Raw genomic sequence first — 115,343 nt, forward strand, 5'->3', positions numbered from 1 at the left:
TGATGCAGCTGACGTTGTGAGCCAACGGTGGCGCATGTTTTTCATGGCGTGTGCCGAGCTCTTCAAATTCAACGATGGAAACGAATGGGGCGTCGGGCACTACCTGTTTGAGAAACCCGCGGACGGGCGGTCATAAGATGGATACCTGGGAGATTCTGAGCGCGACGGCTGCCGCGATTTTTGTCGCCGTCACAATCCTTTGGCTTGTCAGTCTTTGGCTGAAAGACGCCAGCATTGCAGATTTGTTTTGGGGGTTTGGTTTTGTCGTCATTGCAGCGATTGCCTACGCGATGGGCAACCAGGACCTGCGTGGTGGATTGGTTGCCGTACTGACGGCAGTGTGGGGGCTGCGGCTGACAGGGTATCTCTGCTGGCGCAATCTCGGTCACGGCGAAGATTCCCGTTACCGAGCAATGCGGGATCATCATCAAGAACGATTTTGGTGGGTTAGTTTTTTCACCGTCTTTTTACTGCAAGGAACGATCATGTGGATCGTTTCGCTCCCGGTGCAAGTCGGGCAAAGATCTGTTCAAGATCTGGGGCCTGCAAACTTCATCGGTGTCGCGGTATGGCTGGTCGGATTTCTGTTTGAGTCGATTGGCGATTATCAGCTCGCTCGTTTCAAGATGGATCCTGCCAACAAAGGCAAGGTCATGGACCAAGGCCTTTGGCGCTACACGCGTCATCCCAACTACTTTGGCAACGCATTGATCTGGTGGGGGCTGACTTTGTTGGCGATGAATCTGTCGACTGGCTGGCTTTTGGTCAGCCCAGTGTTGATGACGTTTCTGCTGCTGAAAGTGAGCGGCGTCGCACTGTTGGACAAGGATCTGAGCAACCGTAGCGATGAGTTTCGGCGTTACATCGCGCGAACGAGTGCGTTCGTGCCTTGGCCACCCAGCTAGTCAATGCGGGGGCCTGGTGATGCGTTGCTTGCCTGGTCGCTATTATCTTTTTATTCTTTCACTGTCATTTCGAGGCCACCATGCAAATCGCTCCCCAGCGGAAAAAATGCCACGAGGTCGTGGGAGGACGGCGGACGTATCAGGCTAGCTATGATATGCCGGGGTTATCGACGCAGATCTACAGTCGGCATTGTGACAAGTGCCTGGATGGTGGAGGAGAGTTGCACTTTTTGTCGTCCTGTGCGTCGGGGCGGATTACGCGAATCATGTTGGCCGATATCGTCGGATCGTCCGAGGTTTTTAAACAGCTGTCGTGCGAAATGCGACACGGACTGATTCGCAGCATTAATTCGATCTGGCAGAATCGTGTGGTGGCGAACGTGGCCGAACAGTTTCAGAAGTTTGCTGCACGAGGAGGCTTTGGGACGGCTTCTGTCGCGACATACTTCGCGCCGACACGCAGTTTCGTGATGTGCAATATCGGCAACCCTCCCCCATTGGTTTTTCGGTCGGCCGAACGTCGGTGGGAGGCACTCTTGGGGGAATGCGATTCGCCAAGCGATCCTGACGGAACGCCGGAGAAGGGTCAGTTGGATGGCGTTTTTGAAAAAGAAGAGTACCGACACATCAAAACCAAGTTGGAAATTGGCGATGTCGTTGTCATCTATGGCAACGGGTTTGCTCAGTCAAAATTCCCCGGCGGCAACATCGTGGGGCACGCGCGGCTGATCGATGCCCTTCAGGATGCTCCCAACAGTTGTCCGCTGGCGAGGTTGGAGCATCTGATTGGTCTAGTTCAATCTGCGAACCAATCGGCGGGGGATTCGGGGACCGACAGTACGGTGGTTGTCTGTAAGGTCACCGAAACCACCGTTAGACTACGCGATAATCTGCTTGCACCCTTCCGCTTGTTCAAGCGTGCAAAAGACGCCACGAAACTCACGTAGTTTTTTCGCTCGATGCAATTGTGACTCTACCGGTGCCAGTGGTCGTCGACTACGATTTGCCAGTAATTCTTAAGGATGGGGATGCAGAATCAGTATGCAGTTTTCTCTGCCTAGTCACCTCGTAATGCATGCCTAAAAGGTTTGTTGCAATGCCCGTCAAGAGTTCTAAGGTCAATATCCTCGGCGTGGCGGTTGATGCGATCAACATGGGTGTCGCGATCGAAAAGATTGACCAGTGGATCCAGTCGGGGGCGTCGCAGTACGTTTGTGTTACGCCAGTACACAGTGTGATGGAGTGCCAGGACGACGACGATCTTCGTGACATTTTCAATCAGGCCGGAATGGTGACGCCCGATGGCATGCCGGTGGTCTGGATTTGCAATTGGTTTGGTTTCAAGGACGCACGACGCGTCTACGGTCCCGACCTGATGCTCACTCTCTGTGATCATTCTCAGAAGCCTGGATATCGGCATTTCTTTTACGGTGGTGCCGAAGGCGTCGCGCCGACGCTGAGTGAAAATTTGCAAAAGCGTTTTCCGGACATGAAGTCGGTCGGAACCCTGAGTCCCCCTTACAAAGCACTGAGTGAATCAGAGAATCGTGCGATGGTCGATACCATCAACGCGGCCAATCCCGACATTGTTTGGGTGGGGCTCGGATCTCCTAAACAAGAGCGATGGATGGCCAAGAACATCGATGTGCTCAATGCCTCGGTGGTGATCGGCGTGGGCGCAGCATTCGATTTTCACGTCGGACGCGTGCGGCAAGCACCCGCGTGGATGCAGCGAAGTGGAATGGAGTGGTTTTTCCGTTTGATCATGGAGCCGCGCCGTCTTTGGCGTCGCTACTTGATCGGCAACAGTCGTTTCGTTGTTAAGTTTTTCATGCAAGTCACCGGTCTAAAATCTTACGCGATCGCGACGCCTCGGCTGAATTGAGTGATGATTGCATTGCTGCAGTGGTGGAATCAGAATTCGCTTAGCTCTCTGTTTGTGGATTCGTTTTTCGGTACTGCGATGGCGTGACGTTCATGACACGTCGAAAGCTGCGGCTGAAATGAGCGTGGTCATAGAAACCACATGCCAGCGCGATCTGCGAAATGGTTTGATCGGACGAAAGCAACAAACGCGACGCGTTCTCGACACGCACTCGGACCAAGTACTGTCGAGGCGATGCCCCGAACGCTCGTCGAAATCTCCGTTCGAAGTGACTGACGGACAAACCTGCTTTGGATGCCAGTTGTTCGGTCGACAAATTCTTGGCGTAGTCACGATGCAGCATTTCAATCACTTGGGAGAAGGCATCTGCTGTTCCTGATGGTGTTTGAATGCGTTCGATCTGTCGCGATATGCCGGCAACTCCGATCACGCGTCCTTTTTGATCGCGAAGCGGGACCTTGGACGTGACCACCAACCGTGGCGAACCGGCATCTTCGGGAGCACTCTCCATCCGATTGATGATTGATTCCCCTGATTCCATGACGGCTTCATCGTCGGCACGGTATTCGTCTGCGCGTTGCTTGGGGAAAAAGTCATGATCGGTTCGGCCAATCGCTTCAGCCTCGTTGGCGACGCCGCAGTACTCGCAGCCTCGTCGATTGAGCGACATGAAGCGTCCTTTCCTGTCTTTGACAAAAAAAGACAGGCCTGGCAACGAATCAAACAGCGCAAATGCCTGGTCGCTGGGGCCAAGTTTGCGGAAAAATGCCGCACGTAGAGTAGTACTTTTCATGCTGCAAAAATACACAGGAAAGGGTCCGCCGTGCAAGACAAGGCGGCCGCATTGACCGACAATGTTCAATCAAGCCAAAGACTTTCGCCCTTACTTATTCGCAACCATTGATCATGCCCACTGCACGCTCTTGCCTTGTTCTCTGTGTTTTGGCCGGCTCCTGGCTGGTGTCACCAGCCACGGCAGAAGACATTGATTTTAATCGTGACATTCGGCCAATCCTGTCGGATAAGTGCTACTTTTGTCATGGCCCGGACGAAGCAAACCAAGAAGCTGGTTTGCGTTTGGATTCACGAAGCGAGGCAGCTGATGCGATAGATTCAGGGGAGCTAATCGACCGGATCACAAGTGACGACCCCGACATCTTGATGCCGCCGCCGGGATCCAAGTTGTCGCTGACGGCGAAAGAGAAAACGACCATTCAGAGCTGGATCGACCAAGGTGCTAACTACGCTGGGCACTGGGCGTTTGAGCTGTTGCCGCAATCGGTGGCCGTGCCTCCAGTTAAAAATGACGACTGGTGCAGCGAGACGCTTGACCGGTTTGTCTTGGCGAAATTAGAAGTAGGATCACTCCAGCCTAGTTCGCCAGCGGCCCCCCTGCGATGGTTGCGGCGTGTGAGTCTGGACCTGACAGGCTTGCCTCCCACACGCTCGGAGATCACTGAATTTAGGAAAGAGATTGAATCGAATAGCGAGCAGGCCTACGCCAGTGCGGTCGATCGATTGTTGGAATCGTCGTCGTTTGGCGAACACATGGCCGTTTCCTGGTTGGACGCTGCTCGCTACGCCGATTCTTACGGCTATCAATCCGACAAGCTAAACACCCAGTGGCCCTACCGCGATTGGGTCGTCGACGCGTTGAATCAGAACCTGCCCTACGACAAGTTCTTGACTTGGCAATTGGCTGGCGACTTGTTGGAAAATCCAACACGCGAGCAACTCGTCGCCACGGCTTTCAATCGCATTCACCGTTTGAATAACGAAGGCGGAGCGGTATTTGAAGAATGGCGAATCGAAAACGCTGCTGACCGAGTCCATACTTTCGGAACAGCAGTGCTGGGGCTGACGATGGAATGTTGTCGATGCCATGATCACAAGTACGACCCGATTCCGATGCGAGACTACTATTCGCTTTCGGCGTTTTTCAATTCGATCGACGAAAGTGGTGTCTACGATCGGACGGCGAAAGTTCCTTGTCCTTCCGTCCTGCTGCCGACGCCCGAACAGCAAGCTGATTTGGATGCAGCAAAAGAACGACTGAGCAATGCCCAGTCGAAGTACGACCAAGCCGTTTTAGCAGCGAAGAAGCGTTTCGCTCAGAATAAAGACATTTCGGGCGAATCACTTTCGATTCCCGACCTGCAGCTGGCGTTAGCATTTGACGATGATTTCGGCGACAAACTGAAGAAGGTTTATCACCCATCGCAGTCGGATCGTTCGTGGTCCAAGATGCCCGATCTGGTGCCTGTAACTGATTCGCAGTTCGCTCGACTGGACCTGGATCAAGCGAACGATCATTTGCCGGAAGCGAAGGATTCCGAAACGCAAAAGTCAGATGTTCAACCGTCGGGCAGCAAATTGTCTCCGCGTCGAGCATTGAAACTGGATGGCGAACGCGGTATCACGACTGAAGGCATCGAGCCGTTTGATCGCTGGTTGCCCATGTCGATCGTTGTCACGTTGCGCGAAACAAAACGCGTCGCCGAACGAAGCTTGATCGCTCATCACACTCGCGGGACGGACTGCGGTTACAACGGTTGGGATCTGACGATCGTCGATGGCCACTTGGAATCACGGATGTACCGCGTGTGGCCTGGAAATGCGATCGGAGTTCGCACGGTGGACCCTATCCCCGTTGATCAATGGCATCAGATCACCGCGACCTACGATGGTGCGTCAAAGGCCTCTGGGCTGAAACTGTGGCTCAGTGGCGAACCTTTGGAAACGACGGTTCTGCGTGACGAACTAAAAAAGAGTTGCAACGTGGTCGTTGATCACGGCGGCCAATTTGTCGTCGGGCAGCGTTTTCGCGCTCGTGGTTTCAGCGGCGGATTGATTGATGACATTCGTTTGTACACACGCGAGTTGACCCCGCCCGAACTGCATTTCCTGGCAACCGGCGACCCCATCCAACCGACGCCAGTGTACTTTGCCTCGGCCGTTGATCCTCAGTGTCGCGCACTGCTGGCACAGCTGACCGAAGCTCGCAAGTCGTTTGTGATGGCAGAGGAGGTGATGAACGAGATTCCCGTGATGCGGGAAATGGATCAGCCTCGCCCGGCGCACGTGTTGGCTCGGGGTGAATATGATGCACCCAAAAACCAAGACTCACTTGTCAATCGTCGAACCTTATCGGGGATCCCATTGCCATTTCCAGGCAACGCATCGCTGGATCGTTTGGGGCTCGCCCAGTGGGTAACCGATCCGAGACATCCGTTGACGTCCCGAGTAGCGATCAATCGACTGTGGAGTAACTTCTTTGCATCACCCTTGGTCCACACGCCGGAGAATTTTGGTTCTCAAGGCGAACTGCCCACTCACCCGGAACTTCTGGATTGGCTGGCTCGAGACTTCATTGATCACGGTTGGGACGTCAAGCGATTTTGCCGCAGCGTCGTGCTTTCGTCGACGTATCGACAAGACTCCGCGGCGACGGCAACACAATTGGAACGAGATCCCACGAACCGCTTGCTCGCCCGTGGACCAGCCTATCGCTTGGCTGCGGAGCAGATACGTGATCTAGCGCTTTCCGCGTCCGGATTGTTGAACGCCCAATCCGGTGGTCCGCCCGTGTCGCCATATCAACCCGGAGAGGATCTGTGGAAGGAATCCAATGGAATGTCGCCTCCCTATCAGCAGTCGGTCGGAAAATCGCTTTATCGACGGTCGTTGTATTCGGTTTGGAAACGGACCGCGCCGTTGCCAAACATGATGGCCTTTGATTCGACTACACGTGAAGTTTGTAGCGTCAAGCGATCTCGCACCAACACACCGCTGCAAGCACTGGTCCTGCTCAATGACGTGCAGTTCGTCGAAGCATCGCGTTCATTGGCCGCTAGGCTGCTGGGAGAAAGCGATGATCACTCGCGGATCACCGCCGCGTTCTTGAGCCTGACAGGACGTGAACCAGATGCCACCGAGATGTCGCTGCTTGTGAATCTGCTGACCGAAGAACGATCCTACTACCTAATGAATCGTGAGTCCGCTGAAGAATTGGTTTCGACGGGCGAGTACAAGTCAGGCGACACCGTGGACGTGGTCGAATTGGCCTCGTTGACCAATGTTTGCCAAGCCATTTTGAATTTAGACGCCACCATTTGGAAACGATAGTCATGAATTTCAACTCAAAACCAACTGATCCCTTTGCGGTCAATCGGCGACTGTTTTTCAAAAACAGCTCGACGACTGTCGGCGTTGCCGCTTTGGCTAGCCTGCTAGGCACCGAAGCTAGCGGTGCAGACACACTGAACGCAACTCACTTTGCCCCCAAGGCCAAGCGGATCATCTATCTGTTTCAATCGGGCGGACCTGCTCAGCAGGACTTGTTTGATCACAAGCCGTTGCTGAACAAAATGAATGGCGAAGAATTGCCACCCGAGGTACGTGGTGAACAGCGATTGACTGGGATGTCGGTCAATCAATCATCGCTTCCATTGGCCGGATCGCAGTTCAAATTTGCCCAGCACGGATCATCCGGAGCGTGGCTCAGCGAACTGTTGCCGCATCATCGTGACATCGTCGACGATGTGTGTTTCATCAAGTCGATGCACACCGAAGCCATCAACCATGATCCGGCCATTACGATGTTCCAGACTGGTTCGCAGATCGCCGGGCGTCCTTCGTTGGGATCGTGGCTTTCGTATGGACTGGGAAGCGAAAACAAAGATTTGCCGGCGTTCATTGTTTTGGTCTCAGCGGGCCAAGGAGGCCAACCGCTCTACGCCCGGCTTTGGGGAAATGGTTTCCTGGATTCCAAGTACCAGGGCGTGCAGTTCCGCGGTGGGAATGATGCAGTGCTTTATCTTTCGGACCCCAAGGGAATCACACCTTCGCGGCGTCGTGCGCAGTTGGACGCCATCAACCAATTGAATCAGCATCAATTTGGCAAAGAACTGGATCCCGAAATCGAATCGCGCATTGCTCAGTACGAAATGGCGTACCGAATGCAGAAGAGTGTTCCCGACGCGACCGACTTTTCGGACGAACCGGAGTCTACCTTCAAGCTTTACGGAGAAGACGCCCGCAAGCCTGGTACGTTTGCGGCCAATTGTCTGTTGGCGCGCCGCTTGGCTCAGCGCGACGTGCGGTTTATTCAGCTCTATCATCAGGGCTGGGACCAGCACTCCAATTTGCCCAAGCAAATCAAAGGGCAAGCGAAGGAAACCGACCAAGCTTCGGCGGCCTTAGTCAAGGATCTCAAACAGCGTGGTTTGCTTGACGATACTTTGGTGATTTGGGGAGGTGAATTTGGCCGCACATCCTATACGCAGGGTGTGCTGACCAAAGACAACTATGGACGCGACCATCACCCCCGTTGCTTTACAACCTGGATGGCCGGAGGTGGCATCAAGCCCGGAATCACTTATGGATCAACAGACGAATTCGGCTACAACGTGGTCGAAAACGGCGTCCACGTTCATGATTTCAATGCTACGATTCTGCACTTGATGGGCATCGACCACGAACGACTGACGTTCAAATATCAAGGCCGCCGTTTTCGGTTGACCGACGTGCATGGCGAAGTCTTGGACAAGGTCATCGCGTAGGTTTTGTCATCGCGAAGCCATTTCAGGTTTACCGATGGCAACGCATGTTTATTGCGCGAGTTTTCGGAGGTCATCTAACCCACCCGCGTTTTCGACGTGGGAGAACCCTAGACCTTCCAGGACTGTTTTTGCTTTTCCGGCTCGACCGCCGACGGCGCAGTACAGGACGATCTGGGCGTCCTTGTCTTCGGTCACTTCGCTGATTCGCTCAGCGATTTCGGTGTGCGGAATGTGAACCGCCGTCTCAAAATGTCCTTTGTCCCACTCTTCTTGGCTGCGAACATCGATGACCAGTTTGTCCGCCAGCGACAAAGAGTCGTTGGCTGGTTCGGTGGTCGCCGTCGATTCCGGAGCCGAAACCTGAGTCGTCTCGTTAGTCGAACATCCAACGACGAAAACGATCGCGAGACAGAAAATGGTTCGCATGGTAGTGGCTTAGCTGTGTAAAAAGGCGGGAAACCGACATTGTCTTGAAAGCTCAGTGTGCCTTTTACCGGGCAGACTTTCAATCAGCCTGCTGTGTGGTTTTCAGTCCGTTTGCTCTCTGGCGGTTCGTTGCAGCTCGCTCGTTGTGGCCCTTCGCCGCTGAATACCGTCAACCAAGCGGGCAAGAAAAGTGCGCTGCATCGCTCAGTTGTGCGGCCAAGTCACATCGAATGGCGGGAATTAGCCACGATTCGCCTCGTTTTTTGATTGGCACTCCGCATGCTCTGACTTCTTACAACACTACGGAGGCAGAGATGAAAAAAATAATACTGGCGACCGACGGTTCGGCGCACTCTGAGCAAGCGGCCACCTTTCTTTCGCAACTTCCCCATGACAATCCGATCGAACTAACCGTTGTTTCGGCATTGGATTTATCAGGCACGTATGCTGATTCAGCGACCGGGGATTGGACCGATACCGATGTCTCACGGGCAACCGCCAAGGCCAAGGAGGCATTCGAGGTAGTCACGGCGATCTTTAGCGATGCGAATGTTTCGTTGAAACACATCATTCGCGTCGGTCACCCTGCCGAGACAATCATCGGGGTGGCAAATGAAACGAGCCCAGAGCTATTGGTGGTCGGCGCGAAAGGCCATACCACCGTTGAGCGAATCTTGCTGGGAAGTACCAGTGACTATGTCGCCACTCACGCGCCATGTAGCGTGTTGGTCGTGCGAGCAACTGAGCCGAACGAAGCGAAACATCGATTGCGAGTAGCGATCGGCTACGACGACACAGGGCCAGCTCAAGCAGCGGTCGAAGAATTTGCCGAATTCCAGTGGGGCGATAGTATCCAGGTCCGGTTGGTCACGATTGCGTACCGTCCAGACTACGACGACTACCCCTACGAAACGCCGTCGTCGGAGTCGGTCGAAAACGCAGCCAAGCAAATTGAGAGCATCGCGCCTGACACGAAAGGCTGTGTAATTGAAAGTGGTCACATCGGCGAAGGCATGGTCCGATTCGTAGAAGCGAATGATGTGAATTTGTTGATGATTGGCGAAACACCGCGCACGCGTCTAAGTCGAATGTTGATGGGGAGCAAGACAAGGTACGTGCTGCGTCACGCCCCGTGCAGTGTTTGGATCACAAGGAATCGCATGATTCATGGCATTCCCAAGTCAGCGTCCGTTCAAGAAGCCGAAGAGATCACTCTTGAGTCGCCTTGAGTGGACGGGCGTTGCGGTCTTTGAGAACCGTTGCAGTCTTTGAGAACATTGTTGGCAAGAAGAAGTTTGCGCATTTCCCTTGGCTTGCCATGTCGGGATCACAACCGCAATTCCGTGTTGGTGATTGTCCATTGGTGCACGCGAATTTCCGACAAGGAGGGACACTATCTCAAACTGAAAATTTGTCGATGAATCAGTTTTTGCCGCCACTGCTTGGCGGCAATTGTTATTCTCACGAATACGACGTTTCGTCTCTTCTCAAACCAGGAACACGTAATGGGTTTTCATTTGCAGACTGATTTCGGCGGTCTTCCTTTAGCGTCGCCGATTGTCGTGGGGGCTTGTCCGATGGCGATGCAAGAGCAGTCGCGGGCGGCGATGCAAGCGGCAGGCGCGGGGGCGATTGTGTTGCCATCGTTGTTCGAGGAACAGGTGATCCTGTGGGCGCTGAACAGCGGCCGTATCGTGACGCCGAAAGAGCAAAAGATTCTCTCTCGCGCCAGTCAGACAAGGCACAATTGGGCATGCGACAACGCAGAGTCCTATCTGGCGTTGGTGAACCGCGCAAGTTCGCAGCAGTCCATTCCGATCATCGCCAGTTTGAATGGGTTCACCGCGGGAGGATGGACGGATTTTGCTGGCGAGTTAGAAGAAGCAGGGGCCGCCGCAATTGAGCTGAATGTGCATCATTCACGAGCGAGAGAGTATGCGAGTTCGCAGGAGATCGAAGCGACGATTCTAAATACCGTTCGCGAGGTCAATGCAGCAATTACGATTCCGTTGTTTGTCAAACTTGGTCGCAATTTCACCAGTGTTCCGCATCTGGCATGCCAGCTGTTGTCAGGGGCTCAGGGTTTGATTCTGCACGGTCGTGCGCCCAGCGTCGACATCTGTTTGGATAGCCTGCGGCTTGTTAGTCGGTGGATGCTTAGCAAGGAGTGCGACGATGTCGAGGGTTTGGACATGTTGATGCAAGTGCACGGCTATTGTCCCGCGATGCCATTGGCTGCGGGGGGAGGTATTTCGCAGCCGGATCAGTTGATCAAATCATTGCTCGCTGGCGCGGATGTGGCCATGGTCACGTCTGCAATCTACCGCAACGGCCCTGATGTGATTCGCACGCTACTGGACGGTTTGACGGTCTTCATGGAACAGCATCACATTCAGGATTTGCGACAATTGCAAACACAGCGCCCGCTTGAATTTACCAACGACGAAGACCGGGCCGCTTATATTGCCGCGTTAACGGCTCATCACGACGAATCCCCTGTCCCGGCAACACTGCACTGCGATCGCTGGGGGCACCCCACCGCGTAGACCACGGGGCGAATTGGCTGCCGAGCCCGTGTTTGCGTTCTGAAAATCGAACGTTTGTTCTGCAACGGATTTCATTGGTCTTTGCCGCCAGCGTGCCGCGCCGTCTCCGATGAGAAGCACATTCAATATGGCAACGAAATACGCCTCCAGCAGGCTCTGCGTGTTGCTGTGCCACTTGGTCAGACTGTTGGTCTGAATTGGGTATTGAATCCATCCACCAAGGCTCAATGTCATTGCACTTGGCAATTCTTGCTGGCTGGGCGGAAACTTTGATGAAATGTGCCCCTGAATGCGCAGAGGCAGGATCCGGTATTTCAGTTACAATATCATTGCACTTCGCGTGTCCCGCCTGATTTCCCCTGCCTCCATCATCACTCTCGATGAACATATCTTTGCCAAGTCGCATTGCGGCCGTCGGTTTTTTGATTGTTTGCGCAACCCTTTCTGTTTCGCCGATCCATGCTGTGCAGCCATCAAAAGACGAATTGGATTTTTTTGAATCCAAAATTAGGCCGCTACTGATCGATCATTGTTACGAATGCCATTCGACCGAGTCGGGCGAATCGGAAGGCGATCTGCTAGTTGATAGCGCCGCTGCGATACGGCGCGGTGGAGCCGGGGGGCCGCTGATCGGCGGACGTGACGCGGACAAGACGATGTTGATGCGAGTGATCCGCTACGACGATCGCAATTTGCAGATGCCCCCCGATAACAAGCTTTCGGATGAATCGATCGGATTGATTCAGCGTTGGATCGAAATGGGCGCGCCGGATCCACGCCAAGAAAATTCAGTAGAGACGACATCTTCACCACTGGATCGTGATCCCGCGACACACTGGGCATTTGTGGCACCTGAACGCGCGGTCATGATCCCAGATGCGAATCAAGGCGACCACGATTTAGTTGACGCGTTTGCGGCCGCCCGCGCTACGGAGGCCCAAGTTGATCTCGCAGCAGAAGCGCCGGGTGAGACGCTAGTTCGACGATTGTGTTTTGATCTCACAGGGCTTCCGCCAACCAAACAGCAGGTGGATTCGTTTGTTGGATCGGATGCGCCGGAAGCGTACACTCGTTTGGTCGACCGCCTGCTTGCTTCACCAGCCTTTGGCGAACGCTTTGGACGTCACTGGATGGACGTCGCAAGGTATGCCGACACAGTGGGCTATGCGTTGGGCGGAAAGGAACGTCGGATCAAAGGAAGCGATCGTTTTCGAGACTGGACGATACATGCCTTTGCCACCGACATGCCCTACAGCGAAATGATTCGGCACCAGCTTGCCGGCGATCGGACCGATCCGGAGAATAAGTCGGGCAATCTGGATGCGATGGGGTTTCTTACCATCGGTCGACGCTTTCTGAATCGCTACGACACTTGGGATGATCGCATTGATGTGATCACGCGCGGATTGCAAGGTATGACCGTTGCCTGTGCACGATGCCACGATCACAAGTTTGATCCGATTCCCGCTTCAGACTACTACTCGTTGCTGGGTGTCATGCAAAGCAGCAGTGAGAAAGCCGATGGGCCAAGTCCGTTGATGATGGTCGACAAGGACCCGCATGACACACACGTTTTGCTTCGCGGCCAGCCTGGAAACCGTGGCCCTATGGCGCCACGGCAGTTCTTGACATCGTTGCGGAAACCGGACGAACCGAAGTTTGACGATGGTAGCGGCCGCTTGCAGTTGGCCGACCGGATTGCCGATCCGACCAATCCATTGACGGCACGAGTCATGGTGAATCGCATTTGGGCACAACTGATCGGAAAGCCGTTGGTCGATTCGCCAAGTGACTTTGGGTTTCGAACGGAGCCGCCTGCGATCCCGGAGATCCTGGATGATCTATCCGCCGACTTTGCGTCGCATTGGAGTGTAAAACGACTGGTGCGTCGCATCGTGATGACACGAATCTATCGCCAATCGTCCACGTCCAGTGATGCCGTGCAAAGATCCGACCCAGAGAATCGTCTGCTAACGCGAGCCAATACGCGTCGACGAGATTTTGAATCGATGCGTGATGCGCTGTTGATGGTTTCAGGTTCGCTTGATCGTCAAATGGGAGGCGAGCCGGTCGAAATTACGATGTCCACGCCGGTGCCACGTCGGTCGGTGTATGCAATGATCGATCGACAGAACTTGCCTTCGCTCTTTCGCACGTTTGATTTCGCCAGTCCCGATGCTCATTCGCCGATGCGGTACTTTACGACAGTACCGCAACAGGCTCTCTATTTGCTGAATGATCGTCAGACGAGCGAGCTGGCACGGCGTGCATCGATGGCGATAGGGCGGGAAGCCAAATCAAGTGATCTCGACGATAGGATCCGCACCGCTTACCGCCAGATTCTGCAGCGTGCTCCTGAATCGAATGAAATCGCGTTGATGCGAGAATTTCTCGTTTCGCCGGTCTCGCCGCTTCTAGCGACCGCTGACCCAAGGTCTCGTTGGTCGTATGGCATTGGGGATGTGAACGATGACTTTTCGGTTAAGAAATTCGTGGCCTTCAAAGTTTTTGCAAAGGGACGGTGGCAAGCCAGCGGAGTGTTCCCTAGCAAAGACGCCAACGGTTATGTCAGCTTGGGCAAAGAGGGCGGGCACCCGGGAAATTCCAAGGGGCAAAGCGCTGTCCGGCGCTGGCGTGCACCAGCGAGTGGAACACTGCGAGTGATCGGCCAGATGGGGCACCGCGGTGAGAAGGGCGACGGCATCCAAGCGACCATGTTGGTTCATGGACGATCGATTTTTACTGAAAAACAAGTTCGCAATAATCGTCCTTTTGGACCTCTGGTTGCCCAAGTCCAGGAAGGCCAGTTTGTCGATTTTGTAGCGTCACCCGGCAAAGACTCGTCGTACGATTCGTTTTTCTGGCGTTCACGGATCAAGCTGACTGGCAGTGATGGACGCGTCTATGAAGCCGATAGCGTCAAAGATTTCAGTGGTCCGATCGACACCGATTCGAACAAGCAGCTAGATCGGCTGGCGCAGTTGGTTCAAGTCCTGATGATCAGTAACGAATTCGCGTTTGTTGACTAGCTTTTATTATGAATCCTTCTAATACAAATATGAATCGCCGCGACCTGCTGCGTCTTTGCGGGACAGGGCTTGGCTCGATCGCACTGAGCGACATGCTTGGACGCGAAGCCGCGCACGGCGCTGTACCGACGCATTTTCCACCGCGTGCAAAGTACGTCATTCACTTGTTCATGAACGGTGGTCCCAGTCACGTTGATACGTTTGACTACAAGCCGGAATTGCAAAAGTTTGACGGCAAGACGGCACCGACCAAGAATCTTAAGACCGAGCGTCCGACTGGCAACGTGATGGGGTCGCCGTTTAAATTTCAGCAGTACGGTGAAAGCGGGTTTCATGTCAGCGAACTGTTTTCAAAAACGGCTGCGCACATCGATGATCTGTGTTTGATCCATTCAATGCGAGCAGACGTTCCCAACCATGAACCGTCCTTGATGTTGATGAACACAGGGGAGTCACGCTTGGTTCGCCCCAGCGTCGGTTCCTGGCTCACTTACGGCCTGGGCACGGAAAACGACAACCTTCCTGGTTTCGTGACGATGTGCCCCGGCGGGTATCCGATCAAAGAATCGCAGAATTGGCAGAACGGTTTTCTTCCGGGAAAGTACCAAGCCACCTACATCGATTCGAGTCACGAACGCGTCGAAAAACTGATCGACAATATCCGTCCGACGGCGGTCGGTCCCGTTGATCAGCGGCAGCAGTTGGATTTGCTCAACAAAATCAATCAGCAGCACCTGAAGCAGCGTCCGCATGATCCCCGACTGGAATCGCGAATCGAATCGTTCGAGCTGGCCTACCGAATGCAAAGTGAAGCCGCCGAAGCATTTGACGTGTCACGTGAGACTGAGGAAACGTTGCGACTTTATGGCGACGGCGATTTTGCCAGACAGACCTTAATTTCGCGGCGACTGGTGGAGCGTGGCGTGCGCTATGTGCAGCTCTACACGGGGGCTGGTCAGCCATGGGACAATCACGACGACTTGGCGACTGGGCACGCCAAACTCGCCAAGAAAGTTGACCAGCCGATCGCAGCACTGTTATCGGATCTGAAGCGGTTAGGCTTGTTTGACGAAACTTTGGTCATCTGGGGTGGCGAGTTTGGACGCACGCCCGTTGTTGAAATGCCCAAGAAAGGAAGCAACCAGGGCAAGATGAATGGACGTGACCACAACCACTGGGGATTCACCATGTGGATGGCCGGTGGCGGTACCAAGGGCGGCCAGAAAATTGGAGCGACCGACGAAATTGGTTTTCAAGCAGTCGAAGATCGGGTGCATGTGCATGATCTGCACGCAACGATTTTGCGATTGATGGGCTTCGATCACGAGCGTTTAACCTATCGATACGCGGGACGTGACTTTCGGCTGACGGATGTGCACGGCCGCGTCGTCGATAAGGTCCTTGCCTAGCAGTGCGTGATCGATCCAGGCGTCTTGGGATCGAGATGCTGGACGAACGTGATGCGCACACCAACTTGCTGTATTCTTGTGGACGCGATTCGAGTCGATAGCGATTCAATCGCCGTTCAAAATTAAATCAAGAGATGCCCCTAGGGAAAAGTGTGATGCGACATTCCGTTCGTTTTTTGTTTTCATTTGCGATTCTTTTGGCTTCGGCAAGCTTGGTGGTCGCGAGTGATGCGGGCCGCTTGCCAGATATCGTTGTTTACTTGGCGGATGATTTGTCAGCATCGGACCTGTCCCTTTATGGCGGAAACAATATTGAAACCCCGGCCATCGATCGATTGGCCGCAGACGGGATGACTTTTAATCGGTCCTTTGTGGCTAGCCCGTCGTGTGCCGTCAGCCGCGCAGCGCTTTTGACCGGGTTGATGCCGGCTCGCAACGGTGCCGAGGAGAATCACACGTACCCACATGAAGACGTGCTCCGATTGCCAAAAATTTTCAACGAACTGGGGTACCAGACCGCTGCGTTTGGAAAGGTCGCTCACCAGCGTAGTGCTCCGGCGTATCATTTCGACACGTACGATTTGAAAAAGGAGATTTCAGAGCTGCGGGTTTCGGTTGAAGAGTTTCTAGAAAACCGCACTGACAAACGGCCACTAGCATTGTTTGTCGGAGTGTCCGATCCCCATGTGCCATGGCCTAACGAATCGACAGTTGATCCAGAGGCGATGTCGATGCCAGTGCAGTTGCTCGATACTCCTCGCACTCGTGTACAGCGTTCCCGGTATTTGCAGGAGGTCAAAAACCTTGATGCGTACTTGGGTGAGCTTCGCGAGATAACGGACAAGTATTTGTCGAAGGACCAGCTGTTTGTTTTTTCGAGCGACCACGGCGCCCAGTTCCCGTTTGGCAAGTGGACGCTTTACGACGAAGGCATCCGTGTGCCATTGATCGTGGCTCGTTCAGGAAAAATCAAAGCGGGCGCGCGGACCGATGCGATGGTTAGCTGGATCGACCTTTTGCCAACGCTGATCGACGTCAGCGGAGGCGACGTGCCGAAGGATTTGGATGGAAGTTCTTTTGCAAAGGTTCTCAGCGGCGAATCCGATTCGCATCGGAAGCGAATATTTACTACTCACAGTGGCGATTTGATGATGAACGTTTACCTTAGTCGCAGCGTTCGCACGGATCGATTCAAGTTGATTTGGAACCCGCATCCTGAGTTTGCATTCACAACCCACATCGATCTGCTGTTGCGAGAAACCTCGGGCGACTACTTCAAGCAGTGGATCGCCGCCGCGAAAACCGATAGGCACGCGGCATCCGTTCTCGCTCGCTACTACGGTCGTGCTGAGTACGAGCTATTTGATTTGCAAAAAGATCCCCGCGAACTGAATAATCTTGCGGGCACGGCAGATCTGGTGGGCGTCCAGCAAGACCTGGAAAGAGAGCTGAAGGCTTGGATCGATAAACAGGGCGATCAACTGACCGTTTTTCACGAACCGCTGCTCTTAAGTGCACCCCAAACCTGGGTGGCTCGAAAGAAGAAGAAACGCTAGAGAGCGACAGGTCGAACGACGGTGTCGTTGTCAATTTCTTGTCAGACAGCATTTACATCGATGACGACGCGGCCCTGGACTTGGCCTTGGAGAATCTGCTCAGCGAGATCCGCAATGTCGGCCAGGCGGCCTGGTCGGATCATTGCATCAAGTTTTTCCATCGGTAGGTTGCTGGCGATTCGCTGCCAAGCCCTTATTCGTTTGGGAGTGGGGTGCAGCACCGTGTCGATTCCCAGCAAGTTGACGCCGCGCAGTAGGAACGGAATCACCGAGGCAGGCAATGACGCGCCTCCCGCTAGACCAACTGCGGCGACCGAAGCTCCGTACTTCATTTGGCCCAACACGCGTGCAAGCATCTCGCCACCGACCGCGTCAACACAGCCCGCCCACGTTTCCGATTCCAGAGGTCGTTTGGCGACAGTGTCGATTTCGTTTCGCTGAATGATTCGAGTGGCCCCAAGTGACTTCAGGTAGTCCTCTGTCTCGGGGCGACCCGTCACGGCGACTACTGCAAAGCCAAGGTTGCCTAGCAGTGCGGTTGCGATGGAGCCCACTCCGCCGGCAGCTCCGGTCACAAGCACTTCGCCCTGGCTTGGGTTCATTCCGTGGTCTTCCAGGGCGATCACAGCCAGCCCCGCCGCCAATCCAGCCGTGCCAATCGCCATCGCTTGTTTCGTCGTAAGACCGTCCGGCAATGGGACGAGCCAATCCGCATTGACGCGAGCTTTCTGGGAATAACCGCCCCAATGTGTTTCGCCCACGCGCCATCCGGTCAAGACAACTTTGTCGCCCGGTTTGTATCGAGAATCATCGGATGTTTCGACGGTTCCTGCAAAGTCGATGCCCGGAACGTGAGGATAGTTGCGAACCAACTGACTGTTTGCCTGCATGCACAATCCGTCTTTGTAATTGACGGTGGTGTATTCGACAGCGACCGTCACGTTGCCGGCAGGCAAGCGATCGAGGCCTATCTCCTGCACTGAGGCGGAAGCCCCGGAGTCGCTGCTTTTGTCGAGCACAATTGCTTGGAAGGTCACGGCTAATCTCGTTGGATAAAGGTGATTAGAAAACTGAGCGGGGAAAGTCTCGCAAGAAAATCTGTGCGGGGAAATCTCCGCTGGGGGAATTGATTTCACTGCAAATCATTTGCGATGGTTGGCAACTGTTAGCAAGTTCGTCGAACTATGCTCTACCTTTCTACACAATCTTACCGATGCTGCGACCACCTTCGAGAGTCCGGTGGGTTGCTCTTCGACTTTCGGCATTAATACGCGAAAGAAATTCGCTGGACGTCCAACGAATCTTGCCCTGGTCAAACCAGTCAGCGATGCGGCCAGGCAAGTGGTGCTGTCGAATCATGTCAGGTGTTTGGAGCAGCGATCCGGCAAACACTGACTCCCTGGCAAACGAGGCCGCCTTGGTTTTCATACCGCCTTGCGAGAGCGGTTGTTACGAGTTCCACGTTCATCAGTGAATAAGGATCGTCGATTGGTGAGCAATGCGTCAGTGCAATAGCTTTTGTCGTTTAGCTTTCCTATCGATCATTGCCAGCTCTGGTGTTGGCGGCCTGCCGCGTCAGCAAAGTGGCGTTCCTTGTCCGCTGCGACATTGCCGATGCCCTGTAGTGATTGCTCAAGAGCGCTGGGCAAGTTTTTGTCGCCGAGCCAGATTTCGGAGCCGAACGATTTTGCTTTGCTGGGTGTTCGAGCCAATTCGACTACTTCGTCTTGACCAACCACCTGAATGGTAGCTTTCTGATTTCGTCTACGCCGATGTCAGCTAGGACGCTTTCTCAATTGAACTGCACTGGTCCCCTTCCCAACCGGACTCCGGTTCAAGGTTATCTTGGCAGACGCGAGCCGTTGTCCAGTCTATGCCGATGCGAGATTGGGTCGCTGAAATGGGCTCTGTGTCTTGTTGCTCAGGCTGTCACGGGAGGCTTTTCGGTCACGACGGCGCGCCTACGTCGCTCGAGCCATTCGTTAATGGTGGGGGCGTCGATACCCTGCGATCGAAGCACGTGTTCGGCCATCGCAAGCCCCGGGGCATCGTCTCGTTCGATTACTGGCTGCATGCCAAGTTCTGCGATTTCGGCGGCCGCCGTCTCGTTGTTGACCGAAGTGAATCGCGTCAGGTTGGGGAATTGTTCGCGTACGATTGGCATGACCGCTTTGGCGCGATCGAATCGAACGCTGGTAATGACGATTGACGCCCGTTCGCTCATCGACATTGTGTGCGCAAGTCGTATGTCACTCAAGTCTCCAAAAGTGACTTGAAAGCCGTCCACGCTTGCTTGGTTGAACCGCTCAAAATCGTTGTCGATTGCTTCGTATCGAATGTTGTGAGCTTCCAGTGCGTTTGCGACCGTACGCCCAATTGTTCCCATGCCGAAAATTACAACGGGCGCGATCGTTTCGATACGGGTGGTTTCGGTTTCCGGGACCGGTTTCGACGAACGCTTCTTGACGGCTCGTGCAAGTCGACTGCCGAGCTCCGCGACGGTGGGAGTGAGAGCCAGTGAGATAGCGACGCCAATAAAGACGACGCCGACTGCTTGCTCGCCAAACGCGGATCGAACTGCTGGAATGGAAACGATTACAAAAACGAATTCGCTTCCTTGGGCCAGCATGAAACCTAGCTGAAGCGAACCCGGCACCGACCATCCCACCACCTTGGCCGAAGCCGAGATCGCTGCTGCTTTGATTGCGATGGTGACGCCAGTGAAAATCAGGATTTGCCACCAGCTACCAAGCAAAATATGCCAGTCCAGTGTCATCCCGATCGAGATAAAGAAGAACGCCAGCAGCAAGTCGCGAAACGGTTTCGCCTCGGTACGAATGAGATGACGAAAGGGAGTTTCCGAAAGCATCATTCCGCCCAGGAACGCGCCCAGAGTCAACGAGAGTCCGGCAGCGCCACTGGCCGATGCGGTCGCCAAAACGATCAGCAATGCGATCGCAGTAAAGATCTCTTCGTTCTTGGTTCGCGACACTGCGGCAAACAAAGGCCGCAAAGCAACTCGCCCGAGCATAATTGCCAATGCAAGTGCGGCTAGACCTTTGGTGGCTGCCAGCACAATTGTAATCGGCAGGCTCGTGACGACTGACGGTTCGTCGCCTCCGGACAATGATGCGGCAAGGATAAGCAGAAAGATCGCAAACACGTCTTGAAAGATCAGTACCGCTGTCGACGTTTGCCCCACGGGGCACGTGACCTGATTTCTTTCGGCCAGCGTTGGTTGGACAACGGCCGTTGATGAAAGAGCCAACGCACCGCCGACAATCAACGCGATCTCCAGCGAGAAACCGAATGCGATGGCGATCCCGGCAAATGCGGCAGTGCACAGCGCAATTTGGATGGGGCCGAGCCCGAAGATATCACGCCGAACTTCCCAGATATGCCGGACGGAGAAATGCAATCCAATATCGAACAGCAGAAAGACAACGCCCAGTTCAGCTAGTAGGTGAACCGATTCGCTCTCGTGAATGAGACCCAGGGCGTGTTCGCCAATCAGCAATCCGCCGATCATGTACCCGACGATCGGGCTAAGTCCAATGCGTCGCATGCAAACGATTGACACGATTCCGATGACCAACAACAAGATTGCCGGGACCAGTGCAGCAGCTTGTTCCATAGCGATTTGGTGGGTGATGCAGGCGGTCAGCCTGTCAGTTCAATGGGGGCGGTGGTGTGCGACCAACTGTGAATCGTCAGCACATTGCCAATCGGAAGAGTCCGATCAATAGGTCCGTCGAGGGTTTTAACACTTTGTGAGAGGTCACTCACAAAATGGTTTCTACACTTCGGCCAGTTCTGCTTCGCGGCTGAGGAACTGATGAACGCAAGTGATCGCCAGGGCTCCGTCGCCTACCGCGAACGCGCATCGTTTGGTGGTGCCGCTTCGCACATCGCCCGACGCGAACACGCCTGGCGTGGAGGTTTCGAGTTCACATGGTGGTGTGGTGGAGGGCCACTTTTCGTGATCGCGTATTGTTGGTCCGGTTAGCACAAAGCCGCGATCATCCAGTGCCACCGAATCAGGCAACCACTCGGTGTGGGGTTTTGCACCAACAAAGATGAACGCCGCACCACACTCAACACGTTCTTGTTGGTTAGTTTGATTGTTGCGAATTTCAACGGTTTCCAGGCTTGCGTCGCCGGAAAGGCCGCTGATTTCTACGTGGTGGACGACTTCGATATTCGATGTGTTTTCGATTCGCGTAGCCAAGTAGCTGGACATCGATTTGCGCAGATCACTGCCGCGCAAAAGTACTCGGACTTGCTTTGAATGCTGGGAAAGAAACATGGCAGCTTGGCCAGCCGAATTTCCGCCGCCGACGACAATTGCTGTCGAATCTTGGCAGACGCGTGCTTCGACCGAAGTTGCTGAGTAGTAGATGCCGATCCCTTCGTATTGCTCGCACTCCGGGAGCGGAAGCCGGCGGTAGGAAGCTCCCGTCGCGATCAAAACCGATTTGGTGCGAACCGATTGGCCTGTGCAAAACTTGAGGACATGATTGCCACTCTCGTCACGTGACATCGACAGCACAGACACGGGGGCGGTGAATTCAGCACCGAATTTCAGTGCCTGCAGGTATCCCTGATTGGCCAGGTCGGTTCCTGAGATGCCCGAGGGAAATCCCATGTAGTTTTCGATCCGAGAGCTTTGCCCGGCTTGTCCACCAGGACCAACGCGATCGACGACCAGAGTGCGTAGCCCTTCGGAGGCCCCATAGACAGCGGCCGCTAACCCGGACGGTCCAGCACCGACAATGATCACGTCATAGACTTCGTCGGGGATCTTTCGCGAGATACCAAGGCACTCCGCAACTTTCGCAAGCGATGGCTTTCGCACGACATTCTCGCCACAGGCCAGGATCGGTGTGTCGGAATCGGTCGCGTCAAATTCGGACAGCAATTGCTTGCCTTCGTCTGACTCAGCCTCGAACAAAGTGTGCACCACTTTGTTTTTGTAAAAGAACTCCCGCAGTCGCATGGTTTCTTTGGAGCCAGACGAACCGATTAGACGAATGCCGAGGAAGCCCGAATCTTCTAGCATTTGTCGGCGAGCTTGAAACGCTGTCAGCAGCTTGTCGCTCAGCGTGGGAATCTCGCCCAGCATCTTACGAATGCGACAGGCCGTGATCTCAATGGTCCGGCAATCTCCCCGAGCCACAGCGGCAACGTTGGCCGGGCGCCCGGTAAGCATCGCTTCGTCGCCGGTAAACGCATTCGCTTTATGCGTCAGCAATTCGCGCGCCTGTCCGCCGGACTTGTCCAGGATCACAACGTCCCCTGACAGGATCGCAAAGAACGAATAGTCCTTCTGTCCGCTTTCAAAAAGTGATTCCCCGTCCGCGAACTCTCGTGCGCTCCCAATCTGCTCCAGTTCCGTCATCTCGCGTTCGGTCAGTAATGGAAAGGCAACGCGGTCGGCTAGTTCGTTCGACATCAAAAATTCCGTGGTCTGAAACGCCATCATCGGGAGTGCATTTTGCAGCACGCAGATTCTAGCACTGCGTGCATGAGTTCCGAACGGTGGTGGCTTGCGATTCCAGTGACGTTGTCAACCGTTGGCGCCGCATGCGGCTGCTATTTATTGATGCGTAATTGCAGCAATTCACTGCCTTTTTTGCGGGATTTGCGATCAGCCTGCGTCTTTGTTCACAGAGATCATCGGCCCTTGGAAAACCGGGGCTTCTAGCCACACGGCTATTATGAATACTAAACGTACGATCTCCCGGCGTTTCGTCGATCCACAAGCAAGCGTTTTCATGAATCAAATCATCGACACGACGTCCCCGACTGACAATTTTCTGCGTGATGTTCAGCATGGTTTGTCGCAATCGCAAAAAACTTTGCCCTGCAAGTATTTGTATGACGAACGCGGGTCGGAACTATTCGACGCGATCTGCGAAACCGGCGAGTACTATCCCACGCGAACCGAGCTCGACATCATGCAGCGGAATGCTGAATCGATCTCCTATCAAATTGGAACCCGTGTCATGTTGGTCGAATATGGCAGCGGCAGCAGTATCAAGACGCGGATTTTGCTGGACGCGTTGGACTCGCCGGTGGCCTACGTGCCCGTCGATATTTCCGAGGACCACCTGCTAAGAACCGCCGCTGAGTTACAAGCGACGTACCCCGATACCGAGATACTGCCGGTCGTTGCGGACTTTACACAGCCGTTTTCGTTGCCGCGATCCGATCAGGCGTATTCTCACGTGGCGTTGTACTTTCCTGGTTCTACGATCGGTAATTTTACTCCCGCGGCGGCGGGGGATTTGCTGAAAAACATGTCGTCGATGCTTGGCCCTCAAGGAGGCTTGTTGATCGGGATTGATTTGCAGAAAGACGTCTCCACTATCGAAGCTGCTTACAACGACAAGTCCGGCATCACGGCGGAATTTAACCTGAATCTGCTTGCGAGAATCAATGCAGAACTGAGCGGTGATTTTCGGCTCGACAACTTCCGGCATCGAGCAGTCTACAACCCGAAAGAGCATCGCATCGAAATTTCACTCGTTAGTCAATGCGATCAGTCCGTGCGTATCGGTTCCACGACATTCCGATTCGATCAAGATGAGGCAATTCTGACGGAGTATTCGCACAAGTATACGATCGATGATTTCGCGGAGTTTGCGTCGCAATTTGGTTTTTCACTTCACAAACACTGGACTGACGACGACGGATATTTCGGTGTGATGCATTTGGTTCTCGACCATACCTCACCTTCGTCGTTTGGCCCGTGATCGCAAAGGTGCTATTCCTATGGCGTAAGCCACACCCGCTTTTGTTCAGTTTCCCATTCAAGTATGACTCTCGACTCTATCACCGACGATTTTCGCTCCGCACGAAGTTTCACTGAGCGGCTTGTTGCGCCTCTGTCGGCCGAAGACTGCTTGGTCCAGTCGATGGACGATGTCAGTCCTACTCGCTGGCACCTTGCGCACACGACCTGGTTCTTTGAAACGTTCGTGCTGTGTGAACAACCCGGCTACGAGGCGTTTGATCCGCAGTTTAATTTTTTATTTAACTCGTACTACAACACGATTGGAGCGCAGTATCCTCGCGGCCAAAGGGGGCTGATATCGCGGCCGGGCAGAGAGCAGATTTTGGCGTATCGCAAGCACGTTGATCAACAACTATTGCAGCGACTGGAATGCTCGCAGTTTGCCGCCAAGTATCGACCGCTGATCGAAGTTGGCATTCAGCACGAACAACAACATCAGGAGTTAATCCTGACCGACATCAAGCACGTTCTGTCGTGCAATCCGACGTGGCCCAAGTATCAGGATCTGCCCGTAGACACGGCAAAGCAAACGGCACGAGACGCACCGATCACGATCGACGAAGGTCTTTACGAGATCGGTCACACGGGATCGGGGTTTTCGTTTGACAACGAATCGCCATGTCATCGTGTCTTTTTGCCCGCCAGTTCGCTGGAGTCTCGATTGGTCACCTGCGGCGAGTATCGAGAGTTTATCGACGCAGGCGGATACGAGCGGCCGGAGTACTGGCTTTCGATGGGCTGGTCCGCGGTTAATCAAAATCAGTGGCAGGGGCCGATGTACTGGATGTCAGTCGACGATCAAACGATGCAGTTTACGCTCGCTGGACTTTGCCCGCTTGATCTGGACGCGCCGGTGACGCACGTCAGCTTCTTTGAAGCCGATGCCTATGCACGCTGGCGTGGCAAACGGTTGCCCACCGAGTTTGAATGGGAAGTGGCTGCTTCACGTGCGCCCTTGGGAAACGAGGAACCGTTTGTCGATTGGTTTGTCGATCGTGATTTAGCGATCCATCCCACTCGGTCGCCGAGTGGTTTTTGCGGCAGCGTTTGGCAATGGACGGCCAGCAACTATTTGGGTTATCCAGGCTACCAGCCGGCTAGGGGCGCAGTGGGGGAATACAGCGGAAAATTTATGTGTGACCAACATGTGCTGCGCGGCGGCAGTGTTGCGACGCACAGCAGCCACATTCGCCCCACCTATCGCAACTTTTTCCCCGCAGCCACGCGATGGCAGTTTTCTGGGATTCGGCTCGCCGAATAGCGTCTACCGCGGTGGCAGCCTTTGCAAACCGGCGGACTCGGTCGCAGTGGAGGACGTGCGTTAGTTACCCACGGGAAAGAAGGCTACCCACCAACTTGCTGGGCCGGTTGCGATCGCGTCGGTCAAAATCAGTTTCCCGGGTATCGATTTCGCTTCATCGGATCGTTCGGTTTTCGCATCGCGGGTCACTTGGTAGCAGTAGGTTTCACCGGACTTTGGATCCGCCGCAACGATAAACCGTCCGTCCGGCGAAACATTGAATGATCGTGTCTGCGAGCCGATGGGCACTCGTTGTAGGAACGTGAGCTTGCCGGTGGTCTGATCTGCCTGGAAAACAGCCAAACTGCGATGGCCACGGTTGGCGACGTAGACGTAGTTGCCCGATGGGTGAACCTCTACGTGCGAAGTGCTCTTCTTTCCAGGGTGCTCGGGCGGCATGCTGGCGATCGTCTGGATCTCGTTCAGGGTTCCTCGCTTTGGATCAAATTGATAAACGCTAACACTCAGGCCCTGTTCATTGCTGCCGTATGCAAAATGGGCGTGCGGATGAAAACGCAAGTGCCGTGGCCCGATGGATTCACCCCGCTGCAGTTTTGCAGGGGTGCTGAGCGTCAGTGCTCCCGTCGCGGCATCCACTTGAAACTGATCGATGCAATTTGCGCGAGTATGTGGCACAAACAAGAAATGCCCGCTGTGATCGAATGCTACATCGTGTGCGTGCGGGTCGCGTTGATAGTTATGCAATGGCAAATCGGACAACCTGCCATCGCTCAAGATGCCATGCACCGTGACTTGCCCCGTTTTGTAATAAGATGCGACAAGAAAACGCCCCGAGGGAGTGATTGCGATCGCAGATGGTTTGGCCGGAGTCGTGACGGATTGCAGCGGAGTCAGTCCTTTGTCATTGGCCTGAAGGACGGCGATCGAGTCCGGGCCACTGCAAGCGACGTATAAATGGCGTCCGGTCGAATCGAACGAGCACGCGGCTGGACGAGCATCGATAGAAGTCTTTGACTGCAGTTTAAATTTGCCATTGTCGGTAACGCTCATAACGGCAAGCTGTTTTTCGTTGCTATGCGAAACGACGATGTGTTGGTCATTTGCCGAAGCGCAAGCTGCCATGAGCAAAAGCGAAATGAACACTTGTTTGGATTCCAGTTTCATTGTTTTGATTTAGATTTTGGTGCCATCGGGCGCGTGTGATCCGGATCGACATTGCCGAACGAAGTTGCCGAACGGCATTGGCCATCGGCACTGAGTGTGCGATTCGTATTTGACACAGAGTGTTGGACGCCCAGTTGCCGCACGTCCAGCTTCCGTTTAGAACCCTTTTTCGTGCACTTGTCGGCATCTGAACAACTGCCAGTGTCCTTTTCCACATGATAGCGATTTGAATTCAGATGAAGAGAATGAAGTTCCGTGGCTTTGACTTGTTTCATAACAACCAAGAGGCGGCCGAATCGATGGTGAGGCAGATTGATGAATTTCCATCGTTCTTTACGCCCGCTGGGGACCGACCGTTGATTGTCGACTGCGGAGCAAACATTGGCGTCTCCGTTTTGGAATGGAAAACACGATGGCCGCAAGCCGAAATCATTTGCTTTGAACCGGATCCGTTTGCATTTGAGATTCTGCAAGCGAACGTCGACGAGAATGATATCGCCGGAATCGAGTGCATCAACGCGGCGGTATCGAATTGCGACGACACGGTTGATTTCTTTGGGGACTTGTCGCCAACTGCTGACGCGCGAGGCAACTCGCTGGAAGCCGCGTGGGCGGATCGCGAAGGCAGTTCACAGACGAGTGTTCGTTGCACCAAGCTTTCGCCGTATCTGACCGATCGAGACGTCAGTTTTTTGAAACTGGATATCGAAGGCGCTGAGCAACGGGTGATCGAAGAAATCGCCGGCTGCCTTGACCGAGTGCAAGCACTTTACGTGGAAGTGCACGAAACCGACGAAAGCCTTGCCGTCAATTCACTTGCGTCGATCGAAAAAACACTCTTGGCGGCCGGATTCACCATCGAAAAAGAACCGCGATACAGCGAACATGCGCTTCCTGAATCGCTCGATGAATGGCGAGAGGAAGCGAACGCGGTCCTCACGCAGTTGCTGTGTTGGCGATAGCCATTGATGCATAGAGCAGTCGTCTACGCACTGCCTTCGCGAACGCGCACTTAAGCCAATTCAGCGGCTTCGCTAAAAGTCATCAATCGGTTTGCGACCGGATCCCACAGCTTAAGTCTCAAGCATTGGATGACGTCGGACGGATGGAGTGTCGTAACCGTTGGCGACTGAAGTTCTTCGATCCCGGCCATCGCTTCGGGAAGTCGGTAGAAGGGAATCTTGGCGTTCAAGTGGTGGACGTGATGGTAGCCAATGTTGCCAGTGAACCAATGCATGACCGAGCCCATTTGCATGAAGCTGGACGATTGCAATGCGGCGTGCACGTGATCCCACTCACTGCCTTCATGGCGAATCATTCCGGGGAAATTGTGCTGGGCATAGAACAAGTAAGATCCCAGGCACGTGATGATAGCCATTGGCATCAAGAGTCCCAGGATCAACGCTTGAAACGAGATAAAGCTTAGCGCGACAGCAAGGCTAACGTGAAGCACGATTGCCACCCCGCCGTCGAAGTGTTTCTTGGGGTTGATCAAGAAGGCATGCAAGCACATGTCCCAAAAGAAGACTGTGAAGTAGGCAAGAAGAAATGTGACAGGATGCCGCGAAAGGGCATAGTAGAAACGCTCCCCTGTTGACGCCTTGGCGTAGTCGGCCGTGCTCATCACAGGAAACGTTCCCAACACCGGGCCAAAGTGCCTTGCGTTATTCTTGTGGTGTTCGTCGTGCGAGTGTTTCCAGATATGCGGAGGGCTCAACACCAAGGTGCCAAAGAGTTTCAAGACTCCGCCTGCGACCACCGAACCGCTCAGAATCGTCCCGTGCATAAAGTCATGGTAGATGATGAACAGGCGAATCATGACTAGGCTGGCCAAGATGCTGCTGACGACGCAAATCCCGAGCGGCAGATCGAGGCAGGCAACGACCAAAAAAGCTAACGCTAGGGTCAGGGTCGACAAGAAATGCCACCAGCTTTTCCATCGTTGCTCAGATGCGTACTGCCGACTGGCAATCAATAATTCTTTTCCGCTCCGCATCCGTACGTTTCCTAAGCATTCATACAATTGATAATTAGCGGCCATTGGCCACCACAGACGCTCGCCGAGAAATCGACCAGATCAACGGTAAAAGTTAGCCGGTGTTAGGAGCAGAGAGAAGGTGACTTGGGCTGGAGATGATCCCGCAATCGCGTGCAACAAGGTGTTTGAAACAGATGTTTCGCGGGGGGGAATCCGCGGTTGGGGGGCTATCGATTTCGCCTCTGCTTCCCCCGAATTGCCGCCTAATTACGATCGAACTCGGCTTCTTGCTGCTCTGCGAGCAGCTGCACCTCTATGGTTTTTGGCTCCGCAGCACGCTCTGGATTCCGTGTCAAGTTAGGCCGTTCGCCGGGATCATTTTTAAGCTCATAGAGCTCGATTCCGTTTTCTGCGTCGCTCCGCTGAGAAAAATTGGCGAACAAAAGCACTCGCCTCTTTGGCCGAACGCGAGAAATCAGCTTGGCTTCTTTCTAAGCAACGAATGAAGCTTTGCTTCGTCAGCAGTTCGTTGGAGCCAGCCAATCGAAACCAGAAAGGCATCCATCTTTAGCACGGTGTCCAAGAAAGATTTTTTGCTCTTGGATTCGTTAAAGAAACCGTGGGGCTGACCGTCGTAGATCCAGACTTCGGATTTGACGCCGGCGGCGCGTAAGTCGGCGTCAAACTTCTTGGCAGTCGAAACTGGAATCAGCTGATCTTTGGAACCCAGAAACACGATCGTGGGCGGATCGTCTTTTGTGATGTTGTGCGCCGGCGAGATCGCTGGGAACCACTTCTTTGCGCGTTCGTGGCCGTAGCCGTCCGGACCGTTGTCATAGACTGGATTGAAAAGCAGCAAGGCGTTCGACTTGGAACTCACATCGGAATCACTATCGGCTGGATCATCCAGTCCGTCGCAGATTCCAGTGGTAGCCGCGACATGTCCACCAGCAGATCCGCCACCAGCGGCGATTCGATTAGGATCAATTCCAAAACGCGCCGCGTTTTTTCGGACCCACCGGATCGCAGACTTGCCGTCGGCGACACAGGCGTCCGGCCCGGTTTTCTGCCGAGATTTGACTCGGTAATCCGCAACGAAAGTCACCGCGCCGCGGGCCGCCAAGTACTTGGCGTGTTGCTCAAATTGTGTCACTTGACCGCCATTCCAACCGCCGCCGAAGAAGAATACGACTGCTGGTCGTTTGTCGCTCTTGGCGTCGTGATCGACCGGATCAAATCGGTAGATCCAAAGATCGTCACCCGATGCCTTTTTGAAGACTTCGGCTGTCGCATCGCCTTTGAAATCGTGCTTGATGGTTTCCGCCGATGACAGAAGCGAAAAGCAGACGGTGAGCAGTAGGAAAGTGAACGTCGATTTCATCGAATTGATACTCTGTCAAGAAATTTCAGAAGGACTCTTCATCGCATAGCTGTCTATCAACGACACCGACGAAGCAGTTCACGTTTTGTATAAACACATTTTGCACAAGCATCGTAACTTAGGAGCAGGCCCAGTGCAGGTTAGGCGTTGATTCTGTGCGGTCGAATCGTGATGGGAAGACTTGAGTTGTAGATCAGTGAAGTGATGGCTCGGGGCTTCAGCACTCGGGGGTGCGCATCAGCTGATCGAGTCGAAGGGCTTGTGGTTGTGACGCCCTACCTGAAGTCTCGTTCAGCTTTGTCTGAAAACAGCTGCACGCAGGCCCAGATGCCGAACGGAAAAACGAAACAGCCAAAGCATGGGATCGCTGCCAATACGGCGGCAGCTTTCGCTGTGCCCAAATTTTGTCTCTGCATCATGGCAAACCCTCCCGTGGCCATCACACCAAAGAGGCAGATGGCAAAGACACGTCCCGTCATTTGGCCAAGGAATCGCGGCATATCGACTTGCTGCATGTCGATTTGTCCCGTCGCGATCACGTACACCACCATCCCAATCTGAAAGATGCCGACTATGATCCCGAGGGCTGACCAAAGCAGGATCAAAAGGCCCGGGATCGTGTAATTGCCAGAGGAGTTGCCTCGCTGCGCTCCTCCGCGTTTCGATTTACTTTTGCGTGCGGGAGGTGGGGCGTACGGGTTGTAGCCGCCGGGAGCTGGAGCAGCTGGAAAGGCGCCCGCGCCACCGGGGTTTCCGGCATTCGCCGCGGGGGACGAAGTTGGCAGGTCCGCAAACGGATCGCTGTCATCAAACACCGACTTGGGAGCGGCGGGGGTGGGCGCCGCTGAGGGCGAAACACCACTCGCAGGAGCCCCGCCAGGAATCTTCAGTTGGGTGCTACACTTGCTGCACTTGACGACGCGTCCTGCCATGGACGCGCTGAGTTTCAGCGTTGACTGGCATCCAGGGCATTTAACGTTAAGGCCCGCAGCCGCCGCTGGCTGGCTCGGTGCGGAGCCCGGGGTGGAAGCCGTTGGGATCGACATGATCGATTGGCATTTCGAGCATTTGATCTTTTTGCCTCTGGCCGATTCTGGAACTTGCAGTACGGACTGGCAACTGGAACACTTGACGCGAAAGTTCATCGAAACGACTAGTACCACAATAGATGACAAGTTGCCGAATGCTGCGCACGATCGGCCACTCAATATTTTGGTTGAACGAACCTTGGAAGTCCAGTCGTTAATGACAACAATGAACTGGTCCTGAGAAATTCGCACCGACATTGCATCGAGAAATCAATGGAGCATCGAGATCAACGACCGATTTCCGAAATGCGCAACCTTGGGCCAGCATGCGAGGCTGATCTAAAAGCAGTCGATATTCTGGTTGCGCAAGATGTGATCGACCTGGGAGTTGAGGCAACATTTCTGCAGATGTTGGAAGGGCGCCGAAAGATTGGGCGCAGCGCTAAGTGCTGTAATGCCGCATGTCTCTATGCGCTCTATGGTGCCGTCCATGACATTGATTGGCGAGAGTTGCCTGAGAAAAAGAAAGCTGAGTTCAAAAAGCTGAGCGCCGAGCTCCGTGCATCGGGGCGGTTTCGCTAGTAGGAGCGGCGCGCTCTGGTCGTTGCCACCCAATTTTGAGGGCTAGGGAAAGAGGACGCCAAATTTCGCGTCGCCGTTCAAATGCTAAGGAATAGCTAGCGGAGGCTGATGGTGCTGTCTCAACGTCTTGTGGCCAAGCAGGTGAAACGTGTTTGCGTGCCGTTCTGACCCTGCTTTGCATTCCGTTTTACCCGGACTGTCCCGACTGCGTTGTAAACGGTTCGATGAAGAATCGCTAAGGCCATCGTTCTTCTACGCCAACACAATCCTTGGCAATCTGATTGTCCAACAGGAGCATCGCAGAATCGAGTCGCAAATCGACCTTGCCCAGTATCTCTTGCAATCAGTCGCTAATTGGATCACCAGTGCTTGTGTCTTGCTGTAATCCTGCTGCGAAGATGACCGAGCTGTGTCTTCACTCCAGCGGACGGCTGCTTCGAGTTGCGAAAGAGAACCGCTTGTTCGATGTCAAATCTTCCGGCGCGAGTGTTGCGCATGCAGCCGAGAGAATCGTTCATGAATTCCCTGGGGGAGCCGCCTGGTCAAACGATTTCGTTGTTAGTCGATCGGACCGTATGCAAAACGTGCTCAGGGGAGACGCTTCTACTTCATTGCAGAAGCAAGCCGATCAACTTTGGATTTAGCTGCCTGCATCTTTGCTGCGACCTGGTCGTGTTTGGATTTGGCCGCTGCGGCGACCTGAGTCACTGCTGCAAGTTTTTGCTGAAGTGGCGTCAGGGTAGCGGCAAGCTTGTCTGCTTCTGCTTTCTTGGCGTTCGAAGCTTGTTGATGTGCGACAACGGCCTTGGCAGATGCAATACGTGCTCGGCGTTTCTGAGCGAGTTGAGTCAGCGAATTGGCCAATCCTGCCTCCGCAGCAGCAACGCTTTCTAGATCGTTGGGTTTGGTTTTCAGGTTGATTCGTGCTGCGATGACGACGTCATGCAAGTCACGCGATGCATTGGTCAGCCCGGGAAGTTCGCTGTCGATAGCTTTGATTTGGTTTTGAGTTGCAGTCGCCGCTTCCGACGATTTCTTTGATTCGGCGCGAAGTGCAGCGATCTTCGCGTTCAAATTATTGATCGGGTTCTGAGCTGCGACGACTGATTTTTGAGCCGCATCCCATGACGCTTTGAGTGGTTGGATTTCTTGTTGAATCGAAACCAACTGTGTCTTTGCTCCTTCGATCCGTTTTGACACGGGCGGCGGGTTGGCGGCCAGTGAAACGAATTGTTTGGGATCATCAGCCGACGAACTCAATACATCACCGGTCCAATCGCCGTAGACGACGTGTTTGCCATCGTGAGCAATCGCGACCTCTAGAACATCTTCTTTCATGGGTTGGAAATCACGGATCTTCTTGCCGTTGCCATCCCAGAGGGCTGCTTTGTTGTCTTTGCCTGCCGTGACGATTCGGCCTTGATGATCGAACGCGACTGATGTGGCACCGCCCCCGTGAGCGTTGAAAGATTTGACCAGTTTGCCGGCGGCCATGTCCCACAATTTGACCGTGCCGTCTTCGCTAGCACTTGCCAAAACGTTGGAGTCATCGCGCCACGCGACTTGGTGAATTGCGCCCTTGTGCCCGGTAAGATCAAGGTAAAGACGGCCCGTTTCGGCTTCCCAAACGCACAGTCCAGAGGATCGGTCGCCGGTTGCGATCAGAATTCCATCGGGGCTGAACGCGACCGTGAAAATCCAGTCCGTGTGTTTTTTTAGCTCAAAGAGTTGCTCGCCAGAGGTCGCGTCAAAAATGCGGAGCAACTTGAGTGGGCCGCCCATCGCGATCCGATTCATGGTGTCATTTGCATCGGCGTCAAATACTGTGTCCAGTTCATCACCCACCGTAGCGACACGCTGACCGGTCTTGATGTTGTAAACCGCAGCGATGCCTTTGACGCTGTGTTCACCGCCGCCCGCAATCAAAAACTGTCCGTTCTTGCTAAATCGCAGCGACTGTGCGATTCCTTCGTCGAACGGCAAAACACCTAGCAGTTCGCTGGAGTCGCTGTGATACAGCACGATTTGTTTTTGTCCGGCGATTGCGATTAGTGGCGCCCAAGGACTCGCAGCAATCGCGGTGATCGCCGAAGCACGCTGCGTAACCACCGGCACGTTCTGCGGTACCGATTCTGGCATCGGCGGCGGCCCTTCGGGTCTGCCGCCTGTGCTGGCGACGAAAGCCAGTGCATTCTTCTTTTTGGCCTTTGCTTTGGAGCCCGAGTTTTCCAGGATCCCGCCTTCGATCCAGGCGCGAATGACGGCCAGTTTTTCGGCGGCCAACTTATCTTGCTTGGGTGGCATCACGGGAGTGTCATCATGATTGACGAGTTGCCAAAGTCGACTTCCGTCGGCGTCACCATCATCAAAAACAATCTCGCCCGAACCACCACCTTCGATGGTGGCAGTGTAAGAATCGAGCGACAAGCCACCTTTGGCATCACCCGCATTGTGACAGCTATTGCAATGTTGCCGAAAAATCGGCTTTACGTCGTCCTCGAACGTGACCTTCTTTGCCGCGTCAGTCGACTTTTTTTCTTCGGCGCTGGATAGCGAAAGCGAGACGAGGGTCAATCCAAGTGTGATGCAGGTGCGATAGATCATGGCGGACATCGTGGTGGATATTTCTTGAGTTTGGAAAGTACTGTTACCCGACGTGCGAAGTCGATTCTCGATCCAGGTGCATCCTGCTGGAATTGATCTCTGGTTTGAATCGCTTTGCAGGAACTGCTTGGCGAATTCCAGTGTCAGGCGTTCGCTACTGGGGATTCGCTAGTGGTTGAAGACGAATTCGCGACTGTTCAGGACAGCCCAGAAGATGTCTTGCAGAGCCGGCGATTTGTTTTCGTCGTCACCCAGCTTTTTGACCAATTCCTTCTTCTCTTCTTCGGTAGGTTTCCGAGTCAAGCAGCGCAAGTAGATTCGGTCAATGATTTCCTCGGGAGAAAGCTTTTCTTCTTTCAGCCAGGTATCGATCAGTTTGCCGCGGACGATTTTGTCACTGACACTGCTTCCGTTTAGCAAGTGCAGTGCCTGCGAAAGCGACGGGTCGGTGGTCGCTTCGCACTCGCAGACGCTGGCACGTGGTGAGCGTCCAAAGGTCGTCAGGAAGTAGTTGGTTGTCTTGCCGTCAGCGATTTGCACGGCGCGAGCCCCGAGAGGCAAACCCGTGAATTTGTCTGGTGAGGCCGTTACTTGGCTAATGCAGTCCAGCAAGCTTTCGGCGGGTACACGACGAATCACAGCATGCGCGTAATTGCGATGGTCGTGAGCGTTGGTGTCGTTGGTGGCACTGCTGCGCTGGTAGGCATCACTGTTGCAAATGTCGCGAACCAAGCGACGGAAATCATACTTGTACTCGATCAGTTTCTCACCCAATTTGTCCAGCAGTTCAGGATTGCTGGGCGGATTGCTGACGCGGATGTCGTCGACTTGATCGACCAGACCCACGCCCATGTAGTGAGCCCAGACTCGGTTTGCAATCGATTTGGCAAAGTACGGATTCTCGGGGCTTGTCAGCCAATCGGCCAAGACGGCGCGGCGATCTTTGCCTTTGGTTTCAGGCGAAGCACCGCCCAGAAAGGTTGGCGGAACTGGCTTCTTTGTCACCAAGTGATTGACTTCGCCGCTGAAGCGGTTGTAAACGATTTTTTCGCGGTAGTCTTCGGCCTGCTTGCGACCAACCTGCGAAAAGAACGACGCAAAACCGTAGTAGTCGTTCATGGTCCAGCGATCGAACGGATGGTTGTGGCACTGTGCGCACTGAGTCCGGATGCCCATGAAAACCTGCGCGACGTTTTCAGACGTCTTCAGCGTGTCGCGTTCGATTTCATAAAAGTTGGTCGACGGTGATGTAAACGTCCCACCTGTGCTGGTCAACAATTCGCGAACCATTTGATCGATTGGCACATTGCGGGCGAACTTGTCGGTCAACCAATTGGCATACAGAAACGCCGATTTGTAGCTGACTTGGTTGGTGCTCTTGATCATCAAAAGCTGAGCAAATTTCATGGCCCAGATTTCGCTAAACTCTTTTCGCTCCAGCAAACGATCGACGAGGGCGGATCGTCTGTCGGCCCCTGCATCGTTGCTAAAGGAATCGTACTCTTGCTCGGTCGGCATTTGACCAGTGATGTCGATCGTGACACGGCGAATGAACTCTTCGTCGCTGCAAAGGCCACTGGGTTCGATGCGTAATTGCTGAAGCTTTCGCCCGACGAGTTGGTCGATGTATTCTCCCGTGATCTTTGGCTCGGTGTATTTCAAATCGACTGGTAACGCCAGCACTTGGCTTCCCACCGTATGCGTATCGAATCGAGCCATTACGAAAGCTTCACCGCGACGACCTGCGGTCACATTTCCGCTGTCATCAATGGCGGCGGTTCCGGAATTGTTCGACGTAAAGGCAGCAAGACGCGTCACGTCACGCGTGCTTCCGTCGCTGTAACTAGCGACTGCAACAAAACGTTGTTTCGTTCCTTCGCCCTCGATCACGGCTTGCTCCGGATAGATGGCAACGGAGTCGACGGTGGGTGGTTTCTTGTCTTTGGCGTCCAGTTTGGCACCATCTTGCAGCCATTCCAAAACGGTTGCGTAGTAATCTGAATCGGTCCCGAAAAGTTTTCCGCCTGTATGGGGGACTGAACCGATCGATTTTTTCAGGAAGAGGCTTTCTTCGGGGACAGCCAAGTTGATGCGCCGGACACCGATCTCACGTGTGATCCGGTGATAGTCACCCTCGGGGTCAAAGCCGAACAAGCTGATTCGGAATCCGTCTTTCCCACGTGCGGCACCGTGGCACGATCCCGTGTTGCAACCACTGCGGGTCAGCACGGGCATGATGTCTTTTTCGAAGCTGATCGCCGGTTTTGCTGTCGCGTTTGAAACTTCCACAGGAATTTTGACAACGGCACCGTTGTATTTACCGATCAGCTCCGTTTTGCCATCCGCGATGGGAAACAAAGAGAAGCCGTCTAGTTTGACTTTTGACGCATCAGCGACCGTCCACTGAACTCGTTCACTTGCGTCTTCCGTGATTCCGTCGTCGCGTCGGATGACCGCAACAAACGATTGGAAATCGCGTGCCGATCCCAGTTTGATATTGGGAGGATAAACAGCCAGGTCCGGAGTAATCGGCGGGTTCTTTGCGATCGTAGACGTCGCCGCGGCTTCGGCCGGTTCGACCGCACTGACCGGTCTGTCAACGATTAAGGGAGCAATCGTGAATGAGCCAATCAAACTGGCTACAGCCGACGCAATTGCGAATCGTCGCAGTGACATGAATGACGAAGTTGTTTTTGAAGTCATAATTTAATTCTCGCAGGCCTTCTCATCTAAGTTGGCCGGTGAACTTCCTGATGGAATGCGAATCGATGAATGCGCGTCCGTGAGGTGAATTAGTTTTTCGCTTGTCGGAGCTGCTCAAGGCGGCTAAGTGCCTTGGGAGCAGCGGGCTTCTTGGCGACTGCTTTCTTTGCCACCTTGGGGGCGTCCTTCTTCGGTGGCAACGGCTTGTCAACACGAAGTTCCCCGGTGCCGGTCGTTTGAACGATCGTTTCGTCGCCAACTTTGATTCGTGATTGGACATTCAAAGTCTTGTGCTTCGCGACCTTGGCGTTGTCGGCGATCACCAATGGGAAGGTGACGACTTTGGTGTCCTTGTTGATTTTCTGGATCGGCGTTGGGCTCGTAACACCGTTGGGCATTCCGACCAGCTGAACTTCTGCGTCTCCCTCGTACTCTCTTAGAACTTCCATCTTCAGCGCTACTGACACTTCACTTCCCAGTTCGCCGGCGGACTTGGGGAATTCGTATTTGAAAATCGAGTTTTGGACGTCCAGCAAGGCGGCCTCCGTCGAGATGTAAGCGGTTCCGTTTTTGGTGGCGTAACTGGCAACCATGATGACTGGCCATTTGCCAATCGCAGCGCTGCCGTTGGCGGTGATAGGGATCAACGCTTCGGTTTTGCCTTTGTCGATTCGTCGGCTGTTGTTCACGCCAACTCCGGGAGGGTTGTAAAGCGTTCGCAGTGAAACCACTCCGTCGAAACCTTCGTCACGCACGATTTTGACCAGCAAATTTTTGCTGCCACTGCGGACGATCGGAGTCTTTGGCTGCACCAGCTCAATCGAAAAAGGAGCCTTTTCCGTGACTGCCATCGCTGCTCGATTGGTTTTGTACGCCCACATGTGTCGGCGGTTTTGGCCCAAAACCAATTTGTGCGTCTGCGAGAGACGTCCCATCACATTGAAATTCTTTTCATCGCCATGGCCGGCCACTGCAAAGAGTGAAGCGGTTTGTTTGGCGTCTTTGGATGCCGTCAGCACCACGGGGATTTCGTTTCGTCCCGGTGGGATCGGGAATGTGGTTGCCGCCACGCCTTCGGGCAGTCCAGCCAGCTCCATTTGAATTTCGCCGTTGTAGACACTCCGGGCCGATGTCACGACCATTGCGATGGAGCCACCAGCTGGTACAGAAACAACTTGCGCTTCGTCACGTCGCAGTTCCTTGAGCGTCAATGCAAAGGTCGGATCGGGCATCGTGACTTCGATCCGATAGTTATGAATCGGGCTGCCACCACGAAGTTGATCGTAGACGCGAACCGTGTGCTTGCCGTCCGCTTTGGCGGTGAATTCCATAAACGGGTCGACTTTGCCGCGACTGTCGTCCGACGAAGCAATCGTTTTGTTGTCAGGCCCAAAGACGTTGCAGTATGCATCAAGCGGGGAGCGTAGCACTTCGCGAGCAAAGGCTTCGATGCGATACCGCTTTCCTTTTTTGGCAGTAAATGCATAGCAATCGTAGTCGTTGGCTTTGTCAATCAATCCGCAAAACGCAGCCGGCGCGGTGTACTCGGGGGCTTTGCGATAGTCGTCGTTGGGTTCTTTTTCCATCACGACCGGCAGTTCGTTGACTCGCACCCAGTTTGGCGAAGGGCTAACGCCGTTTTCGTTTTCGGTTACGACTGGCCAGCGATCGTTGGTCTCACTGGGGAGCTGTACGGACGCCTCTGTGACGCCGTGGTGCATGTCGACCAATTTGCTTTTCATCATCGAACCGGGCATTCCACCGGCAGGGACGACAGCAACTGGTCTTGGGAAGGTACCCACGTGTAATCGATAGCCGCAGATGGGATTGCCCCGAAAAGAACTGTCACGGACCAAGATCGTGTAGGTTCCGTCTTCGGGGGCCGTGAACGAACACAGTCCATCTTGTTGCAGCAAAGGTGAATCGTCGCTGGTCGCGACTTCAAAACGTCCTTCGTCCAAAATCGCGATGTAAGGATCAAGAATGTTTTGGTTTCTCAGCGAAAACGCAAGCCGAATGCCTTCGATTTCGATGTTGAGGGTTTGGCCCTTGGTGAGTTTGACTTGGTAGTGATCGATGTCTTCGCGAGTCACGACGCCTTCGATCGTTTTGTTGATCTCGATTGTCTGAGGTTTATCAAACTCATTATTTGGTTCGGCCTCTTTGACAATAGGCATCGCGCCCACGCCGATTAAGCGTAGATTCGCAATGCCGCTCTTGGTGATCAAACGCACGGGATACAAGCCCGGAGCAAGATCTTTGTTCGTTTTCAGTTTGACTTCGACCTTCTTGTTGTCGACAGCCTTGACCTCCAAGATCTCGATCCCGGGGACGTCGGCTAACACTTGGTAGGCGTCGGAAATCCGTTGCCCATGAAAAGTGACCGTTGTTTCTTCACCCCGCACCACGCCCAGCGGTTCGAGCCGATCTACTAATGGCAGAGCAGCAGTGGCGAGTGACGACGATGCAAAGACGGCGAGTGCAATCAGGCTGATGCGGAACATGACGTTCATTTTTTGGCAAGATTGTTTGAATACGAAAAAGAACCCGTGGGCATTTTGATGCCCTGCTTCGCGCGGATCATTGATGCGCGCGTCTCATTGCTTGGTGCGTACGTCTGGTTAAACCATCAATGGCTTGATGAGCTTTCCGCCGTCGACGATTTCGATCGGTCGATCGCCGGGAGCCATCAGTTCTTTGTCCGCGACAATGCCCATCAGGCGGTACATCGTCGTGGCCAAATCAGCAGGCGACACGGCATCCTCTTCGGGTTCCGCTGCCGTCGAGTCCGAAGCACCGTGGATTACGCCGCCTTTGATACCGCCGCCAGCCAGCATGACGCTGAAGACTTTTGGCCAGTGATCGCGACCGGCGTCCTTGTTGACTTTAGGCGTCCGTCCGAATTCGCTACTGACCATGACCAGCGTTTCGTCCAGCAAACCGCGTGACGACAAGTCATCGATCAATGCAGACAATCCTTGGTCCAGCTTGGGCATTTGCGATCGGAATCCTGTCGTGATGTTGGTGTGCATGTCCCAACTGCCATAGGTCAGAGTGACCAATCGGGTGCCGGCTTCGACCAGTCGGCGAGCCATCAGCAGCCGCTGGCCAGCATCATGACGGCCGTAGCGGTCACGCATCTTGGCGTCTTCTTTGCCGATATCAAACGCTTCCTTGGCCTGCGGAGTGTCCAGCAAACTGTAGGCACGTTCGTAGAAAGTGTTCATCGCGCCGACGTTGTCCGCTCCGGTTGAACTGACGAACTTGTTGTTCACGATTTCTAACGCGGCCTTACGTCGCATAAATCGTTCGTCGGTGACGCCGCCGGCCAAGTCCAGGTCGCGGACTTTGAAATCACTGCGGGCGGGATCGCTGCCCAGTGCAAATCCGCCGTAGCTGCTAGGCAAGTAGCCGGTGCCGGCGAATTCATTGGGAACGTTGGGAATGCACACGTAGGGAGGCAAATTGTTGCGTGGCCCGTATTCGTGGCTGACCACCGATCCGAAGCTAGGGTAGCGAAGCGCGGGGCTTGGCTTGTAGCCGGTAAACATGTTGTGCGTGCCGCGCTCGTGAGCCGCTTCGCCGTGTGTCATCGAACGAATGACGCTGAACTTATCGTTTCTCTTGGCGAGTTGTGGAACCGTTTCGCAGAAGTGTTCGCCCGTCTTGGTTTTGATTGGACGTAGCTCACCGCGATATTCCAGCGGGCTGTAGGGCTTGGGGTCAAACGATTCTTGCTGAGCCATTCCGCCTGGCAAATAGATATGGATGACGCTCTTTGCCCTGGCTTTGACAAAGTCGTAGTTTTTTTGTTCGGCCATCGCTTGCCGCATCAACAGTTCTGGCAGCGACAATCCGAGTCCGCCGAGCGCTCCGGCAGCTAGAAATCCACGACGACTGAAAGGGTTTCCATGGCAACGCATTGCTTAACTCCAACGGCTAATTGATTTGGTGGGAACGAACGTCGTGAGAACTCATAAACCGCCACGGCCTGGGGCCATCGCTGGACTGAAGTTCTTTGCAATGTAGTTCAGCGATTAAAGCTAAACGGATCGGGAGCCGCGTGGAGAAATTCCGTTTTGCTGAAAGCTGAATCAACTTCCACACGACCTGAATCATTCGGGTGTTGTTTGAACGCGAAAGGGGATACGCGTTTTGAGGCGGGCCTTGGTGATTTCGCGTTGAGCAAATGACCGTTGAAAGCCGTCTGTTGACTGACGATCACCAAGGTGGGGTTGGGATTGGTTCGTGTCGCTGATTGTAATCCGCAAAGGGATCCCAGTCACCACAAACCGCTTTTAAGGTTAGAGACATTCGGGTTTGAAGTCAAACACGACCGGTCGTATCAATGGTCTTGCCAAGCTTTCGGCCGGAAACCACCCAAACGGGCGGTGCAGGAAGCGGGGATATCACTCTGGGAGGGAGATTGCGCCCATTTGGCTTGGCTGACAACGGCAGCTCTCGCTCACTGGCTTGCCGATGCGTTGGCATTTTGGATCAACCAGGCCGGCATTGTTTTGTCTGCAGAGCGTCTCCAGGCCATCGTTCGTGGGGACTGCGTTTTGAAACGCTTTGCGAAATCTGGTGCGATCCCGCAGTGCGTCGCAATCCCGAACCCGCTGTGCGTCGCGATACCTTGGCGACTGCCCCAAGATGTGACGCCCAGCTGCTAGCCTATACGGCTTGAAATCAGCCGAGAATCACTGACAGTATTTTCCTGCCTCTGGTTCCTGCTTGACCAGCAAATGACAACAACAAAGTTTAAATTCCAAGAATGATCAAACTGTACGCGGCCATCACGACCTGCTTGCTGATCCTCCCTCAAGCGACCGCGTGCGGGCAGAGAGTCGTTGAATGGTCGGGCTACGAATGGAACGTTAGTGATAGCGGCGATCAGCGTCGAGGTCCCGGGAACAATCTTTTTTCCGGTTCTGACAAAAACGTTTTCATCGATGCGAACGGTTTGCTCCACTTGAAAATCTCGCAACGTGACGATGGTCAGTGGACGTCCAGCCAAGTCGCCCTAACGAAATCACTTGGGTATGGCACGTATCAATGGGAGTTGGCGTCACGTTGGGATGGTTACGCTTCCAATGTGGTAGTTGGATTGTTCACGTACCTTTCCCCGGCGCGAGTCGCGTCGCAAACCGATGGCGAAGTTGGCAACAAAAAGCCCGACACGCCTCACGAAATTGACATCGAGTTTACAAGTGCTTGGGGGCCCGGAAATCACTTCTTCACGACGCACGATCCGGATACCAAATCGCCCGGCGTGCATTTTTTGAGCAAGCCCAACACAGACAACACTACGCACCGATTCCGCTGGTCGCAGGCCGAGATCCAATGGGAGAGCTTCGAGGGCTTTCTTACCGAAGGAACGCAGGCGAGCTATCCGCTGCAGGAAACGCTGGCAGGCAAAGGTTTGGGCAGATCGATTCGCCACATCTACAACGGTCCGGTCGTTCCGAAAGACCTTGACGAAGTGCCCATCATCAATTTTTGGATCTTTCATCCCAAGGACCAGAAGCCCTACGTCGAGGGGCCCGACAATGACAAGGAGCACGAACTGATCATTCGCAGTTTCAAATACATCCCGTTGGGCAAATAGGCTGCGTTCTGCATTGTTTGGGCGGCGTGTGTCCAATTCAGTCAATTCGATGTGGATGGTACGGTTGGCTCTGCGTAAAACTCTCTTTGCCACTGAAGAACTTAACCTCCCTTGGAACGCGACTTCACTATGACTTTATCATTTCGTCTGACCGGTTTTTGTTCAACGCTGATGCTGGTGGTCGCCGTGGGGTGCGGGGAAAAGAATCCGGTCAAAGAGATCTCGGCGGCGCAAAGTGGAGTGGAGGTTCGTGATACGTTGGTGGATAGCGCGGACTTGCCAACCCTACATTGGAACCAGTGGCGCGGTGGATCGATCGATGGCGTGGTGGAGGATCGTGAAGTGGCGACGAATTGGGGCGAGTCGCAAAACGTGCGTTGGAAGTTAGACGTTCCCGGTCGCGGTCATGGTTCGCCAATTGTCGTGGGGGACGTTGTTTATTTGGCCACAGCGATCAACGACAAGCAGCAACAGCTTGTACTGGCATATGATCGAAAAACGGGCGACCAGCGGTGGCGACGCGAAGTCCACGCCGGTCAGTTTCCTTCGCAGCGATCGATTCACAACAAGAGCACGAATGCAAATGGAACGATCGCCTGCGATGGGCAAAGACTGTACATCGGATTTCTAAACAACGACAAAGTCATGGTGTCGGCGTTGGGCTTGGACGGCGAAATCGTTTGGCAGAAAGAAGCTGGCTTGTTTGTCTCTAAGTTTGGCTACGCCGTGTCACCGATTTTGTACAAGTCGCTGGTGATCGTCGCCGCAGACAACATGGGAGGCGGTTACATCACGGCAATGGATGGCCAAACGGGCGAGATTGCATGGCGGGTCGCGCGAGGGAACATCAGCAGCTATTCCAGTCCAACGGTTGCCAATGTTGGGGGACGTGATCAGTTGTTGATCAGTGGATGCGATGCTGTGACCAGCTACGATCCAGCAACGGGCAAGCAGCTTTGGCGAACCGAGTGCATTTCCGAGGCCACCTGCGGCACGATCGTTTCGACGGACAACCTGTTGTTTGCCAGTGGCGGCTATCCGGACAAAGAGACGGTCTGCTTGTCCGCGGCAGGCGAGATTTTGTGGTCCAATCGAACGAAGATTTATGAACCGTCGATGGTTCTGTTGGGCGACGAATTGATCGGTGTCAGCGATGACGGGGTGGCGAACTGTTGGTCCGTGACGGATGGAAAGCAAGTTTGGCGAAAACGTTTGGGCGGGAATTTCAGTGCTTCGCCCATCGTTTGCAACGATACCGTTTACGTGTCCGATCTCAGCGGAAACACGCATGTGTTTAAATCAGTCGACGGCGAGTTTCAGTCGATTGCAACGAATCAGGTGGGCACGGATTGTTACGCCAGTCCGGCGGTTGCTGATACTGAGATCTATTTGCGGGTTGGCGTAGGTTCGGGCGACGACCGAACCGAAAACTTGGTCTGCATCAAGACAGCATCGCCAGCGATCTAGTCAGGACGCGGGCTGCTAGTGTGGGCGTACGTTGTCGTCTATGTAGTCTTCGATTCCTTGTGTTCTGTGGGCGTGTTATTCTGTTTCTGGAGTCTCCCCGCCGCAGCAGTTATTGACGCTTGAACTTGGTTTTACGAAAAGAGAATTCGGTATGACACGATGGCCCGGGATTGATCAGTTTCGTTTGGATGACAAAGTTGCGATCGTGACGGGAGGTTCCAAAGGACTTGGCGAAGCGATGGCGGCAGGCCTGGCTTCGGCGGGCGCGAACTTGGTCTTGGTCAGTCGCAACGAACAAGAAGCTCAGGTGGCGGCCAGCTTGATTGAAAAAGAGTACGGCGTGCGGGCAGTGGGGATGCAGGCGGATGTTTCGGTCGAGCAGCAAGTGATTGCAATGGTCGATCATGCTACAAAGGAGTTCGGCAACATCGACATTTTGATCAACAACGCTGGGATTAATATTCGTGGTTCGATCGAAGAGCTTTCGCTAGACGATTTTCGCAAAGTCCAGAGCATCAACGTCGATGCCATGTGGCTGTGTTGCAAGCACGTCGCTTCGGTGATGAAGCCGCGGCAGCAAGGTCGCATTATCAACTTGGCCAGTACGCTGGGCTTGGTTGGTTTAGCGAATCGAACTCCGTATGCGACTAGCAAAGGAGCCGTGGTGCAGTTGACTCGCGCACTTGGTTTGGAGCTCGCTGCTGACAAGATTACGGTCAACGCCATTTGCCCTGGCCCGTTCCTGACCCCGATGAATTTGCCGATCGCCGAAACCAGTGAAGCGAAGCAGTTTATTGTTGGCGCGACGGCGCTGGAGCGTTGGGGCGAGCTGAAAGAGATTCAAGGCGCCGCAATTTTCTTGGCCAGCGAAGCGGCGAGCTACATGACCGGTAGCATGCTAACTGTCGATGGCGGTTGGACGGCTCGGTAAGCGATCGAAAGGTCAAATCGATCGGAGCCGGCGGCAAAAGAAACGCTCGATCAGCGAAGTTTGCCTCCGAAAGCAGCGATCGCGGCTTCGGCGTCTTTGCGGCCAAGCGGATAGATGTGACGCGAGTCAGGCTCCAAGCAAGTCTGCAGTAGCGTTTGTTCGCCCATGCTTGCCAGTCCTCGATACCGCTGGCTTTGGTAGATGATGTTCTTCGCCTTCAGCGCGGTTTGGACTTGTTTGAAATGGTCTCCGCTATAAGCGTAGATCGTGTCGCGGTAGTCAGCCGATGTGATTTGATAAAGCGGCGGTCGCACCACGCTTAAACGATCGGCCTCGAGAAGCGGACGCATCCACCGGTAGAAAAACATCAGCATCAACGCGCCACAATGGATCCCGTCGGCATCGGGGTCGAACAGCAGGATCACTCGTTGATAACGAACGGCGTCCAGGTCAAACGTGTCGTCCCAGCCAGCGCCCAAGCACGCGATCAGATTCTGGTAAAGGTTGTTTTTGGCGACCGAATTCTTACTTGCTTTGGCGGCATTCATTGGCTTGCCCTGCATTGGCAAGACGGCTTGATTTTTGCTGTCGCGAGCTCGGGCGACGGATTTCGAGGCCGAATCGCCTTCGACCAAAAACAGCTCAGCGTCGTTGCCAGGTCCGGCCAAGAAGCACTCGTGAAGCTTGGCGGGTTTGGGGTAGAAATTCATCGCGATGCCGATACACAGAAAACGTCCAGGCTAACCTTCGGTGACACCGCTGGCGAGCCAGCAGCGAAACGAAGATGAGATTGGTCGAACTCTTTGGCAGGCGGTCTGTTGCCAGCGAAATTACGCCAGGCGGTCGGCTGCAACGTGATATTGCGGATCTTCGGAGACGTTGATCTCGACAAAATCACCCGCTCGGTCCAGCAGTCCGCGGCACTCTTCGCTCAAGTGAGTCAAGTGAAGACGCTTTCCGGCTGCTTCGTATTTCTCTGCCATCTGGTTGATCGCTTCGAGTCCCGACTGATCGTAAACCCGTGTGTAGTAGAAGTCGATGACGACATCGTCCGGGTCATTTGCGACGTCAAACATTTCTTTGAAGGACGTCACCGACGCGAAAAACAACGGCCCGTGAAGCTGGTAGATCTTGCTTCCAAATTCGTTGAACTGAACATCGGCGCCGATGTTCTTGGCGTGCTGCCAGGCGAATACTAGGGCGGAGACGACCACGCCCAAGATCACTGCCGACGCCAGGTCGTGCATGAAAACCGTATACGCCGAAACCAGAATCATGACCAATACATCGCTGACTGGCATTCGCTGAAACATTTTCAGCGACGCCCATTCGAAGGTTCCGATCACGACCATGAACATCACACCCACCAGTGCCGCCATCGGAATCTGTTCGATCCATGGTGCCAGGAACAGCACAAACATCAGCAGACAGACAGCTGCGGTGATACCGGAGAGTCGACCGCGTCCGCCCGAGTTTACGTTGATCAGTGATTGGCCGATCATGGCACAGCCCCCCATTCCGCCAAACAGTCCGCAGATAACGTTGGCTGTTCCTTGGCCAACGCATTCTCGGTTGCCTTGACCACGGGTTTCCGTGATTTCATCGATCAAGGTCAGCGTCATGAGTGATTCGATCAATCCCACGCCGCAGAGGACAATGGCGAATGGGAAGATGATTTTCAGTGTTTCAAAGGTGAACGGTACGGCGGTGTATTGAGTAAAGTACAGTCGCGGCAATCCGCCGCTGATGCCGGTGGCTGTTTCGGCCGCGGCAGCCATCGCGACGTGCTTTTCGTCCACGCTCAAGGGATCTTCTGTCAGAAGTTCTTTTTCGATGGCAGCGTCTTTGATCGCAGCGACCTGTGTATTGGTCAGCAGCATGTCGCCCACGGTCGCCAGTCGGTTTTGACGGGAATCGGTCGCGGACGAATAGTTGATGGCGGCGGCCAGCAGTGTCACTGTCAGGATCGCCGCGAGGGACGCCGGTACAGCGCTGGTCAGTTTTGGCAGCAGCCAGATGATCGCCATCGTTAGGGCAACCAGTGCCAGCATCAGAGCCAGTGAGGTGCCTGAGAGAAGTTGTAGATTGCCATCCGCGGAGAGCGTCTTGAAGCTTCCTAGTTGGGCGAGTCCGATCACAATGGCCAGGCCGTTGACGAACCCAAGCATGACTGAGTGCGGAACCATGCGGATCAATTTTCCCAGTCTTGCAAGGCCGATGATGATCTGCAAAACGCCGCAAAGGATCACGGTCGGGAAGAGGTATTCGACACCGTGCATCGCGACCAACGCCACAACCACCACCGCCATTGCTCCAGTGGCTCCGGAGATCATTCCGGGACGGCCGCCGACGATTGCCGTGATCACGCCGATAAAGAACGCGCTATACAGTCCAATCAACGGTGAAACACCAGCAACAAACGCGAACGCGATGGCTTCGGGAACCAGGGCAAGTGCCACCGTTAGACCCGAAAGAACGTCGTTCTTGATAGAACCTGATTGTTGACGAAAAAAATTCAGCATGATGATTCCAGAGATTCGTTCCGCCAATGAAGCGGGTAATTCACCCGGGCCAAGCCAGGGCGTGCGATCGTAGACGCAAAAGAAAGCCTGAATCTCTAGCGGCAACATGGGCCGTCGCACCGAGAATTTTCTCGGTAAAGAAGCAAGCGTTGATCGTTCGGATGCTTCGACAAAGAGATTGATCGCCATCGAGCAAGCGATTTCATCAAGTTGATGTCCGCTCCAGCGATGAAGTTTCCATTGGACTATAGCTCGCAGCTTGGCAGGGTCAACGTGACTTCGTGGCCTGTCGGTTGGGGCCGCCGATGCTTGGCCGCGTCTTCAGCGCTCCCTCGCTGGTTGTTGGGGGAGCAGTCTCCATTAAGGGTGGATTTTGGTGGCCCTGAGGTCCAGAAACTGCAACAAGCATGCATCCAAGGCGAACGCAAAATTCTGAGACTTATTCGTCGTCGCACGCCCCCCCCTCCTCTGCCCTGCCCCGGCCACATTCGTGACTCCACCAATGCGATGGGAGAGTCCGCATCGCGCGCCTGAATGCAGTGTACAGCCAAGCTGGCAAAGCGGGATATCGATCGATTGGTTTTGGTAGACTGGCGTGGTTAGATCGTGTTTTGTTCCAACACCCTGCTGGCGTTTCGCCGCCGAGCAATTCTTCTACGTTGAATCAATTAGGTGACTTCATGTTGCATCGTTTGGTCCTGCTGATCATCGCTATCGGCCTCTTGGTATTCGTACCGGTTGTCGCCGATGAACTGCAAAATCGACGTCAACCGACAAACCCTGACCCGGCAAAGGCGAGGAGCCTGAACCGTGACGCAGGTCCGAGTCAAGAGGAAGGAAAGGCTCAGGAAGCAGGAGCACAGGACGCAAGGGCACAGCGTGATCGCGAGGAGCACAGGAAATTGCAAGCGATCATTCAGCGTGACGAGCAGGCGCGAATGTCAAAACACCGGATTCGCAACGAAGGCAGGGAGCGGGAGTCCCGGCGCGATCGCGACCCAGGGGTTGGTGACTTTGAAAAGCGTGACCTTGCTGATCGTGGCCAGCCGATTCGTGACGTCAGAAATATCGACGATCTGCATCCCCGAGTCGAACACGCGGGGGCCGCCGCCGAACACCTGCGTGAAGCCGGCATGGGCGAGATTGCGCGGAGAGTCGTTGAGCAGGCAGAAGTCTGGCAGCGCCAAATTGAAGAGTTTCAAGTCACAGAACGCGAGGCACATCATCGCGCAGCTTCTGGCGAGATGCAGGAGCTGAGGAAGCAGATTGATCAGCTGCGCCACGAAGTCCGAGAGCTGCGTGAGAAGTTTGATTCGAGGAATTAGGAAGCGGCAGTTCTTTCGTGTTGCTTGTCCGCCTCACTCAATCGCTTGCTCGAAACGGTCAAGTGTTTGTTGGCTGACGTGGTGTTCGATTCCCTCGGCATCATTCGCTGCGACTTCGGGCGTGACACCAATCGAAAGCAAGAATCGGTAGACGATATCGTGTCGTTGCCGAGCCTTTTTGGCTAACCGTTTCCCCTTGGCTGTCAATGTGATCGGTTGGTAGGGCGCGGTCTCTAACAAGCCTTCGCGCTGGAGCCGCGCAACGATGCGATGCACTGTTACGTGACTGACCGCGAAAACCAACGCAAGGTCTTTGGCTCGGCAAGTGTCTTGTTCGCAGAGAATCTGATAAACCGCTTCGACGTAGTCTTCAGCCGTTTCTTGTGCATGATCGTTGCGTGTCCGGCGAAACGGGTTCTTGTGCAAGGGCGGTGTTTGGGGCACGGATGTGATCCAAGATTCGAAACGGTGAATGAAAAGCAACTTGATGGGGAGACGCCCGGAAACGCTGGCTGGCCCAAACCTATTGCCTTGCAGATAGTTTAGCAATGGCTACAATTCGGCGTGTTGTCGGTGCAAGCCAAATTTTGAATCTCTTCCGCAGAGCCCTTCTATGTTCTTGACGTTCGCACAGCCATTGAAGCCTCATCGGCCATTGAAGCCTCGAAGACGCCGTGGCCGATTGGTCCCGATGATCTTGCTGGCCTGTGTTTTCCCGCTGAGCGTCGGTTGCAAGCCAACGAATACTGATCCGGGTTCGGCGATGGCATTTAGCGGCGAGTATCCCATCAAGGCGGTCGCAACGGTGGGGATGGTCGCTGACCTTGTCCGCAACGTTGGCGGCGAACAGGTTGATGTCAATCAGATCTGCGGATCGGGAGTGGATCCGCATTTGTTCAAAGCCACTCGGGACGATATTCAGTCAATCATGGCCGGCGACATCGTGTTTTATTGTGGACTGATGTTGGAAGGGAAAATGAGCGACACGCTGGTCAAAATCGCTCGGAAGAAACCTGTCTTTGCGGTCACGGAGATGATTGACAAATCTCTGTTGATATCCGCCGATGGCTTTGACGGGCACCCTGATCCGCACGTATGGAATGATGTCAGCGCCTGGTCGCAGTGCGTCGATGCGGTGGAATCAGCCCTGTCAGAATTTGATCCCGCGCATGCAACCCAGTACCAATCCAACGCCAAAGCGTACCGAGCCAAATTGGCACAACTGCATCAGTACGGTGTGGAGGCCGTTGCGACGGTTCCCAAAGAACGGCGTTTGCTTTTGACATCGCACGACGCATTCAATTATTTCGGACGAGCTTACGGTATCGAAGTTCAGGGCGTTCAAGGCCTTTCAACCGAATCGGAAGCGGGGGTTCAGCGAATCAACGACCTGGTCGACACGCTGGTGCAACGCAAGGTGAAAGCCGTTTTTGTTGAGAGTAGCGTTTCGCGAAAAAACATCGACGCGCTCATCGAAGGGGCCCGCAGTCGTGGACATGATGTCGTGGTCGGCGGAGAGTTATTTAGCGACGCCATGGGAAAAACGGGGTCGTACGAGGGAACCTATTTCGGAATGTTGGACCATAACATTACGACCGTCACACGAGCCTTGGGCGGCAAGGCTGACCCCAAGGGTTTTGGCGGCACACTAGAAGCAGAGACGATCGCCGGTGAATCAGAATGAACAAACAAACAAGCAGCCAGCTTGGGGACGCGCTTGCCTCAAGTGAGTCTACTTCTAGTGCGCCGGGCCTTTCGACTGATCCACTTTGCCCGCTTTCGGTCTACGATCTCACCGTGGCCTATCACCGCAAGCCAGTGATTTGGGACGTTGGTTTTGATCTGCCGGCGGGGCAGTTGATCGGCGTGGTAGGTCCGAACGGGGCCGGCAAGAGTACGTTGCTCAAGGCCATCATGGATTTGATACCGCGTGCTTCAGGCAGGGTGCGTGTCTTTGGCGATACCTACGCTCACAATCGCAAGCGGGTCGGCTATGTGCCTCAACGCGAAAGCGTCGACTGGCAGTTTCCAGTGAGCGCATTGGATGTGGTCACGATGGGGCTGTACGATGACATTGGCTGGTTTTTTCCGGTTCGAAAGAAGCATCGCGCCCGCGCGCTCGAGGCGCTTGATCGAGTCGGAATTGCCGACTTGGCGAATCGACAAATCAGCCAGTTATCTGGTGGCCAGCAGCAGCGGACGTTTCTTGCACGAGCACTTGTGCAAGATGCGGATCTGTATCTGATGGATGAACCGTTTGCGGCAGTCGATGCGGCGACCGAACGCGCGATCGTAGAGATTTTGCGAGATCTAAAAAAGCGAGAGAAGACGGCCGTCGTCATCCATCATGATTTGCAGACCGTACCGGAGTACTTCGATCATGTCATTTTGCTGAACATGCGGGTCGTCAGTCACGGTCCTGTCAGTGAAACGTTTACGTCTGAAAACCTGCAGAAGACATATGGTGGTCGGCTCACCTTGTTGGATGAAGTCACCGAAGCCATGCGTCGCCGGGAGCAGGCGTTATGATTCGCGGCAGTCGTAATACCACGGATTCCGACGTGTCCGGCAGGAGTGTCTTTTCGCTGGGCTGTCTGTCGAATGCTGGTTCGTCGACTTTGCGACTGTTGGCGATCGCGTGTTTGTTTTTGTTTTTCGCGGCCGCGCCGCGTTACGCCGCTGCCGCTGATTCGCTGGCTGATACGTCGGCGACTTGGCCGACATGGCAGCAGTGGAAACGAGTCCTTTCGCTGCAAGATTACAACACCCGAGTGGTTTTGCTTGGGGTTTCGGTGCTGGGCGCGGGGGCTGGCCTGGTGGGCAGTTTTACCCTGCTGCGAAAACGCGCGTTGATGGGCGATGCGCTCAGTCATGCCAGCCTGCCGGGAATCGCGATGGCGTTTATCATCGCAAGTGCACTTGGACGCGACGGCAAATCATTGGGCTACTTGCTGACCGGAGCGACAGTCAGTGGGCTGCTGGGCGTTGCGGCGATTCTATGGATTCGGAACAAGACGCGACTCAAAGAAGACGCGGCACTGGGAATCGTGCTGAGCGTTTTTTTTGGTGCGGGAATCGCGCTACTGGGGATCGTCCAGCAGATGCAATACAGTTCGGCGGCTGGGCTGGAGAGTTTTATCTACGGCAAGACCGCATCGATGGGAAGCAACGATGCAAAGCTAATCATCGTGGCTTCAGCGATCGCGATCGTGGTTTGCCTGGGGCTCTTCAAGGAGTTAAAAATTCTTTGCTTCGATGAAGCGTTTGCCGGTTCACGTGGTTTTCCCATCGTGTGGCTCGATATCGTGCTGATGTCCATGGTCGTATTGATCACCATCGTCGGATTGCAAGCGGTCGGGTTGATTTTAATGATCGCGTTGATGGTCATACCGGCTGCTGCTGCCCGGTTTTGGACACATGAACTTTGGCGGATGTCTGTGTACAGCGTCGTAATTGGGACGGTGGGATGCGTTTTGGGTGCGGTGCTCAGTGCAGTGTTTCCGAATTTGCCGTCGGGCGCGATGATCGTGCTGGTGTGTTCGTTTTTCTTTTTTCTGAGCATGATGTTCGGTACGGCTCGTGGCGTGGTGATTCGTACGTATCGTCGTCGGCGGTTGAATCGCCGGATCGCGCGACAGCATTTGCTTCGCGCGATGTACGAACATTTGGAACCCAACACGATCGGTGCCGGCGTGAAGAGTTCGCGATTCGAATCGAAAGCGGCGGTCACCGTTTCTGAATTGTTGCCGATGCGAAGCTGGGGTTGGGGGCGATTGTTGCCAACGATTCGCGCGGCTCAGGAAGACGAGCTTTTGCGATTTACGGACGATAATGTTTTCTTCACGAGATCTGGGTTTGTCGAAGCCGCTCGTCTGACTCGCCAGCACCGATTGTGGGAAATGTACTTGATCGCGTACGCCGATGTTGCTCCAGGGCTGGTGGATCGCGGAGCCGACGACATTGAACACGTGCTGGGTCCCGAGATCGTTGATCAATTGGAAGATCTGCTGGAAGAACAAAAAATGACGGTCGAAATTCCTGAGAGTCCGCACGGAATCGGTGTCCCTGAATCTGCTGGTCCGCAGCCAGGGGGAAGCACTTCATGATCTATGCACAAATCGATTTGAACTGGCAGCAACACGATACCTGGATCGTTGTCATCGGCATCCTTTGCGCGGTTTCGTCCGCACTGCTTGGGAACTTTTTGGTTCTCCGTCGCATGAGCATGCTCGGTGATGCCGTGACTCATGCAGTGTTGCCGGGCATTGCAGCGGCATTTTTAATCAGCCATAGCCGAAGCAGTTTGCCCATGTTTTTTGGGGCTGTGATCGTCGGTGTTTTGACAGCGTTGTTTACCGAGTGGATTAGGCGAGTGGGGCGTGTCGATGAAGGTGCGTCGATGGGGGTAGTCTTTACGTCGCTGTTTGCTCTGGGGCTTGTGATGTTGGTGCAAGCGTCGGATCACGTGGATCTGGATCCGGACTGTGTTTTGTATGGAGCGATCGAATCGGCAGCGATCGACGAGGTCGAGATCTTTGGCCGTGTGCTTCCACCTGCGGCGCTTATTTTGGGTGTGGTCACGATCGTGAACGCGTTGTTCGTGGTGCTGTGTTTTAAAGAACTAAAAATCAGTTCTTTTGATCCAGCTCTAGCCACGACGATGGGTTTTTCGGCTCGGTTGATGCACTACTTGTTGATGGTTTTGGTTTCGATCACCGCTGTGGCCAGCTTTGAAAGTGTCGGTAGCGTATTGGTGGTGGCGATGTTTGTTGTGCCAGCGGCGGCGTCCTATATGCTGACGGATCGATTGGCTTGGATGATCGTGTTGAGTGTGTTCATTGCAGCGGCGTCGGCGATCCTGGGGCATGGTTCGGCCATTGTCGTCCCGCGGTGGTTCGGTTTTGAAAGTACGACAACCGCGTCGATGATGGCGGTCAGCGCCGGCGGGCTCTTTTTTCTGGCAGCGTTGTTCGGTCCAAAGCATGGAGTCTTGGTTAAATGGGTTAGGCGTCAATTTCTGTCATTCCGAATCCTTTGCGATGACATTGTTGCTCTGCTCTATCGGTGCGAAGAACGAGAAACAGGCAGTCCATCCAAGGCGGAGTTGGCTGACAATTTGTTTGCCAGTTCATGGACGCTTTGGGCAGCACTTGCCACGCTCCGTCGGCGAGGCGAAATCGCGGTCGACGGTGCTGTCAGCGGTGCTGTCGACGGTGCTGTCGACGGTGCTGTCAGCGGCGATTTTCATTTGACGGGGCGAGGTCGTGATCGTGCTCGCCAATTGGTCCGGTCGCACCGACTTTGGGAGCAGTATTTGGTCGTCGAAACCAGCACAGAAACCGATCGAATCCATGATAAAGCCGAACGTTTCGAGCATTTTACGGATCGACCGCTTCGTGATCGCTTGGATCGCGTGACCGACGCTCCGGATACGGATCCGCACGGACGGCCCATCCCAAGCGAAAAGTCTTGATCGAGTTGACGAAGTGGCCACCTGAACGGTACTTCGTGAAAGTTCAGCCATCACCTAACATGTGGCTCTGGTTTTCGATTTCCGATCCTGTTGTTGCAAAGTTTCTGCATGGCCGTTGAGCCTCTATTGTTCGTCTACTGCGTCTTGATCGTGCTGGCTTCCGTCGGCGGCGGTCATTTGCCATCGATGATGCGTATGACGCATTTGCGGACGCAGCTGCTGATGAGTTTTGTCGGGGGGCTGATGCTTGGAATTGCAACGCTGCATTTGTTGCCGCACGCCAGCGAAGTGCTGGGAGCATCGCATACTGGGATTGCGACGTTGATCGGAATCGTTGCCATGTTTCTGTTGCTTAGGGCGTTTTATGAGCACCACCACCATGGCCCCACCGGAGACGACGCCCACGCACACTGTGACCACGAACATCACATCCAAGGTGGTCATCAGCTCGACGAAACCACTCAAGATCATGCCCACAATCATTCGGAAACTCCTGCCAAGAATAAGGGGCTGGGGTGGATTGGAATGTTGTTTGGCCTGTGGCTACACACTTTCGTCGATGGCGTCGCGTTGGCAGCCAGTGCACTGGCCGAACACTATCACGGAGCGTGGTTAGGCTTGGCCGGACTGGGAACCTTTCTGGCCGTGGCACTGCACAAACCGCTGGACGCGTTTGCGATCACGTCGACGATGAACACGAGCGGTTGGTCGCCGGGGCAGCAGAACTTTGTCAACTTGGCGTTTTCGCTTGCCTGTCCAATCGGCGCACTGCTGTTTTACTTTGGTGTTAACCAATTGGACGAAAGTTCACTGGTGCTAGGTTGGGGACTAGCAATCTCTGGTGGCTTTTTTATCTGCATCGCCCTTTCGGATTTGCTTCCCGAAGTCGCTTTTCATGACCACGACCGGCTGAAACTGACGACAGCCCTTTTTATCGGGATTGGGTTGGCAGTGCTGATCGAAAGCTTGCCCGGCCATGAGCACGATGGACATGATCACGGCCGGTCGCCAGCACCCGCCACGATCGATCTGGCGCCGTCAAAGATCGATCAAACGCCGGCAACTTCTCCGCAACTCGTGCAGCCTAGTCCGTGATTTTGGCGGCAAGGGGCAAGGCTGGTCGAAGCTCGCTACTGCGATCTTTGGTGACCGGGTATTGTGCCCCATGGTCTTCTAGAGCGGTGATCAGTTTTTTCATCATCGACGCCAAGGCTTCCGGTTGCGATGACGCCAAGTTGGTTTGCTCGAACGGATCGGTTTCCAAGTCAAAGAGTTGGTACCGTTCGCCATCGGATTGGTCAGTGGGGTGATAGTGGTAGATCACTTTCCATTTGCCGTCACGCAGCACGGTGAAGTACTCGCTACGGTGCGGCGAGTGGGGAAAGTGCATTAGGAATGATTTGGCGTGATCCGGATCAGGTTGGCCTGCAATCAGTCGATTGAGTGGGGAGCCATCGAGCAAGTGTTCTTTGGGGGCATCCACCTGAGCAACGTCCATGATGGTCGGCATCAAATCGCAGACGTTTCCCATCGCCGATTGGATGACACCATTGGGAATCGGCAACCGTTGCTGCAATTTGCTTTCGCGATTTGGTTGCGCCCAAGCAGCGATGAACGGGACACGCATGCCTCCTTCGTAGTGTGCCCCCTTTTTGCCTCGCAAAGGCGCCGCGCACGCGACTGCATGTTGATGCCCCAGGGGGGCGTCGGACCCGTTGTCGCCCAGAAACAGGACGAGTGTGTTTTCGGCGACGCCCAAGTCATTTAAATGATCCAGCAGATCGCCCAAGGATTTGTCCATGCCTTCGATTAAGGTCGCAAACGCTTGTGCATTGGCGGGTTTCCCCGAATCCACATAGTTTGCTGCAAACCGCGGGTCCGAATCGAATGGGGCGTGAACGGCGTAGTGAGCCATGTTCAAATAAAACGGTTTGTCAGCTGCAACACAATCGGCAACATGGCGTTTCGCTTCGATCGTTAACGCTTCGGTCAAAAACGTGGCGGTGCCGTGATACTTTTCCAGATGCGGCACGGCGCGATGTCTGCGTTTGGCTTGGCCGTTGCCATAGTTTTTTTCGCCGTGATAGCTGGCAGGAGCTCCGATTGCGGTTCCGCCAACGTTGATGTCGAATCCAATCTGCAGCGGATCGCTGCCGTCAAATTCGGTCGGGCCAAAGTGAGCTTTGCCGACGTGGATCGATGTGTAACCTGCCGCGCTCATCAACTTGGGAAGTGTGACGGTGTCTTTCCGCAGTCCGCGCCAATTCCAATTTTCTGGGCCCATCGGTCCGCGATTGTTGGTTTCCGGATTGATCCACGTGGTCGTTCCGTGACGCGCCGCGTTCTGTCCCGTCATGATTGAATTTCGCGTGGGCGAACAAACGCTCATCGCATAAAAATTGCTGAACCGAATCCCCTGATCTGCCAACCGTTGCATGTTGGGAGTGCGGTAATAATCATTCAGTGGATAACGCTTGGCATTGCCATGGTCGTCCGTCAAAAAAGGAACCGATGTATCCATGACCCCCATGTCATCGACCAGGAAAACGACGATGTTCGGGCGATCCGCTTCGACACGATTGGCCAAGCAGAGAACGCAAATGAGCAGCACAGCGAGAGGAAGTCTACGAAACATTTGAATGTGTCCTGAAGTAGTCGGCAGGTTTAGGGCGTCGGTGTTGGAGTGTTGATCGGCTGTGTCGATTGAGTCGGGGCGTTGAGTGGTGTAGCGATTGATGAATTACCGGCAGTGGCCGTGACGGAAACAGTTCGGGTCCGCGTTGAGATCGAGGTGGCTTGTTCCAGCGGCACCAGCAGATCCGAGCGCTGCGAAGCGACGGCGTGCTCGGTTTCCAACCGTTTTTGATCGGCAAGTTCTTCTTGGCGAACCATCGCGTCGTACTTCCTGCCTTCGATCACGCGCGACTCCATAGGCATGAGCTCGGGATCGTAGGTCAATCCAGGCAGGTCCTGGATGTTTTTGTAGCCTTTCATGCGGGGATAGTCTTTTTGTAGCACTTCTTGCCGCTGTTGAATTTCTCGGTCCGCCTCGGTGCGTTCGATTCCCTCGGGTGACCGCTTTCTTGCATTTCCGAACGGATCGTAGTCGTCACCTGGGCCGGAAATTTTGTCCCACCAGCTAGGCTCGCGTCCAAAAATGCTGGTCACGATTCGGTCGGTTCGATTGAGCATGTGTTTAGACACCGCTCGACTGCGTTTGAAGAACGCCGTCGGGAAAATCGCCATGTCCCACACCGACATCGACTCCAGCGCCATCCACTGGATGTTGGCGATCAAGTCGTACAGCAACACCATGCTCGCAGCGTTTTCTTGCATTTGTGAGTGAGTGACACCGTAGTTGAGCGATCGTTCGGCCAGGTAGTTCAGCTTCGGCATCAATGCTCGGGCACCGCCCCGGCCCCACGTCTTGCTGGTTCGCGCGACGTGCTGCTCGTTGTAGATGTCAACCAAAATCGAATCAACCAATTCATCGCCGACGTCCGCAATTTCTTCGTCGGTTAACGGCCGGTCGATATAATTTTCGCTGAAACGCGGGAATTTGCGTTCGCTGACCAAGCGAATAAGCCGGTCCACTTTATCCTCGAACTTCAACGCCAAGAACATTCCGTGTTTGTTTTGTTGGCTTGTGATGAAATCCTCTTGGGCAACATCGATGGCGTCGACTTCGTACAACACAGCCGATCCCTTGGTGGAATCCAGCGTGCGGCGAGCTTCCAGCTTTCCGATTTTCCTTCGTTTGAAAAATCCCCAGTTTGTGTCCGTATCGCCCGTGTCGTAGCGGTGGACGACCACCCAGCGATGCAGCGGATCTTCCGCCTGCAATTTGCGTTGCAGCTTTTTGGCACGAGCTTCAAGCCACTCTTTCTTGGGTTGAAAAAGAATGGTGCGTTTGTCGATATCAAACTCGTGAACTGACCCCAATTCGGTGTCGGCAAAACTATTGGCATCTTTGGTCTTATTGCCGACCACTTCGCCTGCGCGGGCGATGTACTTGTTCCAGCGTTTGATCTGTTTCAAAAAGTCCTTCTGCGTTTTAAGTTGGCTGGGCGATTCGTCGTCACTGACGGGAATCAATGCCGATTGCAGCATCGATTCGCCGCCTGTTCGCGAATCACCCACGACATAAAAATTGATGTCGTAGTCGGCTGCCGCACGGAGAAACTGTCCTTTAGCGAGCTGTCGAAACGCGACTGTCTGCCCGGCGGGCGTTTCGTAGTAGTTGTTGGGGACGATGATGGTCATCCCACGCCATTGCTCTAGCAATGACTTGTCTTTTTCAACGGCACGGACCAAGTCAAAAAAGCCGTAGTACGAAACATCCCAGACATCCAAACTGCTGCCAAAGTAGTCAGCCATTTGAGTCCACTTATTGATGTCGTTGACATCGGTGCGGTGATTGGCCACCAACAAGAACCGTGAGCCCTCTTCGCGCAGATACCGTTCGGCTACGCGAACAAAGGCTTTGCGATAATCAACACAACGAAATTGCTCGCTGGCCTCACTGGACGCCGGACGCTGTTGGTCCAATGTGACCCCCATCGCAAACCCCTGGTAAGCGACCACTGCCGGATCATCCTTGACTCCGATACGGGTTTCCAGGACACGCGTCTCGCCAGGTTTTAGATTGCGAAGTGGAACTTTCAGCTCGTCATCAAGCAGGTCGAACGCTTGGTCTTGGTGATCAAAGAAACGGAGCAAATCGAGTTGCAGATCGCCACCCAGCAATCGGAGCTTTGTTTGAATGGCGCGGTGCAAGTATTTGTGGTCAAACGTTTCTTCGCCGACATTGGTGATCGCCCAAATCACGCGAGTCGATTCGCCGGGAGCAAGGCTGTTCAGACAAGTCACGGCGGTGAGTTCGACTGGGAAGCGAATTCGGGCCAGTTCGCCGTTTTCGAATTGGCGAAAAGGCCGATTGATTCCGCTCTCCATCGTCGCGTGTGGATCGATCCAGTGTCGCAACTGAAAGGGGCGTCGACGCGGACGATCCACCACGTGGTCACCGATTCGAAATTTTAAGCCTTGTGTGTCAAACGTGTGACGCCCGCCCGGAGCGATGGACTGACGCAGTTGCAAGGATTGGTCATCGTGAAGAATCCACTGATCCGAATTTAAAAAGAATCGCAGGTCATAGTTGGGCGGCGTCGGCATGCCGCCACAGTTGCGGATCGTAAGATTGTCGACGGACACGATACTGTCGGGTTCCAAGACGCTGTATTCGCCTACGATGTCAAACGAGTTCAATTCCAGGTCGTACGGTGAATCGTACCGACCGACGCGGCCATCCAAGTCGGTGACTTCGATTTGCAAAAGTCCTGGGCATCCCGGACTGCCATCTTTGGCTCGATAGATCGACCCTGCTCCATCGCTTCCGCTACGTCCCCGATGTCCTCCCGGGTTGCTTCGGAACACGGTTCGTGTCCGAGTGTTGCCTTTCGAATCGCGGTACGTTCGTGTTTCGGTCCAGTGATAACTGCTGCCGCCATCACCCCCTTTTCCGCCCTTGCCGCCACGTCCCTGTTCTCCGGCAAAACCAATGTCGCCGCCGGCCAAGTTTCCTTTGACCAACATCAACAGACCCTGGTCCCACTGTCCGACAGTCAGCGTCACATCGGCGCCGGTCCCTCCGTCAACGCCGTCGGTTGGATTGCCCGCGTTGCCGCCATGTCCTCCCGGGCCACCATTTCCCCCGCTGGAAAAACGTGTTGCATTGCGTCCGCGATAGCCTTTGCTCCCCGGTTGGCCGTTGCCTCCTCGGCCACCGTTACCGCCTTTTCCACCGATTCCCAAAATATAGACGTAGCCTGAATCGCCAATCGCAACAGGAGTGGAAACGTCTCGCGGCGGATCGTCTGCGGTGTCGACGATCCCATTAAGAATCAATCGACCGGAATCTCGATCGCCACCCGAATACGCAAGCTGAATATCGACCGCGCCGGCATTCTGCCCTCTTGTTGCTGGGGTCGCGTCGCCGCCGCGATGGCCATTGACGCCTGGACCGCGAGGCGGCTGGTAGTAGCTGCGACCATCACGTCCGTTGGCACCATCGCGTCCGAACACTTCGATCTTGGCAATGCAATCCAATTCGCCTTCGGTCGCAAAACTTCCGGCATCGGAAGTATGTCGCGTGCGTGCAGATTCGGGGTCGTGGAAGGATCGCGTCACTGAGAATCGAACAAGGGGCAGTCGGGAGGGGCACAAAAAGGGCGGAAGCAGTTCGCTCGCCAAGACGGCCCCTATCTTACGTCAGATCGAATCGACTGTGGCCATTCAAGCGTCACCATATTGATCGATTAATGCTTGGGGAACGCGTTGTAGTTTTCCTTCGCGGTCGATGACGGCTAGCGTCACGGTGGCGTCAACAAGCTTGTCCTGTCCGCGAAGGATTTCGTACTCGTGGACAATCTTGCCCGCCGTAACGCGATCGATCCGAGTTTGAATGACGACGACATCGTCGTACTTCGCGGGACTTCGATACCGACAGTCCACTCGCACGACGACGACCAGCTGTCCCGATTCCTCCATGTCCCGATAACAACCGCCCGACGCACGCAGTAGTTCGGTTCGTCCCATTTCGAAATATTGCAAATAGATCGAGTGATGGACGAATCCCATGGGGTCGCATTCGTCATAGCGAACGCGGTGTTCGATGCTGTGCTGACGCATCAGAGAATCCAATGTCAATCGTGTTGATGTTTGCTGGGTAATTCTGCAACCCTACATCAACTGATTCGGCCGCGCAAAGCCCGCTTAAGTTTTCGGGGCCGCAAGCTCATTTGTCTGCGAATCATCTTCTTCGATCTCAACATCGGTTCCTTCGGCGCGGACTTGTTTGACAAGGTCTGTAAAGATGATGCTGTAGCGGTCCGAATTCTCGCGGATGTTTGCCAGGATTGGATCTTGGTGTTTGTAAAACCAATGAACGCTTAGAATCAAACCCAGAATCAGAACTAGTCGAAAGAGAAACTCTCCGAAACTTGGTTCTTTCCGTCGCTGTCTTCGCTTTGGCGATGGCGCGCCGGGCGAACCGGACAGGTACTTTGCGGATTGGAGTTCGACGTGGGGCATCGGATTTCCCGATAGTATTGAAGGCAGAAATGGCCTTTCAAACTTAGTTCGCGTTGCGGCTAAGCCGATGGCGGATTCTGGCTTAATTTCTGCAAACCGATTCTGGCTAGGTTTCAATCCGAACCATCACTACGACCCACCACGTTTTGGTAAATTGCCGCCAAAAGACCTCTCAACCCACTGAGTAAATGTTCATGCGTCTTGAGTTTGAAACGCAAGCGAAACTGCGGAGCCATTTGGCGACCAGCAATGATCTTCGTCTATGCGTGTTTCAAGGGATCGACTTGTCGCCCTTTGCTGACCAGTTGCACTCGGCCGACCTGGAGCACGCTGTCTTGCTGGGGTGCGAGATTCCCCATTCGCTGCAAGCGAAACTCTTTGACGCTTCGGCGATCATCTTTCCCAATGTTCCCGATACGCCGTTCGCTAAGTATCGGGGATTGTTGTACACGCCCGAAGAGTTGCAGAACGATTATCGTCCGGGCGACCAAGCATCGTACAACGAAACGGTCGATGGTCGCATCTATCAACACTTTAAGGAAGTTGGTCCCAACCCTGATGACGCGGTCGAAGCTTTGACGCGTAGGCTGCACGACATGTCGATCACCGATGCCATGCAAGAATTCATCGCTGGCCGACATGTGGTCGCGGTCATGGGGGGGCATTCAATGTTGCGATCTGATCCTCTTTACGGCCAAGTCGCGATGATTGGACGGACGCTGACAAATAACGGATTCTTGGTCGCGACCGGCGGCGGTCCCGGAGCGATGGAAGCCGCCCACCTGGGAGCCTACTTCGCGACTCGTAGCGAAGTCGAACTTGCCGATGCGGTTTCGATTCTCTCTGCCGCGCCGCTATACGATCCCATTGGTCCCTGGCTGGATGCTGCCTTTGCAGTCGTTGAAAAGTACCCCGTCATGGACCGTCAAGCGTGTCAGAGTTTAGGTATTCCGACGTGGCTTTACGGTCACGAACCACCGGCTCACTTTGCGCTGACGATCGCCAAGTACTTCGCCAACAGTGTGCGCGAAGAAGGCCTGCTGTCGATCTCCAAAAGTGGCGTGATTTTTACACCTGGTAGCGCCGGTACGATTCAAGAAATCTTTCAAGATGCGTGTCAGAATCACTACAACAGCATGGGCGTCATTAGCCCGATGGTTTTCTTGGGCAAGCAATATTGGACGGAAACCAAGCCCGTCTATCCACTGCTAAAACAATTGGCCAGCGGGTTGCCCTATGGTGATCTGCTGTCAATTAATGACGACAAAACGGAGATCATTTCTGCGATCGAAGAATTTCATTCACAGCAGGCCGCGACCTAGCACCTTTGCTACTTTGATTCGCTCAAAATTTGGGCGTAGATCGCTTCCGCTTCATCGTACGCTTTCTTTGCCTCGTCACGTTCTGGTTCGCGAATCTGGTTTTGCTTCGACTGCCAGCATTGCTTGACCGAGTCGATGCACCATTGGGCGCTTCGGCGATTTGCGCGGATGGGCTGATCGTCCACGTGGACGAAAATCGGATTGGTGTGGACTGATGGCAGGATTCGCACGGCAACCCACGATGATTTTTGAATGTCGATAGGCAGTTCAAAGTCTTTCAGGTCGCCATCGGCGACTAGCTCGCGTGTCGCCGCGACTTCGCCGTTGACGATTACCTCGACGTTGACATTGCGGCTCTCGCCCAATCGGCATCGTTCGATGTGCCAGTAAGGTTTTTCGTCCAAACGCCGGTCGCGAATTTCACGCGATTTGTCTGTCATGTTTTTGTCTAGCAGTGCAGCGGCCTGGAACTTGACTTGGACGCTGGCGGGAGCGTCCAAATCAACGCGGCTGGGCTGAGAATCGCCGGTTTGTTTTTTGCCCATCTCTTGCCCGTTGACCGAGAATCCCAGCACATGGCTCATGCCATCACCACAGTAGCTGCGGCCGTCGCGGAGGCCTTCGATCCAGTTCTGATAGTTCAGTTCTTGGTCGTCATCAAGCTGGACATAGACGCGTCCTAGTCCGACGCGGTCGCCGTAGATGCAGGGGAAATCCGTTTCACCGCTGATCCGTGATGTCATCCCGCAATTGAGCGTGTGGTACCAAATGTTCAATTCCCATATCGCTGGGGTGTCGACTGCCGAGATGAAGTCGCAAGCATCGTGCGCGGCTGTGACGATGAATTCGTTGGCACCAATTCCGTCGAACGGAGGCACTTCATAATCAGGAAGCGTGTCCGCGGCACTGCCAGCCCAGTCTTGTGGCGCACCGCCCCACTTTACTTTGGGTGGTTGCCGCGAGCCGTCTGGCATGTGGTCGGGCAATGCCAAGCCCCAGCCGCTGTGGCTATAACCGACGACGCCGCCTTGGGATTTTCCCCATTTCAAAACAGGCAAAGTCCAGCTAGGCCATTCCTCCAAGACTTCCGTGCCGGGGTAGTCGTCATCGCTTAGATTCAGCAAACACAAATGTCCGGCATGTGAAGACGGAAAGCCGCTCACTTCTACGTCGTAACGCATCAGGTTCTTTTTGGTCGAAAGCGCTGAAGCCTGTCCTTCGAAGAAACTTTTTTGCGTATACCAACACGGTCCCCAGCTGAGCACGCAACCGACATTCAAATCTTCGCCCAACAAGTGCCGCATCATGTCTTCCGGACCGACGCCTTCGGTGGGGCTGTCGTAGTGCGCACAGCCAGCGGCGTGTACATGATGATCGCCGGAGTACCAATTGTGCTTGGCAATGTGAATCCAACGTTGCGGGCGAATGTCGAGTGTCTGGTGCTGGCCGGCAGCTACTTTTAGGTCGCGTTGCAGCGGCAAGTATTCCGGGCCGCGCGTTACCGTCATCTGGTATTCGCCAGGAGGCAACGCAATTGATTCACCATCGTGTCGATAGACTTGATGGTGAAAGAAAAAGTCAGGTGCCAGTCGTCGCGCAGGGTTGGGGTAAACGCGTCCCAGCGAATCGCGGATGACAAACGCAGCGGTGGTTGGCTCGCCATCGGTGTCTTTGATGTCGAGCTTGATGTTGACCGCTGGCTGACAGTCGAACAGGATCGCGACGGTATTTCGAAAGCCGATGTCCTGGGTTCCCTGCCCGATGTTAAACGACAGCGCAGCTTCTCGTTTGCCTACGTCGCGACTGTACAACGTCAGCGGGCGGTACTCGATAGCCAAGCCACTCAAACGCTGTTTGATGGGAGGACGATTGACCAAGGAAACATCTAGCCAGCGATCGGGCACATCGCGGGGCTGCACGAGATCTTCGTCGCTCATCGGTTTTTCGCGCGGATACTTGCCTTGCTGATACACGGGCAGAGCGTTCGGGCTTTGCACAATCAGCTCAGGATTCACGCCAGCTTCGTTGTGAACTTTTACCAGCACAGTCCGCCAACCTTGTTGAATCAGGTCTTTCGGGGCGGGACCTTCTTTTACCTTCACGCGGCTTTCGGCGTTGATATGGATTTCGGCAATGCACAGCGGGTCAAGTAATTCTTGGACACGTCGTACGGAGTCGACTTCCTTTTCCAAGCCTTTGGCAGCGTCCAAGTCAGCAATCGTTTTTGCAGGAAGGGGCGTGCCGGTGTAGTCCATCGATTCGATCAAACGATCGGTGGCGGCAAACAAAGGTTGCCGAGCAACATCGACGATGATGTCCAGGTCATCGGCCCTAGCTGAGCCGACAGGCGTCGCAAAAAGAGTCGAAACAAGCAGGAGCAAAGCCAGTCGTTTGCGTTGAAGTTCCATCGTCAGCCTTTCGTCGGGTGAGTTATCGAAGCAGCGGCGTCCACCATCGATCCAAGAGATCGTTCAATCGCTGCACATCCTGCTTTCGCATCGGATCGTCGATCAAGTTCGTAGTTTCCCAGGGATCGCTCTGTACATCGTAGAGGACCGCGCTGTTGGCGTAGTTGTTCCAGGCGGGTTTACCGTGCCGAGTCTGTGGCACAATCAATTTGTGCGGTCCCTGCCGTACCCATCTGTAAGCGACATCCGCTGACGGGTTCCCCAGTTCGCTCGCGTCGCCAGGGTAGATGGCTCCGAAAACGGGGCGGTTTTTTGCCGGGCGGCGTTTTCCTGTGACGACATCCCAAAGATCTTCACCCGCAAAATTTTGTTTTGCCGGAATGGACGCAGCTGACAAAATGGTTGGCAACAAATCGATACTGCTTACCGGAGCATCGTGCTTTGAAGCCACCACCTTTCCAGGCCAAGCGAATAGGATTGGTGTTCGCAAACCGGCGTCGAACGGTGCTCGCTTGCTTTTCTTGGTGTGGTCCCACTCCGTACGCGCGGCGACGAATCGATTGGCGTCAGGCTGCCAGCCGTTGTCAACGACGAACACAATCAACGTGTTGTCACGTTTTTCGTGTTGGTCCAAAAATTTTAGTAGTTGCCCAACCGTGTCGTCGAACTGTGAAATCGCTGCAAAGTAAGGCCTTTCGTGGTCGCCCACATCGTCACGGTCGTCGTAGATGGCACGGAACTGTTCCGGCGAATCATGAGGAGTGTGCGGCAGGAACGGCGCGTACCAAACAAAGAACGGTTGATCGGAGTCCTGGGAAACGAAATTCTTAATTGGATTCATCGTTTCGCGTCCGATCGCCAAGCCGTGATCGCCGTTGCCGTGCGCAACAATATCGCCATTGGCCAACACCTTGTCTCCATACTTGCCGCCGGAGGGCTCGGCCGTTGTCATTCCGTCAGTGAAACCGGCGGTTCGATAGTGCCCTTCCCAGAACTTGCCCGTTTGCAAGCAGCGGTAGCCGTTTGCGGCCAAGAGGCGCGGAAGCGTCGGTAGATCGCGAATGGAATCCGCTGCTTTGGCGCGAAAGTCGTCGAACTGTTGCTTGCCGATTTCCGGGCTACGAGTCAGTTTCGCAAAACCCGGCGGTGGATGATTGAAATAGACGCCGTGTTGATGCGGATAGAGCCCCGTCAAAATTGACACCAACGACGGTCGGCAAACGCTGGAAGGCACGTATCCATTTGTGAAAACGGCCGACTGGCGTGCCAGTGCATCCAAGTGCGGGGTCTGCACACGCGTGTGCCCCATGAATCCAAAGTCCGTATAGGTCTGATCGTCCGAGACGATCAAAACGATGTTGGGCTGGGAAGAGTCCGCGGAGCAAGTGCCAGGGCAAGCGACGCAAAGCAGCAGCACGATCATGCTGCCCACGTTTCTTGACGTTACGAAGGGCGGTGAGGACACGGCAGAAATCAAAACCAGCACCTGGGGCTTTGCAGGAAGTTCGCAACGGCTTCATTGTATCACCCTATCAGCATCGCACTGCCGAATCCGCTAAGACCATCTGTGCTGGCGCCATCGTTGCCGTGGATGGTGATCGAGAGTGGGCAATTTAATCGGCGTGTAGGTTAGAAGCCGTGGCAAATTTGCAGGCGTGCGCAAATAGATCGGCGGATTTTTGATTTCGCTCTCCTGTTCTTGCTGAAAATGAATGCTCGTGTACTCTGCGGACATTCTCTGCTGACCTAGCCTTCAATTGATTGATCTTCAATATGTTTGCCATCGATGTTTTGTCGCGTATCGTCCATGTGTTAACCGCGATTACGTTGGTCGGGGGAAGTGTCTTCACTTGCTTTGTGTTGATGCCGTCGGCCAAAGTGTTGGCAGATGAGGCTCATCAGAAGTTCGCAGCAGCCATCACAGGACGTTGGAAACGTTTTGTGCACTTCGGTGTGCTGCTGTTCTTGGTCACTGGTTTTTACAACTATTTTCGGGCCATTCCGCTGCACAAAGGCGACGGGCTCTACCATGCCTTGATTGGCACCAAAATGCTGTTGGCAGTTGGCATTTTCTTTTTAGCGGCAGCGTTGGTGGGACGCAGCGAAAAACTAGCGGCTATTCGAGTGAACCGAGGCAGGTGGATCAAAGTGCTTGTGCTGCTGGCCGTGATCGTGGTTAGCATTTCAGGATTCGTCAAAGTGCGCGGTGTGCCTGCCGGGGCACCAGCCGTCGTTGAGGCTGCAGTCGTTGAGGCAGCTGAGTAACTGCGTTTTGCTTAGCCGGTATTTTTTGGGCAGCTGATAGTTTTCCACTGTTGCCGCAGCACGACCGGCAACGTTGGTTCAAGCTTTTATCGTTTCAGCCATCCGTTGTCGCGATACCATTTCACGGTGTCGTCAAAACGTTGAGCTAGCGGTGTGGTGACTTCGAACCCTGTGTCTTTCTTTAGCCGTGTGTTGTCGCAGATCCATGATCCGGCAGTGGCCTCGCGAGCTTTGTCCCAATTGACGATGGTTGGATGACGTCGGAGTTGTGAAAAAACTTCGTTCACACCTGCGACGCACCATACGAACGGGGCGGGGAGGCGAAACACAAAGGTCCGTTGGCGACCGAGTGATTTGCCAATCATGTGGCCCAGTTCTGCATACGAATGGACGTCGTCGTTTGACGGAAAATAAACGCCCGAGGTCGGATCTTCCTCGCTGATGCGGCTTCCGCTTTCGGCAGTCAGTTGGCAGGCCTTGGCCAAATCAGCGGCGTGGACCACCGAAAAGAAGTTGTCTCTCCAGCAGGGATTGAAGTGGATGCCAAAATTGGCGATCGATTGGTACATCGTCACGCTGACCGGGTCGGCTTCTCCCAAGACGATCGGTGGTCTGATGATGGTGATTGGGACTTGCGAGGCGAACCGACGCACTGCCTTCTCGCCAGCCAACTTGCTCTTGCCGTAGCTGCTGATCGGGGCCGGTGTGCTGTGTTCGTTAATGGCAACTTGGTCGTGTGCGGGATGCACGGCTGACAAAGACGAGAGCAAAATCAACTGTGGCGGCTGATTCTGTGAGGCACAAACTTGGGCCACATTTGCAGCGCCGGTTTCGTTGACGGCCAGAAGTTTGGCGGCACTGAGTGCTTTGGTAAGGCCTGCGAGGTGATAGACGACGTCGAACGGGCCTTTTGTAAACGCGGCAGCAACCGATTCGGCATTGGTCACATCGCCAAGTGCAAACTGGCATCCAAGGGGATCCAACAGGCTGCGATTCGACGTGGGCCGAATCAGGCAAGTCACATCGACATCGTCGTCAGTCAGTTGGCGGACCAAGTGATAGCCGATAAATCCGCTCGCGCCAGTGATCAACGCTTTTGTCATGATCGGCTACCCGTTGCATGGATTACCCAAGTACCAAAACGCCGGTCTGGAATTCACCATCAGCGCATGAAAAACGACCGGCTTAGGCCGGTCGTTGTCTTGATCGAAGTGGAATCCCCATCGCCTAGCGACGAGTCTTCTTCACCTTTGCGCCGCCTTGGCGGACTTTGAACTTTGGATTGCTCTTGCAGATCACATAAATGCGACCGCGGCGTTTAACGACTTGGCAGTCGGGGTGACGGTACTTCAACGCACCAATGCTACTAACAACTTTCATCGGATCGATCTTTTGATATTTATCGGATAGGTTGGTTTTTTGCCAATCGGGATAGGTCGCGGAGTATAGCAATTCGTCGACACCCTTCAACGCCAAACGCCCCTTCCTCGCCTGGAAAACAGCCAATTATGCCACGAATCGCGTATTTTGATTGCCTTAGTGGTATTAGCGGCGACATGACTTTAGGGGCGTTGATCGATCTTGGCGTGGAAGCGTCGGCGATCCAAGCGGCGGTCCGGTCGATGGGGCTTGCTGAGCTGTCGATTACCTCCACCGAGGTCAAAAAAGCTGGTTTTCGAGCTGTTTACGTCAATATTGACCATCCACCCGAGCATGCTCACCGCCACTTGCACCATATCACGGAGATGATTGATCGGGCCGATCAGATTGATTCTTCAGCGAAAGCGTTGGCAAAGCGAATTTTTCACCAGGTTGCGATCGCCGAGGCCAAAGTCCACGGATCGACCATCGAAAAGGTCCACTTTCACGAAGTCGGCGCTATTGATTCGATCGCAGATATCGTCGGCACCGCAGTCGCGATGACTCAGTTGGGGATCGAATCGACGATCAGTTCGCCCATCCCGACGGGCACCGGAACGGTCACAATCGCGCACGGAAAAGTCAGTATCCCGGCACCGGCAACAGCTGAAATCTTGCGAGGCGTCCCGATTGCGCCTTGTGACATTGCTGCGGAACTGACGACGCCGACCGGAGCCGCGATCATCAAGGCGACGGCGACCGGGTTTGGCAGTTTGCCTGCGATGACGATCGATGCGGTTGGATATGGTGCCGGAACCATGGATTTGGACGGGCAAGCGAACGTGCTGCGAGTATTGTTGGGCGAAATTGCCGACGATCAGATCACGGCAGCGACCAAAGTGGAATCGGATCGCGTGGTGGTGCTGGAAACGAATTTGGACGATTCCACGCCCGAGCAGTTGGCCGATTGTGCGCAACGGTTGATCGATGCGGGGGCGCTGGATGTTTTTCAGACGGCTGCCACGATGAAAAAAGGACGTTCGGGCGTGGTGCTTTCAGTGATCGCATCGGCTGACCGAGTCGGTTTGATGGAGCAACTGATTTTTCAACATTCGACGTCGATTGGAATTCGTCGCCAAACGATGGATCGTCACAAATTGTCACGTCGCAGCGAAACTCTCGCGACTGAATTTGGCGACGTGAAAACCAAGGTCGTTACTTTGCCCGATGGCCAAGAACGAATGAGCGTCGAGGATGATGACGCAAGACGGCTGGCAACCGAAAGCAGCACGACCGCGGACGCGGTGCGAAAAGCCGCGATGTTGGCATGGGGCTAGCCGATTGACGCGGGGGGCAGTGGCGAAGCACGCTGGCAAGGCCAGCAATGGCCTGGAATTCCGTGCTCCCGATAACGCAGGCGTGCGTCAAGAGAGACGCGAATTGCGATTCGCACATCCGCTTCTAAGTCGATGGCCTGATCTGCTACCTTGAACTGACGATCACAATTGCGAACGCCGCCTTGGCGCAGAATCCATTTCAGGAGCCTGACACTTGAACATGCCTGCGGACTTCGACTTAAAGGAGCGAGTTCGTGCAGCCGTCGACATCGTGGATGTCATCGGCGCGACGCTGGAGTTGCACCCCGCGGGGCGCAATATGGCTTGCCGATGTCCCTGGCATAACGACAAGCGACCTTCACTGACCGTCAACCGCGAACGGCAAACTTGGAAATGCTGGCCCTGTGATATTGGCGGCGATGTCTTTTCCTTTGTGATGAAACGTGACGGCGTCGACTTTCCAACCGCAATGAAAACGCTTGCGGAATTGGCTGGCATTCCCGTTGAAGAGTACACGCGAGGTAAGAAAACCACGCCCGGGAGTCCAGACGACAAGGCGACGTTGCTGGCAGCGACAAAGTTGGTTGCCGACGCTTATTTTCAGCAGTTGGACAATCCCAAGACCGACGATGCCAAGATCGCACGGGACTATCTGGAACAGCGTGGCGTTGACGAAGAGAACCGAAAGCGGTTTCAGATTGGGTTTGCTCCGGACAGCTGGAGTTTTGCCATCGATTTGTTGGACAAGAACAAACTGAACGCCAAGATCGCACATGCGGCCGGAGTGGCTTTTCAAAAACGATCCGGCGATGGTTATGTCGATGCGTTTCGTGGCAGGTTGATGTTTCCGATTCATGATTTGCAGAATCGCGTGATCTCGATGGGCGGTCGCGTGATTCCAAAGATCGCCGAGCGACACGGCGATCACGCGGGTGGCAAATACATCAACGGTCCCGAGACAAAGCTATTTCGCAAATCGTTTAACCTCTACGGGCTGCAGCTTGCTCGCGAACCGATTCGCAAAGGCGGCGAAGCGTTGGTCATGGAAGGCTACACGGACGTCGTGGCTGCTCGACAAGCGGGGATCGAACCGGTGGTTGCGGTTTTGGGAACTGCATTGACCGAACCGCATATCAAAGTTTTGAACCGATTCGCACAGCGAGTTGTTTTGGTTCTGGACGGTGACGCCGCGGGACAACGACGTGCTGACGAAGTGTTGGAGTTGTTTGTTAAAGCGGACGTTGATCTTCGAGTTTTGACATTGCCCGATGGCAGTGATCCGGCCGATTTTATTGCCGATCACGGCCGCGAAAAATTTGAAACGATTGTTTCGGGAGCACCCGATGCGTTGGATCACAAGTTGTCGCGATTGACCGAAGGCATCGATGTGACCCGCGATACGCATGCGGTGATGAAAGCGATCGAAACGATGGTGGGCGTGATCTCCAAAGCTCCCCGCATCAACGGCCTGAAAGTCGATCAGTTGATGATGCGAATGGCACGCACTTTTGAGCTGCCAATCGAACGTCTAAACGAAACTTTGGAACGGACGCGCCGGACGGTTAGCAAGCCCAAGCCAAAGTTCACGCCGCAAAAAACAGCTTCGACTTCGTTTGATCCCAATCTGGCTTTGTCGCAGGCGGGCGAGTACGACGACTATGATTCGGGGGCGCCGTTTGCGTCGCAGCAAACCAACACGGCTGGCAACAATCAAGCTAGTGGTCAGCGCAGCACGCCGGCAAGTTTGCGGCCGATCGAAGGCGTCGATCGTGAGATGTTCGAACTCTTGATTGAATCGCCCGACTTGGCCGCGACCGCCGTCGAATCGATCGATCCCAATTGGTTGGAAACGAACGCCGCCAAAATGTTGCTGTCGGCGTATCAAGACCTTGATTTAGCAGGCCGCGAACTGACCGCCGACAACGTCTTGCTGTTGATCGAAAACGAAACGTTGAAAAGCCAGGTCGTGACCTTGCAAGATCGTGTTCAGGCACGTGAAGGCAAGTTGTCGATCAGTGTCGAAGAACGCTACGCAGGTGTGATCGCACGGTACGCAAAAAGAGCCACCGACGCGGAGAAGTCCAGTGTGATCGCAAAGCTTCAAACGGCAGCTTTGCCCGAAGACGAAGAGGCCGCGCTGTTGCAGCAACTCTTCGACGCCGAGAAGGCTCGGCATCGTCCGAACTCAAAGTAAATACTAGCAAAGAGCGTTTGCTTTGCACGCAAAAGAAACTTTTTGAACAATCGATTTCTTAACCCATAATGGACTTGTCAGGATTGTAGAAAGCGAACATGTTGTCCGCCCCGTTAACAACCACTGACTTGAAATTAGTCCAACCCAACGACTGAGGGATTTGCCCGGCCAAGCGATTGGCCCTAAGCACGTTTACATTTGTTGCAACTGCCCCGCGGCACTTGCAACTTTCGACAGTTGAAATGGATTTCAAACGACCCGACGCCGATCATCGCGGCGACTATCAAAACATGAGGTTTTGTGATGCAATTGATGGACCAAGATCTAAAGACGCTTATCACTCGTGGCAGCCAAGATGGTTATCTGACCTACGACGAAGTCAACGCGTACTTGCCCGATGAAGACGTCAATCCCGAGAAATTGAATCGGTTGATTCTGGCGATCGAACGACGCAAAATTCGGCTGATCGAAAACGCTGAAAAGAAACGCATCGTCGCGGCCGGCAAAAAGCCCGAGCCAAATGTTGTGGAAATGCGAACCGAGCCTAGTTCGGCGGACGCAGCACTGAACCACACCGAGATGCCCAAGGCCAGCGAAGATCCTATTCGGATGTACCTGAGCCAAATGGCCGAAATTCCTTTGCTGACTCGCGAAGAAGAAGTCTCCCTGGCTAAGAAAATCGAAATCACGCGTCGTCAATTTCGCCGAGCACTCCTGGGATCCGACTACGCACTTCGTAGCACCGTCAGCATTCTCAAGCGGGTCCACGAAGGCGAACTGCCTTTCGACCGTACGATCAAAGTCTCGCTGACCGAGCGTCTGACTAAGGAGCAAGTTTCCGCTCGCATGCCGCACAACTTGCGAACACTAGAACGTCTGATTCACCAGAACAAAGCCGATTTTGATGCGATGGTTCGCAAGAGCACTTCGCCGCGTTTGAAGGCTGAGATTCGTCGCCGATTTATCAGCAATCGCAAAAAGAGCCTAGAACTGGTCGAAGAGCTTTCGTTGCGTTCGCGCCGCGTGACTCCTTTACTCGGGCAAATGGAAAAGATTTCGCAGCGAATGAATTTCATTCGCGCACGTTTGGCTGAACTCGGCACCGATGCGATGGCTCGTGATGAAGCCGCGGACCTGAAGCAAGAGCTTCGCGAGCTGATGATGGTGACTCAAGAGAGCCCAACCAGCATGCACAACCGCATGGTCAAGGCACGCGAGCACTTTGAAGAATACGAGACCACCAAACGAGAACTGAGCAGCGGCAACTTGCGATTGGTTGTTTCGATCGCCAAAAAGTATCGCAACCGTGGACTGTCTTTCTTGGACTTGATTCAGGAAGGCAACACCGGGTTGATGCGAGCGGTCGACAAGTACGAATACCGCCGCGGATTCAAGTTCAGCACTTATGCGACTTGGTGGATTCGCCAGGCCATCACGCGTGCGATCGCGGATCAAGCACGGACGATCCGGATTCCTGTTCACATGATCGATGTGCTCAGCAAGCTTCGTCAGTCACAGAAACGTTTGACTCAAGATCTCGGCCGCGAGCCAACCTACGATGAAATCGCGAAAGACACCGAAGTGCCTTTGGAAGAAGTGACTCGCGTCATGGACATCGGTCGCCATCCGGTCAGCCTCGATCGTCCCGTGGGTGAAGGCGAAGACAGCAGCTTCGGTGAATTTATCGAAGACAACGACACCGACAATCCGGTTCGAAGTGCTGCGGGCGGCATCCTTCGCGGCAAAATTGACGAATTGCTAAAAACGCTGACATTCCGCGAACGCGAAATCATTCGCCTTCGCTACGGCTTAGTCGACGGATACAGTTACACGTTGGAAGAGTGCGGCCGAATCTTTAAGGTCACTCGCGAACGAGTTCGTCAGATCGAGGCAAAAGCGGTTGCCAAACTGCAAAGCCCGTCACGTGCCGACCGCCTGAGTTCGTACTTGAAAGTCGCTGCGTAACACGTTGACGGATACAGTGAATACGGAAGGCGGCCCGCTGATGCGGGTCGCCTTTTTTTGATGGTGAACAGGTTTTACCCGTCGTCGATCGAATGTTGGGAGCATTCTTACGGCGACCGAAAGCGATCGCTCAGTGGAATGAGGCGGTGATCGCCAGCGAATTTCAGACCTAGGTGGCACGCCGCGAACGGCGCGATATAACAAAGCGTTCGCTCCTTCAATTCGCTGCTCTCATCCGACTGATCGTTTCATGGCACCTGTAAAAGTCGAATTTCCTGCCAAGCTTCTTCGTCGGCTGCACGGTATTCACCGCCAAAAGCATGAACTTTCCAGTCAACTGGCTCGCGGCCCGCGTCAGCTAAAAGCGGGCGAAGCAATGGTCGCGAAAGCTCAGGCAGCAACCGAAGTGATCAAGGAATCGCTGAAAAAAGCGAAATTGGCGTCCGACGAAAAACAGCTTCAGCTAAAAAGTCGCGAAGCTCGCATCGAGGAGCTGAAGGCGAAGTTGAATATGGCGGCCAGCAACCGCGAGTTTGACACGTTCAAAGAACAGATTGCTGCAGACCACCAGGCGAACGAAGTTCAAAGCGACGAAATTCTGGAGTCCTTTGAACGCATTGATGTGCTGCACGAGGAGCTAGCGGCCGCCGAAGCCGAGCTAAAGAAGCAGCAGGATGACCAAGAAGCTCGTTTGACAGAGGTGGAAGAACGCTTGATCGTAGTCCGCGAAAACGTTGGCCATGTTGACGCGCAATTAGCTGATGCTGAAAAAAAAATTCCTTCGGCAGCGATGGATAGCTACAAGCGGTTGGTGCAATCCAAGGGCGAAGAAGCGTTGGCGCCAATGGAAGTCGACTCCTGCGGCGGTTGCAACCAAACATTGACCACTCATGTGTTGGATCAGTTGCGATTATCGATCATGGTGAATTGTCCCAATTGCAACGCGTTTCTATACATCTCCGAAGACAATCGAGTCAGTTAGTGTCGCGCGTGTAGCGATTGAGCGACGGGAGGTAACAGTTGCTTTTGTGCGGTGATGGTCTTCCGAATTTTGTGGCCAATGAAGTCCATCTAAACTATGTCGCCTGCGGAAACTGACATTCGAATTTCGCCGATCGTTTGATGGGGAGCGAGCCGCATTTTTTCAATGCGATCAATCATTGCGCAATGATGCGTCGTTATCATGATTGCGTGTGAATTAGCGGCCCAATGACGGCGTCGCCAATTCCTCCTCTGCGATCCACCCGTTCTTTATTGGTTCAGCATGATCCTACTTGGCCTTGTCGGAACGCCCGCAAGCGGAAAGTCCACTGTCGCGACGCACCTGCGATCCAAGGGTGCGTTCTGGATCAATGCTGACTTAACTGCCCGCGAAGTTTTGACTCAATCCGATGTCATCGAACAGCTCGTCAAACGTTTTGGCGATTTAATCTTAGGCGATGACGGCTTGATCGATCGAGCACGGTTGGCCGAGCGAGTCTTTGGCGATGAGCCAGAGAAAAATGCTGCGCTCAAATTTTTAGAATCCGTTGTGCACCCCATCACTCGCCAACGCATTACCGACCAAATCAAAGTTGCAGCCGACAAGCAGGCTTCGGTCACGATTCTTGATATTCCACTCTTGTTTGAATCACACTGGGATTTGTCATGTGACGTGATTTGGTGCATCGATGCGCCCGTCGAAAGCAGGATCCAATGGGCGTCGACACGTGGCTGGACAGCCGAAGAGTTGCATCGCCGCGAATTTAACCAGTTGGGGATCGCTGAAAAACGCCGCCTTAGCAACCAAACCGTGTACAATCAGGCCACCTTGGGCGAACTCTTCGAAAAGCTCGATCTCCTCTGGTCCGATGTCGTTACAATAAGAACGAAAGCATTTGACACCCCTGACCCTGGTCACTGTCTAGGCGACTGAGTGAGAGCCGGCGACTGGGCAGCAGATCGATGCATTTCACTTTTGGCTCTTTTCGTTTTAGGGTCGATTCGCTGGTGCGCGAAATCTCTGATTGACGATACTTTTCCTACCCATAGTGGTTTAACCACTCAGACTAATCCCGCCTTTTTCTCTTCCCCTCCTTTTCCATCCTCCTCCTGCGCCTCCCTGCGTAAATCTCATGACATCCGATAGGCCCTCCCGGGACGGAGGTAACCAGCGCGCGAAAGGTCCTCGCGAGTATCAGCGTTACCGAAACAGCAACCATCGTCCTCGTCACCCCGATAAAGAAGTCGATCAGCGCGTCCGCGAACTTGACGCGGAACGTGATCCTCTTTCTCTTCCCGAAGAAATCGTTAGCGAAGCCAACAAGGCTGGCCAGCGAGTTGGGATCCCGGATTCTGACGGACGAAAACCAGCGTTCAGCATCGCATCGCTTCAAGCCATGCAGCATGAAGAGCTGATGCGACTGGCGGAAACCGAAGGCATCAGCGAAATCCGTGGTGTGTCCAAGCAAGAGCTGATCTTCAGCATCTTGAAACATCGCATGAAGAGCGATGGATTGATGTATGGCGAAGGCACGTTGGAAATTTTGCCTGACGGGTTCGGCTTTCTTCGCAGTGCCGAATACCACTACCTGTCTTGTCCGGACGACATCTACGTTTCGCCCAGCCAAATTCGTCGATTTGGTTTGCAAACGGGGAGCCATGTTGCGGGGCAAATTCGTCCGCCCAAAGAAAACGAACGGTACTTTGCGCTGCTTCGTATCGAGGCAATCAATCGGCGCGATCCTACCCAGAAAAGTGCTGCGATTCCGTTTGACGAACTGACGCCGCTGCATCCAAGTACGCGGATTATCTTGGAGCACGACGCCAAAGAAATCAGCACACGTGTCGTCGACATGCTGACGCCGATCGGATTCGGTCAACGTGGCTTGATTGTTAGCCCACCCCGAGCGGGCAAGACCATCTTGATGCAGCAGATGGCAAAAGCGGTGCTGAAGAATTTTCCCGACGCATACGTCTTTGTGCTGTTGATCGACGAACGTCCCGAAGAAGTCACGGACATGGAACGGGAAGTTCGTGGTCCGAAATGCGAAGTCATCAGTAGTACGTTTGACGAACCCGCGCAGCGACACATTCAAGTTGCTCAGATGGTCAACGAAAAGGCCAAGCGAATGGTCGAAGCGGGCATCGACGTAGTGATTTTCTTGGATTCGATCACGCGTCTGGCACGCGCCCACAATAGTGATGGAGAATCGACCGGCAAACTCCTCTCGGGCGGTTTGGATGCAGGTGCCCTGCAGAAACCGAAGTCGTTATTCGGTTCCGCGCGTAAGGTCGAAGAAGGTGGTTCGCTCACGATCTTGGCGACTGCCTTGGTCGACACGGGCAGCAAACTGGACGACGTGATCTTTGAAGAATTCAAAGGCACCGGTAATCTGGAGATCGTTCTGGATCGCGAACTGGTCGACAAGCGGATCTACCCAGCGATTGATATCAGCGCCAGCGGCACGCGTCGCGAAGAGATGTTGTTGGACGAGGACGAATTTGAACGTGTTTCTTCGTTGCGTCGAGCACTCGCAGAACTGTCGCCTGCCGACGCGATGAAATCGCTTGTCAAACAACTTCGCCAAACTCAAAATAACGCCGAATTTCTGATGAGTGTCAAAGATGTCGACTGAAGCTGTTACCCAACTCACTGGCATCGCGGGAGAATTGCCTCAGGGCACGATCGTGATCGTCGCCAGTCGCTACAACGCAGGCATTTGCGATTCGCTGGTCCGTGGCAGCGTCGAAACCTTGCAGGCTGCTGGCTATGGAGCTGAATCAATCCGCGTGATCCGTGTGCCTGGGGCTTGGGAGCTCCCGGCGATCGTCAAACGTACGCTGGCCGATACCCAAGTCATCGCAGCAATCGCGCTGGGCTGTGTGATCAAAGGCGAAACGACGCACGATGAACACATCAATCGTGCCGTCAGCCTTGCGCTGATGGACATGGGGATCGAAACCCAAACTCCGATCGCGTTCGGGCTGCTGACATGCAACACGACCGAGCAAGCGCTGCACCGAAGCGGCGGGAACGTCGGCAACAAAGGCATCGAATCCGCCGAAGCGGTGCTGGAACTACTGCGGCTGATGGCCAAGATGTAAGCGTTTGCAGCCTGAGCCTGGACGGCTGTTTGTTTTGAGATATTGCCTCTGCGGTGCAGCGACGTCTTGGGCACGTGAAGTGCCTGTGCCAGCGAATGGCTCGCGGCGCGGAGGCTGCCTTTTGTATTGGTCGCGTTTTGTTCATCATGGTGGGCAGTGGCGACATGGCAGCCCAGTGTTCGGTTGGGCGCTATGCTTTTGGCTCCCCTCTTCACCCCCCTGGGAGAGGTTGTCGGCCGATGGGGCGATCGGCAGTTGTCGGCAGGAGCGACGCGTCAGTCAAATTTGCGGTCGTGTTTAGGTTGCGAGCAACTGCGCTGATAATCGCACCGGGTGTTGCGACTTTCGACGACCCTCTAAACTTCACGCTTCAACGTACCGATCTTTCCCAATCAAAATTTGAAACAAGATGTCCAGTCGCCGGCGTGCTCGCGAAATCGTTTTGCAACTGCTGTATGAAGCGGACATGAACAACTGTCGCGAAGATGCAGCGGCCAAAAAGTTCATCCGTTCACGGCTCCAGGGCCGCAAGGCTTTGACGGAATTTGCGTTTCAGCTTTTCCAGGGAACTCTCGAACGACGCGCCGAGATCGATCGGCATCTTTCATTGGTCGCCACTCACTGGTCATTGCCGCGAATGGCAGTCGCCGATCGCAACGTCCTGCGTCTGGGAGCGTTTGAGATTCTGTTTGGCGAAGCTCCCGGTCGTGTCGCAGTCAACGAAGCCATTGTGCTGGCCAAGCGTTACGGAAACAAAGACAGCACTCGATTTGTAAACGGGATTTTGGATCGTTTGCTCAAATCGTTCGAGCAGGGAACGTTAAAATCTCTAGTTGATGATCCGGCTGATCAGTCGGATGCCGAGCCCGAGACGGAATCGGCGACAACCGATACGACAATGGGTGACAGTGCCTCGGAGTGAAACCTTGGTTCCGCATCGTTGTTGGATCAGATCGACTCGTGTCCCCTGCCTGAGCATCGCTGTATGAATTCGTCATTACGTGTCGCTTCGTTCCTCTTCACAGTGGGTCTTCTGTCGGTTACCTGTGCGGCGCAAGAAGACGCGACTTCAAAAGCCAAAACGAAAAAGAAGAAAGCATCAGCGCCGTTTCAGTGGGTGAATCCACTTCCCGAAAAACACCACGCGGCTCTGACGCACGCAACTTTCCGAAGCTCGTCGATGGACATCGATGTCGGCTACGTGATCATGCTGCCCCCGGATTACCAGCGGTCACCGGATGTTCGATTTCCGGTCGTCTACTATCTGCATGGTGGTCGCCCCGGCAACGAACTGAAAAGCATCAGGCTGGCAGACACGATCTACGCTGCAATGGATGACGGCGACGTGTCGCAAGCGATCTATGTTTTCGTCAACGGTGGACCGGTCAGCCACTACAACATGCCCGGTGACCCCAGCAAACAGGGCGCCAGTGTTTTTGTCAAAGAGCTGATTCCTCATGTCGATGCGACGTATCGAACGGTTGCGAAACGCTCGGGACGAGCCTTGGAAGGATTTTCCCAGGGTGGGCGAGGCACGATGCGATTGTCGCTTCGATACCCTGGCTTGTTTTGTAGCGCCGCGGCGGGTGGTGGCGGTTACGAGGCCGAAAAACGAATCAGCGAAGAGGACGGGTACGAAAATCCTGGTTTGCGATTCGCCGCGGGCGACAACACTTGGGATCTGGCTCGCACTTACGCCAAACGAAAGACTCCCGTTGTCCGCTGGATGTTATTTGTGGGCGACAAAGGGATTAATTACGAAAACAATTTGGCCTACATGAAATTTCTGGACTCACTGGGGATCAAGTACGGGCGGATTGTCGTACCGGGAGCAGAGCACTCCGCTAAGCAGATTTATGAATCCGAGGCTTTGAGTATTATCCGTTTTCACGCAAAAAACTTTGTCAAAGCCGCCACCTGGGATGCACATGATGGACAGCAAGGAATCCCGATCCGAGTTCATTGATCGGAAATTTGTGGGAGCAATTTCGCGTCGGGCATTTGTCTGTGGTTCGGCAGCAACAATGTTGGCCGACCGGGCCGCTGCACAGGGGGCGGCTACGCAGGGGCCGCCTGTGCCAGTTCCGATCGCAAAAGAGACGAGCTATTTTGAGTGCGTCGAAACTCATTTCGATCGCCTGATTCACTATTCGCTTGACCGTTACGGCTCCACTCGATCGGGGCTCTGGATGGCATCGTTGGACATCGGCACCAACGAAATGCTGCAATTGCCAAGCGAGCAAGCGGTCAACGACATTCGCTATGTGCCGGGTGCTTACTGGTACGCTGATCAGCCGATGTTAGTCGCGGCTCATGCTGTCGCTGCACGTTCAGCGTGCAAGTGCTACAGCGATTCGGCAAACGAATATCTGCGCACTTGGGGGCATCTGATTGGGCAGAACTCACATCTGGATGATCTCCAAAGTTTCTATTGGCACGCATCCGGTGATCAATTTCGGTCCGTGCCATTGGACAAACGGATCGATTTTTCGCACACGCCTGCCTGGGAAACGATGTGGAGCGTTGATGCTAAGAATACGGAGCGTTTAATCCGGGGCGAAGTAGCGAGGGTTCAAACAGAAAAGCAGCTGACGCCGCGTGAAGTTCTCCATGCCACCGTGTCATTGGCTTGGCTGGCTACGAAAACCGACGGTTCGCATCCGGCCGATCGACGACAAATCGAAAGACTCTTGAAGGATGGTTTGTCTTCAACCAATCTCCGTCGTCGGGTAATGTCTCGTGATGTTTCGCCGCTGCCGTTCCGATTCGCGGTATGCTGTCTTGATAATGCTGGCAGGCTAGAGAGCGAAGATTTGAATTCCATGGGGACGGGACATGCAGACGCACTGGCGGAGCAGATCGTCTCGCAATTTTCTGAAAAGTCGACCGCACCTTTTGTGGTTAGTCGATCGACACTGGCGATTGGCGAATCGTTGCTTTCGTTTTTCGGGCAGCTTGGATCGGAGGCAAGCCAGCATGCGGCGATTCAAATCGGCGAGGCGGTTGCGCAGACGACGCGACGCCCCGATGAAGAATATTCAGACGCAGAAATTTATGGGCGGGCGATTCATTTTCTTGTTCGTGCATCGAAACTCTTGGCAAACGCTGACCTGATGGACCGAGCGCAATCGCTTGCAGATCATGCGATCGATCGGCTCTTTGTCGAAGACTGCGGCATGTTCCGCAGTCGGGTTGGTGTAGACCGTTGCGATGCCGCAGATGGCATCGGATACTTGATGTTGGCACTTTTGTCGCTCGATCGCGAAGACCCGACAGAGCACAGCTGTTTTTCGTTCTAAACAATGTTGGGGGTGGCGAAGACCACGGCTCAGCAGTTAGTTACCCGCTCTCGGAGCAAGACGTTGATTCGGACATTCGCAATTCTGTTGCTGTTGCTCGCCAGTTCAAGCGTCAACGCTGCCCAGCCACGCCCTCGGTTGCTTGTGTTGACGGACATCGGTGGGGACCCTGATGACCAGCAATCCTTGGTGCGCCTGATGGTTTACGCAAATGCATTCCAGACGGAAGGGATCATCGCGACCGCGTCGGGAACACCAGGCGAGTTGAAAACGGCAGTTGTTCGCCCCGATCTGATTCGTGCGATCGTGGCGGCGTATGGAGAGGTGCGTCCAAAATTGCAGCGACATGAAGATCGTTGGCCCACTGCCGATCAGCTTTTTGCCAAAATCAAATCGGGCAACCCGCATCGTGGACGCGATCACATCGGGGAGGGCCACGATACCGAAGGATCGCGTTGGATCATTCAGCAAGTGGACGCAGGCACCGAGAAAAAGCTGCTGAACATTGCGATTTGGGGCGGCCAGACGGATCTTGCTCAAGCCCTTTGGCGAGTCAAACGCGACCGCGGTGAAAAGGGGCTGGCGCAATTTGTAAAGCGTTTTCGCGTGTATGACATCGCTGATCAAGACGGAATTGGCGATTGGATGTACAGCGAATTTCCTGGCATGTTTTACATCGTTAGCAAGGCGGCCAAAGGCACCGACAAACGCGACGCAAGCTTTCGCGGCATGTACTACGGTGGCGATGAATCGCTGACGTCACGCGACTGGATCGAGCAAAATGTCCGCTCGGCTGGACCACTGGGGGCGCTGTATCCGATCAAGACTTGGACCGCACCAAATCCACACGGTTGTATGAAAGAAGGCGACACCCCGTCGTGGTTTTTCTTTCTGCCCAGAGGCGGCAATGTCCCCGCCGATCCAACGCAGCCAGGTTGGGGAGGGCAATTTCGAAAGGCGTTGGATGGGCGCTATCGAGATGATGACTTAGGAGGCGACGTCGCGCGTAAATCTGTCAGTCACTGGCGAGCTGATTTTCAAAACGACTTCCGGAAGCGAATAGCTTGGTGTCGTTGAATCGTTGCTTGGCACGAGACGTTGGAGGATCGTTGTGCACTCGTTAAGCAGCTAGACGTCAGTCAGTTCCCATGCCCGGGTTTTCGTACCAGATGACCCCCAGGTTCCGGCGCTCTTCACAGGTCAGGACGTCCAGGTCGCCGTCCCCGTCCAGGTCGACCAGTTCCATTCGGTCAAATTTTGCATGGGGTGTGTGGTCAATTGCCGTCCAAGGCTGATCTGCTGACTTGATCCAGATTCCTGGCCTGGGTGATTGGATTCTGTCAGCCACGGTATTGGCCGTCATCAAGAATACGTCCTTGCCCAGTTTGCGAATCGATTTTCCGAACGGCACGTTCGGTGGATTGGGAAACTCGTTCTTGATCCACGACTGGCTGTTCTGCGAAAATTTGACCCATCGCCGATTGCGGGTCGTAGCGAGAATTTGATTGTCGGCAGCGTCGATGAACATGGTTTCATGCTCGTTGCCACCGATCGAGTGTTCCGTCCAGGGATCGCTCGGGGAATTGTTGGGTTGCTCCAGCCAAAAAACGCCTCGCTGCTTGCCCTTTCGGTCGCTCACCACGACATCGTGATCTCCGTCAAGGTCCATGTCGATGATTTCAAGTGACATGATCCAGCCAGCCGACCGCAGTTTGACGGCACTCCAGTCTGCAAGCGACGCATCGTTTCGCTGCACTTTGGTCAATCGAATATCGCTGACTGGGAACGCTGCAATGGATTGCTGTGCTGGATCGGCCGGAGGTGGCAGCAACAGCGTGATGGATGCACCGGCGCCTTTGGAGCCAAGGACAACGGCACGCCGATGGTCTCGCAATAGGATTGGAATGGCGTACATCCACATTTGGCCGTCCAGACTGGCCACTCGCTTGGTCTGCCAGGCGTCTTTTTCCAGTAGTTGATCGATGGCGAAACCTGGCGTGCAATAGTGGACGAGCACCTGTCGCGTTTTGCCTTCATGGCAACTGATGATTTCTAGTTGCCCGTCATTGTTAAAGTCGAATGCGACCGCGTCCTCTGGCGACTTGCCAACGCCTACCGTCACGGCGGGCCAGGGGCTTGATGCGAGTTCATGGCCGGGATTGAGATACAGCCGAATAACGCCAGACTCTTCCCACCCCGTCACGATGTCGGGAAATCTGTCGTGATTGAAATCAGCAAGCCGGACGCCATCAGCACCCTGAAACGCTGAATCAACCGTGTGACGAGGCCAGGTTTCGGCCTGGGCCAAGGTGCACGTCAAGCAGAGCAGCAGGAATGGACGCATCGCTTAAACCTCATCAACATGCTGGGGTTTCAATCAGCGGCTTTGCAGCCGCTGGGCCAGGATCAAGCAGCCGAGTTCACGTGCGTCGTCTCCCGTCGGAGAGCAGCGTTGCGTTCGATCTTTAGTACAACGTTGGTGCGCCGACGCGTTGATGAATTTGGTTGCAGACTTGCGGTTCGATGCGCAAGCACTCGGCCAGCGAACGCAGGTAGTCGGCTTCACGTTTCGTGTCCAAATGCATCGCCATCAGCGATACCTGGTACACCTCGTACTCCATTCCCACCGGAACGTTGTGTACGAAATCGTGGACGTCATGACGTCGACCAAATTCGCGACGCAGAAAATCAGATTCGGCACGATCGAGCGGTTGCAGTTGCTGCACGATGTTGTCTTGTTCGGCAGCGTCCAGTTTTCCATCGGCTTGGGCCGCCATGATCATGGCCAGTGTCAGCAGTTCAGCACGCTGGTTGTAGCCCAGTCCGCTGCCATGGCGATGGTCATCGTGATCATCATGGCGAGGGCGAGGAACACCGCGAACGGTAGGCGGCTTGGCGGGACGGTGTTGATTGACCCACTGCGATCCAGGCGGATACAGTTGGCCTCCTCCGTGGTGGTAGCGTGACACGCTATCACGCACCATTCGTTCTAGCGGTGGGTGCCGGGAGTGGTCGAAGCGTGGGTCACGATGCTGTTGCTGGTGCATGCGAGCGTCGTGGGCTTCCGCGACACCGTTAAGAACTTGGCCCAGCACTGCTCCTCGTCCGCCGTTTCTAGCCGCGCGTTGGCTTAGCATCGCGCCAAGAATTCTTACTGCATCCATTTTGTCGTCCTTCGAATAGCGGCCAGGCTTACCCTGGTAAATAAAAAAGTTCGAACTACTGATTCAGGCCATCGCGTTTGAGCATACCGAGGATGTTTTGAACCACTTGAGTGTTTTGGTTAGCAACATCCTGAGTTTCCCCGATATCAGTCTCTAAATCATAGAGTCGCCAGTCGGGCTTCGTTGTCGGTTGTGGTTTCGCTTTCTTTTTTGCTGGGCGATATTGCACCAATTTCCATTTCCCGTGGCGCACACCGACCGAAGTCGTGCCTTCGCTGCTGGCCCAATACAGATAGTCGTGCTTTGATTGTTGGTTCGTTTTGCCCATCAAAGTGGACGCATAAGAAATGCCGTCCGACGGAGGAGCGTCCACGCCAGCAAGTTCGCAGGCGGTCGGCAGATAATCCCAGAACGCCGAAGGGTGGTTCGATTCAGATCCAGCTGCAATCTTTCCAGGCCAGCGGGCAATCAGGGGAACGCGGATGCCGCCATCGTGCATCGAACGTTTGTATCCGGTCAGCGGACCGTTGGAGTCAAAGAACTCGTGCTGGTGACCTCCCTCTTGGTGAGGTCCGTTGTCGGATGTGAAAAAGATCACGGTCTTTTCATCGAGCGACAGTTCTTGAAGCAGCGCCAGCAGTTTGCCAACGTCGCCATCCATTCGGCTAATCATGGCCGCAAAACCTTTCTCTGGATTGGGCCAATCGCGATCGGCGTATTGTCCATAGTCCGGCACTTCCATCCCGTCGCCACTGACTCGGCCGCCTTCGTTGTTGGCATGCGGAATTGTCCAGTGGATGTGCAACAGGAAAGGGTTGTCCTTGTGCTCGCGAACGAATCTTAACGATCGGTCCGTCATCACGTCATGCGAATACGTTTCTCGCTCGCTTGAAACGCGTCCGCGACCTTTCGGAAAGTCACCAATTACGTTGCCCGGCAAGACGACTTGCGTTTTGTTTTCCCAGAGAAAAGGCGGATAGAAGTTATGTGCATTGCTCTGGCTCATGTAGCCAAACCAATAATCAAATCCATTGTTGTTGGGGTGGCCATCGTTGTTGATCTGATTGGGGGTTTCGACATGTCCAAGAGCCCACTTGCCTACGCCGCCCGTGGCGTAACCTGCTGATTTGAGCGAGCGTGCCACGGTCTTTTCGGTTCCGGTCAGGCTGCGCGATCGATTTCCGATCAGACCTGTGTGCCCAACATGTTGACCGGTCCAAAGGACCAGTCGCGAAGGTCGGCAGACGGTATGCCCCGAGTAGTGATCGGTGAAACGCATGCCTTCGGTGGCCAGTCGATCAATGTTAGGCGTCTGGATGACTTTTTGGCCGTAGCAACCCAGATCACCGTATCCTAAATCATCACACATGATGTAGATGATATTGGGTTGGTTGCCCGCCGCATTTGCGGCGACGCAGCTACACGCAACTAGGCAGGCCAAAACTAGGCAAGCAGTCTTTCGGGTCATCGTTTGTTCTTGGGATCAAGGTTAGCGTCAAGTTGGTCTTTACTCACGGAAGAATCCACACCACTTGCGGGGACTTCGGCTTTCGCGACCCAGAGCAAAGCGTTCAACACGACTTTGCGAAAATCGTCGTTGCCCCAGTTGTCGTGATAGTGGCCACCGGTAAAACCGAAGCCACGTCCACCGTCAGGTCGCTCAACGGCCCACATCATTGCCTCGGCCCGACCTTTGGATGCTTGAATGTGTTGATAGGGACCTTTGGGATACACGTACGGACCATCGCGAACATCGTCGGACGGAGTTGCGACCAGGATTGGCGTGAACTTAAGGCCTTCGACTTCGGCGGCGTTGGTCCCGTCGATACCAGCGGCGAATCGCATGTTGAAATACCACTCATCTTTGATTTGGAACGGTTTGACTCCGTTGGCAATCGGGTGATCTGGAAAGGTGACAAAATTTGGTTCCCACATCGGATTGCACGAGTGCATGTTTTCGTAGTGGCCACCGATCCAGCGTTTGAACTCCGCACTTGCGTCTTCGGCCAATATTTCGACCCCGTAGTGCATAAAGCCCAGCCCAACGCCTTTTTTGGCCCACTCGTCGACCATCTTTAGTCGGCGTCCTTCTTCTTTGACGACTTCGTGTTTCTTGCCACCGTCCATGTAAAAGATGACCGCGTCGGCGCCTTCAAACACGGTTTCGTCGGCGGGCCAACCATTTAAGACGATGGTGAGATCCACGCCGGGCGCGTCCTTCAATGACTCGCTCAGCAGTTGCACTCCTGCGTTGAATTCGTGCATGCGAGGCGGGTGCGATGGTTTTCCGGCGACGACAACGATTTTTTTCTCGGTGGCATCGTCGGCTTGTGCCGAAACGATTCCGAGAAAAAGGAGAGTGAGAATGAAGCGAAGTGATTTCATGGGGGCCTCTAGGTAGGTGCCTCTGTTCACTGCCGTAATCTGTCCAGCAAAATTGGGCATCGGGACAGTGAAGGCAGCGGTTTACAAATAGTTTTTCATTTCAACCGTCTGTCCCGCGCGAACCGATTCTTCGGCGGCCAAGCACATCGCGACCGACCAGCGGCCATCGTCGGCCGTGCAATGAAGGGGCACGTTTCGGCGAATCGCATCGACCATGCGGGCAATTTGATCTTCTAATTCAAATAGCTCGCCAGTCGGTTTGTCGATTGGCACCGTTGTGACTTCCTCGCCATCGAATGCTCGTAGCGAAAACGTTGGGTGGCGTGTGCGATCCTTCGCTCCGCTCCACGAGGCCCAAAGCGCTCCCTTGGTGCCCGTGATCTTGACGGTTTGGTGGTGCTCAAATGCTGCAAGTGTTTGAGAGACGACTGCGTAACCTCCGCCGCTGAAGTGCATGATGGCACTAAAGTTGTCATGCAATTCGGGGTGGTCTTGTTGTTTTGAGTTCGCGGTTGCGTAGATCCGCTCGGGCTGACCCGAAGGCTCCATGTACCAACGTGCCAGATCAAAAAAGTGAATGGGTTCTTCCAAAATCCAGCTTCCGACTCGCGAAAGGTCATAACGCCATCCTTCGGCACCCATTCGGTACGGGTTCCGCGAAAGTTCGACCAACGTATAGAGCGGTTTGCCGATGAACCCGTCTTGAATCATCTGGTACGCCTTGCCCCACATCGATGACAAACGCAGTTCGTGTCCGACGCAAAACAGACGGTCATTTTCTTTTGCGATGCGAATCATGTCATCGCACTCATCCAACGCAACACCCATGGGTTTTTCGAGCAGCAAGTGTTTGCCGCCCGAGAGCACGGCGGACGCGACTGTGTGGTGCAGGTGACTGGGGACGACTACATCGACAACTTCCAGGTCATCGCGAGCAATCAGTTCATTAAAGTCGTTGTAGACAGTGGCGTTGGGATACGCCGCACGTGCGGCAGCGACCGATTCGTCGCTGCGTGCCGCGATCGCAACCAATTCGGCTCCCTCGGTGACCGTGATCGCATTGGCGTGGTGTTGTCCCCAAGCGCCGAAGCCGACGAGTCCAAATTTCACTGGTTTATCTGACATCAAAATCGTTTCCTAAAGTTCTCGAATCCAAATGTTGCGAAACTCGATTGGGTCGCCGTGATGTTGTAGCCCGATCGGACCACGCGGTGGAAGGTCCGGTAGCGGATCGCTGTGGACGACATGCTGTCCATTGAGTTGAACGGACAGGCGATTGTCCTGAAGAGTGATGCGAAAAGTATTCCACTCTCCAAGCGGCCGGTCGGCGACTTTGAAAGGAAGGCACGACTGGCGAAGTTTGATCGGCAGACGCTTGTTGGTTCGGTATCCATTGATTTCCCCGCTGCCAAGTTCCTGGCTCCAGATATTTGCTTGACAGTGAAAGTGGCCGCGAAAATAGATGCCGCTGTCGCCCGCATCGAGATGAGGGCGAGTGATGCGTTTGCCATTGTGGTCCATCAAGAAATCACCGTTCCACAGCACGATGGGGTGTTCTTTTAGTTTTGGTTTCGATGCTAATCGCCACTCGCAATAGAACTCCAATTCGCCGTAGTCGTCGTTCGTCCAAAGACTCTTGTCAAAACTCTTTTTTTGTGTCGCTCCCCCGTCGTAGTGAATGACGCCTTCTTTCACGGTCCAGTGCCCTTGATGACCTGGTTGCAAATTCCACGACGCCAGATCGGTGCCAGTGAACAGCGGCGAAAAACCTTGCTCGCGCAGTGACGCTGCATCGGCAAATCGGTTCGAAGGCAGGTCGGTAACGTCTTGGGATTCAGCCTGTGAACACAGCGTCAAAAAGAGCAAGCCTGTTAAGCAAATTAGCTTCATTGTCATAACCCACTGGTGGGCAAGAATTGAGTACATTGTGGAAACTGACAAACGTGACAACACAATAATCGATTTGAAACAGGAGATGGTGCTATCGGAATCGAACTGACGCAGTTGGCAAGCGGACGATCCTTGGATTCCGTTGGCTTAGGACTTTGGAAAATCGACAATGATTTGACTGCTGGCGTGGTGCAAACTGCGATCGATTGCGGTTACCGTCACTTCGATTCGGCCTGTGACTATGGCAATGAACGTGAAGCCGGCGATGGGTTTTCGGCGGCGATTGCTGGCGGCAAAGTGAAACGCGAGGATCTTTGGATCACGTCGAAACTGTGGAATACGTACCACCGGGCCGAACACGTGCGTCCAGCTCTCGAGCGAACATTGGCGGATCTACAAACCGATTATCTGGATTTGTATTTGATGCACTTCCCGATTGCACAATCCTATGTCCCATTCGACACGCGGTATCCGCCAGGGTGGTTCGACGATCCCGATGCCACGTCTCCGGCCATGAAACCTGAACATGTGCCGTTGATCGAAACCTGGCAGGCGATGGAAGAGTCGGTGTCGGCGGGCCTGGTCCGTGAGATTGGAGTCTGTAATTTCGGCACATCGCTTTTGCGTGATCTTTCCAATCAGGCCAGCGTTCAACCTGCCATGTTGCAAGTTGAACTGCACCCCTATTTGGTCCAAGAAAAGCTTGTGCGTTATTGTCGCGAGTCACAGATTGCTGTGACAGGTTTTTCACCCTTGGGAGCACAGTCTTATTTTCAATTGAATATGGCGCAAGCGGATGAGGCCGTGATTGAGCAAGCGATTGTCAAAGATATCGCCGCCAATTATTCGAAGACTCCCGCACAAGTCGTCCTTCGCTGGGGCGTTCAACGTGGTACGGCGATCGTGCCCAAGACCACCAGCGAATCTCGTTTGAAAGAAAACACTGCGTTGTTTGACTTCGAATTAACGGCCGAAGAAATGGCAAGCATCAACGGCTTGGATCGGCACCGCCGCTTCAACGATCCCGGTGAATTTTGCGAGGAAGCCTTCAATACCTTTTTTCCCATCTACGACTGATCCACCCCCAAGTTCGGTACCATGGACGAATTGGACCGCAGCAAAATTTACCGCGGCAGACGTTGCAGCGTTGGACTTCGTGGCGTTTGCACACAGATGCTCGCAAAAGTTTTCGACTCGGTGTTTTTGCCTCGCGTCGGTTTAGTGTTTCCGGCTGGAAAGCTTGATCAGACACTTTCCTTTCTGTCGATGTCCGCCCGCGTTTACCTCTACCCTCCTCAAAGCCCCACCTACTGACGATGCCGATTCAACCGACTCCTGTCGAAGGTCAACAGACTTATTCGCAGAGCGTGTTTCCCTTTGCGTACACCTCGGACGAACCTTGCACATTGGGGCAAGCAACGCAGTGGATAAGCGAGAATCGTGAACGACTGTTAGAGGAGGCTAATACTCACGGGGCGGTTTTGTTCCGCGGCATGGGAGTGGAGAGTGTCGAAGGTTTCGATGCGATGGTGGCATCCTTGTCGCTGGAGAATTTTCCCTACAAAAAATCGCTCTCCAACGCCGTTCGCGTCAACCGTACCGAGCGAGTCTTTTCGGCCAACGAAGCGCCCCCGGAAGTGCAGATTTTTTTTCATCACGAGATGGCACAGACGCCGCTGTTTCCGAAGTGGATTTTGTTTAGTTGCGAGATCGCGCCGCAAGAAGGTGGTGCAACGCCACTGTGTCGGTCCGATGTGCTGTTCGAGCGATTGCTGAAGGAGCGACCGGAGTTTGCCCAGGCTTGCGAAAATCGCGGTTTGCAATACTCCAATGTGATGCCCGGAATCGACGATGCGGCGTCTGGGATGGGACGGAGTTGGGCCAGTACGTTGGGCGTCGACAACAAAGAGGCCGCGGAAGCTCGTTTGGCGGAATTGGGCTACTCGTGGGAATGGCTCGCCAGCGGTGATCTCCGCGCGACCACGCCGCCGTTACCCGCGGTCATGGAGTTGGCGGACGGACGCAAAACTTTTTTCAATCAATTGATCGCAGCTTTCTGTGGCTGGAAAGATGAACGCAACGATCCTTCGAGTGCGATTCGGCATGGTGATGGGACGGTGTTGGATGCGGATGCCGTTCGACATGCCGCAACGATCGCCGACGAAATTACTTTTGATATGAATTGGCAGGTCGGCGATGTGGTGCTGATCGACAATACGGTCGTGATGCACGCGAGACGCTCGTTTGTTGGAAAACGAAAAGTCGTCGCGTCGTTGGCGCAGATGCAAACTCAGTCGTTTCAAGTTGCTTAAAGCAGTGTGGATACGACGCCCGAACGGGCGAGTGCCCTTGGCCGTTGGGGCCAACCCAGCTGATTGGCCAGTCCGTTAGGGCCAACTCATTGGCCGCGACTGTCCTGAATAGCTACTTAACCGATTGACGGCTTCACAGATAAACGGCTGTTTTGCTCGCCGCGTTTTGCTGCGAATTCATTCTGTGTGGCTTGTCGATAAATACTACAACGTCAAGAAGCACCCTCGCGAGTTACTCTCTCTCTTTCGGACTTTCAGAACATGGCGAACATTGACTCCAACCCGTCTGAATCCAAGCTTGCGTGGTACGAGGGAATATCCAAGTACCAATGGCTGGTACTGCTGATCGCGTCGCTGGGCTGGGTGTTTGATGTTTTCGAAGGGCAGATTTTTGTTGCTTCGATGCGAGATGCCATGCCGGATCTCTTGGGGGTGAACCCTGAAGACAAATCGGTCAGCGCCTGGAACAACATCGCGTTCGGTTTCTTTTTGCTCGGCGGTGCGTTAGGAGGAGTCGTTTTCGGTGTGATTAGCGATCGGATCGGTCGGTCCAAGACGATGATCTACACGATCTTGTTTTATTCGATGTTCACGTGCATCAGCGCGTTCGCGCAGGAAGCCTGGCAGATGGTGTTGCTACGGTTTTTGGTTGCGATGGGAGTTGGTGGTGAATGGGCGGTGGCGTCAGCCATGGTCGCCGAAGTTATGCCGGCACGTTCTCGGGCTGTGATGGGATCGATCTTTCATGCGTCCAGCGTGTTTGGAACGTTGTTGGCCGCTGCAACCATTGCCATGTTGATTGGTAACGTCGAACTGAATGCTCAGATCGCTGATGCAGGTTACGACCCTTGGCGAATTGGATTTGCCATCGGGGTCTTGCCAGCGATCTTGACGCTTTGGATTCGTTGGAAACTTCGCGAACCTGATTCGTGGGTGCGTGCACAAGAACGAGCAAAGGCGGACGAAACACAGAGACCAGGTCGGATTGGCGAACTGTTTGCCGCCCCGCAGTTGCGAGCCACCCTGGTCGGCGTCACTTTGGCCACCATCGGGCTGGTCACGTTTTGGGGCATTCACATTTATGGCAAGAACGCACTGCTAAGGCGGGCGCAAGCGGACGTGTTGCTGCAAGCCGGTGTGATCGACCCAGGACCCGATGCAGCTCAGGCGGACAAAGATGCATTTCAAGACGACAAGCGAGCGACGTTGGGAACCGACGAGAATAAGGCGCGAGTCAAGCGAGCAGAGATGCTCAGTATGGTATTGAACACGATCGGTGGCGGACTGGGGCTGGTCCTCTTTGGCTGGATTTCCAACATGCTGGGGCGAAAAGGTGCCTTCATTTTTTATCACTTGATTGCGTTTGGCTTGGTGATCCTGCTGTTTCAAGTTCTGCTGCCAAGTGACACATCGCCGATGGTGCTGGCGTTGGTGCTACCGGTGTTCGGGTTCTTTACGCTGGGGATGCACGCGGGCTATGCGGTGTATTTTCCGGAGCTGTTTCCTACCAGACTGCGTGGCACGGGAGCTGGGTTTTGTTTCAATATGGGGCGACTGGGAACAGCGGTCGCGTTCTTCGTGTTCGGTTTCTTGGTTCAGATTGCACCCGAGACTCAAGCACTTTGGCTGTGCCCGTTGTATTTGCTTGGTGCCGTTGTCGTTTTGTTTGGACGCGAAACCCGCGGCACGGAGTTGCCCGAGTAAGTGACGCCGGAATTAGTTATCGAGCTGGCTGCCATTGCGGCGATCGTTTTGGTCGCCGGCGTCGCACACAGCATCATCGGATTTGGATTCGGCATCATCGCGTTGGCGTTTCTGCCGATGGTGATCGATGTACGGATGGCACACATCATGCTGTCCCTGACAAGCTTGCCCATGCTGCTGATGGCTGCGTGGGCGTATCGAAAAGGAATCGACTGGCCGTCTCTTGTGCCGGCATTGATGGGAGCAGCATTGTTAATGCCAATCGGGTTGATGGCGTTTAGTTGGATGTCGATGGATTGGCTCGTTCGCGGAACCGGGCTCGCGATCTTAGCGACCACACTCAATGGCTTGCGAAAGAAAAAGACAGTTCACAAACCTTCCGCCCACGCTTCCCAGTTGGCATCGTTCTTTGCTGGAGCCCTGAGCGGATTCTTGGGCGGGGCCGTTAGCATCGCAGGGCCGCCGGTCGCAACCTTTGCACTGAACCAGGGGTGGAATGCTGATCGGTTCAAGTCCTTTGTAACGCAGTGCATCTTGGTCATCTGCATCTACAAAGTATCGGGCTTGGCTTTGGGTGGTTTGATCCAGACGTCCGATATGACCACCGCAATCTGGGCGACGCCTTTTACTCTGGTCGGAATCCAGTTGGGAGCCTGGGTGAGCAAGTTCATTGATCCGGACCGGTTCAAAGCGATCGTCGCTGTTGTACTGCTTGCAGTCGCGTGCCTGTTTCTATTGCGAGGATCGCCTGCAAAAGAAACAAAGCAATCGTCGTCTGATGCCAATGTGTCTGTCTCGCCTGGTTTAACGGCTCTCCCGGCAGCATTTGCACCAATCGCGATAGTCGACTCCGCCCACATTGGTTTGTGATTCGCCGGCGGTACTCCGGCCGTTCGCGACGATTGCGGTTAGTTTCGCTTGCATCTGTGCGACCAAATCAGGATGAGACTCTGCGACGTTCGTGGTTTCGGATAGGTCACGCTGGAGGTCGTAGAGTTTGTTGCCGTCTGCTGCTAGGATCAGTTTCCAGCGGCCATCGCGTATCGCAAAGTGTCCCTTCACGCCGTGGTGAACCAACGGCCCGTGATCAAACGGTTTGCCCCGGAGTGCTGCCGCAAAGCTTTCGCTGTCTTCACCCGCATCAGCGGGAAGATCGGTGCCGACGACTTCGGCCAGCGTCGCCAAAAGATCACTTTGGCAGACGGGAGCATCCGTCGTCGAATTTGCTTTGACGACTCGGGGCCAGCGAATAAAGAATGGCACCCGATGGCCGCCTTCGTAGAGGTCTCGCTTGCCACCGCGAAGCACACCGCTTGAATCGTGCTGAAACACATCGACGCGTTTTTTATACGTCGATTCGGCACCATTGTCTGATGTGAAAACGACGATCGTATTGTCCGCGATCTTTAGGCGGTCCAGCGTGTCAAGGATTTGCCCCAATCGGTGGTCCGTTTCGATCATGAAGTCGCCGTAGGCCCCGCACTTGGTTTTGCCGACGAACTCAGGAGCGGGGATCACTGGTTTGTGCGGTGACGTCAGCGGTACGTAGGCGAAAAACGGATGCTTGGAATTTTGTTCGATGAATTGGATCGCACGGTCAGTGAATCGGCTTAGAGCCTGCACGTCATCAAAGTCGTCCGCCACTTCCAGGGCGCCCCCCAATCGGCTTTTCTTCGGCTCGGACCCATACGGCGGCGTAATGCGGTAGGAGGATTTGTCGTACGTCACCAGTCCCGGTTTTTTGGCCGTCCACATGGCAGCTGGCTTGGTGACGCGGTCGCCTTCGAGCCAAGTCAGGACACCGTAGTTCATCGAGGCAGGAATGCCAAAAAATTCGTCAAATCCATGGTCGATCGGTCCATCGCGAAATGGTTGGGACCAATCTCGCTGGCCCGCTTTGCCGTCGAATTGCATGCCGAGGTGCCACTTACCAAACATTCCTGTTCGGTATCCTTTGTCCCGCAACAAAGACGCGATGGTCATTCGCCCGTCTTCGATCAATCCATGTTCGACGTCCGCGCCCATCACACCTGCCTTCAGCGAACTTCTCCAGCTGTAGCGTCCAGTCAGAAGTCCGTATCGCGAAGGCGTGCAGACTGTGTCGCTGCAGTGCCCATCGGTAAAGGTCATCCCCTCCCGAGCCAAGCGGTCGATGTTCGGCGTCTGAAACTTCGCAGTGGGATTCAGCGCGCTGACATCACCGACGCCCTGGTCGTCCGTGTAGACGATCACGACGTTGGGGCGGTTGGGATCGTCGGCATGACTTTTGATGCCAAAACCACAAATGCTGAGGCAGGCGATCGCTATCAGTTTCGCAGTGGGGGAGCGGATGGCTTGGAGTCGAGACGAACAGTGATGTGCCCCACTGGCTGAAGTTATTTGCGGCATGCTGCATTCCTAGGATTTGCGGAGAAGCCTAGAGCATATCAAGACAGCGAATCGCTTGCCCGGTTTCGTCAATTTGCGATCAATTATCGGATCAACTGCGCCGTCATCGCGATGATTGTCGACGCGGTCATTGCAAATTCAGACGGAGGTCACTTTGCTTGATTTCGAAGTGCTTTTCGCATGAACGGGTAGACGGCATCCAGCAACGACTTGCCGTCGACTTTTGCGTTCCATGCCGAATGACCGAAACCGTCTAATTTGAAATGCAGCAGTTCGGCTTGATAGTTTTTGAGCAATGCTTCGGCGTGATCATAGGGCACGACTTTGTCGTCCGTGCCGTGGACGACCAGCAGCGGTGCATCTTCGTTGTCAAACCTCTCGCGGCCGTCGTACCGTTTCAGCAGATCCAGCAACAACCCCGATCCCCAATGGTTGACCACGGCCTGCACCTTGGACGACTGATCTAAGTGAGTCGCTTCCAGCAAGGGGCGCTCTTTGTCGTTGACAAGTAGTTCATCGCGAAAGTCCGCTTCGTCGCTCGCAGCCAATGCCGTGCCGATGTATCCGCCCGCGGATCCTCCGTAAGCGATGATCGTGTCGGTATCCAGATTGTACTGAGCGGCGTGGGCGCGTATCCAGCGAATGGCAGCTTTTGCGTCGCGAGTAGCTGCGTACGTCGGATGGTTTGCAGGCCAACCGTCCGGAGCGATCGCTCGGTCTCCGTGTAATCGGTAGTTGATCGAAAAACACACCCAGCCGCGAGAGGCAAAGTAGTGGCCGGCACGCACCATCGACCTCATCAACGAATCCCCTGTCCAAAAGCCACCCGAATGAACCAGCAAAACGACGGGGCGTCCGGGAGCCGCTTTCTGCTGCGGTTGATAGATGTCAAGGGTTAAGTTTCGGGGATAGCAACGCGATGGGTCTGTCGGGTGATAAATCATTCCCTGGGCATAGGGCACACCACGCGTGACGAGCACTTCAAAGGTAGCACGATCAACGACGCGTTCGGCTTGGCTGTTGGCCGTCACGTCAGCATCGACCTGAAGCGAGCCCCGGGGTTTGATCTGAGAGGGGGACTGTGACGGAACCGTTTGGCCGTTCGCGATTGCGCACACGCAGGTTAGAAGAAAGCAGAACGCAAACACCAAGTGCGAGCGCAGGGCAGAATGCAAACCGGTGGTTGTTTTCTGAGATCGATTATTGTTCTTGAGGCGGGACATCAGGTGGGGGATTTCCGTTTGTTGTTGAAGCTTCTATTGGTCTCCCCGTCCACGCCGGCTGGCGAAACGGAAAGCTACGAAAGGGAGAACACCAAACTACCAGTGCCCCTGAACTCAGCAATTGTGAGGGCGTTTGCCAAGATGAGCAGTGGGGATTTCAATGTGCTTTGGAGTTGATCGTGACGCCGGGAAGGCGCAAATGGATACCGCAATCCGGATAATCCTCCGAATGCTCAGCGGGGCGATCTTCTTTGCACGTCCGGCAAATTGATTCGCATCTTCGCCACGGCGACCGTCCTAGATTCTGAAATCGGTTCTTTTTCTCCTTCTAAGTTTGGGCATTTTGATGCGTCTGTACCCTTTGACTGCCTTACTCACCTGCTGCTTGGTGTTTGCTGGCTGTGCTCCAGAAATTGAAATTGCGAATCCAGACCTGCCTTGGAGAACTGAATCACTGGCGATTGGCAACGCTAGTTTTGAGTATCCCACAGGACTAATTCGATACGAAAAAAGCAAATCGCCTTTGGCGTATCAATTGCTGGGTGAAAATGATCGATTTGGAATTTTGGTCGTTGCAGGTGACGAGCAAATCGGCGGCGGCTACGCGTCGGACATGATCGACAGTTGCATTGATTCGCAATCGCGTGTGGGCGAAATGCGCCCGATTCAAATTGGGGCCTACTCCGGTGTTCAGCAGGATCATCGCTCTCGGGACAACTTCGGGTATCGAGTCGGCACGGTGATCGTTTTGGAATCGGACAGCAACCGTTTGGTCTTTGATATCAGCTACTTGGAGCTTTTTGAAGACCAGCTACGGCCCGTCTATGAACGAGTCGTTGGGTCACTGAGTTGTGACGAGCAAGTCGAGCCGATTGAGGCATTAGCGGCCAATGCCGCCCGCCCCTGATCAGCGTCACGCCACATTGTGGCGTTCGCATTTTGCTAGAAGCGTGCGTTACTTTTGGAAGTAAGCATGTTCGCTGTTTCCGCCGCTGATGACATATGCCAACAGGTCCATGATTTCGTCCTGGGTCAGTCGGTTGAACAGTCCCTTTGGCATCGCAGACACTTTGGACACTTCCATCAACTCGATCTCTTTTCGGTCGATGCTGACACGTTTGTTGGGATCGGTCAGATCAGTGTTCAACGTAAACGTGTCGCCGCTTAAGTTTACGACGACGCCGGTGTGCATCACGCCGTCATCGGTCAGCACTTTGATCGACGAAAACTGTTCGTTGATGACTTTACTGGGGTTGATGACCTGGTCGATCAAGTCGTGCGGTGAATAGCGACGACCCGCCGAAGTCAGGTCGGGGCCGGTCATTCCACCTTGATCTCCAAAGCGATGGCAGGCATAGCAGCCGGTAGCGGCAAACATCTTGCGGCCGTTGGCGAAATTGCGGTTTGCAAGTTGCGTTTTGGATGCCGCAGACAACTCGTCTAGCGTCCACTCTTTTTCGCTCCGACCTTTGAATACTTCGCCTAGGTTCTCCAAGGCGGACTTCTTAACCGGCTTTTTGGCCAGCAGTTCCGAAAGTGAAGCGGTCTGCTGGGAGCTAAGTGAAGCGACGGCATCGTTGCGAATGAACTCGATGAATTTATCGAAACTCGCACCGCCCTTGTAATTCGCTGCCTTCAGAAACCAATTGAAGTACTTCTTGTGCAGCTCGGGCGTCCAACCAGCTTTAAGCATCCGGATGCTTCGTGCGTACTGCATCTGTTCTTCTTGCGTCGGAGCGGCTTCGATCAGCGCGATTGACTTGGCGGCCGCCGTTGGTGATTGCAAAAACGCGAGCGTTTCACAAAGCAGCCAGTTCAGCTCCGCTGAGTCAGACGGAAAGAGCGGATCAAGACTGTCGATCAGTCGCAGAGTCATTGCATCATCGGGCTGGCCAAAACGGTTCAAGATGATCTGCGTGGTGCGTGCAAGAACAAGCTTCTGCGTCAGGCCTAGGCTTTTGGCGTCGATTGCAGTCACCGCGCCGAACAATTTGTCTCGCATCTGTGTATCGACGGCGGCCGCGTTGTCGCCGCGATGCTGAGGACAGACGCCAGCGGATCTAGCAAGAGCCAACAGTGCGGTCACTTGTTTGTTGGGATCAGTTTCGGACAAAGCTTTGTCCGCCCAAGTAGCGACCGGTTGATGTTCCAAAATGGTGCGAGCTGCGAATCGGATGAAGCGATCTTGGTTGGCCAGATAGGGCCAAGCGGTACCGATGGCAGCGGGATCTTGTTTGCCGTGGAATGCTTCCAGCATTTGCCTGGTTTTCCGCTCTTCGCTGCCGACGCTGTTGGGCGTGGTGGGCGCGGGATCGGTCGATTCATTTCCCACGTAAGTGACTCGGTACAGACCTGACTGCACGCGTCGGCCGCCGATGGTGAAGTACATTGCTCCATCACCCGGGTGAATGATTGCGTCTGTGATGGGGAGCGGAGCACCGGTGACGAACTCTTCTTTGGTCGCCGTGTAGGACGATCCTTCGGGTTTTAAATGCACGGCGTACAGTTTGCCCCAACTCCAGTCCAGAGCGTAGAAAGCGCTTTGGTATTTGGCGGGGAATTTTGCACCGTAGCCAAACGTGGTGCCTGTCGGCGAACCGGGGCCGATGTCGAGCGCACCGGGCAGATTGTCTGCGTAAAACGGCATGCGTTTTCCGGCACCGTTACGCCAGCCAAATTCGGCGCCACTGGTAACGTGACAGATGCGTGTTGGTCGGTACCAAGGCGTGTTGAAGTCGTATTCCATGTCCGCGTCGTACGTAAACAGTTCGCCATCGTGGTTCACGGCACCATCAAAGATGTTGCGAAAACCGGAAGCGTAGGCTTCAAACGTTTTTCCATCCGTGGTCAGGCGGTAAACAATTCCGCCGGGCGCCAGGACGCCGCGATTGTGGCCGCGACCGTCAGGCATGCTGGGCAAGAGATGGTCTTCGCCCCAGATTTGGGCGACGGGTGAGCTGTCGGCGATCTCCGGTGCTTTTGCGTTGTTGCCGGTGATCAGATAGAGCGATTCCCCATCGGGTGTGGGCATCAATGCGTGAACGCCGTGGTCACCTCGGGCTTTGATCTCGCGAAGCAATTCCACTTTGTCCAAGTTGTCGTCGCCATTGCTGTCGGTAATGCGATAGACGCCCGAAGGGATCTTTTGTTCGTAATCATTGACGCCGACATAGAGCGCGTCTTTGAACCAGACCATTCCATTGACCGCACGGATGTCGGCGGCCACCGGTTGAACCATGCTCTGACTGATCACTTGGCCCGCTGGCGGTGGAGTAATGCGGTACATGCCGCCGAACTGATCGCTAACTAGCAAGCGGCCTTTGTTGTCCGTGCAAAGGTTGACCCACGAACCCTGGTCGGTGCCGGGCACCGAATAGAGCAGTTCGACTTTGAATCCTTCGGCCGCTGTGATTCGATCGATGGGGGTGGCGGTGTTGCCGCCCACAGCGGGGCCTACTTCGGTCTGGCGTTTCGGTTTCGGCTTCGTCGCACCCTTTTTCTTTTGTTGAGCCGTCGCCACTGGCATGGCAAGAACGACAGAGAGAACGACCAGCAGGAATCGGGTGCAATACGTTGGCATAGTTTGAGCTGGGTATTTGTTTCGGTTCATTACGATTTGGCAGAGAGCCGTGAAGGTTGGTAGGTAGGACGTCGTCATTCTAGTCAAAATGCGACGTGCTGGAGTTGGCGAGAATCGGGCGGATTGCAAAAAATTCTGAAGCAGGCTCGGACGTTGATATTTCCCGACTGAAATCGCGTCGAACGAGCGGCGCTATTTCAGCAACAGCTTCTTTGTGAACACGCCTTCAGTTTCAACCGTGCTTAAAACGATTGGACCACAGACCCTGCGATCTATTTCGACAAAGCGGATTTTCTTTTGCGTGGCTTGTCGCCCGTTGGCTGTGCGTTGGGGCCGTACAGTTCCGGATACTTCGCGGCCAACTTGGCTTTCAGTTCTGGTCGGTTTTGCAGAACTTTCTGCTTTTTACGAGCCGTCGTTGGATCGCCAACGCCGCCAAGTTCTGCGGATGGTGACATCACGTCGCTTTTGAATCCGGCCAAATCCGATGGTTTGATATTGGCATAGAAGAAAGAATTGGACGTGTAGGGGCTGGGGAAATAGCCACCGACGATACTGACGTCCAGATCATCGCGAATCTGTTTTTCCCAGCCGCCGGCCCAAAGACAAGCGTTGACCATAAAACGACGCGCATCTTCGTCAAGCATGTCTTCGGACGCACCAAACGAAGTGTAGACGACTCGCGATTGCTTCTTGGCGCCTGATGGCGCCACGTATTGTGTACTTGCCCAGCCGGCGTTGACGATTGGTTTGTCGGGATGGATTTCATCGCTGGGGCCGAACGTGTTGAGCACCTGGACTTCGACAAGTGGTACTGCGCCCGACGGCAGTCGGGATTCGTAAGCGCCCGAATAGGCATGGATTTTTTTAACACCCGAGAGGATGGGGTGACTCTCTGCACCAGCCACAGCGGTGATTCGGCATCCCATCTGGTGGTTAGTTCCGTAGTGAGACTGTCCGCGCTCCTTGTGCCAAGTATTACCGAAGACTTGTTCACCCAACCCGCCGCGATAGTCTTCGCCGTCGTAATTAAAGTTCAGTTTTTCCCATTTCCCTTTTTGTCCATTGAAACAGTGCGTTGACGTGCGAACGCCGACTGCTGGACCGCCGCGTTCGAAGTAGTCGACGATCGCGTCGGCTTGTTCGTCAGGCAGGTTCATAAAACGGGTAAAGAAAAAGAGCAAGTCAGCATCCTTGAGTGCGTCGAGCCCGGGCACCGACGCCGCGCCTGCCTTAATCGCTCCTTGATCGTCGATGCCAAACAGAACAGTGCATCGGAAACCATGATGTTTAGCCAAGATTTTGGCCAATACCGGGCAAGTTTGCTCCGAGCGATATTCGTGATCATTGGCGATAAACACGATGTGTTTTCCTTTGCCAATTCCCTCGGTGCCTTCGTACACAAGCGGCTCTGCGGTCGCGGCTGCGTTGAACGCAAACAGGGACGCAGCGACAATCAGGTATCTCATCAATCGATTTCTCTATTTCAGTTTGGTTGGCTGGATCAACCCAAGATTCTAACACGCTGACTTCCGATTCGTACGATGCTGCAGTCAAGTAGTACGCGATGTTTGTCCAGTGATCGCGATCTGCGTCATCAAGCCGCATGAGCCCGCCTGTTAAATATGCACCCGAAGGTGTATGATGGGTGTGTCACGACGAATTCCAGGGCGACACATGATTTGGTCCTGCCGAACGACAAATGAACCAGAATTTCCAGCCGCAGACAGCAACAGGATGCAATTCGATGGCAGCTACCGTTATCCCCGGTCAATTGATTGACGTCACCGATGTCGGCTCGACATCGGACCCGAAATTGCTGTTGAAGTGCGACGCTTTTCGGCTGATGCGTTTGGTGCTTCCCAAGGGCAAAGAGCTCCCGACTCATACCGCACCCAAACAAATCGTTGTTCAGTGCGTCAGTGGCCGAGTTGATTTCACCGCTCTGGAAAAAACGCATGCAATGACGGCAGGCAGTTTGTTGTACTTGGATTCCGGCGAGCCGCACGCGTTAGTTGCGTTGGAGGATTCCGTCATGCTGGTGACGCTGGCGAACTAGCATGTCAAGCACGAATTCAGCCATTGTCGGTTACCACAAAGACGAAGAAGGATACTGGGTATCACAGCTGGCGTGTGGCCACAATCAGCACGTGCGCCACGACCCACCGCTGGTTCGGCGTCCTTGGGTCATGACTAGCGAGGGACGCGATTCGATGTTGGGCTACAAACTGAAATGCCAGAAGTGTCGCGAGGCCGCTCCGGCTGACCCGCGTCCGAGCAGCCAATCGAGTTAAAACAAAGCCGAGTGGAGAACAGCCGAACTAGAAACCAGCCGGCGGAACAACGAATCGCTTCCTGAAACCTCGGCGTGGCATGACCTGAGAATGATAGACGCCGAATCGTTGGTGCTGAACATCAGTGCCGACGCCTTTGTTTTCGCCGTCGATCCGAATCAATCCGTGGCAGGCCGTGGCACATTGCTCCAGTGACCACTTTCGTCTTTGCCTCGAACCTGAACGCCTTTTTCGTTCCAGCCCAGTTCGGCTCGGACATCTGCTGCGCAGTAACGAAGCGTCAGGGCACATCGCCGGCGATCGGATTCGTTCGCCTCGGACCCGTGCAGCAACAGATCGCTATGGATCGAGACATTTCCCGCGGCCAGTGGGTTGAACACTGTGTCACCATACTGCTGGGGATTTTCGATGGTTTGATTCAGCACGTTGTCTTCGTGTGAACCGCTGGGCCGATACGTCATGTGCCCGTGATGATGCGAGCCGGCAATAAACTTCATGCACGCATTTTGTTCATCCGCATCGTCAATTGCCAACCAGACCGTGACGGCCTTGGACGGGGAAAGCGGCCAGTAACTGGCGTCTTGATGCCAGGCGACCGCTTTTCCATCGCGAGGCATTTTGCAAAAGAAGTGCGATCCCCAACCAATCACATTTTCGCCCAGCAGATCAGCGACGTGGTCGACGATTCGCTGGTTTGTCAGGATATCGTGGACACGGCCGTATTTGAGGTGGGCCGAACTGATCGAGTAGCTATTGCCGCCCTGTGCCGTGACCTGATCGAGTAGATCATCGAAATAGCAGCGAATGTCGGCGATCTCGTTTAGATCAAAAATAGGAATCGGAGCGACGTAACCGGTCCGATTGAAATCGGCGATCTGATCGGAAGTTAGCCACGACGGATTGTCGTTTTCAGTCGCATGAAATCGCAAGTCTCGCTCAAGCGATTGGATTTCATCGTCTGACGGAATCATCTTGAACTCTTTCGCCATCGTCTTACGCCTTTCAGATCGTGGCCGCGGAATTGCCGTTCGAAAACGGCCGAAACCCCTCGTGTCAAAAAAACATTTCTTTCATTGACTAGACTATCTCACGCATCGGTTGGCACAACCAGACGGATGAGCTCTCGCGAAGTCGGTAACGGCAGTTTGCGAGTGCTGACCTGTCGATGCTGGCAGAATCCTTCGGTGGCTCCAGCCGGACCACTGCTACACTGCCCTGGTACTTCCACGATTCGCAGCCGTTCGTTGGCACCAATATGTTCGCCTCAGTTCGTTCACATAGATTTATCGAGCAACCCCTATGAATGATTCGTCGACGGAAAACGGCGCTACTTCGCCAATCCGTTTCGTGCTCTCGTTGGCGATTTTGGGCGCAGGCATCGCGGCGTTCTTTTGGATGGGGACGCCACACGTCGAAACACGCGAGCCTGACCGCCCCGATGCGGCCGTGGTAGAAACGTCCCTCGCGGCGAAGCACACCGAAGGGATCGACATTGTCGTCGACGGTTCGGTCGTGCCCTTCAAGCAAATTCAGATTGCTGCGCAAGTCAGCGGCCGCGTGCAGACTAAGTCACCGCAATGTCGCACCGGAAAAGCGGTTCGCGAAGGTGATCTGCTGATTCGAATCGATCCCAAGGACTACGAACTCGAGGCGAAGCGATTGAAGGAAGAATTGACGCAGGCCGATGCGATGCTAAATGAATTGCAAACCGAAGTGGATACGATTGACAATCAAATCGCGTCGGCCAAAAAACAACTGGAGTTGGACGAGCGGCAGCTGAAGCGAACGACGGAAATTTTTGATCGTCGCGCGGCGTCCGAAACGGAGTTGGATACGTCACGCCGCACAGCTCTGGGGTCACGCAGCAACTTGCAAACGCTGCAGGATCAGAAAAGTCAAATCAATCAACGACGCATTCGTTTGGAAAGCGCTAAGGCGTTGGGCGCAACCAACCTGGAAAAGGCAAATTTGGCGCTCAGTCGCACCGAGATTCGTTCTCCGATTGATGGTGTCGTTGTCAGTGAAAGTGTTGAACAAGACGGATACATTCAGACGGGCAATACGGTGATCGTCTTGCAAGATTCGTCGCGTTTGGACGTAACTTGTCAGTTGCATATGCAACAGATGCACTGGCTGTGGCAATCCAAAAGCGACGACGGAAGTGGCAGCGAAGACGACACGCAATCGCTGGCCACTGCTTTTCCGGCAACGTCTGCGAATGTGACGTACGAAATGGGCGGCAAGGTGTACGCGTGGGACGGGCTGATCGATCGCTACGACGGAGCTGGCATCGATGATCAAACTCGCATGGTGCCCTGCCGCGTGCACATTGACTCCCCGACATCTGCGAGAGTGCAATCGGATGTCGCATCAAGGACGGATGTCGCTGCGGTAAGGCCACCCACGTTGATGACCGGCATGTTTGTCAAAGTGCATGTGCGTGCCAAACCGCCGATCCCTCTGGTGCGTCTTCCGCAGCGTGCCTTACAGCCAGGCAACGTGGTCTGGACGGTCGTCGATGGAAGCCTGGTTCGAAAAGAAATTGATGTGGCGACGTCGGATGCCGAGTACGTCGTGGCTTACGAGCAACCCGGTGGCCTGCAAGTTGGTGATCAAATTGTGGTGTCACCTCTGGCTTCCCCGAACGAAGGAATGAAGGCGACGTTGCTGGCTGATTTTGAAAAACAAAAGCCCAAGCCAGCCAAAAATCGACGAGCGGGAGGTCCGGCAAAAGGCGGCAGGCCCGATGCTGATTCCAGCAAGGAACGCGAAGGACGCGCCGTGCCGAAAGAGGATACTGCATCGTGAAATCCATTGTTACCGCATCGATCACGAACCGGTCGGCGCTGAATCTATGCATGCTGGCGGTGATGGCTGTGGGAGCCTACAGCTTGTACGCGATGCGACGAGAGTCGTTCCCCGAATTTGAACTCGACCGAATCTTGGTCGTCGTTCCTTATCCGGGAGCGGCACCGCAAGAAGTGGAGCAAGGAATTGGGCAAAAGATCGAAGAGGCCGTCCGGTCGATCGAGGGGATCAAAAAAGTCACCACCGTCGCGCAGGAAGGCGCGTGCAACGTGGTGCTGGAGTTGATCGCGGGTGGCCGGATGCCGGACCGTGTGTTGGACGAAGTTCGCAGCGAAGTCGATCGAATTCCCAGCTTTCCGTTAGAAGCGGAAGACCCGCAAATCACGTTGGTTACCAACCGCAGGCCATCGATTCGACTCGGGATTTTGGCGCCTTCGTCGGTCGGAAACGACAAGGCTCAGCTGAAAGCGAACGAGGAATTGCGACTACGAGAGGTTGCCGAGCAGGTTCGCGACGACTTGCTGGCGATCAACGAAATCGCACAGGTCGATTTTTTGGCCGCGCGGGATTATCAGATTGACATCGAAATTCCCGAACAAACGCTGCGTTCTTACGGACTGACGCTTCGGCAGGCGGCCGAGATCATTCGCCGCGAAAATCGCGAGCTTCCCGCTGGTTCGATTCGTAGTCGGTCGCAAGAGGTCCTTCTGCGCGGGAACAATCGTCGTACCGAAGGGAGCGAACTGGCCAAGTTGCCTTTGGTGACTCAAAGCGACGGGGCCGTTTTGACTGTCAGCGATCTTGGCCGCGTCCGCGATGAGTTCACGGATACGACGGCGATCAATGTGATCAACGGGAGACCTGCACTCGCCATGTCCGTGCAGCGAAGCACGTCGCAAGATTTGTTTGAGATGATCGATGCTGTCGAAGCGTTTGTTGCAGCGGTCGATCTGCCACCCGGTTTTGAGATCGTGACGTGGAGCGATGAATCGGTCGAAGTGCGTGGGCGATTGGATCTGCTGGTACGTAACGGCATGCAAGGATTGATCATCGTTTTTGTGTTGTTGATGTTGTTCTTGGATCCCAAGTTGGCGTTTTGGGTGGCGTTTGGGATTCCTTTTTCGTTCTTGGTGTCGGGCATGTTTCTGTACATGACGGGCCAAACGCTGAACCAAATCTCCATGTTCGCGTTTGTCATGGCGCTAGGGATCATCGTCGACGACGCGATCGTGGTGGGCGAAAATGTGTTTGCACATCGGCAAATGGGAAAATCGTTTGTGCGGGCTGCCATCGATGGCACCACCGAAGTGATTCCTTCGGTGACCACCGCGGTTCTGACCACCATCGTCGCATTCGCACCGTTACTGTTTGTCAGCGGAACCATGGGCAAATTCACCGCTGTGATGCCGGCGGCGATCATCGCGATGTTGTTTGCATCGTTGATCGAATGCGTCACGATTCTTCCGTGTCACTTGGCACATAGCGATAGTTTGATTTTCAAAATCATCGATACTGTTTTCTATGCGTTCCGCTGGTTGATGATCCCAGCAAGGTTCGCCAATCGTCATGCGTCACGTCTTCTGGACGCTTACGTTGACAAAATTTATCGTCCCACTTTGGATTGGTCGCTGGCGAATCGGTTGATTGTGACGGCGGTTTGTGCCGCATCGCTGTTCGTGGTCGCCGGGATGTGGCGTTCGGGAGTGATCAAGTTCAGTATCTTTCCGCGAGTGGACGGCAACACGCTTAACGCAACCGTTGTCTTTCCCGACGGAACTCCCGAATCAGTAACGGATGAAGCGACACGCCGGTGCGAAGAAGCGTTTTGGCGCATTGCTGATCGGTACGAAAAGAAGGGCACGCCGATCGCCAAGAATTCTTTTCGCGTTGTCGGCGCATCAGTTGCGTCTAGTGGACCGGGCGGATCATCGATGTCGTCGGCCAATGGTGGTCACAAAGGCAGCGTGGAAATCGAATTGGTCCGTGCGGAAGATCGCGGTGTTCATAGTCGAGCAATCGTGGCACAGTGGCGCGAAGAAGTCGGGACGATTGTCGGGACCGAGCAATTGAGTTTGGGGACTCGATCGTTTGGGCCGGGAGGAACTCCGATCGAATTCAAGCTGCTGGCGGCTTCCGCCAATGTTGAATCGTTGGAAGCAGCCGTCGAAGCATGCAAGGAAAAACTGGCCGAGTATCCCGGCGTTTTCGACATCAAAGATGACAGTGTGCCGGGAAAATGGGAGTACCGTTTTCGCATCAAGCCTGAAGCGTTTGCGATGGGTGTGCGAACGGCCGACTTGGCGGAAACCGTTCGCGCGGCTTATTACGGCGAAGAGGTCATGCGGGTGCAGCGTGGTCGCCATGAAGTGAAAATCATGGTGACTTATCCGCGAGAAGATCGCAGACTGCTATCGAATTTTGATGAGATTCGCGTGCGTTTGGACGACGGCGTGCAGCGGCCCATTACGGAACTCGCTGAAATTGATGTTGTGCGAAGTTATTCCGAAATCAATCGAATCGATCAGTCGCGTTCGATTACGGTATCGGCGGATTTGGATGAAACGGTGGGCAATGCGGGGGAAATTGTGGCCGACCTGCAATCCAACTTTATGCCGTTGCTGGAACAAGACCATCCAAAAATACGCGTACGTTGGGAAGGTCAGCAAGAACAGCGTAGCGAATCCATGGGAAGTCTGTTTCGTGGTTTCGCGGTGGCGATGCTATGCATGTTCGTGTTGCTGGCGATCGAATTTAAATCGGCGATTCAGCCCGCGCTCGTGATGTTGATCATTCCGTTTGGTGCCCTCGGTGCTGTCATCGGACACGTCGTGATGGGGTTGCCGCTGACGTTGTTTAGCTTCTACGGCATCATCGCTTTGACTGGAATTGTGGTGAACGATTCGATTGTGTTGATCGATTTTATCAACTCGCGCGTTCGGGCCGGCGTGCCGATCAACGGCGCGCTCCGGCAATCTGGAGTGCGACGTTTTCGTCCGGTTCTGCTGACGACCATCACGACCATCGGCGGGCTCTTTCCGATCTTGATGGAGTCCTCGATTCAGGCACAGATCTTGATCCCGATGGCGACCAGCATTGCCTTTGGTGAACTGTTTGCCACGGTCATCGTTTTGTATTTAGTGCCAGTGACCTATTCGTTGTACTGGAGCGCTGGTGGACGGCTGGACGGTGATCATTTGCTCGACGATTTGCCCTCAACCGAGGCTGGCGAAACTACGCCATCGGTGCAACCGGTACGACCTGCGTAGACTATTCCAGCCGCAATCGGTTTCGGTGAATAAGTCAATCTGGGTGGGTGGCACTCGGCTCTCTTGTGAATAGGTGGGATACGTTTCAAGAGCAGGTTGTCCAGCGAGATCGTGGACGTCTCGTTAGTTTGAACCGTCGCGTTCGCCCCACCTTCAGATACGAACACCGCAATGCACACGCCCGCCACTACTGGATTAAATTCTGCTCCGCACCTGCCCCCAGTTGTCGCTTCTGAACCAAATTCCACGATCGCGGTTTTAGAGGACGAAATCGATCAACTGGCTTCTGCCCTGGCAGCTCGATTCGAGGAGCTGACGCTGATTCATGACTTGTCGCAAAGTCTGACGTTGGGCGAAGAGTCGTCGAGCATTGTTGAAACTCTTTTAGATGAATTGCGACCGTGTACGTCTGCCAGTTCGTTGGCCATTTTGTTAGAGCCTGACGATACCAGTAATGGCGAAGCATCGATGCACGTTGTCGGCGAAACGGTCGAGATGGACTGGCTGAACGAGCTTGCCATCAGAGCCGAAGAGATTTCCGAGGAAGTATCGGGCGGCTCACGGTCGATTTCGATCGTCAATCGCTTGGCGATCGACTATGACAAATTTGTTCGCATCGTGGTCGTGCCGATCGATCGTCGCAATCAGTTGCTTGGGCGAATGATTGCCATTCGCACGGCGGACCAGCCAGAATTTGGTACGACCGAAGGTGACTTGATGCGTTCGACGTCGATGATGCTGGGGGTGCACCTGATCAACCAGCGACAGTTCTTAGAACTGCAGCAAATGTTTGAAGGCACGATTCAGTCTTTGGTATCTGCATTGGACGCCAAAGACGCTTACACCTGTGGACACAGTACCCGCGTGTCAGAGCTGACTGTCGAATTGGCGAAGCGACTGGATTATGGCGACGAAGGCATTTCTCGCGTCCGCATGGGCGGCATCCTACACGATATCGGAAAGATCGGCGTCGATGATGCGGTGCTTTGCAAACCTGGCAAATTGACGGAGGAAGAGTTTGATCAGATTAAACAGCACCCGGTTTTGGGATACGAAATTCTAAAGGGCATCCGTCAGTTTTCACACATCTTGCCAGCCGTCCGTCATCACCACGAATCATGGGATGGCACTGGATATCCCGATGGCTTGGCGGGCGACGACATTCCACGCGACGCTCAGATCATGGCCGTTGCCGATGCTTTTGACGCGATGACCAGCGATCGTCCTTACCGGTCGGGAATGTGCCTGGAGAAAGTAATCTCGATTTTTCAAAGCGGGCGGGGATCACAGTGGGCAGCCGACGTAGTCGACACCTTGTTAGGCATGCCGGAAGTCATGGAGCGATACGCTCACAAAGAGTCTGACAAGTAATCGATCGGTTAGGTGCAAAGCAGCTCGGCCGCTTAACATTCGCGCCGGTCATTTCCGCCTCCCGAAAGTGACCGACGTTGCCTCCGTGACACCGGCGGGCTACCGCTTCGCCAGCGAAATTGATTTCAAGTGCTTCATGCTTTGCTGAATGCTCTTGATCGGATGTGGCGAGTGATCTTGTTCGACATGACAGATGTCCACGCCAGCTTCTTCGGCCGCTTCGATGATCGGTTCCATTGCGATGACGCCGTCACCAAGTTCCTCGAACGCTTCTTTAGGAATACCGCTGTACGCCGGTGCTTTGATTTCCTTGTTCAAGTCTTTCAAGTGCAGCTGCGACACGCGACCTTTAAGCTGTCGGATCATCTCCACCGGATCGCGCCCGCCGAGCTGAATCCAAAACACATCCACTTCAAAGTGCATGTCAGGCGAGAATCGTTCGATCAGAGTGTCGTAACCAATCTTGCCGCCTTCCATCGGCTCGAACTCAAACGAATGGTTGTGATACGAAAGTTGAACGCCCGCCGACTTGGCTTCCTCGGCGCCCTTGTTGCATCGATCACAAAGCACTTTGTAGTCATCGAGCGACTTACGATTCTTGTCCGCCAGATAGGGAATGACCAAGTGCTTCAGACCGGCTTTGTTTGCTGCTTCCAAAATTTCGGAAAACGGCTTCACGCCTTTCTGGTCAGGGTTGACCACGCTGTCCCAGTCAAAGTGCGTTGATCGAATCGCAAGTCCGTTGTCGGCAGCGGCTTTCATCATCGGTTCGGCGTTGGGAAATCCATAGCATTCGACTTGCTGATAACCTGCGTCAGCGACTGCCTTCAGCGTTGCGTTGACATCATTTTTGATTTCGTTTCGCAACGTATAAAGTTGGATTCCGATTTCCTTTCGGTACCGATTGTCAGGATCCAGCGCAAACAGGCTCTGAGGACGTGTGATTGCGAGAGCGGCGCCTGCTGTGGCACCTAAGAAATGACGTCTTTTCATGAATAGCTCCAAAATTCCGCGGATTGACAGTCAAAATAATAACCCAGCGAAACAGATTCGTCGTGACTCCAAATGCTGCGAATTAGTAAACGGAGCTTCGATGCCGCTATTTTTGACCCGAAAAACACGACTCTGCCCTGCCGCTGCCCTATCGCCTACGAACCCAGTAAAATCTCAGCTGCGTCGGACGCTTTGCTGCCCACCCCTAATTTTCCCGCCTGAGATTTAAATGATGAACTTGACTCGCTTGTTCAACAAAAATTTGATTGTCAATTGTTGTTTGGTGCTCTTTGTGGCCACCACAGTGTCTGCCGAGACTTGGCCGCAGTACCGCGGCATCGACGGTGACGGCAAATCGCCCGAAACGATTGGCAACAGTCGTTGGACTTCATCGGCTCCCAAAGTTCTGTGGAAATCCCCCACTCCCCTTGGGTTCAGTTCTTTTACGATCTTCGACGGGCGTGCTTTCACCGTGATCGCCAAAGACGGCCGCGAGCAGTGTCTTGCAATGGATGCGGCAACCGGCAAGGAAATTTGGTTGGCGCCGCTGGGGTCCAGTGAATACAAGCAAGGCGGTGGCAATGCCGGGGCGAAAGACAACAAAGGCGGTGATGGCCCGCGTTCGACGCCGACGACCGATGGCAAGCATGTTTACGTTTACGATTCGTACATGAAACTGACTTGTTTGGACGCCAAAACGGGACAGCAAGTTTGGCAGCGTGACATCGAAGCAGAACACTCTGGGCGGAACATCAAGTGGCTCAATGCAACTTCGCCGGTCATCGATGGCGATGCGTTGTATCTGGCCGGTGGTGGAGCTGGCGAATCGTTTCTGGCCATCAACAAAAACTCGGGTGATGTGATCTGGAAAAGCGGTGACGAAACGATGACGCATGCCACGCCAACTCTGGCGACGATTGACGGTCAAAAACAGTTGATCTACTTCATGCAATCTGGCCTTGTTTCGATCGATCCGGCGAACGGAAAACAACTTTGGAAAGCAGTCTTTAAGTTCAGTGTTTCGACTGCAGCGTCGCCTGTTGTCGAAGGAAACTTGGTTTACTGTTCAGCTGGCTACGGCGTCGGTGCCGCTGTATTTCGGGTGAATGGATCGTCGGAGCCGGATGAAGTTTGGTTCAAACCAAATGAACTGATGAATCACTGGAGCACACCGGTCGTCCACGACGGACACTTGTACGGTTTGTTTGAATTTAAAAAGTACGGTACCGCACCGCTGCAATGCGTCGAATTGGCCACCGGCGAAATCAAATGGTCGCAGCGTGGATTCGGTCCTGGCAACTGCATCAAGGTCGGCGACAAACTGGTCGTCTTGAGCGATGCCGGTGACGTTGTGTTGGCGGACGCCAAACCCGACGGCTACAACGAAACTGGTCGCATCAAAGCAATCAGCGGAAAGTGCTGGTCGACGCCTGCGTACAGCGACGGACGAATTTTCGTTCGCAGCACCCAAGAGGCCGCGTGTTTGGACGTGCGATAAGGCCCTTCGGTAGGGCTCGCTTTTTCTGTATTACTCAATCGAGCCGTCGATATGACAAGGATCCCTTCAGCAGTGCTGCTGTTTTTTGCATTCGCGGTACCCTTCGCGGATGCGGAAGATCGATTGAAAGCGTCTGCACAGGCGCCTGCCAATCACGTCTCGTTTCGCAGCACTGCAACCGGGGGCCTGTACGTGGATCAAGAGCTGATGGCGGAGTACGTCGCAGCCAAAGATCGCTACGAATCACTTCGCCGCAATCGTTATCGTTCGGCGGATTTCTTGGGGCTGGCGGCGGAGGAATTTTTAGCAGCGGAAAAGAAGTTCGTTGCACTGGCAGCCAAGGTCGAATCTGCCGCCGTTCTTGTCTCACCTTTCACTGTTTACCGCCGCCGTGAGACGGAGTCTTTTCAGCTGGGGAGTTCAAATCAAATCGTCATCACTGCCGATGACGTGAACCTTCGCGGTTGGAACGGAGACGACATTAAATGCGTTGTCGAAAAAGCGGTGTTGGGAACCGAGTCGCCCGACGACGCCGAGTTTGACGCAATCAAGGTCGAGCACGAGGTTCGGCCAGCCGATGATTGGGTCGGTGTGACGGACGAAGTTCGCAAGCAGCAAGAAGATGCCTTTTTGGAATCAAAGAGCGGCAAGGACGCGACCGAGGCGGGGCTGAAGTTTCGCAAGGAGTTGATTGAAAAGAACCGCGAACATTACAGCGTTTATCGCCCCTTGCAGGGCCAACGTGTCAACACACTGCAAGTGGTGGGGCTGTCCGCCCAGGAAGGCAACGTGCACTTGACGGGCGAGATCGTTTCGCCAGGTGGCGGCAAATCGATGTCCGGTTATTGGCGCCGTAGCGCAAAAGTCACCATCTATGTGCCGAAGTGTCAGTATGTGGCAGTGCGCGGATGCATGGTCGCCGTGAACATCAAGAGCGTGCAGGCCAACTTGATTTTAACGACCGATGGATCGCTCGACCGAAGTTACGGTGCTGATTTTCACGTGAGCGACATTGACGGTGATCTCTCGATTCGGCAGGCACCCATTCGCCGGATCATTGGAATTCAGGGGGACGTGCAATTCATCCAGACCGACGAAGTGACCAACACATCGACTCGGCACAGTGGCGGAGTGCGGACGACGTCATCACCCCCGCCAGACCCGACATTGATTGGTGATATCGGTGGCAATTTGAATGGGCATTTTGTCCGCGCTGATTTGTCGCTACGAAACCTGCGCGGAGAAATCAGTGTCTTCAACGAGTATGGCAATACGCAGATCGACGTTGCCGCAAATTTGAAAAACACTACGCATCGCATCGCGTCACACAGTGGCGTCATTCGGTTGTCGGGGCAAGCCGTCCCCGATGACTATCCCGATTTGGAAGTGAATGACTTGGTCGGAGTACCCTTGCATGCTTTCACCCAGACCGGCACGGTGAAAGTTCGTGGCTTGCGCAAACGCTTGCAAGACAAGTCGTACACCAGTGGTGGGCGTGGCTGGCAAGGATTTCGTTCGCCGACCGATGGGGTTTCGTTTACTGACTTCAATCGCCCCAACGCGGCTTGGGAAAACTCCCCTCGCAGTGCCGGGATCGACATTGTTAGCAGCGCGGGCACGGTTGTCATCGAATCCAAACGTCATTGATCCATGACTAAATTCAACCAGCGGCCGGCAGATTCCGAGGTCGAAGTGCCAGAGGTTACCTTTTTCTGGCATGGTATTTCGTGCTGCGAGTTTGTGGTGGATGCTGTGCTAGAACCGGCCCTGTTTCGACGACTTGGATTGGCGGGCGAACGCATTCGCAAATCGTCAATCGCAGACGGTGCCATCAACTCTTACCAGTCGCTGGGCCTCTATTGGAATCGGCCTCAGTTCGATCGCGAAGAGCTAGTAGAGAGCATCCTGAGCATTTTGGACGAATGTCTCAGCATCGACGACGCGGCCTGTGGCGCAACAGTCCATAAGCATGTCGTTGAAGTTGACTATCAAGGCCCTGATTTGGCTAGCGTTTCGGATCATTGTGGACTGTCACCGGCAGAAGTCATTCGTCGTCATGTTGACGGAAACTACGCTGTCGCGGCGATCGGCTTCATGCCAAATTTTGCGTACCTGTGGGGAATGGATGCTGGCATCGCCACTCCAAGGAAAGCATCGCCGCGGCCTCGTGTTCCTGTGGGCTCACTGGGGATCGCCAATGACCAAACCGGTATCTATCCGTGCGAGAGTCCTGGCGGGTGGCAATTGATCGGTCAAGTCGCTGATCGAGATTGCCGCAAAACCTGTGCCCAGATGCGAGTCGGTGACGTTGTCCAGTTCGTCGATTCAAGTGGGCGATCAACATGTTGATTAACGCGGACGTTGGTGAATCAAACGCCGGTAGCGAAATCGATTTGCAACTCTTGCAGCACGTCGACCTTCTCAATATCGCTTTGGGCGCGCACGCGGGAGACGTGGATTGGAATCGTCAGCTTTGTGATCTTGCGACGGCTGAGGGCAAGAAAGTTTCGATTCATCCTGGTTATCCCGATCGTGAAGGATTCGGACGACGTCAACTAGACATGCCGTGGACATCGCTTTGCAGATCGCTGGACCAGCAGCGTAGTGTGTTGCCCGAAATCACGACGTGTAAATTTCACGGCGCGATCTACAACCGTTCGCTAACAGACGTGGACTTCGCGGGGCAGTTGGTCAAATGGTGCGTGTCGGCCGGGATTGTCGAACTGATTGCGCCGGCGGACAGCTACATCGCGGTGGAAGCTCGGTCTTGCGAAATCGCAGTTCTTCGTGAAGCATTTGCTGATCGTCGTTACCAGTTTGCTCAGGGGCAACTGACGCTGGTTCCGCGATCGGAGCCTGGTGCAGTCATCGACGATCCGAAGCTTGCTATCGATCAAGTGGCAGAAATCGCTCTCCGCAGTCGCGTGCAGCTGGCTGACGGGCTTTACTACGACATTGCCTGCGACACGATCTGTTTGCATGGCGACAGGGCCACGGCCGTCG

The 115,343-nt window shown here is 54.4% G+C and carries 88 protein-coding genes and 1 pseudogene (2 of these 89 only partly in view); 51 read left to right on the top strand and 38 right to left on the bottom strand.

Annotation, left to right across the window (positions count from 1 at the left end):
* The 4 genes from K239x_RS08090 to K239x_RS08105 form a co-directional block, all read left to right on the top strand.
* Nucleotides 1–136, top strand: partial view of an SAM-dependent methyltransferase gene (locus K239x_RS08090; RefSeq protein WP_145417341.1) — the end only. It extends 908 nt beyond the left edge of the window; only the last 136 of its 1,044 coding nucleotides appear in the window; its start codon lies off the left edge, out of view; its stop codon occupies nt 134–136.
* Nucleotide 137: 1 nt separating this feature from the next.
* Complete coding sequence (locus K239x_RS08095; RefSeq protein WP_419189813.1) at nt 138–905, top strand: DUF1295 domain-containing protein; 768 nt, start codon at nt 138–140, stop codon at nt 903–905.
* A gap of 80 nt (nt 906–985) precedes the next feature.
* Nucleotides 986–1,852, top strand: coding sequence for a SpoIIE family protein phosphatase (locus tag K239x_RS08100; protein WP_145417343.1), 867 nt, complete (start codon nt 986–988; stop codon nt 1,850–1,852).
* Between the two features lie 149 nt (nt 1,853–2,001).
* Nucleotides 2,002–2,790, top strand: a complete 789-nt coding sequence (locus tag K239x_RS08105; RefSeq protein ID WP_145417344.1) for a WecB/TagA/CpsF family glycosyltransferase — start codon at nt 2,002–2,004, stop codon at nt 2,788–2,790.
* A 40-nt stretch (nt 2,791–2,830) separates the two neighbouring features.
* Here K239x_RS08105 and K239x_RS08110 read toward each other — a convergent pair whose 3' ends face one another.
* The gene (locus K239x_RS08110) at nt 2,831–3,583 is read right to left on the bottom strand and encodes an AraC family transcriptional regulator (protein ID WP_145417345.1); all 753 of its coding nucleotides are present in this window, start codon (nt 3,581–3,583) and stop codon (nt 2,831–2,833) included.
* A 113-nt stretch (nt 3,584–3,696) separates the two neighbouring features.
* Between K239x_RS08110 and K239x_RS08115 the strand changes: the two genes are divergently transcribed.
* Complete coding sequence (locus tag K239x_RS08115; protein ID WP_145417346.1) at nt 3,697–6,915, top strand: DUF1553 domain-containing protein; 3,219 nt, start codon at nt 3,697–3,699, stop codon at nt 6,913–6,915.
* 2 nt (nt 6,916–6,917) lie between these two features.
* Nucleotides 6,918–8,351: a DUF1501 domain-containing protein gene (locus K239x_RS08120; protein ID WP_145417347.1), complete on the top strand. Its 1,434-nt coding sequence runs from the start codon at nt 6,918–6,920 to the stop codon at nt 8,349–8,351.
* A gap of 48 nt (nt 8,352–8,399) precedes the next feature.
* On the opposite strand, the gene K239x_RS08125 is transcribed toward K239x_RS08120, so the two are convergent.
* Complete coding sequence (locus K239x_RS08125; RefSeq protein ID WP_145417348.1) at nt 8,400–8,777, bottom strand: rhodanese-like domain-containing protein; 378 nt, start codon at nt 8,775–8,777, stop codon at nt 8,400–8,402.
* A gap of 314 nt (nt 8,778–9,091) precedes the next feature.
* Between K239x_RS08125 and K239x_RS08130 the strand changes: the two genes are divergently transcribed.
* The 5 genes from K239x_RS08130 (at nt 9,092) to K239x_RS08150 (ending at nt 17,317) form a co-directional block, all read left to right on the top strand.
* Entirely contained in the window at nt 9,092–10,006 is a 915-nt protein-coding gene (locus tag K239x_RS08130; protein ID WP_145417349.1) for a universal stress protein, read from the top strand.
* Between the two features lie 276 nt (nt 10,007–10,282).
* Entirely contained in the window at nt 10,283–11,323 is a 1,041-nt protein-coding gene (locus K239x_RS08135) for a dihydroorotate dehydrogenase-like protein (protein ID WP_145417350.1), read from the top strand.
* Between the two features lie 380 nt (nt 11,324–11,703).
* On the top strand, nt 11,704–14,352 hold the full coding sequence (locus tag K239x_RS08140) for a PSD1 and planctomycete cytochrome C domain-containing protein (RefSeq protein ID WP_145417351.1): 2,649 nt from the start codon (nt 11,704–11,706) through the stop codon (nt 14,350–14,352).
* Nucleotides 14,353–14,360: 8 nt separating this feature from the next.
* Nucleotides 14,361–15,761 carry a DUF1501 domain-containing protein gene (locus K239x_RS08145; protein ID WP_145417352.1) on the top strand — a complete coding sequence of 467 codons (1,401 nt, stop codon included), beginning with the start codon at nt 14,361–14,363 and terminating at the stop codon, nt 15,759–15,761.
* Between the two features lie 155 nt (nt 15,762–15,916).
* Nucleotides 15,917–17,317 (top strand): sulfatase family protein, encoded by a 1,401-nt coding sequence (locus tag K239x_RS08150; protein WP_145417353.1) that lies wholly within the window; start codon nt 15,917–15,919, stop codon nt 17,315–17,317.
* Between the two features lie 41 nt (nt 17,318–17,358).
* On the opposite strand, the gene K239x_RS08155 is transcribed toward K239x_RS08150, so the two are convergent.
* From K239x_RS08155 to K239x_RS08170, 4 genes are all read right to left on the bottom strand, one after another.
* A complete protein-coding gene (locus K239x_RS08155; RefSeq protein ID WP_145417354.1) occupies nt 17,359–18,354 on the bottom strand; it encodes an MDR family oxidoreductase in 996 nt (331 codons plus the stop codon).
* Between the two features lie 160 nt (nt 18,355–18,514).
* Nucleotides 18,515–18,745: an MDR/zinc-dependent alcohol dehydrogenase-like family protein gene (locus K239x_RS08160; protein ID WP_145417355.1), complete on the bottom strand. Its 231-nt coding sequence runs from the start codon at nt 18,743–18,745 to the stop codon at nt 18,515–18,517.
* Nucleotides 18,746–19,238: 493 nt separating this feature from the next.
* Entirely contained in the window at nt 19,239–20,951 is a 1,713-nt protein-coding gene (locus K239x_RS08165; protein WP_145417356.1) for a cation:proton antiporter domain-containing protein, read from the bottom strand.
* Nucleotides 20,952–21,113: 162 nt separating this feature from the next.
* On the bottom strand, nt 21,114–22,769 hold the full coding sequence (locus K239x_RS08170; protein ID WP_145417357.1) for an FAD-dependent oxidoreductase: 1,656 nt from the start codon (nt 22,767–22,769) through the stop codon (nt 21,114–21,116).
* Between the two features lie 322 nt (nt 22,770–23,091).
* Between K239x_RS08170 and egtD the strand changes: the two genes are divergently transcribed.
* Nucleotides 23,092–24,072 (top strand): L-histidine N(alpha)-methyltransferase, encoded by a 981-nt coding sequence (gene egtD / locus K239x_RS08175; RefSeq protein WP_145417358.1) that lies wholly within the window; start codon nt 23,092–23,094, stop codon nt 24,070–24,072.
* Between the two features lie 63 nt (nt 24,073–24,135).
* Nucleotides 24,136–25,374, top strand: coding sequence for an ergothioneine biosynthesis protein EgtB (gene egtB / locus K239x_RS08180; protein ID WP_145417359.1), 1,239 nt, complete (start codon nt 24,136–24,138; stop codon nt 25,372–25,374).
* A gap of 60 nt (nt 25,375–25,434) precedes the next feature.
* On the opposite strand, the gene K239x_RS08185 is transcribed toward egtB, so the two are convergent.
* Nucleotides 25,435–26,538 carry a lactonase family protein gene (locus tag K239x_RS08185; protein WP_145417360.1) on the bottom strand — a complete coding sequence of 368 codons (1,104 nt, stop codon included), beginning with the start codon at nt 26,536–26,538 and terminating at the stop codon, nt 25,435–25,437.
* 245 nt (nt 26,539–26,783) lie between these two features.
* On the opposite strand from K239x_RS08185, the gene K239x_RS08190 reads away from it, so the two are divergent.
* Nucleotides 26,784–27,500 carry an FkbM family methyltransferase gene (locus tag K239x_RS08190; RefSeq protein ID WP_419189814.1) on the top strand — a complete coding sequence of 239 codons (717 nt, stop codon included), beginning with the start codon at nt 26,784–26,786 and terminating at the stop codon, nt 27,498–27,500.
* Nucleotides 27,501–27,550: 50 nt separating this feature from the next.
* Here K239x_RS08190 and K239x_RS08195 read toward each other — a convergent pair whose 3' ends face one another.
* The 3 genes from K239x_RS08195 to K239x_RS28345 form a co-directional block, all read right to left on the bottom strand.
* A complete protein-coding gene (locus tag K239x_RS08195) occupies nt 27,551–28,579 on the bottom strand; it encodes a fatty acid desaturase family protein (RefSeq protein ID WP_145417362.1) in 1,029 nt (342 codons plus the stop codon).
* 412 nt (nt 28,580–28,991) lie between these two features.
* Nucleotides 28,992–29,897, bottom strand: coding sequence for an alpha/beta hydrolase (locus tag K239x_RS08200; RefSeq protein ID WP_145417363.1), 906 nt, complete (start codon nt 29,895–29,897; stop codon nt 28,992–28,994).
* A 275-nt stretch (nt 29,898–30,172) separates the two neighbouring features.
* Nucleotides 30,173–30,829, bottom strand: a complete 657-nt coding sequence (locus tag K239x_RS28345) for a hypothetical protein (RefSeq protein ID WP_419189815.1) — start codon at nt 30,827–30,829, stop codon at nt 30,173–30,175.
* Here K239x_RS28345 and K239x_RS28350 point away from each other — a divergent pair.
* A complete protein-coding gene (locus tag K239x_RS28350) occupies nt 30,828–31,166 on the top strand; it encodes a hypothetical protein (protein WP_419189816.1) in 339 nt (112 codons plus the stop codon). The genes K239x_RS28345 and K239x_RS28350 overlap by 2 nt on opposite strands.
* 65 nt (nt 31,167–31,231) lie before the next feature.
* A complete protein-coding gene (locus tag K239x_RS08210) occupies nt 31,232–31,507 on the top strand; it encodes a TfoX/Sxy family DNA transformation protein (protein WP_419189817.1) in 276 nt (91 codons plus the stop codon).
* Nucleotides 31,508–32,110: 603 nt separating this feature from the next.
* Here K239x_RS08210 and K239x_RS08215 read toward each other — a convergent pair.
* The 4 genes from K239x_RS08215 to K239x_RS08230 all read right to left on the bottom strand — a co-directional run bounded on the left by K239x_RS08215 (nt 32,111) and on the right by K239x_RS08230 (nt 40,737).
* Nucleotides 32,111–34,120 carry a c-type cytochrome domain-containing protein gene (locus K239x_RS08215; RefSeq protein WP_145417366.1) on the bottom strand — a complete coding sequence of 670 codons (2,010 nt, stop codon included), beginning with the start codon at nt 34,118–34,120 and terminating at the stop codon, nt 32,111–32,113.
* A gap of 159 nt (nt 34,121–34,279) precedes the next feature.
* Nucleotides 34,280–36,814: a DUF1549 and DUF1553 domain-containing protein gene (locus K239x_RS08220; RefSeq protein WP_419189818.1), complete on the bottom strand. Its 2,535-nt coding sequence runs from the start codon at nt 36,812–36,814 to the stop codon at nt 34,280–34,282.
* An 89-nt stretch (nt 36,815–36,903) separates the two neighbouring features.
* Nucleotides 36,904–39,318 (bottom strand): PPC domain-containing protein, encoded by a 2,415-nt coding sequence (locus K239x_RS08225; RefSeq protein ID WP_145422245.1) that lies wholly within the window; start codon nt 39,316–39,318, stop codon nt 36,904–36,906.
* 117 nt (nt 39,319–39,435) lie between these two features.
* The gene (locus tag K239x_RS08230; RefSeq protein ID WP_145417367.1) at nt 39,436–40,737 is read right to left on the bottom strand and encodes a DUF1501 domain-containing protein; all 1,302 of its coding nucleotides are present in this window, start codon (nt 40,735–40,737) and stop codon (nt 39,436–39,438) included.
* 851 nt (nt 40,738–41,588) lie between these two features.
* Between K239x_RS08230 and K239x_RS08235 the strand changes: the two genes are divergently transcribed.
* From K239x_RS08235 to K239x_RS08245, 3 genes are all read left to right on the top strand, one after another.
* Nucleotides 41,589–42,422, top strand: coding sequence for a glycoside hydrolase family 16 protein (locus K239x_RS08235; RefSeq protein WP_145417368.1), 834 nt, complete (start codon nt 41,589–41,591; stop codon nt 42,420–42,422).
* Between the two features lie 129 nt (nt 42,423–42,551).
* Nucleotides 42,552–43,889, top strand: a complete 1,338-nt coding sequence (locus K239x_RS08240) for an outer membrane protein assembly factor BamB family protein (protein WP_145417369.1) — start codon at nt 42,552–42,554, stop codon at nt 43,887–43,889.
* A gap of 151 nt (nt 43,890–44,040) precedes the next feature.
* Nucleotides 44,041–44,820, top strand: a complete 780-nt coding sequence (locus tag K239x_RS08245; protein ID WP_145417370.1) for an SDR family NAD(P)-dependent oxidoreductase — start codon at nt 44,041–44,043, stop codon at nt 44,818–44,820.
* Between the two features lie 50 nt (nt 44,821–44,870).
* Here K239x_RS08245 and K239x_RS08250 read toward each other — a convergent pair whose 3' ends face one another.
* The 4 genes from K239x_RS08250 to mntR form a co-directional block, all read right to left on the bottom strand.
* Nucleotides 44,871–45,530 carry a toprim domain-containing protein gene (locus K239x_RS08250; protein WP_145417371.1) on the bottom strand — a complete coding sequence of 220 codons (660 nt, stop codon included), beginning with the start codon at nt 45,528–45,530 and terminating at the stop codon, nt 44,871–44,873.
* A gap of 120 nt (nt 45,531–45,650) precedes the next feature.
* The gene (locus tag K239x_RS08255; RefSeq protein ID WP_145422246.1) at nt 45,651–47,342 is read right to left on the bottom strand and encodes a SulP family inorganic anion transporter; all 1,692 of its coding nucleotides are present in this window, start codon (nt 47,340–47,342) and stop codon (nt 45,651–45,653) included.
* A 941-nt stretch (nt 47,343–48,283) separates the two neighbouring features.
* Complete coding sequence (locus tag K239x_RS08260; RefSeq protein ID WP_145417372.1) at nt 48,284–48,625, bottom strand: hypothetical protein; 342 nt, start codon at nt 48,623–48,625, stop codon at nt 48,284–48,286.
* 75 nt (nt 48,626–48,700) lie between these two features.
* Complete coding sequence (gene mntR / locus K239x_RS08265) at nt 48,701–49,111, bottom strand: manganese-binding transcriptional regulator MntR (protein WP_419189819.1); 411 nt, start codon at nt 49,109–49,111, stop codon at nt 48,701–48,703.
* A gap of 169 nt (nt 49,112–49,280) precedes the next feature.
* Between mntR and K239x_RS08270 the strand changes: the two genes are divergently transcribed.
* From K239x_RS08270 to K239x_RS08290, 5 genes are all read left to right on the top strand, one after another.
* Nucleotides 49,281–50,351 carry a metal ABC transporter solute-binding protein, Zn/Mn family gene (locus tag K239x_RS08270; protein WP_419189820.1) on the top strand — a complete coding sequence of 357 codons (1,071 nt, stop codon included), beginning with the start codon at nt 49,281–49,283 and terminating at the stop codon, nt 50,349–50,351.
* Nucleotides 50,348–51,196, top strand: a complete 849-nt coding sequence (locus K239x_RS08275; RefSeq protein ID WP_145417373.1) for a metal ABC transporter ATP-binding protein — start codon at nt 50,348–50,350, stop codon at nt 51,194–51,196. Before K239x_RS08270 ends, K239x_RS08275 begins: the two co-directional genes overlap by 4 nt.
* A complete protein-coding gene (locus K239x_RS08280) occupies nt 51,193–52,773 on the top strand; it encodes a metal ABC transporter permease (RefSeq protein WP_145417374.1) in 1,581 nt (526 codons plus the stop codon). The genes K239x_RS08275 and K239x_RS08280 overlap by 4 nt, the downstream gene beginning before the upstream one ends.
* A complete protein-coding gene (locus tag K239x_RS08285; protein ID WP_145417375.1) occupies nt 52,770–54,140 on the top strand; it encodes a metal ABC transporter permease in 1,371 nt (456 codons plus the stop codon). Before K239x_RS08280 ends, K239x_RS08285 begins: the two co-directional genes overlap by 4 nt.
* Nucleotides 54,141–54,248: 108 nt before the next feature.
* Nucleotides 54,249–55,235, top strand: a complete 987-nt coding sequence (locus tag K239x_RS08290; protein WP_145417376.1) for a ZIP family metal transporter — start codon at nt 54,249–54,251, stop codon at nt 55,233–55,235.
* Here the strand turns inward: K239x_RS08290 and K239x_RS08295 are convergent.
* The 4 genes from K239x_RS08295 to K239x_RS08310 form a co-directional block, all read right to left on the bottom strand.
* Nucleotides 55,225–56,775, bottom strand: coding sequence for a sulfatase (locus K239x_RS08295; RefSeq protein WP_145417377.1), 1,551 nt, complete (start codon nt 56,773–56,775; stop codon nt 55,225–55,227). The two genes, K239x_RS08290 and K239x_RS08295, sit on opposite strands and share 11 nt — an antisense overlap.
* Before the next feature lie 29 nt (nt 56,776–56,804).
* Entirely contained in the window at nt 56,805–60,326 is a 3,522-nt protein-coding gene (locus K239x_RS08300; RefSeq protein WP_145417378.1) for a DUF7932 domain-containing protein, read from the bottom strand.
* A gap of 105 nt (nt 60,327–60,431) precedes the next feature.
* Nucleotides 60,432–60,827 carry an acyl-CoA thioesterase gene (locus tag K239x_RS08305; RefSeq protein WP_145417379.1) on the bottom strand — a complete coding sequence of 132 codons (396 nt, stop codon included), beginning with the start codon at nt 60,825–60,827 and terminating at the stop codon, nt 60,432–60,434.
* An 84-nt stretch (nt 60,828–60,911) separates the two neighbouring features.
* On the bottom strand, nt 60,912–61,229 hold the full coding sequence (locus tag K239x_RS08310) for a hypothetical protein (protein WP_145417380.1): 318 nt from the start codon (nt 61,227–61,229) through the stop codon (nt 60,912–60,914).
* Between the two features lie 188 nt (nt 61,230–61,417).
* Between K239x_RS08310 and K239x_RS08315 the strand changes: the two genes are divergently transcribed.
* Complete coding sequence (locus K239x_RS08315; protein ID WP_419189821.1) at nt 61,418–62,551, top strand: LOG family protein; 1,134 nt, start codon at nt 61,418–61,420, stop codon at nt 62,549–62,551.
* An 8-nt stretch (nt 62,552–62,559) separates the two neighbouring features.
* Here K239x_RS08315 and K239x_RS08320 read toward each other — a convergent pair whose 3' ends face one another.
* A complete protein-coding gene (locus tag K239x_RS08320) occupies nt 62,560–64,959 on the bottom strand; it encodes a CehA/McbA family metallohydrolase (protein ID WP_419189822.1) in 2,400 nt (799 codons plus the stop codon).
* Between the two features lie 22 nt (nt 64,960–64,981).
* Nucleotides 64,982–66,424 (bottom strand): sulfatase family protein, encoded by a 1,443-nt coding sequence (locus tag K239x_RS08325; protein ID WP_419189823.1) that lies wholly within the window; start codon nt 66,422–66,424, stop codon nt 64,982–64,984.
* Nucleotides 66,425–66,732: 308 nt separating this feature from the next.
* Here K239x_RS08325 and K239x_RS08330 point away from each other — a divergent pair, with 308 nt between their 5' ends.
* Nucleotides 66,733–67,224 (top strand): hypothetical protein, encoded by a 492-nt coding sequence (locus K239x_RS08330; protein ID WP_145417383.1) that lies wholly within the window; start codon nt 66,733–66,735, stop codon nt 67,222–67,224.
* A gap of 86 nt (nt 67,225–67,310) precedes the next feature.
* Here K239x_RS08330 and K239x_RS08335 read toward each other — a convergent pair whose 3' ends face one another.
* Both K239x_RS08335 and ykgO read right to left on the bottom strand, forming a co-directional pair.
* Nucleotides 67,311–68,327 (bottom strand): NAD-dependent epimerase/dehydratase family protein, encoded by a 1,017-nt coding sequence (locus K239x_RS08335; protein ID WP_145417384.1) that lies wholly within the window; start codon nt 68,325–68,327, stop codon nt 67,311–67,313.
* 124 nt (nt 68,328–68,451) lie between these two features.
* Nucleotides 68,452–68,604 carry a type B 50S ribosomal protein L36 gene (gene ykgO, locus K239x_RS08340; protein ID WP_068259038.1) on the bottom strand — a complete coding sequence of 51 codons (153 nt, stop codon included), beginning with the start codon at nt 68,602–68,604 and terminating at the stop codon, nt 68,452–68,454.
* 128 nt (nt 68,605–68,732) lie between these two features.
* On the opposite strand from ykgO, the gene larC reads away from it, so the two are divergent.
* The 11 genes and pseudogenes from larC to K239x_RS08395 all read left to right on the top strand — a co-directional run bounded on the left by larC (nt 68,733) and on the right by K239x_RS08395 (nt 82,541).
* A complete protein-coding gene (gene larC / locus K239x_RS08345; RefSeq protein ID WP_145417385.1) occupies nt 68,733–69,920 on the top strand; it encodes a nickel pincer cofactor biosynthesis protein LarC in 1,188 nt (395 codons plus the stop codon).
* A gap of 220 nt (nt 69,921–70,140) precedes the next feature.
* A complete protein-coding gene (gene dnaG, locus K239x_RS08350) occupies nt 70,141–72,114 on the top strand; it encodes a DNA primase (RefSeq protein WP_145417386.1) in 1,974 nt (657 codons plus the stop codon).
* Nucleotides 72,115–72,417: 303 nt separating this feature from the next.
* The gene (locus K239x_RS08355) at nt 72,418–74,079 is read left to right on the top strand and encodes a sigma-70 family RNA polymerase sigma factor (RefSeq protein WP_145417387.1); all 1,662 of its coding nucleotides are present in this window, start codon (nt 72,418–72,420) and stop codon (nt 74,077–74,079) included.
* A gap of 250 nt (nt 74,080–74,329) precedes the next feature.
* Entirely contained in the window at nt 74,330–75,061 is a 732-nt protein-coding gene (locus tag K239x_RS08360; protein ID WP_145417388.1) for a zinc ribbon domain-containing protein, read from the top strand.
* Nucleotides 75,062–75,343: 282 nt separating this feature from the next.
* Complete coding sequence (coaE, locus tag K239x_RS08365; protein ID WP_145417389.1) at nt 75,344–75,994, top strand: dephospho-CoA kinase; 651 nt, start codon at nt 75,344–75,346, stop codon at nt 75,992–75,994.
* Nucleotides 75,995–76,193: 199 nt separating this feature from the next.
* Nucleotides 76,194–77,696, top strand: a complete 1,503-nt coding sequence (rho, locus tag K239x_RS08370) for a transcription termination factor Rho (RefSeq protein WP_145417390.1) — start codon at nt 76,194–76,196, stop codon at nt 77,694–77,696.
* Nucleotides 77,686–78,165: a 6,7-dimethyl-8-ribityllumazine synthase gene (gene ribH / locus K239x_RS08375; RefSeq protein ID WP_145417391.1), complete on the top strand. Its 480-nt coding sequence runs from the start codon at nt 77,686–77,688 to the stop codon at nt 78,163–78,165. Before rho ends, ribH begins: the two co-directional genes overlap by 11 nt.
* 409 nt (nt 78,166–78,574) lie before the next feature.
* Nucleotides 78,575–78,967: pseudogene (gene nusB / locus K239x_RS08380) on the top strand (transcription antitermination factor NusB); the annotation flags it as partial.
* 183 nt (nt 78,968–79,150) lie between these two features.
* Nucleotides 79,151–80,131, top strand: a complete 981-nt coding sequence (locus tag K239x_RS08385) for an alpha/beta hydrolase (protein WP_145417393.1) — start codon at nt 79,151–79,153, stop codon at nt 80,129–80,131.
* Between the two features lie 109 nt (nt 80,132–80,240).
* On the top strand, nt 80,241–81,464 hold the full coding sequence (locus tag K239x_RS08390; protein ID WP_145417394.1) for a glycoside hydrolase family protein: 1,224 nt from the start codon (nt 80,241–80,243) through the stop codon (nt 81,462–81,464).
* Between the two features lie 63 nt (nt 81,465–81,527).
* Nucleotides 81,528–82,541 (top strand): DUF1593 domain-containing protein, encoded by a 1,014-nt coding sequence (locus K239x_RS08395; RefSeq protein ID WP_419189824.1) that lies wholly within the window; start codon nt 81,528–81,530, stop codon nt 82,539–82,541.
* 58 nt (nt 82,542–82,599) lie between these two features.
* Here K239x_RS08395 and K239x_RS08400 read toward each other — a convergent pair whose 3' ends face one another.
* From K239x_RS08400 to K239x_RS08425, 6 genes are all read right to left on the bottom strand, one after another.
* On the bottom strand, nt 82,600–83,808 hold the full coding sequence (locus tag K239x_RS08400) for an FG-GAP repeat domain-containing protein (protein WP_145417396.1): 1,209 nt from the start codon (nt 83,806–83,808) through the stop codon (nt 82,600–82,602).
* A 121-nt stretch (nt 83,809–83,929) separates the two neighbouring features.
* Nucleotides 83,930–84,628, bottom strand: coding sequence for a DUF533 domain-containing protein (locus tag K239x_RS08405; RefSeq protein WP_419189825.1), 699 nt, complete (start codon nt 84,626–84,628; stop codon nt 83,930–83,932).
* 55 nt (nt 84,629–84,683) lie between these two features.
* Nucleotides 84,684–86,096 (bottom strand): arylsulfatase, encoded by a 1,413-nt coding sequence (locus K239x_RS08410; protein ID WP_145417397.1) that lies wholly within the window; start codon nt 86,094–86,096, stop codon nt 84,684–84,686.
* On the bottom strand, nt 86,093–87,013 hold the full coding sequence (locus tag K239x_RS08415; protein ID WP_145417398.1) for a ThuA domain-containing protein: 921 nt from the start codon (nt 87,011–87,013) through the stop codon (nt 86,093–86,095). Before K239x_RS08415 ends, K239x_RS08410 begins: the two co-directional genes overlap by 4 nt.
* A gap of 81 nt (nt 87,014–87,094) precedes the next feature.
* Entirely contained in the window at nt 87,095–88,138 is a 1,044-nt protein-coding gene (locus K239x_RS08420; protein WP_145417399.1) for a Gfo/Idh/MocA family protein, read from the bottom strand.
* A 12-nt stretch (nt 88,139–88,150) separates the two neighbouring features.
* Complete coding sequence (locus K239x_RS08425; RefSeq protein ID WP_419189826.1) at nt 88,151–88,909, bottom strand: 3-keto-disaccharide hydrolase; 759 nt, start codon at nt 88,907–88,909, stop codon at nt 88,151–88,153.
* Between the two features lie 126 nt (nt 88,910–89,035).
* On the opposite strand from K239x_RS08425, the gene K239x_RS08430 reads away from it, so the two are divergent.
* The 4 genes from K239x_RS08430 to K239x_RS08445 all read left to right on the top strand — a co-directional run bounded on the left by K239x_RS08430 (nt 89,036) and on the right by K239x_RS08445 (nt 93,789).
* On the top strand, nt 89,036–89,980 hold the full coding sequence (locus K239x_RS08430) for an aldo/keto reductase (protein ID WP_473163573.1): 945 nt from the start codon (nt 89,036–89,038) through the stop codon (nt 89,978–89,980).
* Nucleotides 89,981–90,219: 239 nt separating this feature from the next.
* The gene (locus K239x_RS08435; RefSeq protein ID WP_145417402.1) at nt 90,220–91,215 is read left to right on the top strand and encodes a TauD/TfdA family dioxygenase; all 996 of its coding nucleotides are present in this window, start codon (nt 90,220–90,222) and stop codon (nt 91,213–91,215) included.
* A 261-nt stretch (nt 91,216–91,476) separates the two neighbouring features.
* Nucleotides 91,477–92,919 carry an MFS transporter gene (locus K239x_RS08440; RefSeq protein ID WP_145417403.1) on the top strand — a complete coding sequence of 481 codons (1,443 nt, stop codon included), beginning with the start codon at nt 91,477–91,479 and terminating at the stop codon, nt 92,917–92,919.
* Nucleotides 92,920–93,789 carry a sulfite exporter TauE/SafE family protein gene (locus tag K239x_RS08445; protein ID WP_145417404.1) on the top strand — a complete coding sequence of 290 codons (870 nt, stop codon included), beginning with the start codon at nt 92,920–92,922 and terminating at the stop codon, nt 93,787–93,789.
* Here K239x_RS08445 and K239x_RS08450 read toward each other — a convergent pair.
* Together K239x_RS08450 and K239x_RS08455 are read right to left on the bottom strand one after the other, a co-directional pair.
* Nucleotides 93,724–95,307, bottom strand: a complete 1,584-nt coding sequence (locus K239x_RS08450) for a sulfatase family protein (RefSeq protein ID WP_145417405.1) — start codon at nt 95,305–95,307, stop codon at nt 93,724–93,726. The genes K239x_RS08445 and K239x_RS08450 overlap by 66 nt on opposite strands.
* A gap of 149 nt (nt 95,308–95,456) precedes the next feature.
* Nucleotides 95,457–96,338, bottom strand: a complete 882-nt coding sequence (locus K239x_RS08455) for a carboxylesterase family protein (RefSeq protein WP_419189827.1) — start codon at nt 96,336–96,338, stop codon at nt 95,457–95,459.
* 538 nt (nt 96,339–96,876) lie between these two features.
* On the opposite strand from K239x_RS08455, the gene K239x_RS08460 reads away from it, so the two are divergent.
* On the top strand, nt 96,877–97,437 hold the full coding sequence (locus tag K239x_RS08460) for a hypothetical protein (RefSeq protein WP_419189828.1): 561 nt from the start codon (nt 96,877–96,879) through the stop codon (nt 97,435–97,437).
* Between the two features lie 48 nt (nt 97,438–97,485).
* On the opposite strand, the gene K239x_RS08465 is transcribed toward K239x_RS08460, so the two are convergent.
* Together K239x_RS08465 and K239x_RS08470 are read right to left on the bottom strand one after the other, a co-directional pair.
* Nucleotides 97,486–100,140, bottom strand: coding sequence for a c-type cytochrome (locus K239x_RS08465; RefSeq protein WP_419189829.1), 2,655 nt, complete (start codon nt 100,138–100,140; stop codon nt 97,486–97,488).
* Nucleotides 100,141–100,382: 242 nt separating this feature from the next.
* On the bottom strand, nt 100,383–101,579 hold the full coding sequence (locus K239x_RS08470; RefSeq protein WP_145417408.1) for a ThuA domain-containing protein: 1,197 nt from the start codon (nt 101,577–101,579) through the stop codon (nt 100,383–100,385).
* 278 nt (nt 101,580–101,857) lie between these two features.
* On the opposite strand from K239x_RS08470, the gene K239x_RS08475 reads away from it, so the two are divergent.
* Nucleotides 101,858–102,169 (top strand): cupin domain-containing protein, encoded by a 312-nt coding sequence (locus K239x_RS08475; RefSeq protein WP_145417409.1) that lies wholly within the window; start codon nt 101,858–101,860, stop codon nt 102,167–102,169.
* A 1-nt stretch (nt 102,170) separates the two neighbouring features.
* Nucleotides 102,171–102,404 (top strand): DUF3565 domain-containing protein, encoded by a 234-nt coding sequence (locus tag K239x_RS08480; protein WP_145417410.1) that lies wholly within the window; start codon nt 102,171–102,173, stop codon nt 102,402–102,404.
* Between the two features lie 158 nt (nt 102,405–102,562).
* On the opposite strand, the gene K239x_RS08485 is transcribed toward K239x_RS08480, so the two are convergent.
* On the bottom strand, nt 102,563–103,375 hold the full coding sequence (locus tag K239x_RS08485; protein WP_419189830.1) for a phytanoyl-CoA dioxygenase family protein: 813 nt from the start codon (nt 103,373–103,375) through the stop codon (nt 102,563–102,565).
* Nucleotides 103,376–103,703: 328 nt separating this feature from the next.
* On the opposite strand from K239x_RS08485, the gene K239x_RS08490 reads away from it, so the two are divergent.
* The 3 genes from K239x_RS08490 to K239x_RS08500 all read left to right on the top strand — a co-directional run bounded on the left by K239x_RS08490 (nt 103,704) and on the right by K239x_RS08500 (nt 109,849).
* Nucleotides 103,704–105,212, top strand: a complete 1,509-nt coding sequence (locus tag K239x_RS08490) for an efflux RND transporter periplasmic adaptor subunit (RefSeq protein ID WP_145417412.1) — start codon at nt 103,704–103,706, stop codon at nt 105,210–105,212.
* Nucleotides 105,209–108,478, top strand: a complete 3,270-nt coding sequence (locus K239x_RS08495; protein ID WP_145417413.1) for an efflux RND transporter permease subunit — start codon at nt 105,209–105,211, stop codon at nt 108,476–108,478. The genes K239x_RS08490 and K239x_RS08495 overlap by 4 nt, the downstream gene beginning before the upstream one ends.
* A gap of 171 nt (nt 108,479–108,649) precedes the next feature.
* Nucleotides 108,650–109,849 carry an HD-GYP domain-containing protein gene (locus tag K239x_RS08500; protein ID WP_145417414.1) on the top strand — a complete coding sequence of 400 codons (1,200 nt, stop codon included), beginning with the start codon at nt 108,650–108,652 and terminating at the stop codon, nt 109,847–109,849.
* A gap of 99 nt (nt 109,850–109,948) precedes the next feature.
* Here the strand turns inward: K239x_RS08500 and K239x_RS08505 are convergent, their stop codons facing one another.
* Nucleotides 109,949–110,842: a sugar phosphate isomerase/epimerase family protein gene (locus K239x_RS08505; protein WP_145417415.1), complete on the bottom strand. Its 894-nt coding sequence runs from the start codon at nt 110,840–110,842 to the stop codon at nt 109,949–109,951.
* Nucleotides 110,843–111,071: 229 nt separating this feature from the next.
* Here K239x_RS08505 and K239x_RS08510 point away from each other — a divergent pair, with 229 nt between their 5' ends.
* The 4 genes in view from K239x_RS08510 to K239x_RS08525 are tightly spaced (at most 51 nt apart) and all read left to right on the top strand, a layout consistent with a single transcriptional unit that may run on beyond the window.
* A complete protein-coding gene (locus K239x_RS08510; RefSeq protein WP_419189831.1) occupies nt 111,072–112,340 on the top strand; it encodes an outer membrane protein assembly factor BamB family protein in 1,269 nt (422 codons plus the stop codon).
* Nucleotides 112,341–112,391: 51 nt separating this feature from the next.
* Nucleotides 112,392–113,987, top strand: coding sequence for a hypothetical protein (locus tag K239x_RS08515; RefSeq protein ID WP_145417416.1), 1,596 nt, complete (start codon nt 112,392–112,394; stop codon nt 113,985–113,987).
* Nucleotides 113,988–113,990: 3 nt separating this feature from the next.
* Nucleotides 113,991–114,689 carry a 5-oxoprolinase subunit B family protein gene (locus K239x_RS08520; RefSeq protein ID WP_145417417.1) on the top strand — a complete coding sequence of 233 codons (699 nt, stop codon included), beginning with the start codon at nt 113,991–113,993 and terminating at the stop codon, nt 114,687–114,689.
* Nucleotides 114,683–115,343 carry the 5' portion of a LamB/YcsF family protein gene (locus tag K239x_RS08525; protein WP_145417418.1) on the top strand. Its footprint extends 41 nt past the window's final position, so only the first 661 of its 702 coding nucleotides appear in the window; its start codon is at nt 114,683–114,685; the stop codon falls past the right edge of the window. The genes K239x_RS08520 and K239x_RS08525 overlap by 7 nt, the downstream gene beginning before the upstream one ends.

The organism is Stieleria marina (assembly GCA_007741555.1).
Taxonomy (GTDB): domain Bacteria; phylum Planctomycetota; class Planctomycetia; order Pirellulales; family Pirellulaceae; genus K23-9.

What these genes read in the sequence shown, in the direction of transcription:
- K239x_RS08095 (WP_419189813.1), top strand. Translation starts at nt 138, where the DNA reads ATGGATACCTGGGAGATTCTGAGCGCGACGGCTGCCGCGATTTTTGTC.
- K239x_RS08100 (WP_145417343.1), top strand. Translation starts at nt 986, where the DNA reads ATGCAAATCGCTCCCCAGCGGAAAAAATGCCACGAGGTCGTGGGAGGA.
- K239x_RS08105 (WP_145417344.1), top strand. Translation starts at nt 2,002, where the DNA reads ATGCCCGTCAAGAGTTCTAAGGTCAATATCCTCGGCGTGGCGGTTGAT.
- K239x_RS08110 (WP_145417345.1), bottom strand. Translation starts at nt 3,583, where the DNA reads ATGAAAAGTACTACTCTACGTGCGGCATTTTTCCGCAAACTTGGCCCC.
- K239x_RS08115 (WP_145417346.1), top strand. Translation starts at nt 3,697, where the DNA reads ATGCCCACTGCACGCTCTTGCCTTGTTCTCTGTGTTTTGGCCGGCTCC.
- K239x_RS08120 (WP_145417347.1), top strand. Translation starts at nt 6,918, where the DNA reads ATGAATTTCAACTCAAAACCAACTGATCCCTTTGCGGTCAATCGGCGA.
- K239x_RS08125 (WP_145417348.1), bottom strand. Translation starts at nt 8,777, where the DNA reads ATGCGAACCATTTTCTGTCTCGCGATCGTTTTCGTCGTTGGATGTTCG.
- K239x_RS08130 (WP_145417349.1), top strand. Translation starts at nt 9,092, where the DNA reads ATGAAAAAAATAATACTGGCGACCGACGGTTCGGCGCACTCTGAGCAA.
- K239x_RS08135 (WP_145417350.1), top strand. Translation starts at nt 10,283, where the DNA reads ATGGGTTTTCATTTGCAGACTGATTTCGGCGGTCTTCCTTTAGCGTCG.
- K239x_RS08140 (WP_145417351.1), top strand. Translation starts at nt 11,704, where the DNA reads ATGAACATATCTTTGCCAAGTCGCATTGCGGCCGTCGGTTTTTTGATT.
- K239x_RS08145 (WP_145417352.1), top strand. Translation starts at nt 14,361, where the DNA reads ATGAATCCTTCTAATACAAATATGAATCGCCGCGACCTGCTGCGTCTT.
- K239x_RS08150 (WP_145417353.1), top strand. Translation starts at nt 15,917, where the DNA reads ATGCGACATTCCGTTCGTTTTTTGTTTTCATTTGCGATTCTTTTGGCT.
- K239x_RS08160 (WP_145417355.1), bottom strand. Translation starts at nt 18,745, where the DNA reads ATGAAAACCAAGGCGGCCTCGTTTGCCAGGGAGTCAGTGTTTGCCGGA.
- K239x_RS08165 (WP_145417356.1), bottom strand. Translation starts at nt 20,951, where the DNA reads ATGGAACAAGCTGCTGCACTGGTCCCGGCAATCTTGTTGTTGGTCATC.
- K239x_RS08170 (WP_145417357.1), bottom strand. Translation starts at nt 22,769, where the DNA reads ATGTCGAACGAACTAGCCGACCGCGTTGCCTTTCCATTACTGACCGAA.
- egtD (WP_145417358.1), top strand. Translation starts at nt 23,092, where the DNA reads ATGAATCAAATCATCGACACGACGTCCCCGACTGACAATTTTCTGCGT.
- egtB (WP_145417359.1), top strand. Translation starts at nt 24,136, where the DNA reads ATGACTCTCGACTCTATCACCGACGATTTTCGCTCCGCACGAAGTTTC.
- K239x_RS08185 (WP_145417360.1), bottom strand. Translation starts at nt 26,538, where the DNA reads ATGAAACTGGAATCCAAACAAGTGTTCATTTCGCTTTTGCTCATGGCA.
- K239x_RS08190 (WP_419189814.1), top strand. Translation starts at nt 26,784, where the DNA reads ATGAAGTTCCGTGGCTTTGACTTGTTTCATAACAACCAAGAGGCGGCC.
- K239x_RS08195 (WP_145417362.1), bottom strand. Translation starts at nt 28,579, where the DNA reads ATGGCCGCTAATTATCAATTGTATGAATGCTTAGGAAACGTACGGATG.
- K239x_RS08200 (WP_145417363.1), bottom strand. Translation starts at nt 29,897, where the DNA reads ATGAAATCGACGTTCACTTTCCTACTGCTCACCGTCTGCTTTTCGCTT.
- K239x_RS28350 (WP_419189816.1), top strand. Translation starts at nt 30,828, where the DNA reads ATGGACGCGCTGAGTTTCAGCGTTGACTGGCATCCAGGGCATTTAACG.
- K239x_RS28345 (WP_419189815.1), bottom strand. Translation starts at nt 30,829, where the DNA reads ATGGCAGGACGCGTCGTCAAGTGCAGCAAGTGTAGCACCCAACTGAAG.
- K239x_RS08210 (WP_419189817.1), top strand. Translation starts at nt 31,232, where the DNA reads ATGCGCAACCTTGGGCCAGCATGCGAGGCTGATCTAAAAGCAGTCGAT.
- K239x_RS08215 (WP_145417366.1), bottom strand. Translation starts at nt 34,120, where the DNA reads ATGTCCGCCATGATCTATCGCACCTGCATCACACTTGGATTGACCCTC.
- K239x_RS08220 (WP_419189818.1), bottom strand. Translation starts at nt 36,814, where the DNA reads ATGACTTCAAAAACAACTTCGTCATTCATGTCACTGCGACGATTCGCA.
- K239x_RS08225 (WP_145422245.1), bottom strand. Translation starts at nt 39,318, where the DNA reads ATGTTCCGCATCAGCCTGATTGCACTCGCCGTCTTTGCATCGTCGTCA.
- K239x_RS08230 (WP_145417367.1), bottom strand. Translation starts at nt 40,737, where the DNA reads ATGCGTTGCCATGGAAACCCTTTCAGTCGTCGTGGATTTCTAGCTGCC.
- K239x_RS08235 (WP_145417368.1), top strand. Translation starts at nt 41,589, where the DNA reads ATGATCAAACTGTACGCGGCCATCACGACCTGCTTGCTGATCCTCCCT.
- K239x_RS08240 (WP_145417369.1), top strand. Translation starts at nt 42,552, where the DNA reads ATGACTTTATCATTTCGTCTGACCGGTTTTTGTTCAACGCTGATGCTG.
- K239x_RS08245 (WP_145417370.1), top strand. Translation starts at nt 44,041, where the DNA reads ATGACACGATGGCCCGGGATTGATCAGTTTCGTTTGGATGACAAAGTT.
- K239x_RS08250 (WP_145417371.1), bottom strand. Translation starts at nt 45,530, where the DNA reads ATGAATTTCTACCCCAAACCCGCCAAGCTTCACGAGTGCTTCTTGGCC.
- K239x_RS08255 (WP_145422246.1), bottom strand. Translation starts at nt 47,342, where the DNA reads ATGCTGAATTTTTTTCGTCAACAATCAGGTTCTATCAAGAACGACGTT.
- K239x_RS08270 (WP_419189820.1), top strand. Translation starts at nt 49,281, where the DNA reads ATGTTCTTGACGTTCGCACAGCCATTGAAGCCTCATCGGCCATTGAAG.
- K239x_RS08275 (WP_145417373.1), top strand. Translation starts at nt 50,348, where the DNA reads ATGAACAAACAAACAAGCAGCCAGCTTGGGGACGCGCTTGCCTCAAGT.
- K239x_RS08280 (WP_145417374.1), top strand. Translation starts at nt 51,193, where the DNA reads ATGATTCGCGGCAGTCGTAATACCACGGATTCCGACGTGTCCGGCAGG.
- K239x_RS08285 (WP_145417375.1), top strand. Translation starts at nt 52,770, where the DNA reads ATGATCTATGCACAAATCGATTTGAACTGGCAGCAACACGATACCTGG.
- K239x_RS08290 (WP_145417376.1), top strand. Translation starts at nt 54,249, where the DNA reads ATGGCCGTTGAGCCTCTATTGTTCGTCTACTGCGTCTTGATCGTGCTG.
- K239x_RS08295 (WP_145417377.1), bottom strand. Translation starts at nt 56,775, where the DNA reads ATGTTTCGTAGACTTCCTCTCGCTGTGCTGCTCATTTGCGTTCTCTGC.
- K239x_RS08305 (WP_145417379.1), bottom strand. Translation starts at nt 60,827, where the DNA reads ATGCGTCAGCACAGCATCGAACACCGCGTTCGCTATGACGAATGCGAC.
- K239x_RS08310 (WP_145417380.1), bottom strand. Translation starts at nt 61,229, where the DNA reads ATGCCCCACGTCGAACTCCAATCCGCAAAGTACCTGTCCGGTTCGCCC.
- K239x_RS08315 (WP_419189821.1), top strand. Translation starts at nt 61,418, where the DNA reads ATGTTCATGCGTCTTGAGTTTGAAACGCAAGCGAAACTGCGGAGCCAT.
- K239x_RS08320 (WP_419189822.1), bottom strand. Translation starts at nt 64,959, where the DNA reads ATGGAACTTCAACGCAAACGACTGGCTTTGCTCCTGCTTGTTTCGACT.
- K239x_RS08330 (WP_145417383.1), top strand. Translation starts at nt 66,733, where the DNA reads ATGTTTGCCATCGATGTTTTGTCGCGTATCGTCCATGTGTTAACCGCG.
- K239x_RS08335 (WP_145417384.1), bottom strand. Translation starts at nt 68,327, where the DNA reads ATGACAAAAGCGTTGATCACTGGCGCGAGCGGATTTATCGGCTATCAC.
- ykgO (WP_068259038.1), bottom strand. Translation starts at nt 68,604, where the DNA reads ATGAAAGTTGTTAGTAGCATTGGTGCGTTGAAGTACCGTCACCCCGAC.
- larC (WP_145417385.1), top strand. Translation starts at nt 68,733, where the DNA reads ATGCCACGAATCGCGTATTTTGATTGCCTTAGTGGTATTAGCGGCGAC.
- dnaG (WP_145417386.1), top strand. Translation starts at nt 70,141, where the DNA reads ATGCCTGCGGACTTCGACTTAAAGGAGCGAGTTCGTGCAGCCGTCGAC.
- K239x_RS08355 (WP_145417387.1), top strand. Translation starts at nt 72,418, where the DNA reads ATGCAATTGATGGACCAAGATCTAAAGACGCTTATCACTCGTGGCAGC.
- K239x_RS08360 (WP_145417388.1), top strand. Translation starts at nt 74,330, where the DNA reads ATGGCACCTGTAAAAGTCGAATTTCCTGCCAAGCTTCTTCGTCGGCTG.
- coaE (WP_145417389.1), top strand. Translation starts at nt 75,344, where the DNA reads ATGATCCTACTTGGCCTTGTCGGAACGCCCGCAAGCGGAAAGTCCACT.
- rho (WP_145417390.1), top strand. Translation starts at nt 76,194, where the DNA reads ATGACATCCGATAGGCCCTCCCGGGACGGAGGTAACCAGCGCGCGAAA.
- ribH (WP_145417391.1), top strand. Translation starts at nt 77,686, where the DNA reads ATGTCGACTGAAGCTGTTACCCAACTCACTGGCATCGCGGGAGAATTG.
- K239x_RS08385 (WP_145417393.1), top strand. Translation starts at nt 79,151, where the DNA reads ATGAATTCGTCATTACGTGTCGCTTCGTTCCTCTTCACAGTGGGTCTT.
- K239x_RS08400 (WP_145417396.1), bottom strand. Translation starts at nt 83,808, where the DNA reads ATGCGTCCATTCCTGCTGCTCTGCTTGACGTGCACCTTGGCCCAGGCC.
- K239x_RS08405 (WP_419189825.1), bottom strand. Translation starts at nt 84,628, where the DNA reads ATGGATGCAGTAAGAATTCTTGGCGCGATGCTAAGCCAACGCGCGGCT.
- K239x_RS08410 (WP_145417397.1), bottom strand. Translation starts at nt 86,096, where the DNA reads ATGACCCGAAAGACTGCTTGCCTAGTTTTGGCCTGCCTAGTTGCGTGT.
- K239x_RS08415 (WP_145417398.1), bottom strand. Translation starts at nt 87,013, where the DNA reads ATGAAATCACTTCGCTTCATTCTCACTCTCCTTTTTCTCGGAATCGTT.
- K239x_RS08420 (WP_145417399.1), bottom strand. Translation starts at nt 88,138, where the DNA reads ATGTCAGATAAACCAGTGAAATTTGGACTCGTCGGCTTCGGCGCTTGG.
- K239x_RS08425 (WP_419189826.1), bottom strand. Translation starts at nt 88,909, where the DNA reads ATGACAATGAAGCTAATTTGCTTAACAGGCTTGCTCTTTTTGACGCTG.
- K239x_RS08435 (WP_145417402.1), top strand. Translation starts at nt 90,220, where the DNA reads ATGCCGATTCAACCGACTCCTGTCGAAGGTCAACAGACTTATTCGCAG.
- K239x_RS08440 (WP_145417403.1), top strand. Translation starts at nt 91,477, where the DNA reads ATGGCGAACATTGACTCCAACCCGTCTGAATCCAAGCTTGCGTGGTAC.
- K239x_RS08450 (WP_145417405.1), bottom strand. Translation starts at nt 95,307, where the DNA reads ATGCCGCAAATAACTTCAGCCAGTGGGGCACATCACTGTTCGTCTCGA.
- K239x_RS08460 (WP_419189828.1), top strand. Translation starts at nt 96,877, where the DNA reads ATGCGTCTGTACCCTTTGACTGCCTTACTCACCTGCTGCTTGGTGTTT.
- K239x_RS08465 (WP_419189829.1), bottom strand. Translation starts at nt 100,140, where the DNA reads ATGAACCGAAACAAATACCCAGCTCAAACTATGCCAACGTATTGCACC.
- K239x_RS08470 (WP_145417408.1), bottom strand. Translation starts at nt 101,579, where the DNA reads ATGAGATACCTGATTGTCGCTGCGTCCCTGTTTGCGTTCAACGCAGCC.
- K239x_RS08475 (WP_145417409.1), top strand. Translation starts at nt 101,858, where the DNA reads ATGGCAGCTACCGTTATCCCCGGTCAATTGATTGACGTCACCGATGTC.
- K239x_RS08480 (WP_145417410.1), top strand. Translation starts at nt 102,171, where the DNA reads ATGTCAAGCACGAATTCAGCCATTGTCGGTTACCACAAAGACGAAGAA.
- K239x_RS08485 (WP_419189830.1), bottom strand. Translation starts at nt 103,375, where the DNA reads ATGATTCCGTCAGACGATGAAATCCAATCGCTTGAGCGAGACTTGCGA.
- K239x_RS08490 (WP_145417412.1), top strand. Translation starts at nt 103,704, where the DNA reads ATGAATGATTCGTCGACGGAAAACGGCGCTACTTCGCCAATCCGTTTC.
- K239x_RS08500 (WP_145417414.1), top strand. Translation starts at nt 108,650, where the DNA reads ATGCACACGCCCGCCACTACTGGATTAAATTCTGCTCCGCACCTGCCC.
- K239x_RS08505 (WP_145417415.1), bottom strand. Translation starts at nt 110,842, where the DNA reads ATGAAAAGACGTCATTTCTTAGGTGCCACAGCAGGCGCCGCTCTCGCA.
- K239x_RS08510 (WP_419189831.1), top strand. Translation starts at nt 111,072, where the DNA reads ATGATGAACTTGACTCGCTTGTTCAACAAAAATTTGATTGTCAATTGT.
- K239x_RS08515 (WP_145417416.1), top strand. Translation starts at nt 112,392, where the DNA reads ATGACAAGGATCCCTTCAGCAGTGCTGCTGTTTTTTGCATTCGCGGTA.
- K239x_RS08520 (WP_145417417.1), top strand. Translation starts at nt 113,991, where the DNA reads ATGACTAAATTCAACCAGCGGCCGGCAGATTCCGAGGTCGAAGTGCCA.